This is a genomic window from Nocardia sp. NPDC050412 (assembly GCF_044458825.1).
Classification (GTDB): Bacteria; Actinomycetota; Actinomycetes; order Mycobacteriales; family Mycobacteriaceae; genus Nocardia.
In genome coordinates this window covers 1-115,343 of record NZ_JBITIJ010000012.1, presented here as the reverse complement: position 1 = coordinate 115,343, position 115,343 = coordinate 1, and the positions used below count along the sequence as shown (strand labels likewise).

Annotated in this window: 108 protein-coding genes and 3 pseudogenes (1 of these 111 running past the window's edge); 54 read left to right on the top strand and 57 right to left on the bottom strand. The window is 65.1% G+C overall.

From position 1 onward, the window contains the following. Together mmsA and mmsB are read left to right on the top strand one after the other, a co-directional pair. On the top strand, positions 1–900 hold the 3' portion of the coding sequence (gene mmsA, locus ACIBI6_RS30015) for a multiple monosaccharide ABC transporter ATP-binding protein (RefSeq protein WP_364345508.1). The gene continues 654 nt to the left of window position 1, outside the view; 900 of the gene's 1,554 nt are visible here — the last part of the coding sequence; the start codon falls outside the window, past its left edge; it ends in the stop codon at positions 898–900. Continuing rightward, positions 897–2,213: a multiple monosaccharide ABC transporter permease gene (mmsB, locus tag ACIBI6_RS30010; RefSeq protein WP_364345510.1), complete on the top strand. Its 1,317-nt coding sequence runs from the start codon at positions 897–899 to the stop codon at positions 2,211–2,213. The genes mmsA and mmsB overlap by 4 nt, the downstream gene beginning before the upstream one ends. A gap of 4 nt (positions 2,214–2,217) precedes the next feature. Here mmsB and ACIBI6_RS30005 read toward each other — a convergent pair whose 3' ends face one another. Continuing rightward, positions 2,218–3,288: a LacI family DNA-binding transcriptional regulator gene (locus tag ACIBI6_RS30005; RefSeq protein WP_364345512.1), complete on the bottom strand. Its 1,071-nt coding sequence runs from the start codon at positions 3,286–3,288 to the stop codon at positions 2,218–2,220. A gap of 238 nt (positions 3,289–3,526) precedes the next feature. On the opposite strand from ACIBI6_RS30005, the gene ACIBI6_RS30000 reads away from it, so the two are divergent. Genes ACIBI6_RS30000 through yjfF form a run of 4 tightly spaced genes read left to right on the top strand, consistent with a single transcriptional unit; the run spans position 3,527 to position 8,073 of the window. Then, positions 3,527–4,486 (top strand): ABC transporter substrate-binding protein, encoded by a 960-nt coding sequence (locus ACIBI6_RS30000; protein WP_364345514.1) that lies wholly within the window; start codon positions 3,527–3,529, stop codon positions 4,484–4,486. A gap of 13 nt (positions 4,487–4,499) precedes the next feature. Next, positions 4,500–6,032 carry a sugar ABC transporter ATP-binding protein gene (locus ACIBI6_RS29995; RefSeq protein WP_396958585.1) on the top strand — a complete coding sequence of 511 codons (1,533 nt, stop codon included), beginning with the start codon at positions 4,500–4,502 and terminating at the stop codon, positions 6,030–6,032. Beyond that, on the top strand, positions 6,029–7,063 hold the full coding sequence (locus ACIBI6_RS29990) for an ABC transporter permease (protein ID WP_364345518.1): 1,035 nt from the start codon (positions 6,029–6,031) through the stop codon (positions 7,061–7,063). Before ACIBI6_RS29995 ends, ACIBI6_RS29990 begins: the two co-directional genes overlap by 4 nt. After that, entirely contained in the window at positions 7,060–8,073 is a 1,014-nt protein-coding gene (gene yjfF / locus ACIBI6_RS29985) for a galactofuranose ABC transporter, permease protein YjfF (protein WP_396958584.1), read from the top strand. Before ACIBI6_RS29990 ends, yjfF begins: the two co-directional genes overlap by 4 nt. 41 nt (positions 8,074–8,114) lie before the next feature. Here the strand turns inward: yjfF and ACIBI6_RS29980 are convergent, their stop codons facing one another. The 7 genes from ACIBI6_RS29980 to ACIBI6_RS29950 are packed head-to-tail and all read right to left on the bottom strand — an operon-like array spanning position 8,115 to position 15,157. Beyond that, positions 8,115–8,858 carry an SDR family NAD(P)-dependent oxidoreductase gene (locus ACIBI6_RS29980; RefSeq protein ID WP_396958583.1) on the bottom strand — a complete coding sequence of 248 codons (744 nt, stop codon included), beginning with the start codon at positions 8,856–8,858 and terminating at the stop codon, positions 8,115–8,117. Then, the gene (locus tag ACIBI6_RS29975; RefSeq protein WP_396958582.1) at positions 8,855–10,204 is read right to left on the bottom strand and encodes an FAD-binding oxidoreductase; all 1,350 of its coding nucleotides are present in this window, start codon (positions 10,202–10,204) and stop codon (positions 8,855–8,857) included. Before ACIBI6_RS29975 ends, ACIBI6_RS29980 begins: the two co-directional genes overlap by 4 nt. Beyond that, positions 10,201–11,754: a styrene monooxygenase/indole monooxygenase family protein gene (locus ACIBI6_RS29970; protein WP_396958581.1), complete on the bottom strand. Its 1,554-nt coding sequence runs from the start codon at positions 11,752–11,754 to the stop codon at positions 10,201–10,203. The genes ACIBI6_RS29975 and ACIBI6_RS29970 overlap by 4 nt, the downstream gene beginning before the upstream one ends. Next, complete coding sequence (locus ACIBI6_RS29965; protein ID WP_396958580.1) at positions 11,736–12,641, bottom strand: aminotransferase class IV; 906 nt, start codon at positions 12,639–12,641, stop codon at positions 11,736–11,738. Before ACIBI6_RS29965 ends, ACIBI6_RS29970 begins: the two co-directional genes overlap by 19 nt. Continuing rightward, positions 12,638–13,714 carry a GNAT family N-acetyltransferase gene (locus tag ACIBI6_RS29960; protein ID WP_396958579.1) on the bottom strand — a complete coding sequence of 359 codons (1,077 nt, stop codon included), beginning with the start codon at positions 13,712–13,714 and terminating at the stop codon, positions 12,638–12,640. The genes ACIBI6_RS29965 and ACIBI6_RS29960 overlap by 4 nt, the downstream gene beginning before the upstream one ends. Next, the gene (locus ACIBI6_RS29955; protein ID WP_364345533.1) at positions 13,711–14,124 is read right to left on the bottom strand and encodes a nuclear transport factor 2 family protein; all 414 of its coding nucleotides are present in this window, start codon (positions 14,122–14,124) and stop codon (positions 13,711–13,713) included. Before ACIBI6_RS29955 ends, ACIBI6_RS29960 begins: the two co-directional genes overlap by 4 nt. Beyond that, positions 14,117–15,157 (bottom strand): cupin domain-containing protein, encoded by a 1,041-nt coding sequence (locus ACIBI6_RS29950; RefSeq protein WP_364345535.1) that lies wholly within the window; start codon positions 15,155–15,157, stop codon positions 14,117–14,119. Before ACIBI6_RS29950 ends, ACIBI6_RS29955 begins: the two co-directional genes overlap by 8 nt. Before the next feature lie 686 nt (positions 15,158–15,843). Here ACIBI6_RS29950 and ACIBI6_RS29945 point away from each other — a divergent pair. The 8 genes from ACIBI6_RS29945 (at position 15,844) to ACIBI6_RS29910 (ending at position 23,491) form a co-directional block, all read left to right on the top strand. Next, positions 15,844–16,821, top strand: a complete 978-nt coding sequence (locus ACIBI6_RS29945; RefSeq protein ID WP_396958578.1) for a transcriptional regulator — start codon at positions 15,844–15,846, stop codon at positions 16,819–16,821. 94 nt (positions 16,822–16,915) lie between these two features. Next, positions 16,916–17,854 (top strand): LLM class F420-dependent oxidoreductase, encoded by a 939-nt coding sequence (locus ACIBI6_RS29940; RefSeq protein WP_364345719.1) that lies wholly within the window; start codon positions 16,916–16,918, stop codon positions 17,852–17,854. A 332-nt stretch (positions 17,855–18,186) separates the two neighbouring features. Then, on the top strand, positions 18,187–19,389 hold the full coding sequence (locus ACIBI6_RS29935) for a 2-deoxy-scyllo-inosose synthase (RefSeq protein ID WP_396958577.1): 1,203 nt from the start codon (positions 18,187–18,189) through the stop codon (positions 19,387–19,389). A 195-nt stretch (positions 19,390–19,584) separates the two neighbouring features. Further along, complete coding sequence (locus tag ACIBI6_RS29930; protein WP_364345539.1) at positions 19,585–19,722, top strand: hypothetical protein; 138 nt, start codon at positions 19,585–19,587, stop codon at positions 19,720–19,722. Further along, on the top strand, positions 19,722–20,531 hold the full coding sequence (locus ACIBI6_RS29925; protein WP_364345541.1) for an SDR family oxidoreductase: 810 nt from the start codon (positions 19,722–19,724) through the stop codon (positions 20,529–20,531). Before ACIBI6_RS29930 ends, ACIBI6_RS29925 begins: the two co-directional genes overlap by 1 nt. Continuing rightward, positions 20,528–21,148, top strand: coding sequence for an HAD family phosphatase (locus tag ACIBI6_RS29920; protein WP_364345543.1), 621 nt, complete (start codon positions 20,528–20,530; stop codon positions 21,146–21,148). The genes ACIBI6_RS29925 and ACIBI6_RS29920 overlap by 4 nt, the downstream gene beginning before the upstream one ends. 53 nt (positions 21,149–21,201) lie before the next feature. After that, the gene (locus ACIBI6_RS29915; RefSeq protein ID WP_396958576.1) at positions 21,202–22,419 is read left to right on the top strand and encodes an acyl-CoA dehydrogenase family protein; all 1,218 of its coding nucleotides are present in this window, start codon (positions 21,202–21,204) and stop codon (positions 22,417–22,419) included. A 16-nt stretch (positions 22,420–22,435) separates the two neighbouring features. After that, a complete protein-coding gene (locus tag ACIBI6_RS29910) occupies positions 22,436–23,491 on the top strand; it encodes a phosphotransferase family protein (protein WP_396958575.1) in 1,056 nt (351 codons plus the stop codon). A 122-nt stretch (positions 23,492–23,613) separates the two neighbouring features. Here the strand turns inward: ACIBI6_RS29910 and ACIBI6_RS29905 are convergent, their stop codons facing one another. From ACIBI6_RS29905 to ACIBI6_RS29885, 5 genes are all read right to left on the bottom strand, one after another. Further along, positions 23,614–24,066 carry a MaoC family dehydratase gene (locus ACIBI6_RS29905; RefSeq protein ID WP_396958574.1) on the bottom strand — a complete coding sequence of 151 codons (453 nt, stop codon included), beginning with the start codon at positions 24,064–24,066 and terminating at the stop codon, positions 23,614–23,616. Positions 24,067–24,075: 9 nt separating this feature from the next. Next, positions 24,076–24,837: a 3-oxoacyl-ACP reductase FabG gene (gene fabG / locus ACIBI6_RS29900; protein WP_364345551.1), complete on the bottom strand. Its 762-nt coding sequence runs from the start codon at positions 24,835–24,837 to the stop codon at positions 24,076–24,078. Positions 24,838–24,871: 34 nt separating this feature from the next. After that, positions 24,872–25,855: an NADPH:quinone oxidoreductase family protein gene (locus tag ACIBI6_RS29895; RefSeq protein WP_396958573.1), complete on the bottom strand. Its 984-nt coding sequence runs from the start codon at positions 25,853–25,855 to the stop codon at positions 24,872–24,874. Continuing rightward, complete coding sequence (locus tag ACIBI6_RS29890; protein WP_364345555.1) at positions 25,852–26,607, bottom strand: SDR family oxidoreductase; 756 nt, start codon at positions 26,605–26,607, stop codon at positions 25,852–25,854. The genes ACIBI6_RS29895 and ACIBI6_RS29890 overlap by 4 nt, the downstream gene beginning before the upstream one ends. A gap of 114 nt (positions 26,608–26,721) precedes the next feature. Then, positions 26,722–27,363 carry a TetR/AcrR family transcriptional regulator gene (locus ACIBI6_RS29885; protein ID WP_364345556.1) on the bottom strand — a complete coding sequence of 214 codons (642 nt, stop codon included), beginning with the start codon at positions 27,361–27,363 and terminating at the stop codon, positions 26,722–26,724. Between the two features lie 198 nt (positions 27,364–27,561). Here ACIBI6_RS29885 and ACIBI6_RS29880 point away from each other — a divergent pair, with 198 nt between their 5' ends. Genes ACIBI6_RS29880 through ACIBI6_RS29870 form a run of 3 tightly spaced genes read left to right on the top strand, consistent with a single transcriptional unit; the run spans position 27,562 to position 30,965 of the window. Beyond that, positions 27,562–29,103, top strand: coding sequence for a long-chain fatty acid--CoA ligase (locus ACIBI6_RS29880; RefSeq protein WP_396958572.1), 1,542 nt, complete (start codon positions 27,562–27,564; stop codon positions 29,101–29,103). Continuing rightward, positions 29,100–30,059, top strand: coding sequence for a phosphotriesterase (locus ACIBI6_RS29875; protein ID WP_396958571.1), 960 nt, complete (start codon positions 29,100–29,102; stop codon positions 30,057–30,059). Before ACIBI6_RS29880 ends, ACIBI6_RS29875 begins: the two co-directional genes overlap by 4 nt. A gap of 30 nt (positions 30,060–30,089) precedes the next feature. Next, entirely contained in the window at positions 30,090–30,965 is an 876-nt protein-coding gene (locus tag ACIBI6_RS29870; protein WP_396958646.1) for a hypothetical protein, read from the top strand. A gap of 5 nt (positions 30,966–30,970) precedes the next feature. Here the strand turns inward: ACIBI6_RS29870 and ACIBI6_RS29865 are convergent, their stop codons facing one another. The 8 genes and pseudogenes from ACIBI6_RS29865 to ACIBI6_RS29830 form a co-directional block, all read right to left on the bottom strand. Then, positions 30,971–31,882 carry an alpha/beta fold hydrolase gene (locus ACIBI6_RS29865; RefSeq protein WP_396958570.1) on the bottom strand — a complete coding sequence of 304 codons (912 nt, stop codon included), beginning with the start codon at positions 31,880–31,882 and terminating at the stop codon, positions 30,971–30,973. 301 nt (positions 31,883–32,183) lie between these two features. After that, on the bottom strand, positions 32,184–32,567 hold the full coding sequence (locus tag ACIBI6_RS29860; protein ID WP_364345562.1) for a MarR family transcriptional regulator: 384 nt from the start codon (positions 32,565–32,567) through the stop codon (positions 32,184–32,186). 91 nt (positions 32,568–32,658) lie between these two features. Then, positions 32,659–33,102 (bottom strand): nitroreductase/quinone reductase family protein, encoded by a 444-nt coding sequence (locus tag ACIBI6_RS29855; RefSeq protein ID WP_364345564.1) that lies wholly within the window; start codon positions 33,100–33,102, stop codon positions 32,659–32,661. Between the two features lie 70 nt (positions 33,103–33,172). Next, a complete protein-coding gene (locus tag ACIBI6_RS29850) occupies positions 33,173–36,028 on the bottom strand; it encodes an ABC transporter ATP-binding protein (protein WP_396958645.1) in 2,856 nt (951 codons plus the stop codon). Positions 36,029–36,103: 75 nt separating this feature from the next. Then, a pseudogene (locus tag ACIBI6_RS29845) lies at positions 36,104–36,937 on the bottom strand (ABC transporter ATP-binding protein); the annotation flags it as partial. After that, entirely contained in the window at positions 36,934–38,277 is a 1,344-nt protein-coding gene (locus tag ACIBI6_RS29840; protein ID WP_396958569.1) for an LLM class flavin-dependent oxidoreductase, read from the bottom strand. The pseudogene ACIBI6_RS29845 and the gene ACIBI6_RS29840, both read right to left, overlap by 4 nt. Positions 38,278–38,639: 362 nt before the next feature. Then, positions 38,640–39,995, bottom strand: coding sequence for an NtaA/DmoA family FMN-dependent monooxygenase (locus tag ACIBI6_RS29835; RefSeq protein ID WP_396958568.1), 1,356 nt, complete (start codon positions 39,993–39,995; stop codon positions 38,640–38,642). Between the two features lie 11 nt (positions 39,996–40,006). Beyond that, positions 40,007–41,221 (bottom strand): LLM class flavin-dependent oxidoreductase, encoded by a 1,215-nt coding sequence (locus ACIBI6_RS29830; protein WP_396958567.1) that lies wholly within the window; start codon positions 41,219–41,221, stop codon positions 40,007–40,009. 348 nt (positions 41,222–41,569) lie between these two features. Between ACIBI6_RS29830 and ACIBI6_RS29825 the strand changes: the two genes are divergently transcribed. Then, complete coding sequence (locus tag ACIBI6_RS29825; protein WP_396958566.1) at positions 41,570–42,307, top strand: GNAT family N-acetyltransferase; 738 nt, start codon at positions 41,570–41,572, stop codon at positions 42,305–42,307. Between the two features lie 40 nt (positions 42,308–42,347). Here the strand turns inward: ACIBI6_RS29825 and ACIBI6_RS29820 are convergent. Further along, positions 42,348–43,642, bottom strand: a pseudogene (locus ACIBI6_RS29820) (NtaA/DmoA family FMN-dependent monooxygenase). 64 nt (positions 43,643–43,706) lie between these two features. Beyond that, positions 43,707–44,315, bottom strand: a complete 609-nt coding sequence (locus ACIBI6_RS29815; protein ID WP_364345579.1) for a helix-turn-helix domain-containing protein — start codon at positions 44,313–44,315, stop codon at positions 43,707–43,709. Positions 44,316–44,472: 157 nt separating this feature from the next. Between ACIBI6_RS29815 and ACIBI6_RS29810 the strand changes: the two genes are divergently transcribed. Beyond that, positions 44,473–46,188, top strand: coding sequence for an FAD-dependent monooxygenase (locus tag ACIBI6_RS29810; RefSeq protein ID WP_396958565.1), 1,716 nt, complete (start codon positions 44,473–44,475; stop codon positions 46,186–46,188). A 3-nt stretch (positions 46,189–46,191) separates the two neighbouring features. Here ACIBI6_RS29810 and ACIBI6_RS29805 read toward each other — a convergent pair whose 3' ends face one another. The 4 genes from ACIBI6_RS29805 to ACIBI6_RS29790 form a co-directional block, all read right to left on the bottom strand. Further along, positions 46,192–46,890 (bottom strand): ABC transporter permease, encoded by a 699-nt coding sequence (locus ACIBI6_RS29805; protein ID WP_396958644.1) that lies wholly within the window; start codon positions 46,888–46,890, stop codon positions 46,192–46,194. An 89-nt stretch (positions 46,891–46,979) separates the two neighbouring features. Continuing rightward, entirely contained in the window at positions 46,980–47,963 is a 984-nt protein-coding gene (locus ACIBI6_RS29800; protein ID WP_364345583.1) for an aliphatic sulfonate ABC transporter substrate-binding protein, read from the bottom strand. After that, on the bottom strand, positions 47,963–48,754 hold the full coding sequence (locus tag ACIBI6_RS29795; RefSeq protein WP_364345585.1) for an ABC transporter ATP-binding protein: 792 nt from the start codon (positions 48,752–48,754) through the stop codon (positions 47,963–47,965). Before ACIBI6_RS29795 ends, ACIBI6_RS29800 begins: the two co-directional genes overlap by 1 nt. Before the next feature lie 5 nt (positions 48,755–48,759). Then, the gene (locus ACIBI6_RS29790) at positions 48,760–50,067 is read right to left on the bottom strand and encodes a bifunctional o-acetylhomoserine/o-acetylserine sulfhydrylase (protein ID WP_396958564.1); all 1,308 of its coding nucleotides are present in this window, start codon (positions 50,065–50,067) and stop codon (positions 48,760–48,762) included. A 159-nt stretch (positions 50,068–50,226) separates the two neighbouring features. On the opposite strand from ACIBI6_RS29790, the gene ACIBI6_RS29785 reads away from it, so the two are divergent. From ACIBI6_RS29785 to ACIBI6_RS29725, 13 genes are all read left to right on the top strand, one after another. Next, positions 50,227–50,859, top strand: a complete 633-nt coding sequence (locus tag ACIBI6_RS29785) for a TetR/AcrR family transcriptional regulator (protein ID WP_396958563.1) — start codon at positions 50,227–50,229, stop codon at positions 50,857–50,859. Between the two features lie 463 nt (positions 50,860–51,322). Beyond that, the gene (locus ACIBI6_RS29780; RefSeq protein WP_364345591.1) at positions 51,323–51,817 is read left to right on the top strand and encodes a YbhB/YbcL family Raf kinase inhibitor-like protein; all 495 of its coding nucleotides are present in this window, start codon (positions 51,323–51,325) and stop codon (positions 51,815–51,817) included. A gap of 129 nt (positions 51,818–51,946) precedes the next feature. Further along, positions 51,947–52,267, top strand: coding sequence for a hypothetical protein (locus tag ACIBI6_RS29775; RefSeq protein WP_396958562.1), 321 nt, complete (start codon positions 51,947–51,949; stop codon positions 52,265–52,267). 350 nt (positions 52,268–52,617) lie between these two features. Further along, positions 52,618–52,887, top strand: a complete 270-nt coding sequence (locus ACIBI6_RS29770; protein WP_396958561.1) for a hypothetical protein — start codon at positions 52,618–52,620, stop codon at positions 52,885–52,887. A gap of 36 nt (positions 52,888–52,923) precedes the next feature. Beyond that, positions 52,924–53,745, top strand: coding sequence for a CoA-transferase (locus ACIBI6_RS29765; protein WP_364345597.1), 822 nt, complete (start codon positions 52,924–52,926; stop codon positions 53,743–53,745). Further along, a complete protein-coding gene (locus ACIBI6_RS29760; protein ID WP_396958560.1) occupies positions 53,742–54,524 on the top strand; it encodes a CoA-transferase subunit beta in 783 nt (260 codons plus the stop codon). Before ACIBI6_RS29765 ends, ACIBI6_RS29760 begins: the two co-directional genes overlap by 4 nt. After that, positions 54,521–55,702 carry a thiolase family protein gene (locus ACIBI6_RS29755; protein WP_396958559.1) on the top strand — a complete coding sequence of 394 codons (1,182 nt, stop codon included), beginning with the start codon at positions 54,521–54,523 and terminating at the stop codon, positions 55,700–55,702. Before ACIBI6_RS29760 ends, ACIBI6_RS29755 begins: the two co-directional genes overlap by 4 nt. Continuing rightward, positions 55,699–56,421: a protocatechuate 3,4-dioxygenase subunit beta gene (gene pcaH / locus ACIBI6_RS29750; protein WP_396958558.1), complete on the top strand. Its 723-nt coding sequence runs from the start codon at positions 55,699–55,701 to the stop codon at positions 56,419–56,421. Before ACIBI6_RS29755 ends, pcaH begins: the two co-directional genes overlap by 4 nt. Continuing rightward, positions 56,414–56,956, top strand: coding sequence for a protocatechuate 3,4-dioxygenase subunit alpha (gene pcaG / locus ACIBI6_RS29745; protein WP_396958557.1), 543 nt, complete (start codon positions 56,414–56,416; stop codon positions 56,954–56,956). Before pcaH ends, pcaG begins: the two co-directional genes overlap by 8 nt. Then, on the top strand, positions 56,949–58,301 hold the full coding sequence (gene pcaB, locus ACIBI6_RS29740; RefSeq protein ID WP_364345607.1) for a 3-carboxy-cis,cis-muconate cycloisomerase: 1,353 nt from the start codon (positions 56,949–56,951) through the stop codon (positions 58,299–58,301). The genes pcaG and pcaB overlap by 8 nt, the downstream gene beginning before the upstream one ends. A gap of 230 nt (positions 58,302–58,531) precedes the next feature. Continuing rightward, a complete protein-coding gene (pcaD, locus tag ACIBI6_RS29735; RefSeq protein ID WP_396958556.1) occupies positions 58,532–59,308 on the top strand; it encodes a 3-oxoadipate enol-lactonase in 777 nt (258 codons plus the stop codon). Next, positions 59,305–59,691, top strand: a complete 387-nt coding sequence (gene pcaC / locus ACIBI6_RS29730; protein WP_364345611.1) for a 4-carboxymuconolactone decarboxylase — start codon at positions 59,305–59,307, stop codon at positions 59,689–59,691. Before pcaD ends, pcaC begins: the two co-directional genes overlap by 4 nt. Positions 59,692–59,713: 22 nt before the next feature. Beyond that, on the top strand, positions 59,714–60,523 hold the full coding sequence (locus ACIBI6_RS29725; RefSeq protein WP_364345613.1) for an IclR family transcriptional regulator C-terminal domain-containing protein: 810 nt from the start codon (positions 59,714–59,716) through the stop codon (positions 60,521–60,523). Here the strand turns inward: ACIBI6_RS29725 and ACIBI6_RS29720 are convergent. Continuing rightward, on the bottom strand, positions 60,507–61,427 hold the full coding sequence (locus tag ACIBI6_RS29720; protein ID WP_396958555.1) for a LysR family transcriptional regulator: 921 nt from the start codon (positions 61,425–61,427) through the stop codon (positions 60,507–60,509). The genes ACIBI6_RS29725 and ACIBI6_RS29720 overlap by 17 nt on opposite strands. Positions 61,428–61,551: 124 nt before the next feature. Between ACIBI6_RS29720 and ACIBI6_RS29715 the strand changes: the two genes are divergently transcribed. From ACIBI6_RS29715 to xylA, 3 genes are read left to right on the top strand one after another with little or no spacing between them, the layout of a single operon-like run. Then, positions 61,552–62,772: an MFS transporter gene (locus tag ACIBI6_RS29715; RefSeq protein ID WP_396958554.1), complete on the top strand. Its 1,221-nt coding sequence runs from the start codon at positions 61,552–61,554 to the stop codon at positions 62,770–62,772. Continuing rightward, entirely contained in the window at positions 62,769–63,944 is a 1,176-nt protein-coding gene (locus ACIBI6_RS29710; protein WP_364345619.1) for a 4-hydroxybenzoate 3-monooxygenase, read from the top strand. The genes ACIBI6_RS29715 and ACIBI6_RS29710 overlap by 4 nt, the downstream gene beginning before the upstream one ends. A 19-nt stretch (positions 63,945–63,963) precedes the next feature. Beyond that, the gene (xylA, locus tag ACIBI6_RS29705) at positions 63,964–65,142 is read left to right on the top strand and encodes a xylose isomerase (RefSeq protein ID WP_364345622.1); all 1,179 of its coding nucleotides are present in this window, start codon (positions 63,964–63,966) and stop codon (positions 65,140–65,142) included. 217 nt (positions 65,143–65,359) lie between these two features. On the opposite strand, the gene ACIBI6_RS29700 is transcribed toward xylA, so the two are convergent. Next, positions 65,360–65,893 (bottom strand): DUF3145 domain-containing protein, encoded by a 534-nt coding sequence (locus ACIBI6_RS29700; RefSeq protein WP_364345624.1) that lies wholly within the window; start codon positions 65,891–65,893, stop codon positions 65,360–65,362. A 121-nt stretch (positions 65,894–66,014) separates the two neighbouring features. Further along, the gene (locus ACIBI6_RS29695; RefSeq protein ID WP_396958553.1) at positions 66,015–66,845 is read right to left on the bottom strand and encodes a serine hydrolase domain-containing protein; all 831 of its coding nucleotides are present in this window, start codon (positions 66,843–66,845) and stop codon (positions 66,015–66,017) included. Between the two features lie 85 nt (positions 66,846–66,930). Here ACIBI6_RS29695 and ACIBI6_RS29690 point away from each other — a divergent pair, with 85 nt between their 5' ends. Further along, a complete protein-coding gene (locus ACIBI6_RS29690) occupies positions 66,931–68,118 on the top strand; it encodes a serine hydrolase domain-containing protein (protein WP_364345628.1) in 1,188 nt (395 codons plus the stop codon). A gap of 191 nt (positions 68,119–68,309) precedes the next feature. Here the strand turns inward: ACIBI6_RS29690 and ACIBI6_RS29685 are convergent, their stop codons facing one another. The 3 genes from ACIBI6_RS29685 to ACIBI6_RS29675 form a co-directional block, all read right to left on the bottom strand. Continuing rightward, the gene (locus ACIBI6_RS29685; RefSeq protein ID WP_364345630.1) at positions 68,310–69,440 is read right to left on the bottom strand and encodes an NDMA-dependent alcohol dehydrogenase; all 1,131 of its coding nucleotides are present in this window, start codon (positions 69,438–69,440) and stop codon (positions 68,310–68,312) included. 174 nt (positions 69,441–69,614) lie between these two features. Further along, a complete protein-coding gene (locus tag ACIBI6_RS29680) occupies positions 69,615–70,190 on the bottom strand; it encodes a DinB family protein (protein WP_396958552.1) in 576 nt (191 codons plus the stop codon). A gap of 77 nt (positions 70,191–70,267) precedes the next feature. After that, the gene (locus tag ACIBI6_RS29675; RefSeq protein ID WP_396958643.1) at positions 70,268–71,257 is read right to left on the bottom strand and encodes a phosphotransferase family protein; all 990 of its coding nucleotides are present in this window, start codon (positions 71,255–71,257) and stop codon (positions 70,268–70,270) included. Positions 71,258–71,566: 309 nt separating this feature from the next. Here ACIBI6_RS29675 and pabB point away from each other — a divergent pair, with 309 nt between their 5' ends. Continuing rightward, on the top strand, positions 71,567–73,651 hold the full coding sequence (pabB, locus tag ACIBI6_RS29670) for an aminodeoxychorismate synthase component I (protein WP_396958551.1): 2,085 nt from the start codon (positions 71,567–71,569) through the stop codon (positions 73,649–73,651). A 6-nt stretch (positions 73,652–73,657) separates the two neighbouring features. Here the strand turns inward: pabB and ACIBI6_RS29665 are convergent, their stop codons facing one another. After that, the gene (locus tag ACIBI6_RS29665; RefSeq protein WP_364345636.1) at positions 73,658–74,152 is read right to left on the bottom strand and encodes a hypothetical protein; all 495 of its coding nucleotides are present in this window, start codon (positions 74,150–74,152) and stop codon (positions 73,658–73,660) included. A gap of 148 nt (positions 74,153–74,300) precedes the next feature. Here ACIBI6_RS29665 and ACIBI6_RS29660 point away from each other — a divergent pair, with 148 nt between their 5' ends. Together ACIBI6_RS29660 and ACIBI6_RS29655 are read left to right on the top strand one after the other, a co-directional pair. Beyond that, positions 74,301–76,244, top strand: coding sequence for a TerD family protein (locus ACIBI6_RS29660; protein WP_396958550.1), 1,944 nt, complete (start codon positions 74,301–74,303; stop codon positions 76,242–76,244). A gap of 137 nt (positions 76,245–76,381) precedes the next feature. After that, complete coding sequence (locus tag ACIBI6_RS29655; protein ID WP_396958549.1) at positions 76,382–77,146, top strand: SDR family oxidoreductase; 765 nt, start codon at positions 76,382–76,384, stop codon at positions 77,144–77,146. Here ACIBI6_RS29655 and ACIBI6_RS29650 read toward each other — a convergent pair. Continuing rightward, positions 77,136–77,861 carry a TetR/AcrR family transcriptional regulator gene (locus ACIBI6_RS29650; protein WP_396958548.1) on the bottom strand — a complete coding sequence of 242 codons (726 nt, stop codon included), beginning with the start codon at positions 77,859–77,861 and terminating at the stop codon, positions 77,136–77,138. The genes ACIBI6_RS29655 and ACIBI6_RS29650 overlap by 11 nt on opposite strands. An 8-nt stretch (positions 77,862–77,869) precedes the next feature. Then, entirely contained in the window at positions 77,870–79,099 is a 1,230-nt protein-coding gene (locus ACIBI6_RS29645; protein WP_364345729.1) for a cytochrome P450, read from the bottom strand. A gap of 300 nt (positions 79,100–79,399) precedes the next feature. Between ACIBI6_RS29645 and ACIBI6_RS29640 the strand changes: the two genes are divergently transcribed. Beyond that, positions 79,400–79,843 carry a group II truncated hemoglobin gene (locus ACIBI6_RS29640; protein ID WP_364345644.1) on the top strand — a complete coding sequence of 148 codons (444 nt, stop codon included), beginning with the start codon at positions 79,400–79,402 and terminating at the stop codon, positions 79,841–79,843. Between the two features lie 7 nt (positions 79,844–79,850). Here ACIBI6_RS29640 and ACIBI6_RS29635 read toward each other — a convergent pair whose 3' ends face one another. The 3 genes from ACIBI6_RS29635 to ACIBI6_RS29625 all read right to left on the bottom strand — a co-directional run bounded on the left by ACIBI6_RS29635 (position 79,851) and on the right by ACIBI6_RS29625 (position 82,507). Continuing rightward, the gene (locus ACIBI6_RS29635; RefSeq protein WP_364345646.1) at positions 79,851–80,570 is read right to left on the bottom strand and encodes a hypothetical protein; all 720 of its coding nucleotides are present in this window, start codon (positions 80,568–80,570) and stop codon (positions 79,851–79,853) included. Between the two features lie 128 nt (positions 80,571–80,698). Then, complete coding sequence (locus ACIBI6_RS29630; RefSeq protein WP_364345648.1) at positions 80,699–82,096, bottom strand: DUF1254 domain-containing protein; 1,398 nt, start codon at positions 82,094–82,096, stop codon at positions 80,699–80,701. 114 nt (positions 82,097–82,210) lie between these two features. Next, a complete protein-coding gene (locus ACIBI6_RS29625) occupies positions 82,211–82,507 on the bottom strand; it encodes a hypothetical protein (protein ID WP_364345650.1) in 297 nt (98 codons plus the stop codon). Positions 82,508–82,662: 155 nt separating this feature from the next. On the opposite strand from ACIBI6_RS29625, the gene ACIBI6_RS29620 reads away from it, so the two are divergent. Continuing rightward, positions 82,663–82,938, top strand: coding sequence for a hypothetical protein (locus ACIBI6_RS29620; protein WP_364345652.1), 276 nt, complete (start codon positions 82,663–82,665; stop codon positions 82,936–82,938). Between the two features lie 31 nt (positions 82,939–82,969). On the opposite strand, the gene ACIBI6_RS29615 is transcribed toward ACIBI6_RS29620, so the two are convergent. From ACIBI6_RS29615 to ACIBI6_RS29600, 4 genes are all read right to left on the bottom strand, one after another. Beyond that, positions 82,970–84,217 carry a VWA domain-containing protein gene (locus tag ACIBI6_RS29615; RefSeq protein ID WP_396958547.1) on the bottom strand — a complete coding sequence of 416 codons (1,248 nt, stop codon included), beginning with the start codon at positions 84,215–84,217 and terminating at the stop codon, positions 82,970–82,972. A 46-nt stretch (positions 84,218–84,263) separates the two neighbouring features. Then, a complete protein-coding gene (locus ACIBI6_RS29610; protein ID WP_396958546.1) occupies positions 84,264–85,157 on the bottom strand; it encodes a DUF5995 family protein in 894 nt (297 codons plus the stop codon). Between the two features lie 64 nt (positions 85,158–85,221). Continuing rightward, positions 85,222–86,727 (bottom strand): glycerol kinase GlpK, encoded by a 1,506-nt coding sequence (gene glpK / locus ACIBI6_RS29605; RefSeq protein WP_364345658.1) that lies wholly within the window; start codon positions 86,725–86,727, stop codon positions 85,222–85,224. A gap of 49 nt (positions 86,728–86,776) precedes the next feature. Next, positions 86,777–87,541, bottom strand: coding sequence for an IclR family transcriptional regulator (locus ACIBI6_RS29600; RefSeq protein ID WP_364345660.1), 765 nt, complete (start codon positions 87,539–87,541; stop codon positions 86,777–86,779). Positions 87,542–87,958: 417 nt separating this feature from the next. Here ACIBI6_RS29600 and glpK (ACIBI6_RS29595) point away from each other — a divergent pair, with 417 nt between their 5' ends. Next, positions 87,959–89,479, top strand: a complete 1,521-nt coding sequence (glpK, locus tag ACIBI6_RS29595; RefSeq protein WP_364345662.1) for a glycerol kinase GlpK — start codon at positions 87,959–87,961, stop codon at positions 89,477–89,479. Between the two features lie 41 nt (positions 89,480–89,520). Continuing rightward, positions 89,521–91,200 (top strand): glycerol-3-phosphate dehydrogenase, encoded by a 1,680-nt coding sequence (gene glpD, locus ACIBI6_RS29590; RefSeq protein ID WP_364345664.1) that lies wholly within the window; start codon positions 89,521–89,523, stop codon positions 91,198–91,200. A 59-nt stretch (positions 91,201–91,259) separates the two neighbouring features. Here the strand turns inward: glpD and ACIBI6_RS29585 are convergent, their stop codons facing one another. Next, entirely contained in the window at positions 91,260–91,418 is a 159-nt protein-coding gene (locus ACIBI6_RS29585) for a hypothetical protein (RefSeq protein WP_364345666.1), read from the bottom strand. A gap of 220 nt (positions 91,419–91,638) precedes the next feature. Between ACIBI6_RS29585 and ACIBI6_RS29580 the strand changes: the two genes are divergently transcribed. Then, complete coding sequence (locus tag ACIBI6_RS29580) at positions 91,639–92,385, top strand: hypothetical protein (protein ID WP_364345668.1); 747 nt, start codon at positions 91,639–91,641, stop codon at positions 92,383–92,385. A gap of 57 nt (positions 92,386–92,442) precedes the next feature. Then, on the top strand, positions 92,443–93,429 hold the full coding sequence (locus ACIBI6_RS29575) for a potassium channel protein (RefSeq protein WP_364345670.1): 987 nt from the start codon (positions 92,443–92,445) through the stop codon (positions 93,427–93,429). A gap of 62 nt (positions 93,430–93,491) precedes the next feature. Here the strand turns inward: ACIBI6_RS29575 and ACIBI6_RS29570 are convergent, their stop codons facing one another. The 4 genes from ACIBI6_RS29570 to ACIBI6_RS29555 form a co-directional block, all read right to left on the bottom strand. Further along, on the bottom strand, positions 93,492–94,712 hold the full coding sequence (locus tag ACIBI6_RS29570) for a cytochrome P450 (RefSeq protein WP_364345672.1): 1,221 nt from the start codon (positions 94,710–94,712) through the stop codon (positions 93,492–93,494). Positions 94,713–94,721: 9 nt separating this feature from the next. Beyond that, positions 94,722–95,984 carry a cytochrome P450 gene (locus tag ACIBI6_RS29565; protein ID WP_364345674.1) on the bottom strand — a complete coding sequence of 421 codons (1,263 nt, stop codon included), beginning with the start codon at positions 95,982–95,984 and terminating at the stop codon, positions 94,722–94,724. A 523-nt stretch (positions 95,985–96,507) separates the two neighbouring features. Then, positions 96,508–96,885 carry an NADPH-dependent F420 reductase gene (locus ACIBI6_RS29560; RefSeq protein WP_396958545.1) on the bottom strand — a complete coding sequence of 126 codons (378 nt, stop codon included), beginning with the start codon at positions 96,883–96,885 and terminating at the stop codon, positions 96,508–96,510. A 354-nt stretch (positions 96,886–97,239) separates the two neighbouring features. Then, on the bottom strand, positions 97,240–98,085 hold the full coding sequence (locus ACIBI6_RS29555) for a hypothetical protein (protein ID WP_396958544.1): 846 nt from the start codon (positions 98,083–98,085) through the stop codon (positions 97,240–97,242). A gap of 276 nt (positions 98,086–98,361) precedes the next feature. Between ACIBI6_RS29555 and ACIBI6_RS29550 the strand changes: the two genes are divergently transcribed. From ACIBI6_RS29550 to ACIBI6_RS29530, 5 genes and pseudogenes are all read left to right on the top strand, one after another. Further along, entirely contained in the window at positions 98,362–100,020 is a 1,659-nt protein-coding gene (locus ACIBI6_RS29550) for a hypothetical protein (RefSeq protein WP_364345680.1), read from the top strand. Between the two features lie 139 nt (positions 100,021–100,159). Further along, positions 100,160–100,261: pseudogene (locus ACIBI6_RS29545) on the top strand (LysR family transcriptional regulator); the annotation flags it as partial. Positions 100,262–100,444: 183 nt separating this feature from the next. Then, entirely contained in the window at positions 100,445–101,494 is a 1,050-nt protein-coding gene (locus ACIBI6_RS29540) for an alpha/beta hydrolase (protein WP_396958543.1), read from the top strand. A 92-nt stretch (positions 101,495–101,586) separates the two neighbouring features. Then, the gene (locus ACIBI6_RS29535; RefSeq protein ID WP_364345731.1) at positions 101,587–102,009 is read left to right on the top strand and encodes a tyrosine-type recombinase/integrase; all 423 of its coding nucleotides are present in this window, start codon (positions 101,587–101,589) and stop codon (positions 102,007–102,009) included. Positions 102,010–102,215: 206 nt separating this feature from the next. After that, complete coding sequence (locus tag ACIBI6_RS29530; protein WP_364345684.1) at positions 102,216–103,019, top strand: hypothetical protein; 804 nt, start codon at positions 102,216–102,218, stop codon at positions 103,017–103,019. A 158-nt stretch (positions 103,020–103,177) separates the two neighbouring features. Here ACIBI6_RS29530 and ACIBI6_RS29525 read toward each other — a convergent pair whose 3' ends face one another. Further along, complete coding sequence (locus ACIBI6_RS29525; protein ID WP_364345686.1) at positions 103,178–103,798, bottom strand: hypothetical protein; 621 nt, start codon at positions 103,796–103,798, stop codon at positions 103,178–103,180. 34 nt (positions 103,799–103,832) lie between these two features. Further along, the gene (locus ACIBI6_RS29520; RefSeq protein ID WP_364345688.1) at positions 103,833–104,672 is read right to left on the bottom strand and encodes a recombinase family protein; all 840 of its coding nucleotides are present in this window, start codon (positions 104,670–104,672) and stop codon (positions 103,833–103,835) included. A 92-nt stretch (positions 104,673–104,764) separates the two neighbouring features. Here ACIBI6_RS29520 and ACIBI6_RS29515 point away from each other — a divergent pair, with 92 nt between their 5' ends. Beyond that, positions 104,765–105,406, top strand: a complete 642-nt coding sequence (locus ACIBI6_RS29515) for a transcriptional regulator (RefSeq protein ID WP_396958542.1) — start codon at positions 104,765–104,767, stop codon at positions 105,404–105,406. Between the two features lie 501 nt (positions 105,407–105,907). Beyond that, on the top strand, positions 105,908–106,795 hold the full coding sequence (locus ACIBI6_RS29510; protein WP_364345694.1) for an MHYT domain-containing protein: 888 nt from the start codon (positions 105,908–105,910) through the stop codon (positions 106,793–106,795). 7 nt (positions 106,796–106,802) lie between these two features. Here the strand turns inward: ACIBI6_RS29510 and ACIBI6_RS29505 are convergent, their stop codons facing one another. The 7 genes from ACIBI6_RS29505 to ACIBI6_RS29475 form a co-directional block, all read right to left on the bottom strand. Then, positions 106,803–107,540: a glutamine amidotransferase gene (locus ACIBI6_RS29505; RefSeq protein ID WP_364345696.1), complete on the bottom strand. Its 738-nt coding sequence runs from the start codon at positions 107,538–107,540 to the stop codon at positions 106,803–106,805. Between the two features lie 25 nt (positions 107,541–107,565). Further along, positions 107,566–108,330 (bottom strand): ectoine/hydroxyectoine ABC transporter ATP-binding protein EhuA, encoded by a 765-nt coding sequence (gene ehuA, locus ACIBI6_RS29500; protein ID WP_364345733.1) that lies wholly within the window; start codon positions 108,328–108,330, stop codon positions 107,566–107,568. 4 nt (positions 108,331–108,334) lie between these two features. Continuing rightward, the gene (ehuD, locus tag ACIBI6_RS29495) at positions 108,335–109,003 is read right to left on the bottom strand and encodes an ectoine/hydroxyectoine ABC transporter permease subunit EhuD (protein WP_396958541.1); all 669 of its coding nucleotides are present in this window, start codon (positions 109,001–109,003) and stop codon (positions 108,335–108,337) included. Next, positions 109,003–109,728 (bottom strand): amino acid ABC transporter permease, encoded by a 726-nt coding sequence (locus ACIBI6_RS29490; protein ID WP_364345700.1) that lies wholly within the window; start codon positions 109,726–109,728, stop codon positions 109,003–109,005. The genes ehuD and ACIBI6_RS29490 overlap by 1 nt, the downstream gene beginning before the upstream one ends. A 4-nt stretch (positions 109,729–109,732) precedes the next feature. After that, on the bottom strand, positions 109,733–110,620 hold the full coding sequence (gene ehuB, locus ACIBI6_RS29485; protein ID WP_396958540.1) for an ectoine/hydroxyectoine ABC transporter substrate-binding protein EhuB: 888 nt from the start codon (positions 110,618–110,620) through the stop codon (positions 109,733–109,735). 98 nt (positions 110,621–110,718) lie between these two features. Continuing rightward, the gene (locus tag ACIBI6_RS29480; protein ID WP_396958642.1) at positions 110,719–111,828 is read right to left on the bottom strand and encodes a tartrate dehydrogenase; all 1,110 of its coding nucleotides are present in this window, start codon (positions 111,826–111,828) and stop codon (positions 110,719–110,721) included. 23 nt (positions 111,829–111,851) lie between these two features. Then, on the bottom strand, positions 111,852–113,324 hold the full coding sequence (locus ACIBI6_RS29475) for an NAD-dependent succinate-semialdehyde dehydrogenase (RefSeq protein ID WP_396958539.1): 1,473 nt from the start codon (positions 113,322–113,324) through the stop codon (positions 111,852–111,854). A 123-nt stretch (positions 113,325–113,447) separates the two neighbouring features. Between ACIBI6_RS29475 and ACIBI6_RS29470 the strand changes: the two genes are divergently transcribed. Next, positions 113,448–114,695 carry an aminotransferase class III-fold pyridoxal phosphate-dependent enzyme gene (locus tag ACIBI6_RS29470; protein WP_364345706.1) on the top strand — a complete coding sequence of 416 codons (1,248 nt, stop codon included), beginning with the start codon at positions 113,448–113,450 and terminating at the stop codon, positions 114,693–114,695. Positions 114,696–114,711: 16 nt separating this feature from the next. Beyond that, complete coding sequence (locus ACIBI6_RS29465; RefSeq protein WP_396958538.1) at positions 114,712–115,212, top strand: DUF3830 family protein; 501 nt, start codon at positions 114,712–114,714, stop codon at positions 115,210–115,212. Positions 115,213–115,343 lie beyond the last annotated feature (131 nt).

Here is a 115,343-nt window from a genome sequence, read left to right as displayed (position 1 = left end):
GGCCGGACCATCGAGACCCTGGATGCGGCGGCCGCGGAGGTTACCGAGGATCGCATCATCAAAGGTATGGTCGGTCGCGATCTCGACCATCGGTTCCCGCCGCGGGAGGATCCGCAGATCGGCGAGGTGTTCTTCGAGATCGCCGATTGGAATGTCGACCACCCGACCATTGCCGATCGCCGGATCGTGCGGGATGCGGCGCTGAATGTGCGGCGCGGTGAGATCGTCGGTATCGCCGGGTTGATGGGTGCCGGACGCACCGAGTTGGCGATGAGTGTTTTCGGCCGGTCGTATGGTCGCAATATTCGCGGCACGATTCGCAAAGACGGTGCGGTACTGAAAGTTTCGTCGGTGCATGACGCTATCGGCGCGGGGATCGCCTATGTCTCGGAGGACCGTAAGCAATACGGACTGATCCTCGATGAGGACATCCGGCGCAATATGACCCTCGCCAATCTTCCCGCGGTCTCCCGGCACACCGTCATCGATACCCATCGCGAGATCGTCGAAGCCGAGCGCCTGCGCACCCGGCTGACAGTGAAGACGCCGACGGTATTCCAGAAGGTGGGCAATCTCTCCGGCGGGAACCAGCAGAAGGTCGTGCTCGGCAAATGGATCTTCACCGAACCCGATCTGCTGATCCTCGACGAGCCGACCCGCGGTATCGACGTCGGCGCCAAATACGAGATCTATCTGATCGTTCAGCAGCTCGCCGCAGCCGGAAAAGGCGTGCTGATCATCTCCTCGGAACTGCCGGAACTACTCGGCTTGTGTGACCGCGTCTACGCGATGAGCCAGGGCCGCATTACTGGGGAACTCCCGAAACACGAAGCCACACAGGAGGCTGTCATGAAACTGATGACACGCGGAACCGCCACGGCCGAGGCGGTAACCGAATGACGTTGCTGGACAAGCTCGAGGACGACGACTCCGCCGAGGTAATCGCGAAGGCCGTCGAGCGGAAACAGGTCGGTGCGCTCGCGGCCCTGCGTCGCACCCTGCGCGGTAATGTGCGCCAGTACGGCATGATCGTGGCGCTCGTGGTGATCACACTGCTGTTCCAAATCCTCACCACGGCAAAGCTTTCCGACGGCGTCAGCCTCTTGACACCGCTCAATGTCACGAATGTCATCCTGCAGAACGGCTACATCCTGGTGCTCGCCATCGGGATGATGCTGGTGATCATCAACGGGCACATCGACCTATCGGTCGGATCACTGTGCGCGCTGGTCGGTGCGGTGACCGGTATCGCCATCGTGCAGTGGCACTGGCCGTGGCCGCTGGTCGTGCTGGCGGCCGTGGCGATGGGCGCGGCCATCGGTGCGTGGCAAGGATATTGGATCGCCTACGTCAAAATTCCGGCATTCATCGTCACCCTGGGCGGCATGCTGCTGTTCCGTGGTCTGGCGCAACTGGTGCTGAAGGGCCAGTCGATCGGTCCGTTCCCGCAGGGCTTCGTGAATATCGCGGCCGGCTACCTCCCGAATTGGTTGCCGCTGCATGCCGTTCAATTCGCCGGGTTCAACGGAATCGCCATCCGGCTGCGCGTCGGCGAGCTGAACGGTTTGACATTGCTCATCGGCGTGCTCGCGGTAGCAGCCCTGGTGTGGTCGCAATGGCGGGTGCGGCAGCGCCGTTACTCCTATGGCCTGCCTGCCGGACCGCGCTCGCTGTTCATCGCGAAGTTGGCGTCGCTCGGCGCGGTCATCCTGGCATTCAGCTTCGTATTGGCGTCCTATAACGGGATTCCGATCATCGGCGTCATTTTGATCGTGTTGATCGTGCTGTATTCGTTCGTCATGAACCGCTCGGTGATCGGGCGCCGGATCTACGCCGTCGGCGGCAATGAGAAGGCCGCACAACTTTCCGGGGTGAACACCAAGGCCAATACGTTCTGGGTTTTCGTGAACATGGGCGTGCTCGCGGCTCTGGCGGGCGTCATCTTCGCGGCCAGGCTCGGTGCGGCAACTCCGAAGGCGGGACAGAACTTCGAGCTCGACGCTATCGCCGCGGCGTTCGTCGGCGGCGCGTCGGCCAGCGGCGGTATCGGTACGGTCGTCGGCGCCATTGTCGGAGCGCTGGTGATGGGCGTGATGAACAACGGCATGTCGATGCTCGGCGTCGGCAGCGACTGGCAGCTGGTCATCAAGGGCCTGGTGCTGCTGGCCGCGGTGGCGTTCGACGTCTACAACAAGAAGCGCGCGGCGGCCTGAGCACTCACCGCTGGGCCGGTGCCGCCGTGCTGTCGCGCGTGACCAGCGTCGGCACCACCGACGGCGATGCCGGTTCGGCGGCGGTGCCGTCGAATTCCAACAGGCGCAACAACATCTGCATGCTGCGGCGGCCCACCTCGTCGAAGTCCTGTCGGATGGTCGTCAGCGGCGGCGATAGGTAGGCGGCTTCCGGAATATCGTCGAAACCGACCACCGAGATGTCGGCGGGTACCCGGATGCCGCGTTCGGTGAAGGCGCGCAGCAGGCCCAGCGCCATCTGGTCATTGGCCGCGAAGACCGCGGTCACATCGGGCTGTGCGGCGAGCAGCAGTCCCGCTTCGTAGCCGGAGCGGGCACTCCAATCCCCGCCGATCACCGGAGGAATCGGCGCACCTGCGGCCTCCAGCGTGCTTCGCCAGCCCTCGATGCGGTCGCGCGCCTCCAGCCAGTCACTGGGACCGGCGACCTGCCATACCGTGCGATGTCCCAGGTCGAGCAGATGCTGGACGGCCAGCCGGGCACCCTCGACCTGATCCACCGAAACCGATGGCAAGCCGCTGTCCTGTCCGGTCTCTACCGCGACGGCCAGCAGGCGTTCAGGCAGATTGTGCAGTGCCGCGGCGGCCGCCATCTGCGGGGCGATGACGATGATCCCGTCCACGCCCTGATCGGCCAGACTGTTCGCGGCAGCCAACACACTGGAGCGGTCCACCGTCTCCAGCGCGAAGATGCTGACACCGTAACCCGCTGTGCGAGCGGCACGTTCGATGCCGAGCAGGGTGCACGCCGGGCCGTACAGAATGGTGTCGAAACTGACCACGCCGAGCATATTCGAGCGCCTGCTGACCAGGCCCCTGGCCATGGCGTTGGGGCGGTAGCCGAGTTGCTCGACGGCGCGCAGCACTCGCTCACGGGTCTCCGGCCGCACGTTCGCGCTGCCGTTGAGCACCCGCGACACGGTCTGGTGGGAGACTCCGGCGAGTTTGGCGACATCGGTCATGACCGCCGGGCGCGCACCCGTCGGCCGAACCGCCGTTGAGATGTCCCCGGCGGCAAATCCGTCCCTGTCCCTCACATCCCACCTTCCAAGCGTCGCGTCGAATAGTCGTCCCGGTTCCCCCAGGTTAACGCTCACACAGCCGGTGGCCGCACCACGACCCGAACCACCGCACCGACCTCGGCAACCGATATCCGGTCGTCGCCATCAGATTACGGCCGTCAGAGCTCTTGACTAGAAGAATGTGAGCGCTAACACTAACAGGACTACCGCACCTCGGTGCAACGCGTTTCACAATTCGAGGGAGAGCCTGATCGTGTTGAAGAGGCTTCTGATCACCGCCAGCGCACTTGTTTTCACCGCAGCCACGGCCGTCGGCTGCGGCAGCTCGGGAAGCGACCAGACCGTACTCGGGTTCTCCCAGGTTGGCGCCGAAAGCGGTTGGCGCACCGCGAATACGAAATCGATCCAGGACGCCGCGGCCGCGGCCGGCATCCAGCTGAAATTCGCTGACGCCCAACAGAAACAGGAAAACCAGATCAAGGCGATCCGCACCTTCATCCAGCAACGCGTGGATGTCATCGCATTCTCCCCCGTCGTCGCATCAGGATGGGACACCGTCCTGAAGGAGGCCAAGGACGCCAAGATTCCGGTGATCCTCACCGACCGGGCGGTCGACTCGGCCGATACCTCGCTGTATGTGACCTTCCTCGGCTCGGATTTCGTCGAAGAAGGTCGCAGGGCGGCGAATTGGCTCGTCGACGCGACCAAGAACTCGAATGACACCGTGAATATCGCGGAGTTGCAGGGCACCACCGGATCCGCGCCCGCGACCGATCGGAAGAAGGGCTTCCAGGAGGTCATCGGCGCCGACCCGAAGTTCAAGATCATCGCATCGCAGACCGCGGAATTCACTCGCGCCAAGGGTAAAGAGGTCATGCAGGCATTCCTGGCCGCGCACCGGGATATCAACGTGTTGTACGCGCACAACGACGATATGGCCCTCGGTGCGATCCAGGCCATCGAGGAAGCGGGACTGAAGCCGGGTAAGGACATCAAGATCATCTCGATCGATGGGACGCGAGATGCCTTCCAGGCCATGGCCGACGGCAAGATCAATGTGGTCGTCGAATGCAATCCGCTGCTCGGCCCGAAGCTGATGGAGATCACCAAGGAGGTCGTCGCGGGTCACCCGACGCCCAAGCGGATCGTCACCGACGAAGGCGTCTACACCCAGGACCAGGCCGCCGCGGCGCTGCCCACCCGGACGTACTGAGCCGGAGCAGTGCATGTCGGAACCGACTGTCACACCCGCACTTCGGATGTCGGGCATTGTCAAGCGTTTCGCCGGGGTCACCGCACTGTCCGAGGTGGACCTGCGGCTGCTCCCCGGTGAGATACACGCATTGGTCGGTGAGAACGGTGCGGGCAAATCCACCCTCATCAAGGTGCTCACCGGAATTCACGACGCCGATGCTGGAACCATCGAACTCGACGGTCGCCCAGTGCGTTTCACCGGCCCGCAGCAGGCGCTGCGGGCCGGGGTGAGCACCGTCTATCAGGAGGTGAATCTGTGCCCGAATCTGTCGGCCGCGGAGAACATCTACATCGGACGGGAACCGCGGCGCGCCGGTCTTGTCCGATTCGCCGCGATGCGTCGCGATGCCGCCCGGCTGCTGGACAGACTGCATCTGAACATCGATGTGGCTGCCCCGCTCGGCTCGTATTCGCTTGCGGTGCAACAGCTTATCGCCATCGCCCGAGCTGTCGACCTGGATGCGAAGGTTCTCATCCTGGATGAGCCGACCTCATCGCTGGACACCGGTGAGGTCGAGCAACTGTTCGCGGTGATGCGCCGACTCGCCGCCGAAGGTGTGGCAATCGGGTTCGTCACCCACTTCCTCGATCAGATCTTCGAGATCTGCGACCGGGCCACAGTGCTGCGCAACGGCACCCTGGTCGGCGAATATCCGGTAGCACAACTGACCCAGAAGGATCTCATCGCGCACATGCTCGGCACGGCGTTGAGCACGCTCGACGAGATCGAGCACGAGAAGCCGGATCCCGCGGTGGTCGCGCGTCACGATCCGTTGTTGCAGGCGACGGGGATCGGAGGCCGCCGTAATTCCGTCGCGCCGTTCGATCTCACTGTCCGCGATGGCGAGGTGGTCGGGTTGGCCGGGTTACTCGGCTCCGGCCGCACCGAGGTGGCGCGACTGCTGTTCGGTGCCGACCGCGCGTCCACCGGGAATCTCCGCGTTGCGGGCACACCGACGGCGCTGCGCTCGCCGCGCACCGCGATCGACCATCGGATCGCCTTCTGCCCCGAAGATCGCAAATCTCAGGGCCTGATCCTCGACCTGTCGGTGCGCGACAATATCGTGCTCGCGGTCCAGGCCGCGCGCGGTTGGGCCCGGCCGTTGTCTGCGCGCAAGCGTGACGAACTCGTCGCCGGATACATCACCTCGCTGCGGATCGTCCCGGCCGATCCGGATACGCCGGTGAAATTCCTCAGCGGCGGCAACCAGCAGAAGGTGCTGCTGGCCCGCTGGTTGGCCACCCGGCCGAAACTGCTGATCCTCGACGAACCGACGCGCGGCATCGATATCGGCGCCAAGGCGGAGATCCAGCGGCTGGTGGTCTCGCTGTCCGAGGAGGGCATGTCGGTGCTGTTCATCTCCGCCGAACTCGAGGAGGTGCTGCGGCTGAGTCACAAGGTGGCGATCCTGCGCGATCGGCGGCTGGTCGCCGAACTGGTCAACGATGCCACCCTGACCATGGATCGGCTCACCGAAACCATTGCGAGCGGAGCAGTTTCATGACGCTTTTTCGAAACCACCTGTTCTGGCCCGCGGCGGCGCTCATCGCATTGCTGATCGTCAACGTGGCGTTCACGCCCGGCTTCCTCTCGATCCGCATCCAGGACGGACACCTCTACGGCAGCCTGATCGATATCCTGCGCTACGGCGCACCATTGGTGCTGATCTCGCTCGGCATGACGCTGGTCATCGCGACCCGTGGCATCGACCTTTCGGTCGGCACGGTCGTGGCGATCGCGGGCGCGCTTGCCTGTCTGCACATCAGCAATATGCCGAATCAGGCCGATGCCGGTGGCGTCGCCGTCGCCGTACTGATCGCGCTCGGCGTGGCGGTCGTGCTCGGACTGTGGAACGGAGTGTTGGTGGCGCGCTTCGGGATTCAGCCGATCGTGGCGACATTGATCCTGATGGTCGCCGGACGTGGTGTCGCACAGCTGATTACGTCGGGCCAGATCATCACGATCAACAGTCCGCCGTACAAGGTGATCGGTGGCGGCTATCTGCTCGGCCTGCCGGTGCCCGTCCTGGTCGCGGCCGCGGTGTTCACCGGCCTCGCGGTTTTGTTGCGGCGCAGTGCGCTCGGGCTGCTGCTGGAATCGGTGGGCGGCAATGCCGAGGCGGCGCGTCTGGTCGGCATCCGGGCCGGTGGTCTGATCGTCGCCGTATACGCGGTCTGCGCATGCTGTGCGGCCATCGCGGGCCTGATGATCAGTTCGAATGTCTCTGCGGCCGACGGCAATAACGCCGGTCTGTGGATCGAACTCGATGCGATTCTCGCGGTCGTCATCGGTGGTACCGCGTTGACCGGTGGGCGATTTCAACTCGGCGGCACCGTTCTCGGCGCGCTGGTCATCCAGACGCTCACCACCACCATCTACACCGTCGGGGTACCTCCGGAGACGACGTTGGTTTCCAAGGCGGTCGTGGTTATCGCGGTGTGCCTGATCCAGTCACCGGCGTTTCGCGCCAAGGTTTTCCGCCGTCGCCGCCAACCGGTCGGCACTCCATCGACACCGACGGGAGCGACCATATGAACGCGCTGACCGCGGCCGCGGCCAAGGCCCCTGTATTGCGCCGGGCAACGATTCGCGGACACCGCAGCCGGTATGTCCCAGTGCTGGCCACGGCGGCATTGTTCGCCGTCATCTACGGCGTCGGCGTGATCCGCTATCCGGCATTCGGCTATCCGCAGGTTTTCGTGAACCTGTTCATAGACAACGCCTTTCTGCTCGTCCTCGCCGTCGGTACGACCTTCGTGATTCTCACCGGCGGCATCGACCTGTCCGTCGGGGCGGTGCTGGCCTTGTCCACGGTGGTCTCGGCCTGGCTGGTGACCGTGCACGGGTGGCCGCCGTTGCTGGTCATGCCGCTGATGCTGGTCGGGGGCACACTCTTCGGCGCCGGTATGGGCGCGGTGATCCACTACTTCGAGATCCAGCCGTTCATCGTGACGCTGGCCGGTATGTTCCTCGCGCGCGGGCTGGCCTATGTGATCAGCACGGATTCGATCACGATCACCGACCCGGTGTACACCGACCTGGCGCAGCGGCGATTCCGGCTCGGCGGGGACGTATTCCTGACGGTGGGCATGATGGTCGCGCTGGTGATCATCGCGGCGGCCTTCGTCGTTCTGCACTACACCCGGCTGGGTCGCACCGCGTATGCGATCGGCGGCAACGAACAGTCGGCGCTCATGATGGGTCTGCCGGTGGCCAGGACCAAGGTCGCCGTATACGCGATCAGCGGCTTCTGCTCGGCACTCGCGGGCATCCTGTTCACGCTCTACACCCTGTCCGGCTGGAGCCTGCACGCCGTCGGCATGGAACTCGACGCCATCGCCGCGGTCGTCATCGGCGGCACCCTGCTCACCGGCGGCTCCGGATTCGTCCTCGGCTCGGTACTCGGTGTACTGACCCTCGGCGTAATCCAGACCATCATCAGCTTCGAAGGCACCCTGAGTTCCTGGTGGACCAAGATCTTCATCGGCGTCCTACTACTCGCCTTCATCCTGCTGCAGCGCACCATCGGAACACGCGACGGATAGGTAGGTGCCCCGGTTTCGTGCAGGTCGTGTGGAACCACCGCTCACTGCAGGCCGCCGTCGACGTCGATCACCTGTCCAGTGATCCATCCGGCATCGTCGGAGGCGAGGAAGGCGATGACCTTGGCGATGTCACGGGGCCGGCCGATGCGGCCGAGGGCTGTCGCCGCGATCAGCGCCGCACGTTCCGGCGTAGTAAGGATGTCGGCCAACATCGCGGTGTCGACGATGCCTGGGGCGACGGCGTTCACGGTTATACCGCGCGGGCCGAATTCGGCGGCCTGGCAGCGGGTCGCTGCTTCGACGGCGGCCTTGCTGGCGGCGTATGCGGTGCTGGTCGCCGCGATGCGGCGGGCCAGGCCGGAGGAGACGTAGACGATTCGGCCGCCGGCGCTCAACTGCTCGGCCGCGGCCACGGTGGTGAGGATGCCGCCCTCGACATTGGTTTCGAAATGCTCGGCGAGATGGTCGGCGTCGATGTCCTCGGTCAGCCCGCGTCGATAAACTCCCGCGTTGTTCACCAGGATGTCCAGTCGCCCGGTGTGCCCAGCCGCCGTGTCGATCAGCTGTCGGCGCTGGTCGGCATCCCGTAGGTCGGCCTGCACGAGGTAGGCGGATCCACCGCTGGATTCGATGGCGGCGGTGACGGTTTCGGCCTCATCCCGATATTTTTCGGACTGATAATTCACGATGACGGTGGCACCGCGTCCGGCCAATTCCACCGCGGTGGCCGCCCCGATGCCGCGGGACGCCCCGGTAACGATGGCGACTTTCTGCTCGAGCCTCATTGACCGGCCTCCGGGGGGATATTGCGATTGAAGCGGAACATGTTGGCGGGATCGTAGATTCGCTTCAGCGACCGCAATCGCGGATATGCGGCACCGTACGCACCAGGAATGCGATGGTCCTCATCGTCGTCGAGGTAGTTGACATAGGCGCCCGGCGCCGCGTGTGGTGCGACGGCGGCACCGAACGCCCGGGTCCACGCCACCTGCGCGAGATCGTCCTCTGCGGTATCCCAGCCGTTGACGACGAGAAACGAATAACGAGCGGTACGTCCGCCGAATGCGGTGTCGCGCTCGGGTACTCGCCCCACGGCACCGCCCAGGTGTTCCAGGAAGATCTGGGTAAACGGAGCGCTGAGCGTGCGGCACTGCTCGACGATCACGTCGACGACATGGTCGCTCAGCTCGGACAGATAGTGTCCGCGCAGGTGGTAGCGAGCGCCGGGGGGTGTGCTGCTGTCATGAACCACCTGCAACTCCGCGGTCCCCATCTCCCGCACAGAGTCGTGCTGTGGAATTCCGAGCGGCGCGAGCGGCGCCAGGATGTTTGCCATTGCGTCCGCGGCTCCACTGTGGCACAACCCGATTCCGACGCTGTGGCTGCCGTCCGGGTTACCGGAGTAGTAGAAGTGGGTGACCAGTTCGTCACCGGCGCGGGCGGTGATCTCGCGATAGGCCTGCAGGACGGCGCGGGCCTTCGTGGCCGGGTAGAGCATGACACCGGCCACTACTCGGTCGACCGGATGCAGCCGCAACGTCAGCGCGGTCACCACGCCGAAATTCGATCCGGCTCCGCGCACCGCCCAGAACAGATCGGGCTCGGTGTCGATGTCGACGGTGCGGAGTCGTCCGTCGGCAGTCACCATCTGCACGGCCTGGACGTTGTCGCACGCTGTCCCGTAGCGGCGCATCAACCAGCCGAGACCGCCGTGCAGGGCGAATCCGGCGACGCCGACGGTCGCGACCGAGGCGCCGGTGGTGGCCAGCCCATAGCGGGCCGCGGCGGAGACGAGACTGCCCCAGCGCACTCCGGCCCCGACCCGGGCGAGGCGGCGGTCCGGGTCGATGCTGATGCCCGACATGGCCCCGGTGGATGCGACGAGCGCATTGTCGGGCATCGACCGGGCCGCCACATCGTGACCGGCGCCCACGACCGCGAGCGGGATGCCCGCACCGGCGGCGAAGTCGACGACGCAGCGGACATCGGTGGCGTCGGCGCAGTCGGCGATGAGGGCGGGATAGCGACTCAGCCCCTTCCATATCCGTCGCCTGTCGTTGTAGGCCGGGTGGGTCGGATCGACGATGCGCCCCCGGAAGAATGCGGTCAGTTCGGGCGCACGGACGGTCATGGGGCCTCCACGGGTGCAGGAGAGCGGTGGTGGACTACTGCCGCCCAGTTGTCGTGTTCGCGATGCCACAGCGTCGAGCAGTACAGCGTGCGGTGCCGATAGGTGATCAGCTGTGTGCTGTCGTTCAGTGGCAAAACCGTTGCCTCGGTCACGCTGGCTGGCGCGCCGGCTGCGGATTGGTCACCCGGCCAGGTGTCCAGGGTGTGGCATCCCTGCGCCGTGACCAGCAGTGCGTCCGGAGCGAGCAAATCGCCGGAATCCGCGTGACCGAGCAGCTCGAGCAGGCGCCGCTCCCGCTCGACGATCATGAGATCCGCGGCGCGCTGGGTGATGCCCGGCGCCTTTCGGCGGATGAACGCGGCCGCCTGCTGCGCCGTGGCCAGCGAACCCCACATCGCTGGCGGGTCATCGAAGTTGTCGAGGAACGCATCGGCGAGGTCCTGGCTGTCCGCGGCCGCCCGGAGCACATCGATGACATGGCCCGGTGGTGGACCGAGCGCCGATCCCGTCCATTCGGTGACATCACGGGCAAGGTCCCAGAGCCGCTGTTCCCATCGATGACAGAACTGCTCGTCGAATGCGGTGTCGGCGTCGATCATCCGGCCGAGTTCCCACGCCGCGGCCACGGCGAGGTTTGCTCCCTGCCCGGTGACCGGATCATTGAGTACCGCGGCATCGCCGACCGCGATCGCGAAGCGGTGGGTGCCCAATCGGGTCCAGGGCCTGCGGACCGTCGGTGTGATCGCCCCTTGCAGCAGATCCAGCGGGCGAGTGAGGGCGAACCTGCGGGTATCGAGGCGTTCGAGAATCTCGGAATCGACCTCGCGCAGTAGCTCTAGTACCACCCGCGCGCACCCCGACGGATCGTCGTAGTACCGCGCGCGCAGGCGGTTCGCCCACGGGCCGTCGCAGACGGCCTCGAAGGTGATACCGGCAACCCGGCCGGCCACGGAGTGCACCGGTGTCTGGAAGATCTCGCCGGCTCCGGGCACGATCTCGAAATGCATACCCAGCGGATCCGTATGCGCCACACCGTGGAACAGCCCGGCGAGAATCAGCCGAGCGGGGTGCTCGGCGGAGCGGGATGCGATACGTGGAAACAGGGAATCCACGCTCCGGTGGCCGGTGGCGACCACCGTCGAGTCATGTTCGGACGCGGAACGGGACACCGCCACCTCTGGGTCCGGAACCGGCACGATCGTGCCGCCGCGTTCCTGATAATCGGCCAGCAGCCGTGGCAGGTAGAGGCGGAAGTCGACGTAACTGGCCTGGTGGGAAAGGTTCCCGCAGAAGGCGATCGGCGGATCGGTGTGTACGCGCACATGTGCGCAATTCATGCCGAAGTCGGGAAAGTTCCAATGATCGACGCCGAGCGTCTGCTCGCGGGCCCTGGTCCGGCCGAACCGGCAGACGTTGTTGGGCAGGCGCCCCGCCCGGATCTGTTCGGGGCTCTTGTCGGCATACAGCGTGGTCGAGATGCCGCGCTGCTGGAGCTGCAGGGCCAGATGCAGCGCGGATATCCCGGTGCCGACTATGCCGATGCCGTACATGGCGACTCCTCCCCCTGCTCGGTACCGACCAGTTGGATGTAGGCATTCGCCAGCATCCGGGTGAGGATGCCGTCGGCGCGAAAGGCGGTGTCGCGGAACCAGCCGACCGAACGTACGCCGACCGCGGTTCCGGTCACGAACACCTCGTCGGCGATCACAAGATCGTTCGGGGTCAGCCGAATCTCGCGCGTCACGATGCCGCTGCGTGCGGCCAGCCGGAGCACGGTTTGCCGGGTGATTCCGTTGAGGAACGTGTGCGCCGGCGGCGTTACCAGTTCACCTCGGCGCACGAGAAAGATGTTGGAACCCGTGGTTTCGGCGATCCCGCCCGTATGATCGAGCAGCAGCGCGTCGTCGAATCCGCCGGCCCGGGCTTCGGCCAGCGCCAGTGATCCGACAAGGTAATTCGCCGAGGTCTTCGCCTGCACCGGCGCCATGGTAGGGGTCGGCCGGGTCCACCGAGACAGGCCGAGCCGCAGCGGTTTTCCGTCGTCTAGCGCCTGCTTCGGCCATGCCAGCACAGCGATGGCGAGATGCACGGTGGTGCCGGTCGGATCGATGCCGATCACTTCGTCCCCACGCCAGACCACGGGCCGGATATACGCCTCCGCGAAGTCGGCAGCGGCGACGGCGGTTTCGATCGCGTCCGCTATCGCCGTCGAGTCCCAGGGCAGTGCGATCCCGATCGCCTCGGCCGAAGTGCGCAGGCGGTTCACATGGGCCGACAGCGCGAAGGGGCGGCCGCCGAAACTCCGGATCCCCTCGAAGACGCAGGCCGCATTGTGCAGACCGAAGCTCAGCACTGGCAGATGTGCCGCGGCGGGGTCTACCAGCGCCCCGTCCATCCAGACAGCGCCGACCCGGCCCGCAGTGGTCAATCCACTCATACCCGTGCCTCACTGACGCTTCCTTGCGCCAACAGCACGGTGCGCACGCCGTGGCGATCGACGGCGGCGCGCAGCATGGCGACGGCCGTACCGATCGAGGCCTGCGCCGCCGCGCGCACCGCGTCGAATTCCCTTGTCGGTGTTCCAGCAACGGATCCGATGTGGTTGCTGACCACATGGAAGCGGTTGGCGCCCAGCTTCAGCTTCGTCAACTGCGCACCACGGCCGAGGTTGAACCGGTTGACGCCGTGCGCCGAACCCCAGTGATAAATCCGATACAGCGCCGCGGCATAAAGGTTCTGCGCCCCCGGCAGTGCCGCATGATCGATGCCTTGGACCAGGGCTTCCACGGTATTCGACTCGGGATAGTGAAGCGCGAGCACGGCCTGTACAGGTGTACCGTCGCGGCGGCGGTGCAGGAATACGCACATCCGTTCGCCGAGTGAAGATTTGGCGAGGTTGTGCAGGATCGGTAGGGCGAAGTGATTGCGGGTGTGCCCGTACTTTGCCAGATTCATCCGGTGCAGCCGATCGAAGGCCAGCAGGATGTCCTCGTCGATCGCCGAACCGGTCACCACGTCCCACTCGAACTGCTCGTCCGCGCGTCGGACCAATCGGCGCAGTTCCCGAAAACGTGTCCCGCCCAGTAGTTTTCGCAGGTCGTGATCGATGTCGTCGGCGGCGACGAACTCCGCTTCGATGAACCACGGCAGGTCGACGAAGTCGTGCCGAGCCAGCACCTGGCCGGCGTCTTCGTCGCGAACCACCGGGCACAGCAGCCATCGGGCGCCACCGGCGGCGCCCTCGTGACGGGCGGCGTCGAGTTCGGACTCGCTGGGAGCAGACGTATGCGGGCGGTAGAAATAGCCGCCGGTGAGCAGCGTGGGGTCGGCCGTCGATTCGATGCCCAGTGTGTCGACCACGGCCCGCCAGTGCAGGATCTCTCCCAGCGGGACAACGAGATTCGGCGTCTCATAGAGCTGGCATGCCGCCTGCCGCCACGGTCGAGTGTCGGCGCAGGGCTGCTCTGTGCTGACCCATCCTGCCGGACCGCACACGAGGGAGCGGGTCATGTCGACTCGCCCTGTTCGCTATCGCCAGGCGCCCGTGGCGTTTCGTGATGAAACACCGCCTGCCAACTACCCTGTTCGAGGCGCCACACGCTGCTGCAGTACACGACTCCCGGCAGCGGTTTGCCGTCGAATTCGCCCCATTGCCGCAGGCGATAGGTCAATGCCGCGACGTTCCCACCGGCCGGCACGACCCGAAGCTCGTCGACCATGAAACCTGCGCCATGGTCGAGCGCATCGAGGGCGTCGATGAGATCCCGTTGCCGCACCAGGCCCATCGTGGCGTCGAATCCGAAGCCATCCGGGTGCATCAGCTCGGACAGGGTCGCCTTATCCCGGCCGAATACCGCCGCGAGCACGCGGAGTTCGCGCTCCTCGAACCGGCTGCGCAATTCGTAGCGGGTATCAGGCATGGCCGACCAGAGCCGCGCGCTGTGCGCACTCGGCGATCCGTTCGCCCAGCAACTCCATCATCTGCCATCCTTTTCGCAACATCTCGCCGACCTCGTCGGGAGTCCAGTCCCGCTGCTCGGCCAAGGCCCGATAGCCCATGTCCATGTGTTCGGCGTCCGCACCGTCGTGCAGCTGGAAGTACCGGCTCTCCGGGAACGACGGCAGCCCGGCGGCGTGGAAGACCAGCCCGCTGCCTTCGAGCACCAGATGCGACAGGACCGAGCGCTCCACACTGGATCCCGAGGTCATGCGGTCGAGGAACCAGGAGGAGATTGCGGCAATCACCGGGTCCCAGCTGGCCGGGCGGTTGTCACGCATGCGCGCCAACAGTCGGTTGTGCCCGATCTCCTCACCGAGATGTTCGTCCGCGAGCGCACGCCCAGGGCCGTCACCCTCGCCGACCACTCGGGCAGCGATCACCCGTTGGAATGCGTCCGACCAGCCCTGCAGATGGTCCAGCATGCGGTCACGCACCTGCGGCGGGTGCGCGCCGATCTCGCTGATCAGTCGCACCAGTGCATTGTTCTCGAAGGTCCGCAAATGCGCATCGTTCTCGGCGCGCACGGCCGCGATATCCGGGCGGTCACCCGCGAACGACACCCGCGGATCGTCCGGATTCTCGTACAAGCCCGCGCCTTCGAATTGGATCGACAACGCCCAGAACCCGGTCGGCGGGGTGCCGATGAATCCGTGCCGTGCGCCCGAAGGCACCACGACGATATCCCCGGCGCGGATCTCGGCAGTGATATCGCCCAGCGTCCGGCCGGTTCCTTCCGCGACGACGATCATGCTCTTGGTCGGGTGCTGGTGCACAGACAGCTCCTCATCCGGCTGCAGCCGGACCCAACTCAGTGACAGCCGGGAGAATTCGGGAACGAATTTTCGCAGTGCGGGATTTCGATGGAAATCCTTGAGCAGGCCTATGTCATGGACCGTGCCGTCGACGACCACGGATGTGATTTCAGGTATCGCCTCACGCGCGACAACTTCCATGTAATTCCTATTCCACACTGCGCGGCGATCCCGGCAGAAACCTGCCGCGGGCGGATGTGCCCGAGTCCGCGATGCCGACTTCTCTCATACTGTGTCGTTGTCGGTCGCGCCGGACCGTACCGATTCCGGCTGACGGTGAATTTAGGACAGCCGCTCGCAGGGAACATCCGCCAATCGGAACGGGAATATCCGCATTGTGCGGGCGCACCACCGCGCCGGTTGATGTCCGTGCGGGTGATCGTTTCTCTGCGAGGAACATTTCGTTACAGGGACATTACAGAGCTACGGCTTTCCGTGTCTGTCACAGAGCCGCTGACCCGATGTTTCGGAGCGACTCCCACCAAATCTCGTCTTCGAACGGGGTTGGATTCCCCAATTCTGTACCGAGATTGCGGTCCGCAGCCGAAGGTGCGGATGTTTCTGCTCGATCTGGCGGATGTTCTGCGGGTGCATCCGCCATAACGTGCCAAGTGTCGGGCGGTGGGCGATACACGCTCCAGAACTGCATGCATCGAAGGTCGTCGAACAGATGCCATCGCCCGGGGCAGAGTAACGATACATTAAACTGGAGGATCTTCCGGCATAAGGATAATACACACAGCTTCTCCGGCGGGTCGTTACGGCATTAACTCCGGAGTTGATCTTCCGCGCATACGACAGTCTTCGAACAGGTGCTGGAGCAGAAGATGGGTGTCGAGAAAAGTCAGCGCAAGGGACTTTCGGAAAAGGTTGTCGCAGTCGGTGTCGAGCGAATTCGTATTTCGGGGACCATCCGGGTCGGTGGGGTGAGTTCCCGGCACCTCGGCGTGCTGGCGCAGCTGCCCGGTCCATTGCCGCCGATCGTGGTGCACCGCGCGACGATGGAGGTGATCGACGGCGTCCACCGTCTGGTGGTCGCCCGCCGACGGAAGGCGGTGTCGATCGATGTCGTCTTCTTCGATGGTGCGCCGCAGGAAGCGTTCGTGCTCGCGATCGAACTCAACAGCGCTCGCGGACTCCCGTTGTCGCTTGCGGATCGCAAAGCCGCAGCCGGACGGATGCTCGCGGATTTTCCCGAATGGTCGAACCGGCGGCTGGCCGAGCTGGCCGGATTGTCCGACAAGACCATCGCCGCGCTGCGACGCGGGTCAGGTGCGGAATATTCGCACCCGACCCGGCGGATCGGGCGTGACGGCACGGCATACCCGATGGATGCGAGCGCGCGCCGGCGACGGGCCCGAGAATTCTTGGAAGCCGATCCGGCGGCATCGACTCGAGAGATCGCGTCGGCGGCAGGTATCTCGCCGACTACCGCGAAGGACGTCCGACGGCGTCTGCGGGTGCAGCTCGGTGCCGCATCGCAATATCGGCGGGATGGTGAGGTGGCACCGGAAGCGTCGCCCGCTGGCCTCGTCACCGGGTCAGCGAGACGTCCCCATTCGCCCGATCGCACACTGATGGCGCACCGTCTGCGCGCCGATCCGTCCTTGCGTTTCACCGAGGTAGGCCGAAAGTTGTTGCGGTTATTGGCGATTGCCGATCCTGCGCCGGAGGAATGGCAATCGATGGCCGACAGTGTGCCGCCACACTGTGCATCCGCGGTTGCCGAACTTGCGAGGTGCTACGCGGAAAGCTGGGCGTCGCTGGCGGACTCGGTAAGTCGTCACCTCGGCACCGACACCTGACCCACTACGAGGGCAACTGCCGGGCCGCGCCATCGAGATACTCGACACCTGGATGTGAAACATGAACACGAGCACCGGCGCTTCGTCCGAACGGTTGGACCTACGGATCTTCACCGAGCCCCAACAGGGGGCCGACTACAGTCGGCTGCTCCGCGCTGCGACAGCGGCCGAGGACGCCGGTTTCGACGCATTCTTCCGGTCCGACCACTACCTGAGGATGGGGATGGCGTCCGGGCTCCCCGGATCTACCGATGCTTGGATCACGCTCGCCGGCTTGGCACGGGAAACGACCCGGATCCGGCTCGGCACCCTGGTCACCTCCGCCACCTTTCGGCATCCATCCGTGCTGGCCATCTCGGTGGCGCAAGTGGATCAAATGTCCGGCGGCCGTATCGAAGTCGGCCTCGGCTCGGGCTGGTACGACGCCGAGCACATCGCCTACGGTATCGAACTGCCCGATTTCGGTACGCGCTTCGACCGCTACGCCGAGCAATTGGAGATCGTGACCGGCCTGTGGGAGACGCCCGAGGGTGCGACATTCAGCTTTCACGGCAAGCACTATCGACTCGAAGACGCTCCAGCCCTACCCAAACCGACGCAGCGCCCGCGCCCGCCGGTCATCATCGGCGGTGTCGGCAAGAGGCGCACCCCGGCGCTGGCGGCCCGCTTCGCCGACGAATTCAACCTACCCTTCGTCGACTCCGCCACGGCCGCGGCGCAATTCGAGCGAGTGGACGCGGCGGCCCGGAAGTTGGGGCGCGACCCGAAGGAGATCATCCGCTCGGTCGCCCTCACAGTGTGTGTGGGCCGTGACGACGCCGAGGTCGCCCGCCGTGCCGATACCATCGGCCGCGAGCTCACCGATCTGAAGCGGCGCAACGAGCTGGTCGGCACCCCCGCCGAAGTCGTCGACAAGATCGGCCGATATCGCGAGGCGACCGGTATCACCCGTCTGTACCTGCAGTACTTGGATCTCTCGGACCTGGACCACCTGGACCTGGTCGCCGCAGAGATCGCACCGCAGCTGGACTGATCCCGGCGACACACGGCGGCGATCAACCCTGGCGGCGACCCCGCCGCCGCACTGGCCAAACCAATCTGTGGCCCTTTTCACATAATCGCGCGGGTATCGTGCATTATCGAGATGTCGCACCCGAATTCGCCATTCCTGACCCTGGGAATATCTAGCCCGAGGGGCGGACGCTCTTATACCATCGCGCTGACCTGAAATCACAGGAGTTTCCCGGCGGGGCTTTCGGTCGACGACGATCGAGCCGATTTGCGCGCGAAATTCATGGACTATGGACCGGCTATCGCTCGCTTATCGTGCTGCCGTCCGTCGTAGAGTTAGCAGGAGTAGAACCGATGGTCTCGATCGCACAAGAACTCGTATCGCATCCGCGCATGCAACAGCGCCACATACGGATCGGCGAGTCCTCGTTTCCATATCTGTTCGGCAGCAACTGTCTCGACGCCATCGGCGAGACCCTGGATAAGCTCGACGCGGACAGATTCGTAGTCGTTACCGACGACCATGTCTTCGGGCTACACGGGCAGACATTGCTGCGCGCCCTCGGAACCGAGACACCCGTGACGGTTCTCCGCCATGAGCCAGGCGAATCCATGAAGACCCTTTCCTGCCTGGGTGAGCACATCGAGCAAGCCTTGCGAGATGGCGCCACGCGGAGATCGGTGGTCGTCTCATTCGGTGGTGGAGTACCGGGAAATCTGGCCGGGCTCATGGCCAGTCTGTTGTTCCGTGGGGTTCGTCTCGTTCATATACCGACCACAACTGTCAGCGCGATGGATTCGGTGCTGTCACTCAAGCAGGCCATAAATAGTCAGGTCGGCAAGAATCATGTGGGAAGTTACTACACGCCGACCGCAGTCCTGACCGACGTCGAACTTTTCACCACGCTATCTGCCCGGGAACTCCGCTCCGGACTCTGCGAGATGACCAAGAATTGTCTGGCCATCAAACCCGCAATCATTTCCGAACTACAAGAAATCTTGGCCACAGCGAACCTCGCCGCACCGGAGTCGCTCCTGTGGCTGTTGGATGCCAGCATCAGCGCGAAGGGGCAGGTAACAAAGAACGACACATACGAACGGAAGGACGGCCTCGTTCTCGAATACGGTCATACAGTCGGGCATGCCATCGAATTGCTGGACCATCGGCAACGCGATGCCGATGGGCTCTCACACGGGGAGTCCATCGCACTCGGCATGTTGATTGCCGCGCGAATATCGTTCGCGCGCGGGTGGCTGACGGACACCGACGTCAGCATCCACGACGAACTCGTGACAAGCCTCGGCGTGCGGACGACGATCCCGGACGGCGTCACGCCGGATGGCATCATCGACACGATTCGTGACGACAACAAACGGGGATACCTGCCACTGGCGGACGATGCCGCGGCTTTCGTGCTCCTCGAACAGCTCGGCCGCCCCGCACGATCGGGTGGCCTGCCGCTGGTTCCTGTTGCCTTCGACGAGGTATATGACGCATTGGAAGCGTTCGAAGCCGCGGGAACCGAGATGGCAACCCTCGGGGTTACCGGCCGATAGGCTGCCGTCGTGGCCGTCGCCTCAGCCCGGAACTCGCGGCAGGCGGCGGCCAGAAGCAGGTTCGTCCCCGACTGTGGTATCAGCGACCCAATATTGAATCCGACGTCAACTTCAACTACCCTCTGAGCCATCCGGCAACCGGCGCTCGAACGCGGACGCCCCGGTCAGCGCGCATGGACATGGAGGTTTCTTGTCGTGAAGAGCCGAGAGGTGCATCTGGTGGCCCGGCCCACCGGCGAGTCCACACCATCCTATTTCCGGATGGTGACCACGGATGTTCCGGATCAAGGCAGCGGGCAGTTGCTGGTACGGCTGAATGCCGAGGCGAACTGATGCGCGTGCAGAACGCGGTCGCGATCGTGACCGGCGGCGCGGGCGGCATCGGTGCGGCCATCGCGCAACGCCTACTCGAGCACGGCGCCCGGGTGCTGATCACCGACCGCGACGCGGACCGGCTCGCGGCGACGACCCGACAATTGACCGATGCATTTCCCGGCAAAGTGTCCGGACAGGCCGGTGACGCCGCATCCGAGTCCGACCTCCGCAAGCTAATCGAGACGGCCACAACAGAATTCGGCCCGGTCGATATGTTCTTCGCGAACGCCGGTGTCGGTGGCGGCCCCGGCCTCGACGCGACCGACGCGCAGTGGGAGCAAGCACTGGAGGTCAACGCCCTGGCCCACGTGCGGGCAGCGCGCTTGCTGGTCCCCGGGTGGCTCGAGCGCGGCAGCGGATACTTCGTGAGCACCGCATCGGCGGCGGGACTGCTCACTCAACTCGGCTCGGCCACCTACACCGTGTCCAAGCACGCGGCCGTCGGATTCGCCGAATGGCTGGCGGTGACCTACGGGGATCTGGGTGTGCGGGTCAGCTGCCTGTGCCCGATGGGTGTCGATACCGCCCTGCTCACCGGACTCGGCACGGACGGCGGATCCGTCGGCGATCTGGCCACCCGGGCCGTCACCGGAGCCGGGGCCGTGCTGGCGCCACTCGATGTGGCCGATCGGGTGATCGAGGCGATCGAGGCCGAACGGTTCCTCGTGCTGCCACATGAGGAAGTCCGAGAATTCCTGCAACGCAAGGTGTCCGATCACGACCGGTGGATCGCGGGCATGCAGCGCTACCGCAGGTCGCTGTCATGAGCGCGCGCACCGCCGTGCTGTTCGACTTCGGCGGAGTCCTCACCACCGCCGTGCTCGCCGCCTTCGCCGAGTTCGGCGCGGAGATCGGCGACCCGCGGCTGCCGCTGCGTTTGCTCGCGCGCGATCCGGAAAGCAGTGCGCTGCTGGTGGATCACGAGGAGGGGCGCATCGGCCAGCGTGAATTCGAGATCGGGTTCGCGCGGCGACTGCGCGCGCATGGGGTCGATATCGCCGATGAGGGCCTTATCGATCGCATCCAGTCCCGGCTGCTTCCCGACCCGGCAATGATCGAGTTGGTCGCCGGTGTCCGCGCGGCGGGTTATCGCGTTGGTCTGCTGTCGAATTCGCTCGGCGACGACTGCTATGCGGGCTTCGACCTACCAGCCATGTTCGACGCGGTGACCATCTCCGCGGAGATCGGCACCCGCAAACCGTCCCGCCGGGCCTATCTCATCGGCTGCGAACGGCTCGGCGTCACGCCCGAGCAGACCGTCATGGTCGACGATCTCGAGCAGAACATCACCGCGGCCGAACTGCTCGGACTCGGCGGCATCGTGCACCGCGACGCCGAATCGACGGCCGCCCAGTTATGGCCGGCACTACAAATCCCCAGCTGACCCACTTTGCGGCGCGGTCGCTTTCGACCGCACGCACCGACGATCGGAGCCTCATGGACCTGTTCAGCACGTCCGAGCGCACCCAGCAGTACCAACGAGATCTGCGCGCCTTCATGGACGAATGCGTATATCCGGCCGAGTCGGAATACGAAAAGCAAATGGCGGCATCCGGCGATCCGCACCACCATCCGCAGATCGTCGAGGACCTCAAGACGGAGGCCCGCGCCCGCGGCCTGTGGAATCTGTTCCATCCGCATCCAGAATGGGGTCCGGGCCTGACCAACCTGGAATACGCTCCGCTGGCCGAAATCATGGGCCGCAGCGCGCATCTCGCGCCGGAGGCGTGCAACTGTTCGGCACCCGACACCGGCAATATGGAGGTGCTCACCCTCTTCGGCACCCAGGAGCACAAGGAGCGCTACCTGGAGCCGCTGCTGAACGGCACCATCCGCTCCGCCTTCGCCATGACCGAGCCCGCCGTCGCCAGCTCCGACGCAACCAATATCCAGCTGCGCATGACGCGCGACGGCGACCACTACGTGCTCAATGGCCGGAAGTGGTTCGCCTCCAACGCATTACACAAAAACTGCAAGGTGCTCATCGTGATGGGCAAGACCGATCCGGACGCACCCAAGCACCGCCAGCAGTCGATGATGGTTGTGCCCATCGACGCGCCCGGCGTCACGGTCATGCGCAATCTGCCGGTCTTCGGCTACGCCGACCGCGAGGGCCACGCCGAGATCGATTTCACCGATGTGCGGGTCCCTGTCCAGGATGTGTTGAAGGGCGAGGGTGAGGGTTTCGCGATCAGCCAAGCCCGGCTCGGTCCGGGTCGGATCCACCACTGCATGCGCGCCATCGGGATGGCCGAACGCGCGCTGGAGCTGATGTGCGCCCGCGCCGAATCGCGAATCACATTCGGGCAGAAGCTGAGTGAGCGCGCCAATATCCAGGACTGGATCGCCGAAGCCCGAATCGATATCGAGCAGGCCCGGCTGCTGACGCTCAAGGCCGCCTGGATGATGGATACCGTCGGCAATAAGGCGGCCCAGGTCGAGATCGCCGCGATCAAGATCGCCGCACCGGAGATGGCGCTGCGGATCGTGGACCGGGCCATCCAAGTGCACGGCGGCGCCGGTGTCACCGACGACTTCCCGCTCGCCAGCATGTACGCGCACCTGCGCACATTGCGTCTTGCCGACGGACCGGACGAAGTGCACAAACGCGCAATCGCGCGCGCCGAACTCGGTAAGTTCAGGACCGGGGCGTAGAACGGACAGGAATTAAATGCAGACAAGTAGCGAGCTCATTCAGCCCACCGCGGACGCGACCGGCTTCGATATCGATGCGGCCGCATTCGGGGACTGGGTGTCCTCGCTCGGTTCGACGTGTACCGCGCCGGTGCGCGCCGAACGGGTGGGGATCGGCCAGTCCAATCTGACCTTCCTGATCACCGACGCGGACGAGCGGCGGTGGGTATTGCGACGTCCGCCGCTCGGCCACCTGCTGGCGTCCGCGCACGACGTGGCGCGGGAGGCCCGCGTCATGTCGGCCCTCGCGCCCACCGATGTCCCGGTGCCGCGCGTCCACGATGTCCGGCGAGAGGGCGATATCGCGCTCGTGCTCATGGAATTCATTGACGGGCTGGTCATCGACGGAGTCGAGACCGCCGAAGGACTCAGCGTCGATCTGCGTCGCAGCGCGGGGTTGTCACTGGTGCGGACGCTGGCCCGCATCCACGCCGTCGACCTGGAAGCCACCGCGCTGAGCGACCTGGCCAGTCACAAACCATATGCGCAGCGGCAGCTCAAACGCTGGTCGGCACAGTGGGAGAAGTCGAAGACGCGGGAGTTGCCGCTGGTGGACCGTCTCACCGAACGGCTCCGGGCCGCCGTTCCCGAACAGCGCGAACTCGCGCTGGTGCATGGCGATTACAACCTGCGCAATGTGATCACCACGCCAGAGACGGGCGCGATCGCCGCCGTACTCGACTGGGAGCTGTGTACCCTCGGCGATCCATTGGCCGATATCGGCAGTCTGCTCGCCTACTGGCCGATGCCCGGCGAAGCGGCTATTCCGGGTACCGAAATGGTCACGCTCCCGGGTTTTCCGTCCCGCGCCGAACTGGTCGAGGAGTATCTCGCGATCACCGGACGCGATCGGCGGGCGCTCGGGTTCTGGCATGCGCTCGGTCTGTGGAAGCTCGCCGTCATCGCCGAGGGTGTGTACCGTCGCACCCTCGACGATCCCCGCAACCGTGCGGCCGCGGGCATTCCGACGACCGATATGGTCGACGGACTCGCCGAAACGGCCGATCGAATCGCCACCGAAGCCGGGTTCTGAGACGAAGCCGGGTTCTGAGACGACGGCCTGTCTCCCGATATCGCCAGGGAGACAGGCCATTTCGCATATTGGCTGGAGAGAGGTGACCGCCGGGAACAGGATGTCCGGCGGTCACACCGCTATCAGGGCACGAGTACCGACAGCGCTTCGGCAATACAGGCGGGCTTGTCGCCGCCCTCGCGTTCGATGGTCACCCGAGCCGTCACCTGGACCCCCGCTTTGGTCGGCTCGAGCTTCACCAGTTCCACTCCCGCCCGCACGCGACTACCCGATGGCACCGGCGACGGGAAGCGAACCTTATTGCTGCCGTAGTTGATTCCCATCTTCACCCCGTCGACGCGGTACACCTGCCAGACCAACTGCGGCAATAGGGATAGGGTCAGATAGCCGTGGGCGATCGTCGTGCCGAACGGTCCCTGCGCGGCACGCTCCGGATCGACGTGAATCCACTGACGGTCACCGGTCGCCTCGGCGAACAGATCGATCTGCTCCTGGGTCACGGTGTGCCATTCGCTGTAGCCGAGATGGGTTCCCACGGCCTGCTCGAGCTCGCCGATTCCATTGAATACCTTCATATTCACTCCTCAGACTGTCGGCGCACCGGCGACGTAGAGTACCTGTCCGGTGACGTACGACGCGCCCTCGCTGACAAAGAACGACACCGTGTGCGCGATATCCTCGGGCTTGCCGACGCGCCCCACCGGAATCCGCGCCACCAGGGTCTTGCTGAACTCCTCGAACGAAACACCCATGCGCTCGGCGGTGGCGGCGGTCATCTCGGTTTCGATGAAGCCCGGCGCGACGGCGTTCACGGTGACGCCGAATTTACCGAGTTCGATCGCGAGCGTTTTGGTGAATCCCTGCAGTCCGGCCTTGGCCGCGGCGTAGTTGGCCTGGCCACGGTTGCCGAGCGCCGAAGTGCTGGAGAGATTGATGATGCGGCCCCAACCCGCGTCGGTCATGTACTTCTGCGCCGCGCGGCTCATCAGGAAGGATCCGCGCAGGTGCACGCCCATGACCGCGTCCCAGTCGTCGACGCTCATCTTGTACAGCATGTTGTCACGAATGATGCCCGCATTGTTCACCAGGACGGTCGGAGCGCCCAGTTCGGCGGCGACCCGCTCGACCGCCGCAGCGACGGCCTGTTCATCGGCGACGTTCGCGCCGACCGCGAGCGCCCGGCCACCGGCCGATTCGATCTCGGCGACAACGGTTTTGCAGGCCTGCTCGTCGAGGTCGAGCACGGCGATCGCGAATCCGTCTGCCGCCAGCCGCTTGGCGACGGTCGCGCCGATGCCGCGTGCGGCACCGGTCACGATGGCGGTTCGGGTTGTCTCACTGCTCATTACGGTTCTCTCTTTCGAATTCGGTTGGCACCGTTTACGGTTCGAAGATCACACGGCCGACGGTCTCACCGTCGGCGAGGCGCTGCAGTCCCGCAGCCACGTTATCCAGTGGTAGCCGCTCGCCGATCAGGGGTTTCACCGAACCCCGCTCGGCCAGCCCGGTCAACTCCAGATGGCAGTCGCGTACCGCCTGCGGATCCTTGTCGCGATACAGGCCCCAGTGCAGGCCGAGGATCGAATAGTTCTTCACCAGTGCGTGATTCAGTGCGGTGGACTGGATCTGGCCGCCCGCGAAACCGACGACCAGGATGCGTCCCTCGAAGGCGATGCATTTGGTGGACCGCTGATACACCTCACCGCCGACCGGGTCGTACACCACATCCGCACCGCGACCGCCGGTCGCGTCCCGCACAACCGAGACGAAATCCTGTGCGCTGCGATCCACCACGATGTCTGCGCCGAGCGCCCGCGCGACCTCGGCCTTGGCCGCGCTGCCGACCACCCCGATCACCGTGGCACCGGCCGCCTTACCCAATTGCACTGCCGCACTGCCGACGCCACCGGCCGCCGCATGTACCAGCAGCGTCTCCCCCGCCCGCAGACCAGCGCGTCGATGCAGGCCGAACCAGCCCGTCTGGTAGCCGATGAAGAGGGCGGCGGCCTCGGCATCATCGAGCGCCGCCGGGGCGGGAAAGACAGCCGCGGCGTCCATGACCGCCAGTTCCGCGAAACCTCCCCAGGGCAGTGCCGTAGTGCCGAGCACCCGGTCACCGACCGCGATGCCGCCGACGTCGGCACCTACCGCAACCACCTCACCGCACAGTTCCACCCCGGGGGTGAACGGGAGTTCGGGCTTGATCTGGTACTCGCCCCGGCACATCAGCACATCCGGGAAGTTCGCGGCCGCGGCGCGGGTCCGCACCACCACCTGGCCCGGTGCAGGCTTGGGCTCCTCCAATTCGACCAGTCGCAATACCTGCGCCGGTTCGCCCAATTCCGTTACCCGCCACGCCTTCACGCGACACCTCCGGTGAGGGTGACGCCGCCGTCGACGACGATCAGCTGGCCGGTCAACCACGCCGCGTCATCGGAGAGCAGGAAGGCGGCGACGCTGCCGATGTCCTCGGGGACGCCGAGGCGCTTGAGCGGATAGGCCGAAGCGACCTGCTCCTCGCGGCCGTCATAGAGCGCGGTGGCGAATTGGGTCTTCACCACGGCGGGCGCGATCGCGTTCACCCGGATCGACGGACCGAGTTCGACCGCTAACTCCTGGGTGATGTGTACCAGCATCGCCTTGGTCGCCCCGTAGAACCCGATGCCGGGTGCGGGCTTGATTCCGGCCACCGACGCGACATTGACCACCGAGCCACCGTGCTCGCCCAGCCATGCCTTGTGCGCCTGTTGCACCCAGGAGATCGCCGCCAGGCAGTTCACCTCGAAGACTTTACGGGCCGCGGCCAGGTCGAGTTCGACCATCGGCCCGTACACCGGGTTGATGCCGGCATTGTTGACCAGGAAGTCGACCGAACCGAAGGTCTCCAGCGTGCGCTCGATGGCCTCGGTCTGATGTTCGACGTCGTCGGCTCGTCCCGCGACCGCGATGGCGCGCTCGGGTCCGCCGAGTTCGGCGACCACCGCGTCCAGCGCGTCTTTTTTGCGGGCGGTCACACAGACCCGCGCACCGTCGGCCACCAGCCGCTGCGCGATGGCCAGCCCGATACCGCGGCTGGCTCCGGTGACAACCGCCGTCTTCCCGTCGAAACGACCCATTACGTAAGCCTCTCCTGATGCCTGACCTGCGTGACCAAGACTCACCGAACTTGATTCCGACGTCAAGTTCAGAAGTTGCTGCGCGTCACGTGATACAGGTCACATGACTATTGCTCAGTGAGCTTCTTTCAACTGAAGAGCGTTGAACCACAACTGATTCAGCGTTTTCACCAACTTCTCGAAGGAGACCTTCCGCCCCTCGACGAATACGAAATACGCCATGCGGCTCACCATGCTCGACAGCGCCAGCGAGGTGACCTCGGCATCCAACTCGGCATCCACCAGGCCACGATCCTGCAGATTTCGAATCATCACGGCATTGCGATCAACGAATGCCAGGGCGCGTTCGAAGCGCAGCACCCGGAACTTCTCATCAATCTTCGACACCTGCTCGAGCACGGCCATCAGCCGCGCATTTCGCCGGTATGAGAGCAGATACTCGCGATTGGCGGCGGCGATCAGCTCGCGCGGATCGTCGATGCCGACCCGCTCCCGAACGTGCGGGTGCAGCATTTCCTCACGCACCTGCTCGACGACCGCGGCGAAGATCTCTTCCTTGCTGTCGAAGTAGGTATAGAACGATCCAGAGGCGACCCCGGCCGCCTTGGAGATATCGCTGATTCTGGCATCGAGGAAGCCGTCGCGTTCGAACACCTCGCGCGCCGCGGTCACCAGCGCGGACCTGGTGCGCATGCCACGCTTACTCCGTGGGGGCACCCGACCGGGCCGGTCCTCGGTGGCTTCCTGGGCGTTCACTGCCTCACTCGCTGTCGTACGGCTCTGACGTGGTGGATCGTAACAGCGCACACCGCTCCCGCGACCCCGCGATGCCGTGGGGCAACCAGGTTCGGCACAACATTTATTGAACATGACGCCAAATTCAAGTAGCGTCCGACCCACTGGCGTGGCCTGGGTCACATCAGTTCTCGCCCACTCATCAATCTGGAGCAAGCCATGCCTGCGAATCCGGCTTCCCCGACCGCATCGGATCAGCCGACCAATGTCGCCGACCGGTGCTGGCAGCACGCCATCGAACGCCCCGACGCCATCGCGCTGCTCACCGCGGACGCACAGCTGTCCTACAGCGAATTGGCCAGGCGCAGCGCGGCTTACGGCGGCCTGCTGCGCGAATCCGGTATCGCCGCTGGCGACCGGGTGCTGCTTGTCGCGCCCACCGTCGGTGAATTCGTCATCGCATATCTGGGCGCGCAGCTCATCGGCGCCATCGTCATCACCATGAACACCATGGCAACCGCGCCCGAAATCGGTTATGTGCTGGATGATTCCGGTGCACGGATCGTCATCGTCTGGCACAGCGCGCAGCAGGCCGCACAGGAGGCGGCCGCCGATCGGAATCTGCCGTTGCTCGTACTCACGCCGGGCGCGCATGCCGAGCCGTCGCAGCCCGTGGCCGAACCGGTGCGCCGCCGCACAGACGACACCGCGGTGCTGCTCTACACCTCCGGAACCACCGGCAAACCGAAGGGCGTCGAGCTCACCGTCGCCAACCTGACCGAGACCGCGCGGATCTTCACAGACCAGCTGCAGCTGGGCCCGGACGATCGCTTCGGGACCGGACTGCCACTGTTCCATGTCTACGGGCAGGCGGTGTGTCTGCTCACCGCGCTGCATGCGGGCGCATCCTTCGCCATGGTGACGCCCTTCGAACCGCGGGCCATGATCGCGATGATCCGCGATCAGCAGCTCACCCATGTCGCCGGTGTACCGACGATGTGGAATGCGATGCTGCACGCGGCCGGTGACTACGGTGCGGCGGATTTCGCGAGCCTGCGGCTTGCGGCATCCGGCGGGGCGTCACTACCCGGTGAGGTGATTCGTGCCTTCTCGGAACGCTTCGGCTGCACCATTCTCGAGGGCTACGGACTTACCGAATCCACAGGTGCGGCGACCTACAACCCGCTCAACCGCGAACAGCGGGTGGGATCGGTCGGCGCCGTGCTGCCCGGAACGTCGATCGAGGTCCGCGATCCAGACGGCAAGGTGGTGCCCGCCGATGCCGTCGGCGAGATCTTCCTACGCGGTCCGAGCATCATGAAGGGGTACTGGAACCGGCCCGACGCCACCGCCGCCGATTTGTCCGAAGGCTGGTTGAAGAGCGGCGATCTGGGCCGGGTCGACGCCGAGGGCTATGTCTACATCGTCGACCGCGCCAAGGACCTCATTATTCGCGGCGGATACAACGTCTACCCCCGCGAGGTCGAGGAAGTGCTCTACCAGCATCCCGACATCGTCGAGGTAGCGGTCGTCGGAATTCCGGACGACCACTACGGCGAGGACGTCGGCGCGGTCGTCGCCGCCACACCCGGGGTCGAACTCGACCCGGCGGATCTGCGGTCGTGGGCCAAAGAGCGGCTGTCCGCATACAAAGTGCCGCATCGCTTCGCCTTCACCGACCAGCTCCCCAAGGGCGCCACCGGCAAGATCCTCAAGCGCGCTCTCGACCCGAACCTCTTCACAGATAAGGCGAGCCGATGACCGCGATCCCCACCGCGACCGGAGCCGTCGACTCCGCCGAACTCGGCCGCGTCCTGGTGCACGAGCACGTCTTCGTACTGGGCGAGGAATTCCGGCAGAACTATGCCGACTGGGACGAGGACGCCCGCGTCGACGATGCCGTCCAGCAGCTCGACGAGTTGAAATCCCTCGGCATCGACACCATTCTCGACCCGACCGTGCTCGGGCTGGGCCGCTATCTGCCGCGCATCCAGAAGATCGCGGCCAGAACGGATTTGCGGATCATCGTCGCCACCGGCATCTACACCTACAACGATGTCCCGTTCCAATTCCATTACACCGGCCCCGGTTTGCTGTTCGACCGGCCGGAACCGATGGTGGAAATGTTCGTCAAGGACCTCACCGAGGGCGTCGCCGATACCGGTGTGCGCGCCGGATTCCTCAAGTGCGCCATCGAGGAGCCCGGACTGACGCCCGGCGTCGAGCGGGTCATGCGCGCGGTCGGGCAGGCGTCGACGCAAACGGGCGCGCCGATCACCGTGCACACCAACCCGCACACTCGATCCGGCCTGGTGGCGCAACGGGTGCTGGCCGAGGAAGGCGCGGACCTGAGCCGCGTGGTGATCGGTCACTCCGGCGACACCACCGACATCGATTACCTCACCGAACTCGCCGACGCCGGATCGCTGCTCGGCATGGATCGATTCGGGCTCGATGTCCTGCTGCCGTTCGAGGATCGGATCGACACCATTGTCGAACTGGTGCGGCGCGGCTACCTGGACAAGATCGTTATCGCGCACGACGCGGCATGCCACATCGACTGGTTCGATCCGGAGGCCAAAGCGCAGGTGGCGCCGCGGTGGAACTATCGCCACATCAGTGCAGATGTGCTTCCGGCGCTGATCGCGCGGGGACTCACCGAGGACGATATCGACGCGATTCTGGTGCGCAATCCGCGCCGGTACTTCGAGAAGTAATGCACATAACGGAGAAATCCTTTGACTACCGTGTCCCCACACAGTGCCCATCTGACGTTCCGCGCGCTCGAGCCGATACACGGCATGATCTACTTCACCCCACACGGCCCAGAGGCGTACCGCGAGCTGGGTATTACGGACCCGCGCATGATGTACTTCGCCTCGCGGTCCGCGGCATTCGGGCCGGTGCCCGCCTCGGTCACCATCGCCACATTCTTCAATTTCAATCCGGTCGCGGTGCGGGCCGTCATCCCGGCCGCATGGGAAATCGCTGCTCCCACAGAGATTTTCCGAGCTCGTATGCATGCGGTCGATCGGTCGCTTCGGCAGGCATGGGGCGATGACATCACCAGTCCTGAGGTGAGTGCAGCCGCCGAGCTTGCCCGGCGCGCCGCTGAACGTGCTTGCGAACGGCCGCAGGGGCGTGCGCTGTTCGCGGCGCATGCGGCGCTGCCGTGGCCTGAGGAACCGCATCTGGTGCTGTGGCATGCGCAGACACTGTTGCGGGAGTATCGCGGTGACGGACACGTCGCCCTGTTGCTCACGGCGGGGCTGGACGGGATCGAGGCATTGATCACACACAGCGCGACCGGTGAGATATCGCCGGAAGTGTTGCGCGCCAGCCGATCCTGGAGCGAGCAGGACTGGGCCGACGGTGTGCGACGGCTTCGGGCGCGGGGGTGGTTGGCCGATGATGGTGTCGTGCTCAGCGAACACGGCTCGCAGCGGCGTGGTGCGATCGAGAGCCAGACGGATGAACTCTCGGTCTACCCGTACGAGGCGATCGGCGAAGCCGGATGTGCGCGCCTGCGTGCGCTGGCTTCGCCGTTGGCGATCCGGGTTCTCGAAGGCGGCCTCGGATTCCCGCCGATGCTGTCCGCACGCTACCGGCAGGTGGTCGGGTAGTCCTGTCAGCTGACGCTGCGGGCGAAATCGATCAGTGCGGCGCTGACTTCGGCTGCGCGTTCCTGTTGAATCCAATGTCCCGCCCCGTCGAGGACAATGGAGGCCCGCAGGTCGGACAGTATGGCGGCCATCTTGGCTGTCGGGGTGAACCGGATGACGGCATCCTCCGATCCGGCGATGAACAGCGCGGGCTGGTGGATCTTCGCATCAGCCAGGTGCGCGCTCTGTTCCCAGTTGCGGTCGAGGTTGCGGTAGTAATTGAGCCCGCCGGTGAACCCGGTGGCCGTGAAAGTCGCTATGTAGTAACCGAGTTCGTCTGCACTCAGCCATGCCGGAGCTGCCATCTCGGAACCGTTGCCGCTCAACAGATCCCGCGCACTGACGACATCGTCCTGCAGCAGAGTACGACGCACATCCGACGCGAGCTCCGCGTCCGCACGGCCCGGCTCCTGGAACCAGCACATATAGAAGTCGTCACCCAGCCGCGATCGCAGAATCGGCAACGGCGGCGCGACCGACCGCGGCGTAGCCGGAACACTCAACCCCGCAACGGCCCGCACCCGATCCGGATGCCGAAGGGCCAGCTGCCACACCACCGACGCACCCCAGTCATGACCGACGAAGATCGCATCCTCGACACCGACCTCATCGAGCAACCCGACAAGATCACCACATAGCGCGACCATGTCGTAATCCTCGATCCGCCCCGGCCGAGAACTACCACCGTATCCACGCATATCCGGCGTCAACGTCCGAAAACCCGCTTTGGCAAGCGCGAAAACCTGGTGCCGCCAAGAGAATCCGAGCTCGGGAAAGCCATGACAGAACACCACCGGGGGACCGTCACCATGCTCGACAACCCGCAACTCGATCCCATTGGTCGCGACCTGCCGACTACCCAGCCCCCAGCCACTCATCGAGCAGATTACGTGAATCCATGGGTCACCTCGTCTACCACGGCAATATAGATCGCCACCGTATTCGATTCTGACGTCGAGTTCAACTTCCGACGGCCGATGCCTGGTATCCGAGAACCGGCTCGAACTCGAGGTCGCGCCGCTGGCCTGCGTAGAGCTGGGACTGGATCCACCGCAGCGCTGTCGCGGCTGATCTCAGCCTTCCGCCAACTCCTGGGCGGCTTCTTGGCCCGCCACGCCGGTTCGCCGCAGGAAGTCGGCGATCACCTCGAGTTCGGCTTCGGAGTAGCGAACACACAGTTCATCCCATGCGGTTGTTCATGCCGGAGAACAGCTCGAATAGTTCCGAATTTCGTTCGCGCACAGCGTGTAAGGTGACCGCGCGACGGTCCGTGGAGTCCGGGTCACGTTCGCGGACGATCCATCCGCCCTTCTGCAACCGATCGAGGATTCCGGTCATGGTCGCGGGGTGCAGTCCGGCGTGGCGCGCCAAGGCCGTCGGGGACATGGGGCCGTGTCGGTTGATCAGGTCGAGGCAAGTCCAATCGACGTCCTCGAGTTCGACCCCACCGAAACGGCGATTGAGCAGCGAAAGCTGAATATTCAAGTCACGCAATGCTTCCCGCACGTCGGCCGTCAGTCTCCGACGGCTGCGGGTCGAAGCAGGACCCGTTACTGAATTCATTGTCCGCCACCTCGCCTACGTTCATACGGTTTTCATATCATACGTAGGCGAGGGGCAGATACGGCTCGCGGACGTGCGTGATCGGCTCCGATCAGACCGGAACGACGCGGAAGACCGCGATTCGATGCGCCGATGCGGCCACGCCATCGGGAGTGGCGGCTTCGGCCAGTCCGGTGGTGACGAAACGCTTGCCGACGCTCTTCGGACTCGTCGACACCAATTCGTGCAGCAGCGGCGGGCGCTCGTCTACCGGCACCTCGACCAGGCGCGCCGTGGACGACCTGCGACCGCGGGTCAGCGTGACGGTTTCGGCCGCACGCGCATTCACGACCCACGCGGCCTTCGGGAACGCCTGGAAGATGAAGCGACCACTGTCGAGCTTGTTCACCGCGATCGGGAAGGTGCGCAACTGCCCGCTGCGCCGCCCCGCGACCGTGAGCAGTTGCATAGGACCGAAGGCGATGCCTATCCGCTGCAGCCCGACGATGACCTTGTTGATGGTGTTGGTTGTCCGACGGTAACTATCTGCACTCATGCTTACAATGGTAGCCGAGATTATATGTGTTTCATATCTTCTACTTCACATATCGGCACCACTGAACGCGTCATCTGCTGCCCACCGACGATTCATCGCCGACGTAGGCCGACCACAGCCTGCGGTACGGGCCGTCGACTTCGAGAAGTTCGGTGTGGCGGCCGGTTTGGAGCAGTCGGCCCTCGCCGACGACCAGGATGAGGTCGGCAGCCGCGGCGGTGGCCAGGCGGTGGGCCACGACGATGGTGGTACGACCCGCGATGAGCACATCGACGGCCGCGCGGACGCGGGCATCGGTGGCCAAGTCGAGAGAGGCGGTGGCCTCGTCGAGTATGAGGATGTCTGGTTCCACCAATTGGGCGCGCGCCAGGGCCAGTAGTTGGCGCTGACCGGCGGACAGACCCGCACCGTGCGCACCGATCGGCTGGCGGTAGCCGTTTTCGAGGGCGGCGATCATCTCGTGCGCGCCGACAGCACGTGCCGCCCATTCTATTTCGGCCGGGGTGGCATCGGGCTTGCCGTAGGCGATGGCGGCGTGCACAGTGTCGCCGAACAGGAATGGTTCCTGCGGCACCACACCCAGCCGTTTGCGATAGTCGCGCAACCGATATCGACGGATATCGACGCCGTCGACGAGTACCGCGCCCTCGGTGGTGTCGTACAGGCGCGCGAGCAGTTTCACCAGAGTGGATTTGCCCGCACCGGTTTCGCCGACCACGGCCACCTTCTCGCCGGGCGCGATCGTCACGTCGATATTCGACAGCACCCGCGTACCGGCACTGTCGTAGGCGAAACCGACACCGCGGAACTCGATTTCGCCCGCCAGCCGGTCGACGGTGCGGGCATCGGGTGCGTCCGGCGTGGTGACGGGTTCGCGCATCAGGACGCCGATGCGCTCGACACCGACGACCGCCTGCTGATAGCTGTCGAAAACCTGCGACAGCTGCTGAATCGGCGCGAACAGCAGATCAATGTAGAGCAGGAATGCGATCAAAGTGCCTGCGGTGAGCGCGTTCTCGCGCACCTGGTGCACACCGACGGCGAGTACGGCGGCGGTGGCGATCACCGACACGATCTCGATGAACGGGAAGAACAGCGCCATCAGCGTCTGGCTGTGCAGCCGCGCATTGCGGTAACCCCAGGAGCGGCGCTCGAATTCGCGCTGGTTGATCGCCTCCCTGCGGTAGGCCTGGGTCACCGCGATGGTGTCGACATTTTCCTGCAGATAGGCGTTGGCGGCACTGACCTGTTCGCGCGCGAGGTTGTACGCGGGCACCGAGGCTCGGCGGAACGCGACCGTGGCGGCCATCAGCACCGGCAGCAGCGCGAGCACCACCAGCGCCAACTCGGCATCGATCACAACCAGCGCGACCACCACGCCGCCGATGGTGAGCGTGCTGGTCAGGGCCACTGTCAGCCCGGTCTGCAGAAAGGTGGACAGCCCGTCCACGTCGGTGATCATCCGGGTCATGATGCGGCCGGCCAGTTCTCGCTCATAGAACTGCAGACCCAGCCGTTGCAGTTGCGCGAAGACCTTCACGCGCAGCCCGTACAGCAACCTTTCCCCGCCCCGCCCGGTAACCCGCACCTGCGCGACGGTGATCGCCCAGTCCACGACCACCAGCACCAGCGCCGAGGCCGCCGCCAGCAGCAGGACCTCGCGGGCACCGACCAGCACACCCCGGTCGATGCCGTAGCGCACCAGGAACGGAATGAGCGTCTGCGCCAGCGCGTCCAGGGCCACCAGTCCCAGTCCGGCCAGCAGCGGCACCGCGAAGGGCCGCAGCAATCCTGGCAGATCGAAGTTCGGCTCCGGGGTGTGCGAAAACTGTTCGGGCACATCGGGTTCACCGGTCACTGCGGGCAACCGGTCGATCAGTGCGCGCACATCGCCGCTGGGTGGCGCACTCGACATCATCCCGCCACCCAGATGACCGCCCATGCCTCCGGGCCCGCCCGCGGCCCGCTGGGAGAATGCCTTCGCCATCTGCTCCAGCGTGCGCGACTCGTCACCGTCGGTGTCGGTGTGCACCCACAATCCCGCGGTGGGCACGGGGTCGGTTACCGCGGTCAGATCGGCCGCGATACTCGCCGGATCGGGCGGGGTGAACAGGGTGTGGAACAGCTCGCCGGAAGCCTGCAGCTCGTGCAGGGTGCCGAGTTCGGCCACCCGTCCGCCGTCGAGCACCGCGACCCGGTCGGCCAGCGCCAGCGTCGAAATGCGGTGTGCCACCACAATTGTGGTGCGCCGACGCACCTCGGCGGCGATGCGGGCGAAGATCTCCTCCTCCACCTGTGCGTCGATGGCGGAGGTGGCATCGTCGAGGACCAGCACCGGGGCGTCGGTGATCAGGGCGCGTGCCAAAGCCAGTCGTTGCCGCTGCCCGCCGGAAAGCCGTTGTCCGCGTTCCCCGATGACGGTATCGAGCCCTTCGGGCAGCGCGGCGACGAAATCGGCGGCGGCGGCCAGATACAGTGCGTGCCATACCTGTTCGTCGGTAGCGTCCGGGCGTCCGTAGGAGACGTTGGCTCGCACGGTGTCCGCCATCAGCGAGGTGTCTTCGAAGACCATAGCCACTCGACTCCGCAGGTTCGAGAGCTCGCGGATATCGGTGCCATCCAACAGGATCCGGCCCGCATCGGGATCGAACAATCGCGGTAGCAGCTGCACCAGAATCGATTTGCCGGAACCGGCCGCACCCGCGATGGCGACCGTCTCCCCCGGCTCGACCGTGAGATCGAGATCGTGCAGTACAGCAGGCTGACCCTCGAAAGCGAAACGCACACCGTGGAATTCGATCCGTGGCGCACCGTCCGAGACGTCGACGACCTGCCCAGCGGCCGACTCGCCCGGCGGTGGGGTCTCGATCACTTCGCGCACCCTTTCCAGCGATGCCTTCCCCTGCTGGCTGACCGTCAGCAGCATGGAGAACATGCGGACCGGCGTGGCGAACGACCCCAGATAGGTCATGAACGCGAGAAATGTGCCGAGCGTGATGGACTGCCGCAACGCCAGCAGCCCACCGACCACGAGAACCAACGCCTGCCCTGCCGCGGGCACCGCCTGCATAACCGGCGTGAACCGGCTGGTAATGCGGGTGACGCGCAGCCGCGACCGGTACAGGTCACGAGCGGACGCGGCCAACTGCTCGAGTTCGTGCGATTCCTGCCCGAACCCCTTCACCACCCGCACCCCGGCCACCGCGGCCTCCACCCGCATGGCGACCTCGGCTGCCCGGGCCTGCGCATCCCAGTTGGCCGGGAAAAGCACACGCTGACTGCGCGCGGTGATCAACCACAGCGCGGGCACCACCAGCAGCGCGATCACGCTCAGCATCGGCGACATCGACGCCATCAGCAACAGCGACGCGGCGATCAGCACAACATTGCCCGCGACCAGCGGAACCAGTTGCAGGAACATCTGGATCAACGTCACATCGGTAATGGCGCGACTGACCACCTGCCCGGTGTACAGCCCCGCCCGCTGGCGTCCGTTCAGGCGCAGCAGCGCCGCGAACAGGTCGCGGCGCAGGTCGTGCTGCACATCCAGTGACAGCCGCGAGGATCCGGCCCGCCGCAGGTATCCCGCGACGAACCGGACGGATCCGATCGCCAACAGCACAAGCACCCACGGCAGCACCGATGCGGCTGTGCTGGTCAAGGTGTCGACCACATGCCGCACCAGCAGCGGCAGGATGGCCGTGAGTACCGCGGCCACCACCGAACCCACACACGCGACGCTTACCGTCCACCGATGTTCGGCACAGCGCCGCAGCAGATAACGAATCCAGCCGTCGGCAGTCGCGTCGCCGGAACAGTCCGAGCCCGAACTCATCCGGCGACCACGAGTGCGTCCGCGTCGGCGAACTGGTTGGCGGGCCGCTCCAGGCCGTAGTGCCCGCGCAGCGTGGTCTCGGTGTACTCGGTGCGGAACAGTCCGCGCCGCTGCAGAATCGGCACCACCTCGTCGACGAATCGTGCCAGGCCCGAGGGCAGGACGGCGGGCATGATGTTGAATCCGTCCGCGGCGCCGCGGGTGAACCATTCCTCGATGGTGTCGGCCACCTGTTCGGCGGTACCCGCGAAGGTGTGGTGGCCGCGTCCGCCGCCGAGTCGTCCGATCAGCTGGCGCAGCGTAAGCCGTTCGCGCCGAGCCAGATTCACGATGAGGGTGAAGCGGCTCTTGGCGCCCTGGATCTCGTCCTCGGTGGGCAGATCCTCGGGCAGTTCGCTGTCCAGGTCGAGGTCCTCCACCGGAATGCCCCAGGTGCGGGCCAGCTGGCGCTTGGCGTATTCGGGCGAGATCAGCCGCTCCAGCTCGGCATCCAGTTCGCGGGCGTGCTCCTCGGTATCACCGATGACCGGCACGATGCCCGGCAGGATCTTGATGCTCTCCGGATCGCGGCCGAATGCGACGGCACGGCGCTTCAGGTCGGTGTAGAACTCGAGGCCGTCCTCGATCGTCTGCTGTGCGGTGAACACCGCTTCGGCATAGCGGGCGGCGAATTCCTTACCGTCCTCGGAGGATCCGGCTTGCACGAGCACCGGGTACGCCTGCGGCGAGCGCGGCACATTCAGCGGGCCCGCGACCTTGAAGAAGTGTCCCTCGTGTTCGATCTTGCGGACCTTGTCCGGGGCGGTGTGAATCCCGGATTCCTTATCGGCGAGTACTGCGTCGTCCTGCCAGCTGTCCCACAATTTCGTTGCCACATCGACGAATTCGGCGGCCTTGTCGTAGCGCAGCTTGTGGTCGGGGACATCGTCGAGCCCGAAATTTCGCGCGGCATCCGCACCGGCGGTCGTGACGATATTCCAGCCGACGCGCCCGTTCGACACCCAGTCCACCGACGCGAATCGGCGCGCCAGGTTGAACGGCGAGTTGTAGCTGGTGGACGCGGTGGCGATGAGCCCGATCCGCGAGGTCTGCACGGCGATCGCGGTGAGCAGGACGGTCGGCTCCAGCTTGCCGCTGGGGCGGCGGCCGGTATCGCCGAAGAGCACCGGGCTGTCGGCGAAGAAGATGGAGTCCAGCTTTCCGCGCTCGGCGATGCGCGCGAGGTTCACGTAGTGCTCGATCTTGGTGTTCGAGTGCGGATCGGACTCGGGCAGCCGCCACGAAGCCTCGTGATGTCCGGTCGACATCAGAAATGCGTTGAGGTGCAATTGTTTCGACATGATGTTCCTTTCAGACGCCGGCGGGGACGACGCCGAGCGTGGTCAGTAGGGTGCGGCGGATGCGCGGCTGCCCGTACCGCATCGCGCACCGGCAGTGACGCCCGCTGCGCGCGGCGCACGATCGGCGCAATCCGCCAGCGACGACTCCGCGCCTCACCGACGGCCAGCCGCGTGATCGCGCCCGCGGCCGAACGCGGGCCTGTCAACCCGACCGGGATATCATCGACCCCGCCCGATCCGCGCGACACCCTTGCGCTCGAGCCGATTCTGAGAGTGCGCCTGCACGAAGGCCAGAGGCTGAAGATGTACTGCAATGGGATCAGAGCGATCACCCTTTCGGAACACCGAGGGCACCAACCGATTCAGGCCGACACCGCGGACCGGATAGTCGGCAGACCGAGGTTGTCGCGCAGCGTGGTTCCGCTGTATTCGGTGCGCAGAACACCGCGGTCCTGCAGTAGCGGCACGACCTTGTCGACGAATTCATCGATGCCCCATGGCACCAGATGCGAGCCGAGGATGAAGCCGTCGGAGCCGTCGTTCTGCACGAAGGTATCGATCTGCTCGGCGACCTGGGCGGGCGTGCCGACCAGGGGCCCGCGTTCGAACTGATCGATCACCACCTCCCGCAGGGTGAGCTTCTTCGCCTCGGCCACCTGGCGCAGGCGCTCGACCGTGGCGAACCGATCCTGATGTACGAAGGCACGCCCCTGGATGATCGGCGCAGCGTCGGGATCCGGATCGATATCGGGCACCGGGCCCTCCGGGTCGTAGCCGGACAGGTCGCGGTTCCAGATCTGTTCCAGCAGGATCAGCGCGGTCTGTCCGGTGACCTGCTCATTGCGTACGGTGTGGAACTTCTCGATCGCCTCGGCCTCGGTCTCGCCGAGCACGAAACTCGCCGACGGCAGGATCTTGATGTCATCGGCCGCACGTCCGGCCGCGACCGCACGCGCCTTGATATCGCGGTAGAAGTCCGCGGCCTCCGGCAGCTTGCCGTACGGGGAGAAGATGGCGTCGGCATTGGCGGCGGCGAAGGCGCGGCCCTGTGGGGAGACACCGGCCTGCAGGATCACCGGCCGCCCCTGCGGGCTGCGCGGCACGGTGAACCGCCCGGAGATATCGAATTGTTTGCCGTGGAAGGCGAATGCACCAGCATCCGGGCGGGCCAGGTACCGGCCGGATTCCTTGTCGGCGACAATATCGGTGACATCCCACGAATCCCACAGGGCACGAACGGCATTCAGCGTCTCCTCGGCCCGCACATAGCGGTCTGCCGGATCGAGGAAGCCGCCGCGGCGGAAGTTCTGGCCGGTGAAGGCGTCGAAGGAGGTCACCACATTCCAGGCGGCGCGACCACCGGACAGATGATCCAAACTCGCGAGCTGGCGGGCCAACTCATACGGCTCGTTGAAGGTGGCGTTGATCGTGCCCGCCAATCCGAGATGTTCGGTCACCGCGGCGATCGAGGCCAGCACGGTGAAGGTATCGGGGCGGCCGATAACGTCCTGATCGAAGATCTTGCCCGCGCGTTCGCGCAGGATGAGACCTTCGGCGAGGAAGAAGAAGTCGAATTTGCCGCGTTCGGCGGTGCGCGCGGTGTGTTCGAAACTGCTGAAATCGATCTGGCTGCCGGCCTCGGGATGCCACCAGGCGGTGTGGTGGTTGACGCCGCCGAGGTAGGCGCCCAAGATGACCTGCTTACGTGGAGTACTCATGCTGACCTCGCTCAGGCAGTCGCGTAACGGTTGGGAACGTCGGTGGACAAGCCGAGCAGTGCGCGCAGCGGACCATCCGGATAGCCGGTGCGGAACACACTCCGGCGTTGCAGGGCGGGAACGAGCCGGTCGGTGATGGCGGCCAGGTCATCGACCGCGACACCCGGTCGCAACCGGAAGCCGTCGATCCCCTGCGCGCTCCATTCGGTGAGCAGTTCGGCGAGTTCCTCCGCGCTACCTGCGAAAATACCTGCATCCGAAGCGAATTCGGCACCGGAGAGCTCGTTCAACCGCGCCAGTCGTTGCGGACCGGTCGCCTCGTCGGTGTCGAGGAATACGACGATATCGGCATGGACCCGCAGCGGTTCGCCCACGCGATCGACGCGGGCCGCGGCGACCGCGACCTGCTCCAGAATCACTCCGGGTCCCGCCTGGCGGCTCGGCGTGACGAAAACCAGATCCACTGAGCGGGCAGCGAATTCATAGATCAGCGGACCGTGCGCCAGTGCCGCGACCACCGGCTGCCCCTGCGGCGGGCGCGGTGTGATCGACGGCCCACGGACACTGAAGAAGCGGCCCTCGAAATTGATGTAGTGCAGTTTGTCGCGATCGATGAAACGGCGGGTGGCCACCTCGCGAATTTCCGCGTCGTCCTCCCAACTGTCCCACAGCCGCCGCGCCACCTCGACCGCATCGGCGGCTTCTTCGAACAGCTCGTGCGTCTCGCGCGGAAATATCCCCGACGCAACAGCTTCCGCGATATCGGCGACCGTTGGTTCATGCACTTCGCGACGGCCGAAGTGCGCGGCCTCCTCGGCGCTGCCGGAGACCCGCACCTGCCAGCCCGCCCGGCCGCGCGAGGTGTAGTCGAGGGTGGCGATCGACTTGGAGACATGGAACGGTTCGGTATGGGTGACCGTCACGGTCGGGATGAGCCCGATGTGCCGGGTGCTCGGCGCGACCCGCGCGGCAATCAGATTGGCATCGATCCGGGCTCGGACCCGGTCGACGGCGTCATCGGAGGGCTCATGCGGCGTCCCCGGAACCCGCAGGGTGTCCTCGATGCTCACGAAATCGAGCAGTCCGCGCTCCGCGGTGGCGACCAGATCCGTCCAGTAACCGGGGCTGAACAGCTCGGTGGGTCGGGAGTTCGGCTCCCGCCACGCGGCCGGATGCCAGCCCGCTCCATCGAGCGCGACGCCGAGATGTAGTTGTTTCGGTGCCATCGTCTCCCATTCCTGTGCATGCGCGAATGTTGTGTGCTGCAACGCGCGAACCGCTGCGCGTCCCACTCGAACGTTGCGCAGCGCTGACTGCGACCGACGGCGGTGCTGACGGGAAGGACTCCGCGCAGACCTCATATCACGTGGCCACGTGATATTCGTGGTGGTCCCGACCTGGCCTTCCGCCGCTGGTGTCAACGATTGAGATCAGCTCGAGCGCTGGGAAATACGCTGCGAGCGAGGGAATCGACGACAGCCACCGGATAGAAATTCCGCTGAGCACAACCGGTGCCGATACTCGTGCGCCCCGCTAACGTTCTCCGGTCGGACCCTGTTGCGGAGGAGTGCGCGATGACCACCGAGTCGACCATCGACATCAATACCCCACTGCATCCACTCGACGATCCGGTGCGGGCATCGCTGCGCGGCGAGCACCTCCGCTTCGCCAGCTGGGTGGGCCGCATCGGCCGCTACGACCCGGACGTCGCCAGATTCATCGGCCATCCGCCCGCACTGGACGAACAGGATTGGGCCGATCTGGCCACCCTGCTCGGACCGGGCGGCAGCACCGCACTGCGCGGCTACGGCCATGTGCCGCCGGATGGGTGGACCGTGCTGAACGAATTCGGTTCGGTACAAATGGACGGCACCGCGCTACGCGTTGCCCACGATCCGGAACTCGAGGTACTCACCGCCGCTGATGTGCCGGAGATCCTGGAGCTGATCGCCCGCACCGAACCCGGCCCGTATGCGCCGCGGACCATCGAAATGGGTACCTATCTCGGGATTCGGGTGGACGGCAGGCTGGTGGCAATGGCAGGTGAGCGCCTGCACCCGCCGGGTTGGACCGAGATCAGCGCCGTGTGCACCGATGCGGAATTCCGCGGCCGCGGTTTCGCCTCCCGGCTGACCCGTGCGGTCGGCGCGCAGATCCGGGCGCGCGGAGAGACACCGTTCCTGCACGCCGTCGCCCACAATGCGACGGCGATCAGTTTGTACGAGACGTTGGGATTCACCCTGCGCAAGCGTTCGTTGTTGACGATCGTGCAGGCACCATCGTCCACCAACCGCGCGTCGACGCCGAACTGACTCCACGCCGGACCTGGGATGTCCCGCGCAAACCGCGCGCTCAGCGCTCAGGTAGCGGGGGCAGTTCCAGGTTCTCGCGGAAAGTGCCACCGACATAGTCGTTTCCGACGATTCCCCGGCGGCGCAATTCGGGCAGAAGTCCATTGGTAACGAAGTCTCGAGTTCGGGCATCGGCCAGACCACCCAGCGAGATGACATCGAGAACCCCTGCGCGATAACGCTCTTCGACAGCATCGGCCAATTGTTCCGGCGTCCCGGCAGCCGCCCAGTGCCCGGTATCCTTCGCCGCGACGATCAGCTCACGCAGCGTGCGACCGGATGCCGCCAGCTTGGTGAAGATTTCCACCCGCCCGCGCCGGCGGTTCACCGAATTCAGCTCGGGCAGTATCGTTTCCGGGATCGGCCGATCCAGCGGCAGCTCCGTGAGATCGATACCGCCACCGAACATATCCGCCAATTGGATGCGGCCCGCATCGAAGTCGGTCGCCTCGGCCGCCTCGCGGACCAACCGGCGCGCCTGCTCATCCGTTGCTCCATAAGTCGCATGGAACGAACTCATGATCAGCGGTAATTCTTGGGCTCGACCGAGTTCCGTCGCGCGCGCCCGAATCGTCTTGGTATAGGTCACCGCATCCTCGAGCGTCGGAAGCGAGGTGAACACCACCTCGGCGAACCGCGCGCCGAGCTCGATACCGCCCGCCGATTGACCGGCCTGGAATTGGACCGGGCGACGCTGCGGCAACGGCGGGATATTGAGCGGACCCCGCACCGTGAAGTATTGCCCCGCATACTCGATCGGACGCACCTTGGCCGCATCGAGGACCGCACCGCCGTTACCGTCGGGGGTCAGCGCCCCGGCTCCCAGCTGTCGAACAGCGCGTTGATGACCTCGAGGGATTCGGTCGCGCGCGCGTACCGCTCCTCCGGGCTCGGCAGATCCTGATCGCCGTAATTCTCCTCGCCCACCGAGGACGTGACGATATTCCAGGCGGCTCGGCCATTGCTCACATGGTCGAGCGTTCCGAACAGCCGCGCGAGATTGAACGGGTGGTGAAAGGTGCTGGTAACGGTGGCGATCAAGCCGACGTGCGAAGTCACCGCGCTCAATGCGGACAGGAAGATCAGCGGCTCCTGCGCGCCGATCGCGCCCTGCGCCCCGAAGCTCAACAGGTCGGCGGCGAACAGGGCGTCGAACTTATTGGCCTCGGCGATCTTCGCGATCTCGATCGAGGACGCCACCGTCGATTCGTGCGGATCGATCGCGGCCGCATAGACGCTCACCGCGCCGCTGACTCCGGTAACTGTTTTCAATGCCCGACGTCGTGCAGAGCTCATCTGCTCGAGACAACCGTATTCCGCTCCCGCAGAACAGGTTTGCGATCAGCTCGAATGGAATCGGTCAGAGTTCGGGAAGATCAGGCAGCGGCGCGCCGACTATCTGCCGTGCCTCCTCCCGCGAAACCCCCAACGCGCACAGCACCAGTTCGGCCGCACCGGCTCCGGCATCACGCCAGGCCTGATGCCCTTCGAGCACCATCCACATCGCGCTGACCACCGCGCCCGTAACCATCGCGGCCACGCTCAGCGCCATAACCGGCGAGACGGTGTAGCGGCCGCTCTCGATGCCCTTCTCGATATCGCGCATCGGCGGACCGCCGAGCACCTCGCGCAGGGATTCGTCGGTCAGGCCGAACCGGACCAGGAACCGCCCCATCGCGGGATTCTCATGGGCCCGGCGCACCAGCAAGCGGATCCCGGTGGCCATCCGCAGCGGCGGATCGATGTCGCCGTGCGCGTCCATGGCCCGGACATTCGCATCGTGGATATCGAAGGCGAGTTGCGCCCGCACCCGGTCGTAGAGCTGCTCGATGGATTCGACGTTGCGATACAGCGTGCCGCGGGCGACGCCCGCCTCGGTGGCCAGCTCGCTGATCGTCAGATCCGTGGTGCCCCGCGCAGCGAACAGCCGCATCGCAGCCGCATTGATCCGCTTCTCGGTCACATTCACCGGCATTCCCTTCCTGAGTTCCACACCAAAGCTACGACATTGTTTTGAATGAGTCGGAAGCGATCTAAATAGATCATTATTGACACTAATTGAACAAGGCTGTTCAATGTGGTGTGTGGCACATAGGAGTGACTGGAGATCCGGAAAGGAAGGCGCGATGACCCCCGCCGAAACAACCTCAGTACTGGTGGTAGGGGCCGGTCCGGTAGGTCTGACGCTCGCGCTCGAACTGGACCGCCACGGTGTGGACACCGTCGTCGTGGAACGCAATGCCACCAGCACCCGGCATCCGAAAATGGACATCACCAATGGCCGCAGCATGGAGCTGTACCGGCGACTGGGGGTCGCCGACGAACTGCGCAAGGTCGCGATTCCAGACGACTCCAGGGCCAGAGTCAGCTGGGTCACCAATGCGGTCGGCTGGGAGCTGGCGCGCTTCGAATATCCCAGCGTCGCCGAACAATTCCGGCTCATCCACGAACGCAATGACGGCACCCTCCCGCTGGAACCCGCCATGCGCGTATCCCAGGTGATCCTCGAACCGGCGCTGCGCGAACAGCTCGAAACCCGAACCAACGCACGCGTCCACTACGGCTGGGCGCTGGACAGTTTCATCGAGGACACCGACGGTGTCACCGCGCGTCTGACATCCGGGGAGACCGGGCAATCGCGCACCGTCCGCGCGCAATATCTCGTGGGCTGCGACGGCGCGGGCAGCCGCACCCGCAGGCAACTCGGTATCGGACACGACGAGATCGATCTCCGCAAACTCCTCGTCAAAGAGCTCGGCCCGGGACGAACTGCCAAGAGCTCGATCCGCGCATTCCGCGCCACGGGGCAGCGCCCCATGGACGGCCGGTTCTACCTCGTGCACTTCACGACCACAGATACTGAGATCCGCACCCGCTTCGGCACCGTCTGGCACCTCCAGTCCCCCGAAGGCTGGACAGTCATCTCGCAGAACGACCGCGACACCTTCACCCTGCAGGCGCCCCTCGGCATCGGCACCGACGCCGACAAGATCGACCCGCGCGAGTTCGTCTACGAACGACTCGGCCGACGCTTCGATATCGAGATCCTGGTCGCCAATTTCTGGACCCCGCGCCTGACCGTCGCCGATTCCTTCGGACGCGGACGCGTCTGGCTCGCCGGCGATGCCGTCCACCAAGTCGTGCCCACCGGGGGCTACGGCATGAATACCGGCGTCGGCGACGCGGTAGGACTCGGCTGGGTCCTCGCCGCACAGTTGCACAACTGGGGTGGCCCCGGCCTGCTCACGGCCTACGAGCAGGAGCGACGCGCCGTAGCGCTGCGCAACCGCGCGGCCTCGGCCAGGCACAGCGCGGTCCGTGGCGCCATCATGACCAGCGACTGGACCGCCATGCACAGCGAACGCTGGTTCGGCGAACGCACCCGGTGCGAACTCGGCCGCGAGATCAGCGACCTGGGCAACCTGGAAAACGAAGCCCTCGGCATCGAACTCGACTACCGCTACGACGACTCCCCCATCGTCTGCCGAGATCTCGATGGGCACGCGCCGCCGCAGCGGATGGCCGAATACGTACCCAGCACCTGGCCGGGCGCCAGGCCGCCGAGCGTGTACCTCGCGGACTGCCGCGCGATCTTCGACCTGTTCGGCCGCGGCTTCACTCTGCTGCGCTTCGCCGAACACGATGTCACCGGATTCGTAGACGCCGCAGCTCAGCGTGCCGTTCCACTCGACGTGGTCGATATCCGCGACGAACATGCCCGGGCGCTCTACGAACGCGACCTCGTGCTGATCCGCCCCGACCAACACGTTGCGTGGCGCGGCAACGCCGCCCCGACCGACCCGCTTTTCATCGTCGACCGCATCCGTGGCGTGCACGTCTGATTTTCAGAACCGGCTGTCGATCAATTTCGTTTCCGCGATGGCGAATACGGTGTCGCTGAGCTTGCCGAGCAAGGCCAGCAGCACAATGGCCAACAGCATGATGTCGGTGCGGCCGCTGTTCTGGCTGTCGATCAGCAGGAATCCGAGTCCTTTCGACGAGGCGATCAGCTCGGCCGCGACCAGGAACAGCCAACCATTGGCCAGGCCGAGTCGCAGACCGTTGACGACCGCCGGTGCCACCGCGGGCAATTGAATCGAGAACAACAGCGCGGCACGGTGCAATCCATAGGCCCGGCCGAGTTCGGTCAGGTGCGGATCGACCTGTGCCAGAGCCGATGCCGTCGTCGTATAGATCGGGAAGAACGCACCGATGGCCACCAGCACGATCTTGGGTTCCTCGCCGATGCCGAGCCACAACAGCAGCAGCGGCACCCACGCCAGCGACGGCACCGTGCGGAACAATCCGACCGTCGGCGCCAGCAGCACACGGGCGATATCGAACAGCCCGACCACCGCGCCGAGCACCAGTGCGATGAGCGCCCCACTGGCGAATCCGAGCAGCACCCGCTGGATGCTGATCGCCAGATGGCTCCACAATTCGTCGCGCTGCAACAACTCCCGCAGTGCGGCAAGCACTTCCGCGGGCGGCGCGAGCTGGCTCGACGAATACAGTCCCGCCGAGGTCACCCCTTGCCACAGCAATAGCAGCAGCACGGGTACGACCAGTCCGAGCGCCACCTGATCCCAACGGATCCGGCGCGCGGCACGCGGCGGTGCGGTCTGGGTGACCGTCACCGAAGGGCCTGCTGTGCGAATTTCGGCTCGAAGAGTGCACCGAGCGCGGTCTCGGCGGCTTCCTTCGATCGCACGTCACCGTCGGCCACGATGATGGGCACGATCGGGGTGAGTACCGCCCGCTGGGTCTCGCCCGGTACCGGATCGACCTTCAATACGGTGCGCTCGAGCGTTTCCTTGGCGACGTCGAGGGAGGTCTTCGATTCCGTCGCCAGCAGCTGCGCGAGTTCGTTCGGATGTTCCAGCGCCCAAACCCGCGCCTGTTCATAGGCATTGACCACGGCCTGGACCCGGTCCGGATGCTGTGCGATGAAATCCGCGCGGGCGTTGAGTACGCCGTAGGTCTGGAAGTTGGCGTTGCGGTAGAGCAATCGCGAACCCTGCTCTTGACGGGTCTGCGCCATGTAGGGATCCAGACCCGCCCACGCATCGACATCACCGCGTTCGAGTGCGGTCTTGCCGTCGGCGTGCTGCAGGTTGGTCACTTCCACATCCTTGGCGGTGAGACCAGCTGTCTGAAGTGCCTGCAGCAGTGTGAAATAGGCGTCGGTACCCTTCGTCGCCGCGATCTTCTTACCCCTCAACTCGGCCACCGAGGTGATGGGAGAATTCTTCGCGACGACCAGCGCGGTCCATTCCGGTTTGCTGTAGATCGAAATGCTTTGCAGCGGTGTGCCATTGGCCTTCGCCAGCAATGCCGCCGAACCCGCGGTCGAATTCACATCGATCGCGTTGGCGCGCAGACTTTCATTGGCCTTGTTGCTGCCCGCGGAGAATACCCAGGTCACCTTGGCGCCGGACTTCTCCAGCAGGTGCTGGTCCCGGATGACCAGGCTCAGCGGGTTGTAGTAGGCGTAGTCCAGCCGCACCTCATCCGCACCCGCCCCGGCCGCGCCGGACTTTTCGCCCTCCGCGCAGCCCGAAAGCAGCGTCATCACCGCCGCCGCGACGGCTGCCAGGACGATGGTCGCTCGTCTCATCAGAGTGTCTCCTTGACGGTGGCGCGGCGCGCAACGCCGAGTCGTTCGAGTAGGTCGAGCCGCAGCGCGGCCAACCGTGGGTCGGTGTCGTCGCGCGGCCGATCGGCGGATACCTCGAGCGCCGTGCCGATCGTGAAACCTGTTTCGCCACTGACAGTTTCGAGTACAATTACGCGGTCGGCCAGGCGCAGTGCCTCGTCCACATCGTGGGTGACGAGTACGACCGTGATACCCGCGGCGCGCTGCACCTCGTCGAGCAGGTCCTGCATCCGCAGCCTGGTCAGCGCATCCAACGCCGCGAACGGCTCGTCGAGCAGCAGCACGCCAGGATGGCGAACCAGCGCGCGGGCCAATGCCGTTCGCTGCGCCATGCCCCCTGACACTTGTCGCGGACGATGTCCCTCGAATCCGGCCAGTCCGACGATCTCGAGCCCGCGCCGCACCTCGGCCTCGCCTTCGGCCCGCGAGATGGTCGGTGGCAGACCCAATGCGACATTGCCCGCGAGATCGCGCCACGGCAGCAGCCGCGGCTCCTGGAAAACCACCGCGCAGCGCGGGTCGATGCCGCGCATGGGACGACCGTCGAGCACGACCTCGCCCGCGGTCGGCTCGTCCAACCCAGCAATGACCCGCAACAGTGTCGATTTCCCACTGCCGGACGGACCGACCAGCGCGATCACCTCACCCGGTGCGATCTCCAATTCGATATCGCGCAGGACCGTATGGGCGCCGAAACTGCGGCCGAGGCCGCGCAATGCGACCCCGGCGGCACGACTGGCAGTGGGTGACACCTCGACTACTGAGCGGCCGCGAATCCGGCGCGCAGATCGGCGAGGATATCGTCGATACCCTCGATGCCGACCGCGAGACGGACCAGGCCCGGGGTGACACCGGCCGCCAACTGCTCTTCCGGAGTCAGCTGGGAATGGGTGGTCGAGGCCGGATGGATCACCAGCGAACGCACATCGCCGATATTGGCCACATGGCTGTGCAGCTTCAGCGCCTCGACGAAACGCTTACCCACATCGACCCCACCGGCCAATTCGAAGCCGATCACCGCGCCGACGCCCTTGGGAGCGAGCGTGCGGCCGCGCTCGTACCACGGGGAGGACGGCAGCCCGGCGTAGGACACCGAGGTCACCTCCGAACGCGCCGCGAGGAAGTCCGCGACTGCCTCGGCGTTCTGCACATGCCGCTCGATCCGCAGACTCAGCGTCTCCAGACCCTGGCTGATCAGGAAGGCGTTGAACGGCGAGACTGCCGAACCGAGATCACGCAGTAGTTGCACCCTGGCCTTGAGGGCGTAGGCGGGAGCGCCGAGGTCGGCGTACACCACGCCGTGGTAGCTCGGGTCCGGTGTGGTGAAACCGGGGAAGCGGCCACCGGTCCAATCGAAGGTACCGCCGTCGACGATCACGCCCGCGATGGCCGCACCGTGGCCGCCCAAATACTTTGTCGCCGAATGCACCACGATATCGGCGCCATGGGCCAGCGGCTGAATCAGGTACGGCGTCGCGACGGTGTTGTCGAGAATCAGCGGAACGCCCGCGGCATGGGCGACTTCGGCGATACCGGGAATGTCGAAGATATGGTTCTGCGGGTTGGAGATCGTTTCGCCGTACAGCGCCTTGGTATTCGGCCGGATCGCCGCGCGCCACTGGTCCAGATCATCCGGATCATCGACAAAGCTGACCTCGATGCCCAGTTTCGGCAGCGAGTAGCGGAACAGGTTGTAGGTGCCGCCGTATAGCCGTGGGCTGGACACAATGTGATCGCCCGCACCGGCGATATTCAGGATCGCGAACGTCTCCGCGGCCTGCCCGGAGGCCAGCAGCAGCGCCGCGACACCGCCCTCCAATGCCGCGATGCGCTGTTCCACGGCATCCTGGGTCGGGTTCATGATGCGGGTGTAGATATTGCCCGGTTCGGCGAGACCGAACAGCGCCGCAGCATGCGCGGTATCCCGGAAGGTGTAGGAAGTGGTCTGGTAGATCGGCAGCGCGCGGGCATTGGTCGTACCGTCCGGCACCTGTCCGACGTGGATCTGCTTGGTCTCGAAGCTCCAGTCGGCGCTCGGGTCCTGGGTCTGGTCGCTGGTCGTCACATCAACGGACACTAAGAAGCGCCCGGCATGGTGTCGAGAATTACATTCAGCCGGAACCGAATCCAGGCTCCGGTCAGCGCCGGAAACACGGCCGCAATCGACTCTGATTCTTTTATCAGATACGATTCTGATAACGGAATCGAGGGGAAGGAGGGCATAGTGACAGGTGTGGTGGGCAACCGCATCGACAGGCGGCGCGAGCGGACGCGCAATGCGCTGCTCGGGGCGGCGCGGAAGTTCCTGTCGGAGGGGCGATCCGCGGTGAGCATCCAGGAAATCACCGATGCGGCCGATGTCGGATTCGGCTCGTTCTACAACCACTTCCAATCCAAAGAGCAGTTGTTCGACGAGGCCGTGCGGTCGGTGCTGCAGATCTACAGCGAGATGCGCGACGAGATCGTCGCCATGTACGACGACCCCGCCGAGGTATTCGCGGTGAGCTTCCGGATGACCGGACGGCTGCAGCGCCAGATCCCGGAGGGTGTGCGGGTGATCCTGAATTCCGGTACGTCGGTGCTGCTGCGCGACGAGGGCCTGGGCCCACGCGCCCGACGCGACATCATAGCCGCACAGGAGGCGGGCCGGTTCGAGCCGATGGACCCGGATATGGCGCTGATGGCCGCGGGCGGGGCACTGCTGGGACTGCTGCAACTATTGGATGCCCGACCCGAGGCCGATGCCGGGGCACTCACCGACGAAATGACCCTGCATGTGCTGCGGATGTTCGGCATGAACAAGCGCAGCGCGCAGAAGCTGGTATCCAGTGAATTGCCGCCGCAACCCCAGCTGTGATCAGCCGTTGACCGCGGCGGCCAGTCGCGGCAGCTGCCGCAGTGGATTATGGTGTTCGACCTCCATGCGCTGATCGGCGTCGAAGATATCGCTGAGCCCGGGTGCGGGATCATGTGAACCGCTCTGCCGGGGCGTGAGCGCGCTGAAGGGCCGCGGAGCCGAAGACGATGCGATCGCGGTTGGTCACTGCGAGCACCCCGGCCATGGCGGCGGCCGAACCACTGAGTGCTCGCCCGTTACCTCGGCGACGACTTCGACGAACTCGAAAGCCGCTACGCCACCGCGATCAGCGACCTGCGCGAACCCCAACTGAGACCGGATCGCGGAGTCCGGGTAGCCACGGTTTAGCAGACAGTCGAGTGGCAACCCGCACAGTGACGCTGCTCGGCGAGTACGAGGATCAGCGCGGACCTCGGCTCTCCGGGCGCTTCGAACCAGCAAGCCCGTCGAGCGGAGGAAAACGATGCCGAATCCCACCAGCCACCAGAACGACGTGCGACGGACGCCGGTGCGCGCGGAGCTGCACAGTGCCGCATTCACCGACCACTCGACAATTCCGGACCGCTACTCCTACGACGGCGGCAATGTCGCTCCGCCGCTCGAGTGGAGCGGTATCCCCGGTGACGCCGCGGAGATCGTCCTGCTGTGCGAGGACGAGGACGCGCCGGGCGGGCCGTTCACCCATTGGCTGCTGACCGGCATCGCGCCGACCGCGACCAGTATCCGGGCGGAGGCGCCACCGCCCAGGGCCGTCGCGGGTCCCAATGACTTCGGTGAAGTCGGCTGGAGTGGTCCGCGACCACCGGTCGGCGACCAGGCGCACCGGTACTTCTTCCGGCTATACGCCTTGGACCGATCGGCCGGGTTCACCAAGGACACCACGGCCGACGTGGTCCGGCAGGCCATCACGAACCACGTCATCGCGAGCGGCACCCTGGTCGGCCTCTTCGCCGCCTGATCGGCCCGCGCAGCCCTACGCCGCGATCGCCTCGGCGCGCAGGCGCGAATAGTCCTCGCGCGACAGCGGGGCCGCATCCGGTCTTCGAGCGAGATGCGGAATGTCTCGCGCGCGGAAGATGCGGCGGTCATGGCGCTGCCGAATGTGAAGGCACCGATGAGCGCAACGTTCGACTCGGGCAGCGCGACGATCCGAAGATGGTGGTGGGCATTCATCAGCGCCATGCAGATCACGCTCTCCAGCACGACCTGCACGATCGGTGAGGCGCGGCCTCCTGCTGCGCCTGCTCGGCCTCGAATGCCGGTGTTTCGTCCGCCCGGCGCGGCTCAGATAACCGGCGAACCGCACAACGACGCTGAGCAGGAACGGAATTCGCCAAGCCGACGATTGGAACGCGTCATCGGGGCTACAGCGCCGACATCGACAAAGGCTGCGGCGGCGAGGATTTAACCGGCCGGCACACCTTGCGGCCGTGCCGGTCACCGAGCACGAATGCGCCGAGCGGCCGGGCAACACAGGATCGCACGGCATCGGCACCGCAGTTCTTTCTCGGATCGAGGGACGTCAGTTGTGCGCCAAGAGGCGCGCCCGATGCGCGCTCGTACGAACCCGGTGCGTTGACCGCGCCGCAGTCGGGGTTTCCGCGCTCACTGAACCACCTCGATTCGCTGGAGAAATGCCAGGTCGAAGCCGCTCCACCATGCCAACGATCGATATATAGGACTTGAGTCGCCTTCGGATTCGCCCTACGATGTTCGCATGACAACCAGTTGTACGGAATGCGCACAAAGCGAGGTGTGATGAAGGCGGCTACCGTGGCCGCGCCCGAGCGGATCGCGCGGCAGCCCGACTCGGTCTACCGGCCGGGTGATGCCTTGGTGCGCATGCTCGGCGTCGGCCATGTGCGGTTCGGATCCGGCGGCCATCGAGAGGTCCCGGGCTGCCGTGGATCGTCGGCCGCGAAGTGCGATCGTGCCGAGCCGGGTGCCGCAGGCCAGTTCGCGCTCGGCGACGCCGATCGCGCCTGGATGTGGTCCACCCCGGGCAAATGCTGGATTCGGCTCGGGTGATCAGCGGCATTTCCACAATTTCGAATAAGGAGTGAGATGGCCAGGATTACCTCCTTGGCGGATGCGGTCGGCGAACTCGTTCGCGACGGCGATACGGTCGCGCTCGAAGGGTTCACACATCTGATCCCGGTGGCCGCCGGGCAGGAGATCATTCGCCAGCGCAAGCGGGATCTGACGCTGGTGCGGATGACGCCGGATATCGTCTACGACCAGCTGATCGGGGCCGGTTGCGCCCGCAAGCTGATCTTTTCTTGGGGCGGTAACCCCGGCGTCGGCTCGCTGCACCGGTTCCGCGACGCGGTACAGCAGGCCTGGCCCGCAGCGGTGGAGATCGAGGAGCACAGCCACGCGGGGATGGCGAACCGCTATGTCGCGGGAGCGTCCGGATTGCCGTTCGCCGTGCTGCGCGGATACGTCGGCACCGATCTGCCGACGGTCACCGACACCATCAAACCGATCACCTGTCCGTTCACCGGTGAACAGCTGACGGCGGTTCCGGCGATAAATCCCGATGTCACGGTCATCCACGCCCAGCGTGCCGATCGTGCCGGAAATGTGCAGCTGTGGGGGCTACTTGGGGTACAGAAGGAGGCACTGCTCGCCGCGCGCCGCAGCCTGGTCACGGTCGAGGAGATCGTCGACGAACTGACTCCGGTGCCCGGCGCGATCGTACTGCCCGCGTGGGCGGTGACCGCGGTCGCGCAGGTGCCCGGCGGCGCGCATCCGTCCTATGCGCAGGGCTATTCCGAACGGGACAACGACTATTACGCGGCCTGGGACGCGATCAGCCGAGACCGTGACAGCTTCACCCACTGGCTCGACGAGCACGTGCACACCGCCACCACGGAGACAGTATGACCATCGCCGAAACCCGCACCGCCACAATGGAAAAGGCATATACCGCAGACGAGATGATGACGATCGCCGCCGCCAGGGCACTCGAAGCGGGCAAGCGGTGCTTCGTCGGGATCGGGCTACCGTCGACGGCCGCCAATCTCGCACGCAATACCCATGCGCCCGATCTGGTCCTCATCTACGAATCCGGCACACTGGGTTCGAAACCGGATCGGCTGCCCGCTTCCATCGGTGACGGCGTGCTGGCCGAGACCGCCGACGCCGTGATCAGCGTGCCGGAGATCTTCAACTACTGGCTGCAGCCGGGTCGCATCGATGTCGGATTCCTCGGGGCAGCACAGCTGGATAAATACGGCAATATCAACACCACCGTCATCGGCGGTGACTACACCAATCCCAAGGTCCGACTGCCGGGAGCGGGTGGCGCGCCCGAGATCGCCGCCTCGTGTGGTGAAGTGTTCGTCGTCATGCGCCAGTCGCGCCGCTCCTTCGTCGACAAGGTCGACTTCATCACCTCCTTCGGGCACGGTCGCGGTAACGGCGAGCGCGCGCGACTCGGCCTGCGCGGCGCGGGTCCGACCCTGGTGATCACCGACCTCGCAGTGATGCGACCCGACGACACCGGCGAGTTGATCCTCGTCGCCGTTCATCCGGGAGTGAACGTCGAGCAGGTCCGCGATGCCACCGGCTGGCAGCTGCGGGTCGCGGCGGATCTCGAGATCAGCGAACCCCCGACAGCCATGGAACTCACCACCCTGCGGGCATTGAAAGCTGCATCATGACCAGCGCATTTCTGTACGACGGTATTCGCACCCCGTTCGGCAAGTACGGCGGGGCGCTGAGCGGTATCCGGCCCGATGACCTCGCCGCCTCCGTGCTGAGATCGCTCGCCGACCGCAGCGATCTGGATCCCGCGACGGTGGACGAGATCGTCTTCGGGGCGGCCAACCAGGCGGGCGAGGATAATCGCAATGTGGCACGCATGGCAGCGCTGCTGGCGGATTGGCCCACCTCGGTACCCGGCACGACGGTGAACCGGCTGTGCGGGTCGAGTATGGACGCCGCGATGCAGGCCGCCCGGATGATCGAAACCGGCGATGCGGCAACGGTTGTCGTCGGCGGCGTCGAATCGATGAGCCGCGCGCCGATGGTTATGTCCAAGCCCGCCAAGGCATTTCCCGCTGGCAACGAAACACTGCACTCCACCACATTGGGTTGGCGGCTGGTGAATCCGGCGATGCCCGCGCGGTGGACGGTGTCCTTGGGCGAGAGCACCGAAATCCTCGCGGGCCGCTACGGAATCGAGCGCGCGGCGCAGGACGAATTCGCCGCGCGCAGCCATCAGCTCGCCGCGAAGGCCTGGGACAACGGCTTCTTCGACGATCATGTCGTTGCCGTCCCCGGCACCGATCTGGCCCGCGACGAGTCGCTGCGGCCGGAAACGACCGTCGAACGGTTGGCGGTGTTGAAACCGTCGTTCCGGCCGGATGGCACCGTCACCGCCGGAAATGCCTCACCGCTGAACGACGGCGCATCCGCCCTATTGCTCGGCGACGAACAACTGGCCGATCGACTCGGCCACGCACCCCTGGCGCGGATCGCGGGACGCGGTGCGGCCGGAGTCGATCCGGATGTCTTCGGCATCGGCCCGGTCGAAGCGGCGCGAATCGCCCTGCGGCGCGCGGGAATCGGCTGGGACGATCTCGGCGTAGTCGAATTGAACGAGGCCTTCGCCGCGCAATCGCTTGCCTGCCTTGCCGATTGGCCGGAACTGGATCCCGCCATCGTCAATGTCAACGGTGGCGCGATAGCGATCGGTCACCCGCTCGGCGCATCCGGGGGACGCGTCATCAACCAACTCGCCCGCGAAATGCGGCGTAGCGGCAGCCGGTGGGGACTTGCCGCATTATGTATCGGCGTCGGCCAGGGTCTGGCCGTTGTCCTGGAGGCGACATCATGAAAACCCGTGCGCTGCAAGGCTATCGAAGGGACCCGGCGGACACCCACCCGCCGCTGGACTCCCCGGACTACAAGTCGACCGCCCTGCGCCATCCGAAAGAGCCGCTGGTGCTGCTGCCACAGCGGCTGACCGAACTCACCGGTCCGGTACTCGGCGCGGACCGGATCGCCGAAACGGATAACGACCTGACCGCGCAACACCGGGCACAACCGCTCGGACAGCGCATTATCGTGCACGGCCGACTGCTCGACGGTGACAGCAAGCCGGTCCCGAACTCCCTGATCGAGATATGGCAGGCCAATGCCGGTGGCAGATACCGGCACGACCGGGGCGCGTGGGACTGCCCGCTGGATCCCAACTTCGACGGCGTCGGGCGCACTATTACCGATGCCGCGGGCCGCTACGAGTTCACCACAATCAAGCCCGGCGCTTATCCGTGGCGCAACCACCACAATGCCTGGCGGCCCGCACACATCCACTTTTCACTGTTCGGGCGCGCCTTCGCCCAACGGTTGGTCACCCAGATGTATTTTCCGGACGATCCGCTGTTCGCTCAGGACCCCATTTTCAACTCGGTGCCCGAGGCCGCTCGCCCACTGCTGATCAGCCGCTTCGATCTCGACCGCAGCGAACCCGAGCGGGCGCTGGCCTTCGAGTTCGACATCGTATTGCGCGGCCGCGATGGCACGCCTTTCGAGGACGACGAGGACGATGACTGATCTGCCCACCACGCCTTCACAGACCGTCGGCCCCTACCTGCACATCGGACTCACATGGGACGACGGCCCCTACGCCGTACCGCTGGGAACACCGGGAGCCGGGTGGGTTCGGGGCCGGGTGCTCGACGGCGTCGGCGAGCCGCTCGATGACGCCATGGTCGAGATCTGGCAAGCCGACCCGGACGGGCATATCGCGCATCCGGATGACGGCCGCGGTGTCCGCGAAAACTTCCGCGGATTCGCACGCAGCGACACTCGAGCGGGCGAATTCGCGGTCTACACCGTTGTTCCCGGCGCGCTCGGCGATGGGCAGGCCCCGCATATCGACGTCTCGGTATTCGCCCGTGGTCTGCTGCATCGAGTGATCACCCGCATCTACTTCCCCCAGCACGCCGATCAGCACGCGAGCGATCCGGTGCTGACCGCGGTGCCACCGGAGCGGCGCGGCACCTTGATCGCCGCGAACGGTCCCGACGGCTATGTTTTCGATGTGTACCTCCAGGGTGAGCGCGAGACGGTGTTCTTCGATGTCTGACGGGTTGTTCGACGGTGTGCTCGCGGCCGGTCCGGTCGCGGCGCAGGTCGGCGACCGGGCGTGGGTGCAGGCCATGCTCCACTTCGAAGGCGCGCTGGCGGCCGCCTCAGCCGCCGCAGGAGCCATTCCACCCGAGGCCGCTGCCGCGATCGAAAGCTGTTGCGATGCAGATGATTACGATATCGCGGAGCTCGGCGCGCAGGCTGTCGGCATCGGTAATCCGGCCGGGCCGCTGGTGCGGGCACTCACCGCTCGTGTCGCGGGCGATGCGGCCGGATATGTACACCTCGGCGCGACCAGCCAGGACGTGGTCGATACCGCTGCCATGCTGGTGACGCGGCGGGCACTGACCGTGCTCGATGACGACCTGCGCACGTGCGCCGCCCGCCTGGCACACCTCGCCGAAATCCACGCCGACACCGTGCTGGCCGGGCGCAGCCTGCTCCAGCAGGGACCGCCGGTCACCTTTGGGCTGACCACGGCGGGCTGGCTCGGCGGTATCGGCGCGGCGCGCGATCGGCTCGACGACATCCGGCGGCATCGCTTGGCGGTGCAGTTCGGCGGGGCGGTCGGCACGCTCGCTTCCTTGGGCGACAACGGGATTGCCGTTCTGAGCGGACTCGCGCGCCACCTCGGACTGGCCGAACCGGCCTTACCATGGCATACCGAGCGCGGCCGCATCGCCGAGATCGCGGGGGCGCTCGGCCAGACCTGCGCGGCGGCGGCCAAGATCGCCCGCGATATCACTCTGCTAGCGCAGACCGAGGTCGCGGAGGTCTACGAGGAGGGCCCGGCGGGTACCGGCGGCTCCTCGACCATGCCGCATAAACGCAACCCGGTCGCCGCCGTCCTGGCCGCCGGATCCGCAGGGCAAGCACCAGGATTGGTTGCCGCACTGCTCGGCGCGGTCCCCCACGAACATCAGCGTGCGGCGGGCTCGTGGCATGCGGAATGGCGGCCGTACATCGAATTGCTGCGCACCACCGGTTCCGCGGTGCATTGGCTGCGAATCAGCCTCGAGCGACTTCGAGTCGAGCCACAGCGCATGCGCGCCAACCTCGACCTCACCGGCGGCCTGGCGCTCGCGGAAAACGTTGTGACCGAATTGGTTTCGACCTCGCACGGTGCGGTCGGCAGGCACACGGCAGGCGATGCCGTCGCGCAGTGCTGCCAGGCGGCCCTTACCGGCGAAGGCTCTCTCACTGATCTGCTCGCCGCCGATCCGGTGGTCGGGAAGTATCTGGACCGAGCTCGAATCGAGAGACTGCTCGACCCCACGCAGTACCTGGGGTCCACCCGCGAGTTCATCGAACGGGCACTCGCCGATTGGCGATCGCGGTCATGAGCAATCCAATCAACGGATGTGCCATACAGAACCCGAGCGCCAGGGAGGCGAAGGTATGACCGTGGTCGAGATGCACTGCCTAACGAACGGTCCCGATGACTGCGGACCGCTCGCACTCTGTGGCAGCCAGCTGATTCGGCAGGCGCAGTCGTGAGCGAGCGCAGCGAGCGAACAAACAACACAGCCGCCAAGGCGGTCACGACGGAGCCGAGCGCCAGCGAGGCGCAGTCGTGACCGCCGTCGAGGTGAACTGCGTCGTCGACGGTCCCGACGACGGCGAACCCGTCGTGCTGAGCGGATCACTCGGCAGCGACGTGCGGATGTGGGATCCGCAGGTCACCGCGCTGACCGCCGCCGGGTACCGGGTACTGCGCTACGACCACCGCGGACACGGAGCATCCCCGGTACCCCCCGGCCCGTACACGCTGACGGATCTGGGCTCCGATGTGATCGGGCTGCTCGACCGATTCGGCATCGGACGAGCGCATTTCGTCGGACTCTCACTCGGCGGCATGGTCGGCATGTGGCTCGGCGAGCACGCACCTGACCGCGTGCGCACACTCACCCTGTGCTGCACCTCCGCCGAACTGGGCCCGCCCAGCGGTTGGGCCGAGCGTGCAAATTTGGTCAGAAGCCAAGGGACACAGGCAGTTTCACACGCGGTCGTACAGCGCTGGTTCACCCCGCGATGGCGCGCGGACCACCCGGACCGCATCCACTATTACGAGGACATGGTCGCCGCCACCAACCCTGACGGTTACGCATCCTGTTGCGCGGCAATCGAAACGATGAATATCGCCGACCGGCTGTCATCGATCACCGCACCCAGCCTCGTAATCGCCGGTACCCAGGACGCGGCCACCCCACCGGAGCACGGACAGCGCATCGCGCGCGCGATCGCGCACGCCCGCCTCGAAATCGTCAGCCCAGGCGCACATCTGGCCAGCGCCGAGGCACCGGAGGCGATCAACGATCTGATTCTCGCTCACCTGAAGGAGAACGCATGACAGAACGAGCCGATAGCGGCATGGCGGTCCGGCGTGAAGTGCTCGGCGATGATCACGTCGATCGCGCCGTCGCCAGGACCACCGAATTCACCAGGCCGTTCCAGGAATACATCACCGAGTCGGTATGGGGTTCGATCTGGACCCGCGAGGGCCTGGACCGACGCACCCGCAGCTGCGTTACCCTTGCGGTGCTCACCGCCCTCGGGCGGCACGAGGAGATCGCGATGCATGTGCGCGCCGCGATCACCAACGGTCTCACCGCCGCCGAGATCGCCGAAGTACTGCTGCACACCGGCGCCTACGCCGGCGTGCCCGCCGCCAATGCGGCCTTCGCGATCGGGCAGCAGGTGCTGGCCGAACTCGGGGACGATACCGCCCTGTAGCGCCCTGTCGAGGAGGACGACGATGACGACCGGCGGTAACGACGACGACGGCCGGCGCGGCACCCATTATGTGCAGTCGCTCGAACGCGGCCTCGCGGTCATCAAGGCATTCGACGCCGAGAACCCGCAGCTGACGCTCTCCGATGTCGCGCGCCTGACCGGGCTCACTCGCGCCGCCGCACGCCGATTCTTGTTGACCCTCGCCGATCTCGGCTATGTCCGCACCGACGGCAAACGCTTCTCGCTCACCGCCAAGGTGCTCGAGCTGGGCTATTCGTATCTGTCGAGCATGAGCCTGTCCGAGGTGGCCCAACCGCACCTCGAACAGCTCTCCGCCGACGTGCACGAATCCAGCTCGGTATCGGTGCTCGACGGTCCTGATGTCGTCTACGTAGCCCGCGTCGCGGCATCCCGGATCATGACCGTCAGCATCAATATCGGCACCCGTTTCCCCGCCTACGCCACCTCCATGGGCCATGTCCTGCTGGCCGGACTCCCGGCGGCTGAACTCGACACTTACCTGGCGCGCACCGCACTGACCCGACTGACCGCCAACACCATCACCGATCAGGACACCTTGCGTTCTGACTTGGAAACGGTTCGCGCACAGGGCTTTTCCATTGTCGACCAGGAATTGGAGGAAGGTCTGCGGTCGGTCGCCGCCCCCATCCGGGACCGCTCGGGTGTGATCGCCGCGATCAATATTTCCACGCACGCCTCCCGCCGCAGCATCGAATCCATTCGGGCCGAACTGATTCCGCGCCTGCAAACGGCCGCCCGCCGAATCGAAGCGGATCTGACCGCCGCGAAACCGATTACGCGACTGGGCTGACCGACGGCAGATTCGCCAGCGCCGCCCGAACCACCTCGAGGAACCAGCCCTGAGCCGCTGTGCGACCAGGTGCGCGCCGGGTATAGGCCGCGACCTCCACTGGCTCGATCGGCCACGGCAGGGTGAATACCCGCACGGGATGGGTTCGCGCCAACGCATGCGCCACCCGTTCGGGGACGATGGCGACCAACTCACTGTCCTGCACCACATAGGGCAGGGTGGCGAATCGAGTGACGCGCACGGCGACGCGATCTCCGAGATGGTGCTCGCGCAGCGCCTTGCGCGGACCGGAGTGGCCCGTCACGCCTTCGACGACGATATGCCGCTCACCATCCAGTTCGGCTTCGGTGGGTGCATCACCACGCAACCGAGGGTGATGCGCCGCGACCAGCCCCGCATAGCCCTCGGTGAACAGTGGCGTCCGTGTCAGCCGAGTCGAGTCGAGTATCGGACTGGCCACCATCGCGTCGACCTCGCCGCGGGCGAGCCGGTCGGTTGCGGTATCCACATCGAACGCCTCTACCTGCAATGTGACCTGCGGTGCCCGCACCGCGAGTTCCGCGAGCACCAACGGCAGCACCGTCACCTCGCCGAGATCGGACAGTCCGAGCCTGAAGCGGACCGGTCCGATCGGATCGAATTCGGTTGCGGCACCAAGTGTTTCATCGATGCCCGTGATGGCCGCGCGTAGCGGCGGATACAGCCGCTCGGCCTCCGCACTCGGCACGAGACCACCCGGACCGCGCACGAATAGTTCATCGCGCAGCCGCCGCCGCATCTTGCCGAGCCCGTAGCTGACCGTCGGCTGGGTGACCCCGAGCAGATCGGCGGCGGCGGTGACACTCCTGGTCTCGTAAAGCAGCACAAATGTGCGCACCAGGTTCAGATCGAACTCGGATGCCATAGATCTCCTCTATGTGGATCGAGAAAAATATCAATTGGATTTCTGATTGCCGGTCATTCTAGCGTGAGAGCCATCACAATCAGGGCCCGCTATGACCGGCCCGAATCTGCAGAAACGAATCATCATGAACAAGCTGTCGCCGTGGCCGGCCGCGCTGTGCTGGCTCATCGTCCTGCTCGAGGGCTACGACCTGGTCGTGCTCGGCGCCGTCATCCCCACCCTGATCGAGCACCACCACATCGGATTCACCGCGGCCGGTGCGACTTTCGTCGCGACGATCTCGCTGGTCGGGGTCGCCATCGGCGCGGCGGGCGGGCCGCTGGCCGACCGGTACGGACGCCGCAAGGTCCTGCTCGCCTCGATCGCCTTGTTCTCGGCGTTCACCGCGGCCGTCCCGGCGGCCGGATCCGTCACCGTTTTCGGCATCTTCCGCTTGTTGGCCGGGATCGGGCTCGGTGCATGTCTGCCGACAGCGCTGACCTTCATTGCCGAGCAGGTGCCCGCCGCCCGCCGCGCCTTCGCCAGCACCATCACCATGACCGGTTATCACACCGGCGCGGTGATCAGCTCGCTCATCGCGCTGCAACTCGTTCCGCACTGGCAGCCGCTGTTCTACCTCGGCGGCATCGCCGGATTCCTGCTGCTGCCGCTGATCTGGGCCGAACTGCCCGAATCCGAGGCATATCTGGCCGCCCAGGCCACGCCCGAACGGGTCCGGCCGACCATCCTGCTGACACCACGCTATCTGCGGACGACGCTCGGGGTGTGGGTCGCTTCGTTCATGGGTCTGCTGCTGGTCTACGGACTCAACACCTGGCTGCCGAAGCTGATGCGCGACGCCGGATACAACATGTCGACCTCATTGACTCTATTGCTGGTGCTGAATATCGGTGCGGTCATCGGGTTGCTCGTCGCCGGAACCCTCGCGGACCGCCGTGGCACGAAACCGATTGTCCTCGTTTGGTTCGCGGCCGCCGCGGTACTGCTGGCGCTGCTGAGCATCAAGGTTTCCAGCACCGTGCTGCTCGATGCATTAGTCCTGGTCACCGGCATCTTCGTATTCTCGGCTCAGGTACTCGTCTACGCCTATGTCACGCAGGCATATCCGGCCGAGGTGCGGGCCACCGCACTCGGCCTCACCTCGGGTGTGGGTCGGCTCGGCGCGATCTTCGGTCCGACCATTACCGGCTGGCTCATCGTCGCCGGATCGGCATACCCGTGGGGTTTCTACTTTTTCGCCGCGGTAGCAGGTGTCGGCATGCTCGCGATGGCCACGGTAACCCGGCTGCGCATTCGATCGGCGGAACCCGCCACCCTCGACACTTCGAAGAGGTTCGCGCTATGACAAATACGCGCACCCAGGTCGCGATTGTCGGCGCGGGTCCGGCGGGTCTGCTGCTGTCACATCTGTTGCACCGCTGCGGAATCGACTCTGTCGTGATCGATATCCGCACGCACGAGGAGATCGCGACCACCATTCGCGCGGGCATCCTCGAGGCGGGTTCGGTGCGCATGCTGGTGGATTCCAACGTCTGCGATCGCGTGCTCACCGAAGGCGACCGACACGACGGTGTGGTGCTGCGCTTCGACGGTGACAACCACCGGATCGATTTCCGGGAACTGGTCGGCGAATCCGTGTGGCTGTATCCGCAGACCGAGGTATTCATCGACCTCGCCGACCGCCGCAAGACCGATGGTGGCGATGTCCGCTATGGCGTCCGGGATACCGCGGTCTCCACCGATCCTGCGGTAGTGACGTTCGCCGAGGCGGACGGCCGCCCGGCCCGACTGGAGGCCGATCTGATCGTCGGGGCCGATGGTTCACGTTCGATCTGCCGTCACGCCTTTCCGGATGGCCTGCGCACCGAATGGTTTCGGGAATATCCCTTCGCCTGGTTCGGCTTCCTCACCGAGGCGCCACAATCACATCCGGAGCTGATCTACGCGCGCTCCGAACAAGGTTTCGCCCTGGTCAGCCAGCGCACGTCGACGATGCAGCGGATGTATTTCCAATGTGCGCCCACCGAGCGCGCCGAAGACTGGGATGACGAGCGGATCTGGGCCGAAATGCGCAGCCGCGTCAATGGCAATGGTTTCGCACTGCAAGAGGGCCCGATCAGCGGAAAGACGGTGCTACCGTTCCGCTCGTTCGTCACCGCGCCGATGCGCCACGGCAGACTCCTACTGGCGGGCGATGCCGCCCACACCGTCCCGCCGACTGGCGCGAAAGGTTTGAATCTCGCACTCGCGGACGTACGCGTGCTGCACGAAGTCCTCGTCGACTACTTCGCCGGGGGTGGCGAGAAATCCTTGCGGCATTACACCGATCGCGCACTCGCGCGAGTGTGGAAGGCACAGCACTTCTCCTACTGGGTGACGACCCTCCTGCACTCGATCGACGGCGCGTCACCCTTCGACATCGAGCGCCAACACGGGGAACTCGCGATGCTCACCGGATCCCACCGCGGCGCGGCATACTTCGCTGAGGGGTACACCGGAAGCTGGGGCCCGTCGTAGACACACCTGGAGGCATCGCGTGACCCGTCAACCCACCACCGACGACAAATTCTCCTTCGGGCTGTGGACGGTCGGTTGGACGGGGACCGACCCGTTCGGCCTGCCGACCCGACCGACACTCGCACCGTGGGAGTACGCCGAACGCCTGGCCGAACTCGGCGTCTGGGGAATCACCTTCCACGACAACGACGTATTCCCGTTCGATGCCGACGACGCCACCAAGGAGCGCAACCTCACGCGCCTCAAAGACGCGACCGATCGCTGCGGTCTCACCATCGAGATGGTCACGACCAACACCTTCACACATCCGATCTTCAAGGACGGCGGGCTGACCGCCAACGACCGCTCGATCCGCCGCTTCGGTCTGCGCAAAGTCCTGCGCGCAGTAGATCTGGCCGCACAGGTCGGCGCCACCACCTTCGTAATGTGGGGCGGGCGCGAGGGCAGCGAGTACGACGGATCCAAGGACATCTTCGCCGCGTTCGAACGCTACAAAGAGGGTTTGGATACCGTCGCCGGATATATCAAGTCACAGGGTTACGATCTGCGAATCGCGTTGGAGCCCAAGCCCAATGAGCCGCGCGGCGATATCTTCCTGCCCACCGTCGGGCACGCACTTGCCCTCATCGCCGAATTGGAGCACGGCGATATCGTCGGCCTCAACCCGGAGACCGGGCACGAACAGATGGCCAACCTCAACTACACGCACGCCCTCGGCCAGGCATTGTGGAGCGGCAAGCTGTTCCACATCGACCTCAATGGCCAACGCGGTCTCAAATACGACCAGGACCTGGTCTTCGGACACGGCGATCTGATCTCCGCATTCTTCACCGTCGATCTGCTGGAAAACGGTTTCCCGGGCTATCCGGACGGCCCGCGCTACACCGGACCACGGCACTTCGACTACAAGCCCTCGCGCACCGAACATCTCACCGGCGTATGGGAATCGGCCAAGGCTTGTATGGCGACCTATCTGATGCTGGCGGACAAGGCATGTGCCTTCCGCGCCGATTCCCGGGTGCAGGAGGCAATGGCCTACTCCGGCGTCCTCGACCTTGCGCAACCCACCCTCGACAACGGCGAATCGATCGAGGCATTCCTGCGTGACGACGACGGTTTCGACCCGGATAAGACCGCCGAACGAGACTTCGGTTTCGTCCGACTACAACAACTCGCACTCGAGCACCTGATCGGGTGACAGGCACACAACGGAGTCGCATATCGGATTTCCCGGGTCCGCTGACCGGCGACATCCGTCAGACCGCCGCGCGATCCTCGCCGCGACCGAGGGGTTACGGCCATTTCGATTTCGGACCGAGCTCGGGGTTATCCCCATGTCGGCCAACGGCGGCTCCTAATTGCACCGAAAGTGGTTGGTAGAGAGGGCGGTTGCACACTCGACCGCAAGTGTGCGATCAGCCCACGTCGCGGCGCAGCCAGGTCACCTCGGCGCCGGATTCGGTGCCGTAGCGGTAGATCTCGAGATCTTCGTCCCACGGGGTGCCCAGTGCACGGTCGAGCTCGGTAGCCAGGTCGTAGCCGGTGTAGTTGCCGAGTTCGCGGTTGGCCTGCAGCATGGCGCGCAGACGCATTTCGCCGACGGTGACATCGCCGTTGGCGGAGGTGGAGCCGTGCCAGAGGCCGAGGGTCGGGACGAAGCTGTAGCGCTCACCGTCGACGCCGTCGCTGGGGTCCTCGGTGACTTCGAAGCGCAGCACCGGCCAGGACCGCAAGGATTGGGCAATTCGCGATGCGGTGCCGACCGGACCGATCCAGTCGGTGGTCGCGCGCAGCTGACCGTCGGCGGGTTGTGCGGTCCAGCGCAATTTCGCGGGTGAGCCGAGGGCCGAGGTGAGTGCCCATTCGATATGTGGGCACAGCGCAGCCGGCGATGAGTGGATATAGACCACACCCGCCGTCGCGTCGGCGAACTGACTCGATGCGCGCACCACTGACACCTCCAGCAATCGACGAGAAACGTCTTCCCCAACGATCCGTCGTACTGGCGTTGCCCGAGTGTACTGGAGTGCCCCGAGTTACACATGTTACTTCGGAGGCGTGTCCGACCTGTTACTTCGCGACCGAGTTCCGAGCCAGGTTCACCTCGGCGATCACCGCATCGGAAAAGACGGGCCATGCCTCCCGTGCCCAGTCGCCGAAATTCTCGTCGCTCAAAGCGATACTCGCCACCCCTAATTCGGGATCGACCCACAGAAATGTGCCGGACTGCCCGAAGTGGCCATAGGTACCTGCGGAATTCGATCCGCCGGTCCAGTGTGGTGATTTCCCGTCGCGAATCTCGAATCCGAGTCCCCAGTCGTTGGGACGCTGCGATCCGTAACCCGGCAGCACACCGTTGAGTCCCGGAAACGCGACCGTGGTCGCCTCGGCGTGGGTCTGCGCCGAAATCAGCTGGGGATCCAGCAGTTCCGCACCGAAGCGCACCAGATCCGCCGCGGTGGACCGGCCCGCATGTCCAGCCGGACCCGCCAACACCGAGGCCGTCATGCCGAGTGGTTCGAATACGGCCTCGCGCAAGTACTCCGGGAACGCGATCCCTGTCTGCTCCGCGACGAAGGCCGCGAGAATTTCGAATCCGGCGCTGGAGTAGATGCGTCGCGTACCCGCAGCGGCGATCACCTCGGTGGTATCGAAGGCGATGCCGGAAGTGTGCGCGAGCAGATGCCGGACGGTAGCTCCCGGCGGCCCGGCGGGCTGATCGAGTTCGACCGCACCCTCCTCCACCGCGACGAGCACCGCGTAGGCGACCAGCGGCTTGGTCACCGAGGCGAGCGGGAATACGCGCTCGGTTTCACCCGCCGTCCGCGCCCCGTCCCGGGTGACGACACCCGCCGCCGCATGCCGAACCGGCCAGTCCTTGATCTGCTCGAATGCACGCACGAATTGAGCGTACGAGACGCCCGTTCCCGGCATGTCCGCACCGTCCGCACAGGAAAGTCGGTACCGCCGGTACCATCAACCGATCATGAGCGCACCCACCATCCACGGCGATGTGGCGGCCGGTTTCGGCCCCGTTGCCGATGCCTTCCGCCGCAATTTCGCCCAGCACGGCGAAATCGGCGCTGCCGTGGCCGTTTACGCGGGCGACCGCCCGGTCGTCGACCTGTGGGCTGGCCATCGGGACCGCCGCCGGACCCTGCCGTGGGAACGCGACACGATCGTCCCGGTCTTCTCCTCGACCAAGGGCATGGCCGCGTTCGTGGTCGCCACGATGGCGTCGAAGGGACTGCTGGACTACGAAGAGCCGGTCGCGAAGTACTGGCCGGAGTTCGCCGCCCAGGGCAAGGGCGCGGTCACGGTGCGTCAGCTGATCGACCATCAGGCCGGACTTTCCGGACTCGATGCCGTGGTGCGCCTGCCGCAGATCGCCGATCTCGACGGTCTCGCAACGATCCTCGCGGCGCAGCGGCCCGCATGGCGGCCGGGCACTCGGCACGGCTACCACGCCATCACCCTCGGCCTATATCAAGGCGAACTCGTGCGCCGCGCCGATCCGGAACACCGCACCCTCGGCCGGATCTTCGCCGAGGAAATCGCGAAACCACTCGACCTGGACTTCTTCATCGGTCTGCCCGCCGAGCAGAGCATGGACCGGATCGCCACCCTGGCCGCCACCGAGGGCACGGACATCCTGCGCTATGAGCGCGATATTCCGGTGCGCATCGGCGCGGAGATCTTCGCCAAGCGCGGACTTTCCCATGCGGCACTGACCAATCCGCGCATCGGCGCACCGGCGCGGGCCAGCAGGCGCGAGCTGCTCGAGTTGGAGATGCCGGGTTCCAATGGCGTCGGCAATGCCAGGTCGCTTGCCAAGACGTACGGCGCGGCGGCGGGTCGCACCGGTGCGCTGCCGATCGACGAGACGGTGCTCGATCGGCTCGCCGCCACCGCCGCCGACGACGTGCCCGCCGACGATCTGGTGCTGCACACCAAGTCTCGCTATCACCTGGGCTTCCGCAAATCCCGCGGCTCGTTCCGTTTCGGCTCGGATAAACGCGCCTACGGCACCACGGGCCTCGGCGGCTCGTTCGGATTCGCCGATCCGGCAACCGGTCTCGGCTTCGGCTACTCGATGAACCGCCTCGGCCTCGCCGTCCTCGACGACGTTCGCAGCCGCAACCTCCGCAATGCCCTGCTCCGCTGCACCCGCTGATGCTGCGCACGTTTTTGTTCGCCACGCATCGATTCGCCGGGCAAATTCATGCGCGGCGTGCTAATTCGTGCGCGGCACCCAAGTCGTCAGCGCAGCATCGGCGGGGACGGTGAGAATCCGCTCGGCAAGTTGGTTCGGTGCGAGTTGGTGACGCAGGTCGCGGACGAGCTAGGCGAGCGGGATCCAGGGGATTACCAGTCGGCCTCGGTGTACTTGATGATGCCGCGAATGTTCTTGCCGTCCAGCATGTCCTGGTAGCCCTCGTTGATCTGCTCCAGGGAGTACTGACGGGTCACCATATCGTCGAGGTTCAGCTGGCCCGACTTGTACAGCGACAGCAGGTGCGGCGCGTCCTGGCGGGCATTGCCACCGCCGAAGATGCAGCCCTTGACGGTCTTCTGCAGCATGGACAGCAGGAAGCTGTTCAGCTTGACGTCGTTCTCGTCCATGCGCCCCATCGAGGTGACGACCAGGGTGCCCGCCTTGGCGGTGAGAATGAGTCCCTCTTCGATGTATTCGCCGTGCATCTCACCCATGGTCAGGATGACCTTCTGCGCCATCCGCCCCTCGGTGGCTTCCATCAGCGGCATGATGGCGGCGGCCATGCTCTCGTAGGTATGGGTCGCACCGAACTTCTGCGCCTGCTCGCGCTTCCACGGATTCGGGTCGATGGCAACGACTTTGGACGCGCCGGAGAGCACCGCACCCTGCAGCGCACTCATGCCGACACCGCCGATACCCGCGATCACCACGGTCTCGCCGGGCGCGACCTGGGCGACGTGGGTGGAAGAACCGAAGCCGGTGGGAACGCCGCAGCCGACGAGGCAGGCGACCTCGAACGGAATACTCGGGTCGATCTTGACGACCGAGGTGTGGTGCACCGTCATATACGGCGAGAAGGTGCCCAGCAGGCACATCGGGATGACATTCTCACCGCGCGCCTGGATGCGGTAGGTGCCGTCGCTGATGGCCTGACCCATCAACAGGCCCGCGCCCAGATCGCACAGCGCCATATTGCCGCTCACGCACGCCGGACAGCGACCGCAGGCCGGGATGAACGACAGGATCACGTGGTCGCCGACCTGCAGATCGGCGGGGCAGTTCGGCCCGAGCTTGGTGATCACGCCGGCGCCCTCATGGCCGCCCATCACCGGGAATGCGGGCATCGGCGTCGCGCCGGTCACGATGTGGTGGTCCGAGTGGCACATACCGGCGGTTTCCATCCGGATCTGGACCTCACCGGATACCGGATCGCCGACCTCGATCTCCTCCACCGACCACGGCTGGTCGGTCCCCCACAGGATCGCGCCTTTCGTCTTCATTCGTGTCGACCTCTCGCATGCACGGGCTTCTATGTGACTGCACCCACACTACGAGAAAACTGGAACGCGTTCTAGTACTGGATCGAAAATTCGTCGACACGGATTGACAGAACACCCGAACGCGTTCCAATTCCCCACGCCCGCGAACCCGTCCCGGTCCGATATTGCCCGACTTCAGCCGCGCACGTCGTGCACATGGTGGATTACGTCGTGCAGGAAGTAGACGGCCAGCGATTCGACCGTGAAGACCGAACCGTCGCTGCGTCGCGCCTGGTTGCCGAGGGCGGCTTCGGGGACCGACGCGAAGGCGCGCGCGACGGCCTCGGCCGCGTCGCTCAGCTCCCCGGCGACCTTTCGCGGATCCTGCTTGTCGTATTGGTCGGCGCCAGCGGTGACGTCCTGATCCCAGTTCGAGAACACCGGGACACCGTCGGCGGAGTCGAGGCCTTTCGCGTCGAACCCGGGCACCTTCGGATCCACCGCATCCGTGCGGGCCGCGATGGCCGCGCGATAGGTGAAGATTCGGCAGACGTCGCGAACGTGGGCAGCGTATTCGAGCGCCGACCAGGTGGAGTCGTTCGGACGGGCGGCCGCGTCGGGACGCCCGAGCGTCGCGGCCAGACGGCCCGCGTATTCACGGGCCAGATCGGGCACCGCCGCGTAGGTGACCGACTCCGGATCGAATCCGCATTCGAGACAGGAGCGTTCGAGGACCCAGGTCCAGTTCTTGACGTCGGGAACGATCGGCATGCGCCCACCTTAGATTGGCTGAATATCCTCAGCGATAGATATTCAGCCAGCTATCGGCAAGATCCCGACACGGAGTTTCAATCCATCAGACGATGCGCCCGCCCGAAGAGCTCGAGCGTGATGGCATGCAGGAAGTCACCGACCTGCTTGGGCGCCTTGCCGGCGAATGCGCGAGCATGCGTGCCCTCCAGCACAATTCCCAACTTGAAGCAGGCGAGCACCGTGTACCAGGTGACATTGCTCAGGTCGCGATCGGAGAACTTGCCGTAGTGCTCGATCATCTCCTCCGGCGTCGGCAGACCGCCGACAGCGCCGAGTTTGCCGATCAGCGCCGCACCCGTGGTGCCCGGCTCCGGACGGGTCGCGATCTGCCAGCCGAGGTCCAACAGCGGGTCGCCGATGGTCGACATCTCCCAGTCCACCATCGCGGCCACTTCCGGACCGTCGTAGGAGAACATCATGTTGGCCAAGTGACAGTCGCCGTGCAGGATGCCGGGCGTCCACTGCGCGGGCCGATTCCGATCCAGCCACTCCCCGACCTGCCGCACGCCCGGAATCTCCGGGCCCGGATACCCCGCATTGGCCGAATAGGACTCGAGTTCGCCGAGCCAGCGCGGCACCTGACGCTCCAGGAAGCCGTCCGGTTTGCCGTAGTCCTGCAGGCCGAGCGACTGATAGTCGAGCGAGCCCAGACGGGCGATGGCCTCGACCGCGGACAGGCCCATCTGCCGCCGGATCTCCGGATCGCCCGCGTGCGGTTGCGGCAGTTCGTTCTGCGGATTGAATCCGGTAATGGGCTCCATCAGGTAGAACACCGCGCCGAGGACGGATTCGTCCGGGCAGGCGGCGATCACCTTCGGCGCGCGCACGCCGGTTCCGTCGAGCGCGCCGAGCAGTCGGGCCTCGCGCCGGATGACGTCATTGCTCTTGGCGCGCAGATGTTTCGGACCGCGACGCAGCACATAGTGCCTACCTCCGCGGGCGAAGCGCAGCATGATGTTCTGCGTGCCGCCGCCGAGCGCGGTCACATCCTCGAACTCACCGGCAGGCAGGCCCTGCTCGTCCATCCATTTACCGACGACGGCGAAGTCGACGGCTCCCCCGCCTTCCGGAACCTCTGGCCGGTCGGCGGGCACCCCACCAGTCACGTCGCGGACCAAGGGTTCAGCGGGTTGCTCGGTTCTGGGCGTACCCGATGAGTTACCCATGTTCTCTCCAAATCAGTTGTCGCCTGAGAGCATGAACATCAATAACTATCACGATCTCACCTCTACGCCTTGCTTCGGCCATAGTAGGGCGCAGGCACGAGCCGAACCTAACTGACGGCACACGACAACAGTTTGCTTCGACCGGTGCGGCGTAGGGTTCGGAGCACGATGCGCACGCTCTTGATCGACAATTACGACTCGTTCACCTACAACCTCTATCAGCTGATCAGCGAGGTGAACGGGGAAGAACCCACGGTCGTGCGCAATGACGGGGTCGACGATATCGCCCGGCTGCGGCTGGAACGCTTCGACAATGTCGTCATCTCCCCCGGACCGGGTCGTCCTGATGTCGGTCGGGATATCGGCATCTCGGCCGCGGTGATCCGCGAGACCGAACTGCCGCTGCTCGGTGTCTGTCTCGGACATCAGGCCCTCGTCGTCGCGGCGGGCGGCATCGTGCGGACCGCACCCATCGCGCGGCACGGCTATCTCGATCACATCGAGCACGACGGTGACGAACTGTTCGCCGGGCTGCCCGAGGGTTTCACCGCGGTGCGATACCACTCACTGTGCGCGCAGCGGCCGCTACCGGACAGCCTCGAGATCACCGCCGTCGCGGCCGATGGGGTGATCATGGGCGTGCGACACCGGAGCAGACCGCATTGGGGGGTGCAGTTCCATCCCGAATCGATCGCCAGCGAGTACGGTGCGGCATTGCTCGGCAACTTCGCGAAACTTACTGCGGGCCATCGCATTAGATCGAGCATCATCGCACCGTTCGAGAATGCCGAACCACTGACGGGTAGACACGAGTTCCGCGAATCCCGGCGCTCCTGGCAGCTGCGGCATGCGGTGATCGAGCGGGCGATCGATACCGAGGCCGCGTTCCTGCGGCTATACGGCAACTCCCCCACCGCATTCTGGCTCGACAGCGAACATGTCGAACCGGGACTGGATCGGTTCTCCTTCCTCGGCGATGCCAGCGGACCGCTGGCCGAGGTGATCCGCTACCGGGTCGGCGAGAACAAGGTGACGGTGGAATCCTCGGACGGGAATCGGCGGACCGTACCCGGCGGAATTCTCGACTATCTCGCCGGACAGCTACACCTGAGGCATACCGAACTACCTGATCTGCCTTTCGATTTCGCGTGTGGTTACGTCGGATACCTGGGCTATGAGGTGAAGGCCGATTGCGGCGCGAATGCGGCGCATCGCGCCTCGACACCGGACGCGCAGTGGATCTTCGCCGATCGGATCGTGGTCGTCGACCATGTCGGCGGGCGCACCCATCTGCTCGCGCTCACCGATCCCACGCCGGAAGCCCTTCGGGCGGGCGCGGATTGGTTGCGCGATACCCGTGAGGTCCTGGAATCCCTACCGACATGGGCGAATCCGCCGACACTCGAGGTGTGCTCCGATACCGCCGCCGTCGCGCCGCTGTTCACCCGCGGGCGGGAGCGGTATCTCGCCGATATCGCCGTCTGCCAGGAGCGGCTACTTGCGGGCGAGTCCTACGAAATTTGCATTACCGATAGCGCGTCCATGGCCGCCGCCGAATCGGACGGGCTCGATTTCTACCGCACGCTGCGCCGCTGCAATCCCGCGCCGTACGCGGCGTATCTGCGCTTCGACGATCTCGAAATCGCCTGCTCCTCACCGGAACGCTTCCTGAAGGTGGACCGCGCCCGCACCGTGGAGAGCAAGCCGATCAAGGGCACCGCGCCGCGCGGGACCACCGCCGCCGAGGACGAGCAGCTGCGGCACGAACTGGCCGACAGTCCCAAGACCAGGGCCGAGAATCTGATGATCGTCGACCTGTTGCGCAATGACCTGGGCCGGGTCTGCCAGGTCGGCAGTGTGCACGTGCCGAAATTGATGGCCACCGAGACGTATTCGACCATGCACCAATTGGTCTCCACCGTGCGTGGCACACTGCGGCCGAATGTCGATGTGATCGATTGTCTGCGTGCGTGTTTCCCGGGCGGCTCGATGACCGGCGCGCCCAAGTTGCGGACCATGGAGATCATCGACGAACTGGAAACCGAAGCGCGCGGCATCTATTCGGGCACCATCGGCTTCCTCGGCCTAGCGGGCACCGCCGATCTCAATATCGTCATCCGTACCGCCGTCCGCCACGACGGACACTGGCGCATCGGCGCGGGCGGTGCCATCGTGCTCGACTCCGACCCCGAGGACGAATACCACGAAACCCTGCTCAAAGCCGCCGCCACCTACCGCGCCGCACCCCATTGAGCCCTGTTACTTGCGGCGGCGGGTGCGCTTCGGGGGTTCGGGTGGTGGCGCGGGAGGATCGGCTGATTTGCCGGTAAATCGGCCGAGGAGGGAGACACCGGGGAGTTTGGCGAGGGCCATGAAGAGGTCTTCGCCGAGGCCGATCATCGCCTCCAGCCGGGGCAGCAGTCGGTCGTATGCGGCGAAGGCAGGGTCCGCCAGCGCCAGGGTGCGGTCCAGGCGGTCGATGGTGGAGTTGAGCCGGTCGATGGCGATCGAGAGGCTCTCGATCAGATCCGGGAGCGCAGCCGCCAGCTGAGCCGAGGCCGGTGGCAGGCGCACCGCCGCATCGAAGGCCTGACCAGCCGTGAGTTGTGCGGCATCCAATACTTGACTCGCCGCCGACTGTGCCGCTTCCACCGCCGATTGCGCGGCCGCCAGAACATCGCCGGGACTCGGCACTCGCCCACCCGGCGCCTTCGGAGTCGAGGCCTTGCGGCCCCCTCCCTTCGGGGTAGTCATCCCTTCACTCTGCCGCACCCATCGCTCTCCAGGCCGGATATCCCCGACCGACCGGTTTGTGTCGTGTCGGCGCGGACTCGCTCGCACCGCCGAAGATATGGACCGCCGGAGTCGGCGTGTCGGTGGTTCGTGGCATAGTTCGAGCACGATGAAACTCAGTAAAGGGGCCAACGCGGCGGTGCCGACTTCCCTTCTTGCCGTGGTTGTTTCATGGCGGTCGGGGCATGCCGTGGATGCGCATGCGCTGTTGCTCGCGGAGGCCGGGACGGTGCGCACGGATCGAGATCTGGTGTTCTTCAATGCACCCCGACATATGTCGCAGGCGGTGACGCTCGATCAAGAACCGGCCCCCGGGACGGCGCGGCTGAGCGTGTCGCTACCGCGCACCGAATCCGATGTGGCGCGGATCGTGGTCGCCGGATCGATCGACGACGGCACCTTCGGCGACATCACGGATCTCACCCTCACCATCGAGGCCGCGCACGGGCCGATCGCCCGGTTCGAGATCACCGATCCCGATGCGGTCTCGGCGATCATGTTCGGCGAGTTCTACCGCCGCGACGGCCAGTGGCGCTTCCGCGCGATCGGCCAGGGGTGGGACAGCGGGCTCCCCGGACTCGTCACCGAATTCGGCGTGACCATCGACGACCCCGCCGAACCGACACCCGATCGCTCGCGCGCGGATCGGATACCCACTTCTCCAGTGCAGCAACGTGTCTCGATGGGCACGGCGTTGGCCGGTTTGCCCGATTCCCGGCAGTACGACACTGCACCCTGGGACCAGGACGCCGCCAACGCGGACCCGACTGGACAGCATGCTCGGCCCGATGCGGCACCGACCCGACCACGGACGCTAGGCGCAAACCGGGCAGATCAGGCTTGGCGCCACACCGCCGCCACCGGGCCCGGTGACCGAGCCGCCCATCGCCCGGACTCGGCCGACGCGCGCCCCGCCCGACCGCAACCAGGCATGCGGGTAAACCTCGAGCGCCAGCGGCACGAGGTCGAGCCGCCGATACCAGCACCGCCGAATCCCGAACGCGCGGACTGGCATTCGGATCCCGAGAACCCCGCACGGATGCGGTGGTGGGATGGGGTCGAATGGACCAGTGCCACATACGAACGGCGGCGGCCTGGTCCGCGCGGTTGTGAGCGGTGCGGAAATCCCCGGCGCCGCAAGCTGTTCGGTGGGCTCGCGCCGTGTCAGAGCTGCGAGCATGAGATCGAGGAATTCCTCACCCATTGGCATACCCAGGCCTGGCGGGCCCTGACCGCAGCCGGGCCGCGCGGTGCGGAGTGGGATGCGTTGTGGGCGTCGCTGCGGTATCAGCGAATTGATGAGGGTCTGGGCCGGGCGGCGCTGCGGGATGTGGCGCTGACCTATGTCGAGCGGCTGGTCGCGTTCGCATTCGCGGACGGCGAGATCGAGCAGACCGAGTTCGAGGCGTTCGAATACGCGATCGAGGAGTTGGCGCTCAGCGGACCGCTGGTCGAGGATCTGCGCAGGCGGATGTATCGCGGGCGCACGCTGTCGCGGTTGCGCGGAGGTGATCTGCCGGTGGTGCGAACGCCCGGCCTGCATCTGGATCCGGAGGAGAAGGTCCATGTCGATCTGCCCGCCGTGCACGTCCGCCAGCTCGCCAGGGGACCGAAACTAACCGACGGCAGGCTGATCGCCAGCAATAAGAAGCTGCGGTTCGTCGGCACCGATACCGGCACCGAATTGCCGTGGAACCGCGTGGTTTCGGTGCATGTCGAGCAGCGTTCGGTGGTCGTCGCGGCGACCTCGTCCCGCGGTGGGGCCATCTTCGATGTCGACGATCCGGATTACGTCGCGGCCGCGCTGGAAGGGGCTTTACGGGTCGCCAAACGCCTGGTCCTCACCCCCGGCCAGCGCGACACGCGCAGCATCCCGCAGGAGGTCAAGGCCGAGGTATGGCAACGTGACGGCGGTAAGTGCGTCGAATGCGGCGATGGCCACTACCTCGAATTCGATCACATCATCCCGCTGAGCCGCGGTGGTGCGACGAGTGCGACCAATCTGCAGATCCTCTGTCGCTCCTGCAACCGCGCGAAGGGTGCGCGGATCTGATCCAGATACCGCATGCGGTCGTGCACCGGAACACCGATGTGACGAACCAGGCATATGTGATGAAGCATGTTGAGCCGCGCGGCGCGCCGCCGTAGCGTGCGACATACCGAACAGGGCCGTTTGGAGGGAGTGGGATCATGCGGATTGCGGTAATCGGCGGGACCGGGGTACTGGGGGCCTCGGTGGTTCGAGAACTGAATGCGCGCGGACATCAGGTCCGCGTGGTGAGCCGGAGCGCCCCGGCGGATCGAACACTGGAGCACCGGTCCGCGGATCTTGCCACCGGCTCCGGGCTGGAGTCCGCACTGGACGGCTGCGACACCGTCGTCGACGCGGTAAGCGCCCGCAGCCGGACCCGATCGGTCATGGTGGATGGCGTGCGTCGTCTACTGGCGGCCGAGCAGCAGGCGGCTATCGGCCATCACGTCGAAATCTCCATCGTCGGTTGCGATCTCGTCCCCTTCGGCTATTACCACGCGAAGGTGGAGCAGGAGCAGGTAGTCACCACCGGCGAAATCCCATGGACACTGTTGCGCGCGAGCCAATTCCACGAACTCGTCACCCAAATCCTCGCCCTATCGGCACGCTGGCGGCTCGCACCGCGCTCGACGGCGAAGATACAGCCGATCGACGTCAACGCCGTCGCGACAAGACTCGCCGATGCGGTGGACAACGGCCCTGCCGGACGCATCCCGGATATCGCCGGACCGACCGTGCATACCCTCACCGAACTGGCCGATATCTACCGCGAACACACCGGCCGCAAGCTGCTTCCACTCCCGGTGCCGATCCCGGGACGCGCCGGACGCGCCCTTCGGTCCGGTGCCCTCTGCCTGAACGGAAACGGCGACGCGGTCGGCATCGGCTACGCCGAATGGCTCTCCCGCCGACTCACTCGCTGATCAGCCCGGCCGTGCGCCCCAGATCGGCCAGCATCGCCTCGAACAGGATCTCCGGATTCGACAGCGGGATCGGATAATTCCCGAATACCTCGAGAGTGACGTGCCCGTAGAGCCGGGCCCAGATCTGGATCATCAGATACGTCACGCCGAGGTCGAGCTTTTCGGCCGGAAGTTTCTGTCCGGACTCCGAAAGCGCTGCCAGCAGCTCGGTTTGGAACAGTACGAGATCATCGCGCAGCTCCGCGGGAATCACATCGGTCGGCGGGGTCACAACATCGTAGGTGGCCAGCAGCCGACCGGCGGCCGCGAGGAAGATCCGCCCGAACGGTTCGTCGAACCGGCGCAGCATGCGCGCGCGGCCCGCGCCCGGCGAGGCGAACACCAGGGTGAATTCCCTGGTGTGCGCCAGCGCCCAGCGCCGGAATCCCTTGCAGATGGCGAAGAACTGCACCGCGCCGTCATCGGGCAGCGTGGCGATCTGCTCGGACAGCTCGGCCGCGAGGTCCGCGCAGAACTCCAGGCGCAGACTCTCCAACAGGTCCTCGCGCGAGTTGTAATACCGGTACAGCGCGGGCGCGGTTATGCCGAGTTCGCGCGCGATCGCCCGCAGCGTGACCGCATCGGGACCGTGCTCGACCAGCAGTGCGCGGGCCACCCGGCGGATATCCGCATCCGAAACCACCGGTGCCCGCCCCCGCGGCTTGGACGTGTTCATAGAGGAATTCAAGCGTATTCGACTTCCCAGCGCTTGATGCCGTTCAACCAACCCGAGCGCAGCCGCACCGGATCGCAGACCTGACGCAAGTTCGGCATCACGTCGGCGATGGCATTGAACATCAGATCGATCTGCAGCCGGGCCAGGTTCGCGCCGACACAGTAGTGCGTGCCGGTGCCGCCGAAGCCGACGTGCGGGTTCGGGTTGCGCAGCACATTGAAGGTGAACGGTTCCTCGAATCCGTCTTCGTCGAAATTGGCCGAACTGTAGAACAGCCCGACGCGCTGTCCCTTCTTGATCTGCTGGCCGCCGACCTCGGTGTCCTGGGTGGCGGTGCGCTGGAATGCGGTCACCGGAGTGGCCCAGCGCACGATCTCATCCGGCGCGGTGCGCGGGCGCTGCTGCTTGTAGAGCTCCCACTGGTCCGGATTGTCGACGAAGGCCTTCATGCCGTGGGTGATCGAATTGCGGGTGGTCTCATTACCCGCGACCGACAGCAGGATCACGAAGAACGCGAACTCGTCCGAGCCGAGGTTCTCACCGTTGATATCGGCATTGATCAGCTGGGTGACGATATCGTCGGCCGGACATTTGCGCCGCTCCTCGGCCATATTCCAGGCGTAGCCCATGACCTCGGCGGTGGCGGCGTGGTGATTGCCGTCGAACTCCGGATCATCGTAGGAGATCATCTGGTTGGTCCAGTCGAACAGCTTCTTGCGGTCGTTCTGTGGAACTCCGAGTAATTCGGCGATGGCCTGCAGCGGCAGTTCGCAGGCGACCTGTTCGACGAAGTCACCGCGGCCGGTTTGCTTGGCCTCGTGCACAATTCGGGCCGCGCGCTCGGTGAGCGCCGCGCGCAGGCTCTCCACGGCACGTGGGGTGAAGCCCTTGGAGATGATGCGGCGGGTCTTGGTGTGCTGCGGCGGATCCTGGTTGAGCATCAGCATATTGCCGAGCATGTCGATCTGCTCGCGGGTGGTTTCCTCATTGAACCGGATGATCGCGGTGTTCTCGTGCGAGGAGAACACCTCCGGATTCTTCGAGATCTCCTTGATGTGGTCGAGCTTGGAGATGACCCAATAGCCGCCGTCATCGAAGCCGCTGGCCCGCCCGGACTGCGCGCACCACCAGACCGGGGCGGTCCGGCGCAGCTCGGCGAATTCCTGGATGGGCAGGCGGGTGGACAGCAGATCGGGGTCGGTGAAGTCGAATCCCGCGGGAATCGATGGCGTGGTCACGGTCACGGCTATCTCCTAGCGGTCTGACTTGGGCTGCAGACCTCACGACACGGGGAATGGCAGCCAGCGGGGCGGTAGGAACTGTGGAACACGTTCCGAAGCCGATAAAACCACAGATCCGAGAGTTTGTGAATAATGTTTAGTAAACCCCGTTAACTTCGGTTCGCCCGCTCGCGACCGCCCATTAGAGATAGCTAATAGCTATCAATAGCTCGCTTGATCGCTTATCGCGAAACTGTGGACGCGACCGAGCGGGCCAGCCTGTAATAGGACCCAACAGGTCACCGTTCGGAGGTCCCCATGCCCAGCCTGTACGAGCACGCCGGTGGCGACGAGGCATTGCATCGCGTCGAAGAAGCCTTCTACGACAAGGTGCTCGCCGATCCGGTGCTGAAAACCCAGTTCACCGAACGGCGCCCGACGCACGTCGACCATCTCACCTGGTTCACCGCCGAATCCTTCGGCGGCCCGGACCGTTTCACGCGCAACCTCGGGTTCGACTACATCATCGCCGTGCACCGCGGCCTCGAAATCACCGACGAACAGCGCGAGCGCTTCGCCCAGCTGTATCTGGCGGCGTTCGAGGAGGCGGGACTGTTCGACGATCCGGCCTTCCGGGATGCGGTGCGCGAACATGTCGAATTCGGTGCCCAAGTGGCACAACAGAATTCGCATGCCAAGTCCGACGATGAACTGCACCCGATCCGTGCGGTACCGCACTGGACCTGGGACGGCGACGACTGACCCGCACCTATCCCGTCAGGCGCGCGAGCAGAGCCAGAATCAAGAATGGCACGGTGGCCGAAACATCGGCCGTCTGCTCCTCGGGTGTGCCGTGGGTATGCGCCGCGACCGCGAACCCTTCGCCGAACGATGCCGAAGCCACCTCCAGCGGTCCGCTGTCGGACCAGCCCCATTTGCTGCCCTCGACGCCGGGCAGCCGCGCGGTACCCCAATCCTGCGCGGTTCCGTCGGCCGCCTGCTCACCCGCCGCGGCCATCCAGCCGAAGATCGGCGAACCGGGTTCGGTGCGCTTCTTGGTCGCCAGGAAGGTGGCCACATCCGCGGTGCTGGTGTACGACATCCCCCAGGCCGGGCCCGATTTGGTAGCGGTCAGGTGGTACTCCGCGGCAATGGCGTCGATCGCCTGCGGATACTTCGCGCCGAGTGCGTCGGCCGCGGAGTCGTCGGAATAGCGGATCATCCGCTCCGCCAACGCCAGATCCGTCGCCGACCCGTCGCCTCGATGCAGCGCGTAGTCGACCATATAGAGCTTTACCAGCGACAATCCGGTGCGCATCTCGTATTCGTTGCTGGTGCCCCACTGGACGCCGGGCACCACCGAACGGAAGGAGAACGCGGTTCGCGACGGCACACCGTCCTCATCACCTACCTCGGCGGCGGCGACGGGCGCGGCGAATACCAGAACCGCCGCGACCGCGACCGATATCGGGAAAGCCAAGCGGCCCATGGTTTCACGCCTCCTACGGCACTGCGGTTAGGACGGGCAGCAGCCAATGCCCGTCGATGGCAATATCTTCGACACCTGTCACGGCAAGCCCGAGTGCGGTTCTGGGCGAGACGTTCATGAACCTTCCTTCATCCGACTCGATTCAGACTCGGCGGTTGCCAGCGACCATCGAGCGCGCGCTCCTCGGGCACATACAGGCGAAGCGCCAGCCGGAAGGTGCCGGTTTCCGGTATAGGAAGCCAATTCCCATACGGCACATCACTTCCCGGCTCCGCGAACTGGATAGCGAGTTCCACTGAGCCGTCCGGAAGCGTTACGACAGGACGCTGATGACCGACCGAGTAGATGCCCGCGCGGTTCGGCACCAAAAAGCGCTCCGCGGTGTAGGCAGTCAGCGACCAGAAGGCCCGCGCGGGCGGAGTCCGGTCCGCGGGGAAATGCAGCCGGTACGAGCGCGGCGCACCCTGCTCCCCCGCATTCGCGCTGATCTCCGGATAGACGGTGTCTTCCGGCAGATTCGCGCCGAGTGCGCTGAACGCCGTCGAGGCACGCAGTGAGTAATCGGTGCCGTAGGTGCCGAGGTTCGTCGCGAAACCCCAGCCGTTCACACGTCTGGCTTTGGGATTGGCGTAGTCCGGGATGCGCATCTGGCCAGCCGCCACCGCCGCATCGAGATCGGCGACCGGGGCACCCGCAGTGCCGCCCGGCCGGATGCCGATCTTCGAAAACCGCTGCAGCGCGGGGGCATCGTCGCGAGCGGGCGGGTTGGTGAGCATAAGTGTGCACAGCCGGTCGAAGAAGGTGCGCCCGTCCATCCGCGCAACCTGCTGCGGAGGTGCGATCGGGGCGGTCAAATCGGGATTGATCACCGGAGTCGGCCGTTCACCGCGCAGCCACGCGCTCAGCGGTGCGAGCAGCACCTGCTGCTGCACGCTCTCGGCGGCGGCGAGGTCGGCCTGGCCGCGCAACTCGATGCGACCGATCAGCCATGCGGTCGCGGTCGGCATCGCCAATCTGGTCAGGTTATCCGGCAGCGCACCAGACCAATTGGGGCCGGTGATCACGTAGCCGTAGGGCGGGTCCTGACCGGCGCGTACCCGTGGTGCGACACTGCTGGGATTGTGGGCGGTATTGGTCCAGGCGTCCATGATCTGCATGAGCCAATACCGGTCGCCGTCCATCGGCGGAACCTGCAGCACCACCGGTTCGGTACCCACGTCGAGCCAGGCGGTGGCATAAAGGGTGTCGATATTCGGCATGACCACCGTATTCATCCCGGGATTCACCGGGCTGACGGCCCATATCCGATTGGCGGGTACGGCGGCGGTATTCGACTGCAGCGTGACATCCATCAGCACCAACGGATATCCATAAATATAGGCGTCGGTCGCGACCGACCGCGGATCACTCGGTGGCACGTTACTCGAACTCGCCACGTTATCGGAGTTCGTCGATTTGCCGCACGCGACCAGGCCCGCGCCCGTAACGGCACCGGCCAGCAGCATAGATCGCCGCGACATACTCATGCCTTCTCCCTACTTTCCCGATCAGGTCGGACAACTTCGAGAGAGATCAGCCGGAGTATAGCCACATATTTGCCATAAATCGGTCAAGCGGCGATGCGGACGGGTTTTCGCCGATCAGCCGGTGCCGAGAATCGAATTCATAATCGTGCCCGCACTGGTGGCAACGACACCGCCGATCAAGGCGCCCGCCACCATCTTCGGCGATTGCATCGCACCGCCGCTCCATTTCTCCCAGGCGAACCGCCCACCCGCATAGATGATGCTGATTATCCCGGACAGCAGGGCAAACCAGGTCAGATAGCGCACCATCTGCAGCAGCTTGTCGGATAGCGGCGGAGCTTGCGGCGTCGGATTCTGGATCTGCGCCAACGTCGCATAGGCATCGCCGATCGACATCAGATAGATGTTCATCGTCTACTCCTCGACCATTACGCCCTTTCCATGATCCGCACATCGAGTCGTCTCGCAACCTCGCCGGGATCGTGACTGCACGGTCGCCGAGAAACCGATACCATCGCGGAGAGCGAGTTACCCCCTTGTCCCGCATCCAGAATGAGCAACACGAGATGATCCTGGCCGCCGTTTACGACACTTGGGCACAGATCGGCAATCCCACACCCGAGGCCCCTCCGGTGTCCGACAAGATTCTTCAACTGGTCCGTTACTTCACCTGGTTCGTGCTGCTCGCCGGCATTTGCGCCATCATCTACGCAGGTGGTCGCTTCGCCTGGGAGAAGTGGAGCGGCGGCGGTCTGGAATCCCCGAAGATGGTGGCCGGCGCCATGATCGGCGGTGTCATCGCCACCAGTGCGGGCACCATCATGAACGCGGTCATCGGCTGAGTTCGCGACTTCGACTGCGGACCGGCACGATTCAGCGCAGGATGCCCGCTCGGCCGGCCGCGCGTAGCCAGTCCGGGAATTCGCCCAGCAACCGGGCATACAGCTGTGCGTCGTCCACCTGGTCTATGTCGTCGAGGGCGAAGAAGCCCGCGTTGTCCACGACCCGATCCGACATTTCGTCGAGGGTGCGCAGCAGGCCGTAGTTGGCCCTGCCGAGGCCGACGAACTGCCAGAAGGCGGGCAGACGGGACGCATCGCGCATGAGTGCGGCGATCTCGCGCTTCTTCGCGAAGCCGCCGTCGGTGAAGAACAGCACCAGGGTCGGCGCATCGCCGGGCCGCAGCGATGCGATGATGTCGCGCATGATCGGCAGTTCGTCATTGCGACCGCCGATCCCGGCATAGTCGATGCCTTGGTGAGTGCCGGTGAGGTGCAAGAAGGTCTGGGCCCATGCCTCGGCGTGCTCGACGGTGATATCGGGCAGTTTCGCGAAGGACAACGCGTAGAGGTAGGCCTCCAGGGTGCCGTCCTCGTCGAGCTGGGTGGCCACCGGGATCATCCGCTGCACAACGCGATGCACGACCTGTTTGCTGTATTGCCTGCTCATGCTGAGGGTCTTGTCGATGACCAGGACGACGCGGGCGCGAATTCCAAAGGCGTTCTTGTTGATCAGGACCTTGGCTACTTCGCGTTTGCGCAGGTCGAGTTGGGCGCGCTTCTCGAAGGAGAGTTCGGCTTCGCCGGGCACGGTGCGGACCTCCGCGGTGGCGGGCGGCGCGGGCTCGTCGTCGACGCTCACCCCGTGGTCGGTGACCAGCGCGGCGAAACCGCCCGCATAGCCCTGCCCGACCGCACGGACTTTCCACTCGGAATTACGCCGATACAGTTCCAGTGCGATAACAACAGATTCGCTGTCGAGTCCCTCGATCACATACTCGTAGAGTGCATTTCCTGTTCCGTCGGCAACAGTCGCAACCGGCGGCGCGAATTGCCCGAAAGTTGCCCCGGATTCGTCCAAAGTGATAACCACCCGTATTTGGGCAATATCGGCGGGTATCTGGGCCGCGGAAACGGCCAGCGCCGCAGGCGTTCCCGATCGCAGTTCGACACCGGGCGCCTGTGGCTGATTGAAGAAGACGAAATCGGCGTCGGTGCGAACGCGGCCGGCTTCGGTCACCAATAATGCCGAGACATCGGCCGGGGCGATGGATCGCACCGAGACAACGACATTCGATGCCGCGAGCGGGCCATTCTGTCCCTTGACGAGTGATATGCCCACCGCGACTCCTTGCCGTACCTGATCGAACCCGAACAGACTAGGCGTCTCACAGACCTCTGAGCAGTGTCAACACATCCAACGCTGTTTCGACGGAACCGCTGAGCAGCCGGATCTCCGCCGCGGTCGCATCGTGCAGTCCAGGATCCTCCAGTGCCAGGCCATTTCCATAGATCACCACGTTGTATCCGAGATCGGCGGCCCGTAGCAGCGGACCGGTCGCCACGCCCGCGCCGAGCAACAGGTCCAGACCCTCGCCGACGAAATAGAACCGCCACAGCGGACCGAGATCGCCGTTGTAGATCTCCTTGGTACGGTCGATGATCACCTGGCCGGAGGCGGCGATGCCGTCGACGATCTCGAAGTAGTCGGGCGCGTTCTCCGGCCTACTCGCAACCGTCGCCACCGAATATGGGAGATCAACGGTCAAATGCGCGTTGTAGCCCGCCATGGCGACGTGGGCGGGCGATACCTCGCACCTGCGAGCGAGTTCGAAATACCGCGCCCAGTGCTGCTCGACCGGCGCGCCGGTGAATGCCGCATGCACATTGACCAGGAATCGCCGCAGCAATTCCAGGCTGATCGCATGCGCGTACTCCCGATCCTGAAACGCACCGGGATCGCGCTGTAATGGCATTACCGCCACCTGCTCCACACCGTCGAGTCCGAGCGGAAACAGTCCGCGCCGATCCCGGTGGGCGACCAGTATCTCGGTGATCTCATGGTGGCGCGCGACCGCGCTCTCCAAGCGTTGCAACGTATCTCCGGTCAGCGTGCTGGTATCGGAAAGTTGCGCGATGGTGTCCAGTTCGTCCGCCGACAGCGGGGTGCCACAGAACGCCGGATCAACCGGCTGCGCTAAGGCCACCGGCGTCAGCCCGACGGCAATCGCGATTACTGCGGTGATCAGTCCGAGGATGGCCGTTCGCAAGGAAGCTCGCACCGCCGGAGTCTAAGCGCGATTCAGGTTTCCGCCGAGCCGTGACACGGCACCTGATCACCACACGCTATCGCTTCGAGCGCGACCAGCCGAAGGTCAGGGCTACGGCGCGTTTCCAGTTGTCGTATTCGTCTTCGCGGTGGGTGGGGTCCATTTGGGGGATCCATTGTCCGGCGAGGCGCCAGTTGCTGCGTAGGCCTTCGAGATCGGGCCAGTAGCCGACGGCCAGTCCGGCGGCGTAAGCGGCTCCGAGAGAGACCGTTTCCGCGACGAAGGGACGCATGACGGGGATATCGAGGACGTCGGCGACGATCTGCATGAGCAGGTTGTCGGAGGTCATGCCGCCGTCGACGCGCAGGGTGCGGGCTTGGAGTCCGGAGTCGGCGTTCATGGCGTCGACGACTTCGCGGGTCTGCCAGGCGGTGGCCTCCAAGACGGCGCGGGCGAGGTGGCCCTTGTTGATGTAGGAGGTCAGGCCGATGATCAGACCCCTTGCGTCACTGCGCCAATGGGGTGCGTAGAGGCCGGAGAAGGCGGGCACGATATAGCAGCCGCCGTTGTCTTCGACTGTGCGAGCGAGGGTTTCGATCTCGGGCGCACTCGACACCAGACCGATATTGTCGCGCACCCACTGCACCAGCGAGCCGGTGACCGCGATCGGCCCCTCCAGTGCGTATACCGGTTCGGGTTCGATCTGATAGCCGATGGTGGTGAGCAGACCGTGCGAGGACTGCACCAGCTCGCGCCCGGTATTCATCATCAGGAAGCCGCCGGTGCCGTAGGTGCATTTGGTTTCCCCACGGGCGAAACAGGTTTGGCCGAATAGCGCGGCGTGCTGGTCGCCGAGTGCGGCGGCGATCCGGATGCCGGGTACGACCCGGCTGGTCGTCCCATAGGATGCGGTCGACGGCTGAATGCTCGGCAGCATCGCGGCTGGAATTCCGAAGAACTCCAACAGTTCTCGATCCCAGGCGAGTGAGGCGATATTCATCAAGAGCGTGCGGCTGGCATTGGTGACATCGGTGCGATGCACACCGCCGTCCGGTCCCCCGGTCAGATTCCAGATCAGCCAGGTCTCCATGGTGCCGAACAGCACGTCCCCGCGCTCGGCCCGATCCCGCAGTCCCGCAATGATATCCAACAGCCAGCGCAGCCGCGGAGCGGCGAAGTAACCGGCCAGCGGCAGGCCGCACAGTTCGCGAATCCGTTCCGCACCCGGCTTGCTTTCGAATTCGCGCACCAGCTCGTCGGTGCGCACGTCCTGCCAGACGATTGCCCGGCGGATCGGCACACCGGTGCGGCGATCCCACACCACCGTTGTCTCGCGCTGATTCGCGATACCAAGGGCCGCAACCTGTTCCGCGGCGATACCGGAATCCCGCAGCGCCTGCGGCACGATCCGCTCGACATTGCGCCAGATCTCCAGTGCATCCTGCTCGACCCAGCCGGGCCGCGGATAGTGCTGCTGGTGTTCGCGCTGTGCGACGCCGACCAGGCGGGCGCGCTGATCGAACAGGATGCACCTGGTGGAGGTGGTGCCCTGGTCGATCGCCAGCACATAGCGTTGCGACATCGGCTACTTTCTGTCGGACGAAAATTCGGATGGTCGAGCTAAACGAGACTCACTGTCCGGCACCGAGATCCCGCGATACCGCATGCGCCGCGTCGCGGACGTGCCCGACCAGCGTCGGCCGGTGCCGCAGTCGCGGATCGCAGAGCCGATCGACCGGGCCGCTGATCCCGATCGCACCGACCACGAGTCCGCCGTGTGTCCGGATCGGCGCGGCTATTGCGGCCGTCCCGGATCGGAATTCCTCGATCTCCCCGGCCCATCCAGCCTGCCGGACCGCGGTAAGCGCCCGGCTGAGCGCCGCCCGGTCGACAATGGTGCGCCGGGTGAGCGGCGCCAACTCGGCACCGCGAACAGCGGCGGCGAACTCGGCGTCATAGGCGAGCAGCACCTTGCCGAGCGCGGTCGCATGCGCCGGTAGCAATTCACCGACCTCGAGTGCCTGTTCGGAGTTGTCCGGCCGGAAGACGTGGTGCACGACCACAACGCTTTCGTCCGCCGCGGCGCCGATCCGCACCGACTCTCCCGTCCGCGCGGCCAGGGCGTCAGCCCAGTTGATCGCCCGCGAGCGCAGTTCGTTGTTGTCGAGATAACTCGTCCCGAGATGCAGTACGGCCGCGCCGAGCTGGTACTTGCCGCTGGCCTGATCTTGTTCGACGAACCCGACACCCTGCAATGTACGCAGGATGCCGTGCGCGGTCGGCTTGGCCAGCCCGAGCGCACCTGCGATTTCGCCGACTCCGAGACGGCCGGAACCCCGAGCGAGCAGCTGTAGGACGGCCGCCGCTCGTTCGATCGATTGGATCGGACCGGGCATACGCGGAAACCTATCCGCGCGATTCGACAATGTCGAACACACACCAACCGACGAGCAACATCTACGCAATGCATGTGACCTGCATCATCGCGACCTCCACGGTCGCTGGACAGTAGTGACGTCGCCCAGCGATGACCATCACAATCGTTCGGCATTGTCGAACGCACGCTATGTCCGTTTCGGCGATCCGGTCGTAACGTCGGCCCCAACGGCCGCAACCGCGGCAGTCTTTGCAGACGGAGGCTCAACGTTGAACTTCGGCTCGCTATCCGCAACCGAGGCCCTCGGCACAGCGATCCCGGTGCTGCTTGGTGTCGCCGTGGTCGCGAATGTGTTGCTGACCAAGTCCACTCGGCCGGTTCACTCGCCGAACTCGCTGTCTTGTCTCCCGATGCGTTTTCCGAAAGGACAGCAGCGATGAGCCAGTACGTCGGCGCCATCGATCAGGGCACCACGAGCACCCGCTTCATGGTGTTCGACCACGGCGGCAATGAGATCGCCCGGCACCAACTCGAGCACGAGCAGATCCTGCCCCGCGCGGGTTGGGTGGAGCACAACCCGACCGAGATCTGGGAGCGCACGCGCTCGGTCATTGTGTCCACCCTGAACAAGGCGAATCTCGTCGCGAGCGATCTGGCGGCGCTCGGCGTGACCAATCAGCGCGAAACCACCGTGGTGTGGAATCGCCGGACCGGGCGGCCGTATTGCAATGCCATCGTCTGGCAGGACACCCGCACCGACAAGATCGCCGCCGAGCTCGAACGCGCGGGTCACGGCGAAATCATTCGGCGTAAAGCGGGTTTGCCGCCGGCGACCTACTTCTCCGGCGGCAAGTTGCGCTGGATCCTGGACAATGTGCCGGGCGTCGCCGCCGACGCGGACAAGGGCGAGGCCGTCTTCGGCACGACCGACACCTGGCTGCTGTGGAATCTGACCGGCGGCATCGATGGCGGCGTGCACGTCACCGATCCGACCAATGCCAGCCGCACCATGCTGATGGATCTGGAATCCTGCGACTGGGACGACGAACTGTTGTCCGTCTTCGGAATTCCGCGCGCCATGCTGCCGACCATCGCGCCCTCGTCGAATCCGGAACTGTTCGGCAGGACCCGCGCCGACGGACCGTTCGGCGGCGAGGTGCCGCTGGCGGGTGTGCTCGGTGATCAGCAGGCGGCCACCGTCGGTCAGGTGTGCTTTCGCCCCGGCGAGGCCAAGAACACCTACGGCACCGGAAACTTCTTGCTGCTCAATACCGGGACCGAACTCGTGCGCTCCCAGCACGGACTGCTCACCACCGTCGCCTACCAGTTCGGCGACGAGAAGCCGGTGTACGCGCTGGAGGGTTCGATCGCGGTCACCGGCTCGGCCGTGCAGTGGTTGCGCGATCAGCTCGGCATCATTTCCGGTGCGGCGCAAAGCGAATCGCTGGCCAGGCAGGCCGAGGACAACGGTGGGGTGTACTTCGTGCCCGCGTTCTCCGGTCTGTTCGCGCCTTATTGGCGTTCGGACGCACGCGGTGTGATCGTCGGGCTGTCGCGCTACAGCACCAATGCCCATCTCGCACGGGCCACCCTGGAGTCGATCTGCTATCAGACCCGCGATGTCGTCGAGGCCATGGAGGCCGATTCCGGTGTGCGCCTGGATACCTTGCGGGTGGACGGTGGCGTCACGGCCAACGAACTGTGCATGCAATTGCAGGCGGACTTCCTCGGTGTGCCGGTCTCACGGCCGGTGGTCGCGGAGACCACCGCACTCGGAGCGGCCTATGCCGCCGGACTGGCCGTCGGATTCTGGAGCGACACCGACGAACTCGTACAGAACTGGCGCGAGGACAAACGCTGGACACCCACCTGGACCTCGCAACAGCGCGAACGTGGCTACGCCCGTTGGAAAAAGGCGGTCGCGCGCACGCTCGACTGGATCGACGTCGACGACTGACAACTCGCAGACTCAGTAGCACCGAAACAAGGAGACATACCGTGTCCGCACGTTTGGACTCGAACTACCGCACTAATGCACTGAACACATTGGGCGACAACGAAATCGACGTACTCGTTATCGGCGGCGGCGTAGTTGGCGCCGGTGCCGCCCTCGATGCCGCCGCCCGCGGCCTGACCGTCACCCTGGTCGAGGCAAGGGATTTCGCCGCAGGCACCTCGAGCCGCTCCAGCAAGCTCATCCACGGCGGCCTGCGCTATCTGGAGCAACTCGACTTCTGGCTGGTACGTGAGGCTTTGAAGGAACGCAGCCTGCTGCTGCACCGACTCGCCCCGCATCTCGTGCGCCCGGTGTCGTTCCTGCTGCCACTGCAGCACCGGGTCTGGGAGCGCGCCTACATCGGCGCGGGAGTCGCGCTCTACGACACTATCGGCGGGGCCAGGGCGCTGCCCATGCATCGGCACCTATCACACACGCGCGCAATGGAATTGGCGCCCGCACTACGCGACGACGCGATGATCGGCGCGATCCGCTACTTCGACGCCCAGGTCGACGATGCGCGCCACACCATGACCATTGCCCGCACCGCCGCCCAGCACGGCGCGACGGTGCTGACCCGCACCAAGGTCACCGGTCTGCTGCGCGACGGTGAGCGGGTGATCGGCGCCCGCGTCACCGATGTGGAGACCGGTCGCGAATACACCGTGCGCGCCCGCCGGGTGATCAGCGCGACCGGCGTCTGGACCGACGAGATGAACAAGATGACCGGGGTGGATTTCCCATTCCACGTACGCATGTCGAAGGGCGTGCACATTCTGGTCCCGCGTGAGCGACTCGACCTGGATACCGGTCTGATCATGCGCACCGAGAAGAGCGTGCTGTTCGTGATCCCGTGGGCCCGGCACTGGATCATCGGCACCACCGATACCGATTGGGCGCTGGACAAGAATCATCCGGTGGCCAGCGATGCCGATGTGCAGTACATCCTCGACCATATGAATGCGGTGCTGCGAGAACCGTTGTCCCGCAACGATATTGTCGGCACCTACGCCGGTCTGCGGCCGCTGCTGTCGGGCGCATCCGCCGATACCGCGACGCTCTCGCGCGAACACGCTGTCGCGGAACCGGTTCCGGGTCTGTTCGTGATCGCGGGCGGTAAATACACCACCTACCGCGTGATGGCGGCCGATGTGGTGGACGCGGCCGTCAAGGGGCTGGGTCGCGCGACCGCCCCGTCGGTGACCGAACACCTGCCGCTGCTCGGCGCCGTCGGATTCCAGGAACTGGCGGCCGATGTGAACAGCGTCGCGCAGCGGGCCGGTCTGCCCGTCACAACCGTCGAGCATCTGCTCGGTCGCTATGGATCGGACGTCTCCGAGTTGTTCGAGGTGATCGCCGCCGAACCGGAGTTGGCCGAACCACTCCCCGGTGCCGGTGCATACCTCGGCGCCGAGGTCGTCTACGCGGTGACATATGAGGGCGCACTGCATCTAGACGATGTCCTGACCCGCCGCACCCGCATCTCGATCGAAACCGCCGACCGCGGCCTGACCGCCGCACCCGCGGTGGCCTACCTCATGGGCACCCGACTCGGCTGGGATGCCGCGACCACGGATCGCGAAATCACCCGCTACCGCGAGCGGGTGGAGGCGGAATTGGCCGCGAACAAGGCCGCCGACGACGAGTCGGCCAATGCCGCGCGCTTGGTCGCCGTCGCCTGAGTTCGATGGCGCTGAGTTCGATGGCGCGTGGTACGAAATCGTACCGCGCGCCATCCGCGTCAGATGTCCGAGCCGCCGTAGCCACCGGGCGTCGATTCGTCGGTTTCCAACTGCTCCTCCTGCGGATGTTCGTCGGCATGCGTGGGTTTGCTGTGCTCGTCCGCGAAGTCGCCCTCGTCGTTCTCGATTGTTCGCGGATCGATCTTTCGTCCGGTCATGCTCGTCGTATACCCGGGATCCGCCGCCGAACGCAGACCGATCAGCTTTGATCGGGCAACTGCGTCCCGAGTCGGTCGCGGGATCGCGGGCGACGCTGGTGGCACCATTCGATATCGCGGCGACAAAACCGAAAGATTGCCCCCAGCGCATGTTCATCCGAAAGATCGGCTGCGCCGAATGTAGGTAAGTAAGCATCCCACGTTCGGAATGAGGCTATTTATGGGCAAACATCGAGCGACAGCGCGGATTCGACCCATACGTCGACGAACCGCCGCACTCACCTTGGCAAGTGCGGCCCCGCTGTCCGCCATCCTGATCAGCGCCGCACCCGCGACCGCTGACTCACAGCCACTAGACAACAGGTTCGTCGTCGAGCCATCGGCTCCGGTCGGCGACAACATCGCACTCGCTCCCTTGCCGCTGTGGAGCGCCACCGCACTGGTGGCCGATCCGAACCCCGACCCCACCGACAGCGTGGACACGACAGGCCCCGACCAGGGCCCACAGATGCTCGTCACCGACAATCGCATTCACATCGGCAATCTCCAGATGGATCGCCCGGACTGGCTGCCGTCCGAATACGCCGCCCAGATCAACGATGCGTCCGGAGGTGCTAAAACCGCACTGTCCCAGGGAATTCAGTCGGCGGGTACCGACCGCGCCCGCTCCGACCATGTCGCCGATACGATGATCGGTGACGCCATCATCGGCGCGTCGGTGGGTGCCACCCTAGCGTCCCCGCTCGCCGCCACCAGCGCGGTGGTCGGCGCGGCTGCAGGTTTCATCGCCGGAATCCCCTTCCTCCCCGCGGGACTGGTGGTCGTCCCCGTCATCGGCGCGGCCATCGGCTACGCGGTGATCGCCGCACCGGCCGCGGCGGCCGGCGCAGCCGTCGGTGCGGCGGTCGGCGCAATCGAGGGTGCCGCCACCCCGATACCGCTCCAGGAGCAACCGGCAACCGCATAACCTACGTTGCGCGGCAATTGCCGGATGTGACCGTTGCCGCGGGTGGACAATCCTCGCGTGAGCCCGTTACGCCGTATCAGCCGAGCAGTGCTGGCATTCCTGCTGGTAGTGCTGGCTGGTACCGTCGGCTACCTCATTCTCGGGTTCGGGTTGCTCGATGCGCTCTACCAGACGGTGACGACCATATCCACCGTCGGCTTTCGCGAGGTCCACCCGCTCAACGCTGCGGGCCAGCTGTTCACGATGGTGCTCATCATCGTCGGCGCGGGCACCGCGCTGTACATGTTCGGTGTCCTGCTCGAGGCGCTCATCGAAGGACATCTCCGCGAACACATGGAGAGGCGACGGATGGACCGGCGCATCGACCGGATGTCCGGTCATATCATCGTCTGCGGCTGGGGCCGCGTCGGCACCGCGTGCGTGCAATACCTCAGCGGGCTGGGTAAACAGATCGTCGTCGTCGATCGCGATCCGGCGCGGCTGCAGGGGCTCGAATATCCCAATGTGCTCGGCGATGTCACCGATGACAGGGTGCTGGAGACCGCCGGCATCCAACGCGCCCACGCCTTGATCGCCGCGCTGGACGGCGATGCCGACAATGTCTACGTGACCTTGTCGAGCCGGGCGCTGCGGCAGGATCTGGTCATTGTCGCCAGGGCGCGCACCGAGGGTTCGAAGTCGAAACTGCTTCGGGCCGGGGCGAATCGGGCGGTGAACCCGCAGTTGATCGGCGGGCGACGAATGGCGGCGTTCGCTTTGCAGCCCAACGTCGCCGAATTCCTCGACGTGGTCATGCACGACGAAACGCTCGACTACCGGATCGAGGAATTCGATATCGCCCCGGACTCGCCGTTGATCGGCCGCACACTGGAGGACATCGCGGTGCGCCAGACGACCGGTGCACTGGTGCTGGCCATTCGCACACCCAATGGGCAGTTCATCGCCAACCCTCTCGCCGAAACCATACTGGCGGTCAACACGATTCTGATCGTGCTGGGCACAGCGGCCCAACTCGATGCGATACGCGGCTTCGGCCACAAATAGATCGAGCGGGGTGCCACAAATAGATCGAGCGGGGTGCCGCTGGGCGACACCCCGACACCGATCTAATCCAGGAAAACCGGCAGCGTACGGTGTCCATTCGAAATGAAGCTGCCGACCGGCGCCAATTCCGACGGATCCACGGCCAACCGCATATTCGGGAACCGCTCGAATATGGCAGGCAGGGCGATCGTCGCCTCGAGCCGGGCGAGCGGGGCGCCGATGCAGTGGTGCGCGCCGTGCCCGAAGGACAGGTGTTCCTTATTGACCCGCTGCAGGTCGAACGTGGCAGCGGTGGCGCCGTGCAGGTTCGGATCGCGGCCCGCGGCGGCGTAGGACGCGAGAATCGCCTCGCCTTTGGGAATTCGGATCTCGCCCAGCTCGATATCGTCGACCGCGTAGCGCAGCGGCAGATGCGCGACCGGCGCCTCGTAGCGCAGCGTCTCCTCCACCAGATCCGACCACGGCACCCGGCCCTCGATCAGATCGGCGCGCTGCTCGGGATGGGTGAGCAGGATGAAGATCGCCTGGTCGAGCAGATTGACCGTAGTCTCGTGACCGGCATTGATGACCAGCATCAAGGTGTCGACGAGTTCCTTCTCGCTCAACTGTGAACCGTCGTCCTCGTCGCGGGTGGCGATGAGGACACTGGTGACATCGTCGCCCGGAGTTTCGCGCCGGTAGGCCACGAGTTCGCTGACCAGGCGATACATCTCGAGGTAGTTGGCCTGTGCTTCCTCGGGGCCGAACGAGGTGTCGAAGAAGCCGTCGACGCATTTGCGCAGGCCGGGTCCGAGATGTTCGGGCACACCCATCATTTCGGTGATGATCTCGATCGGCACCGGATAGGCGTAACCCTCGCGCAGATCGGCCACCTCCCCCTTCGGCGTGGCCGCGAGCGCGTTCAGCAGTCCCTCGGTGATCGCCTCGATGCGTGGACGCAGCGCCGTGGTGCGGCGGTGGGTGAATGCGGGCGAGACCAGCTTGCGCAGGCGACGGTGGTCGGTGCCGTACGCGGTGAACATGTTGTCGACCGCGATCCACGGCAGCAGCGGCCACTCCTCGGTGATCTCGCCATTGATGAACGAAGTCCAGTGCTGCCGTGCGTCTTTCGACACCCGCGGATCGGCGAGCAGACTCTTGAGCACGGCGGCATCGGTTACCGACCATGCGGGCACACCACCGGGCAGGGCGACCAGCGCAACCGGTCCGCGCTCCCGGATCCGCTCGTTCTCGCCTTGGATATCAGCGCCGGTCAGATCCAGGACCAGCGGTTCATGCTCCATCGTTATCTCCTAGAGGACGGGCAGTGGAGGGGACTTGGGGAAGACGACCGGCAGCGCCGCCAGTGCCCGGTGGAATGGTCCGGGCCGCCAAGTCAATTCGTCTGCGGGCACGGCCAGATCCATCTCGGGGAGTGCGTCGAGCAGCTGATCGATGGCATCCTGAACGACCAGGTAGGCAACGGATTTCGCGGGGCAGGCGTGCGGCCCGGCGCCCCAGGCCAGATGCGAGCGGTTGCCGGTGCGGTCGCCGCCGCGGATCGCCGGATCGTTATTGCAGCCCGAAAAGCTGACCACGACCGGCTGATGGGCGGGCAACCAGGTGTTGTCGATGAGGGTCGGCTGGCGCGGGTAGGTGATGCTGAAGTTCGCCATCGGCGGGTCGTTGAACAACACCTCGTCGAGTGCGTCGCGGGTCGAGAGGCTACCGCCGAGCATCTCACCGCCGAAGCGGTCGTCGGTTAGCATCAGCAGCAGGGTGTTCGTGATCAGATTCTGCATCGGTTCGATGCCCGCACCGTAGAAACTGATCAGCTGGCATAGCATTTCGGTATCGTCGAGCTTGGACGGGTGGTGAGCCATTCGCGAGGTGACGTCGTCACCGGGCTCGGCCCGGCGTAGCTGCACCAGCTCCAGTAGCGCCTCGCTGAGCATCGCCATACCAGCGGCCGCCTCGACGGTATCGAAGAGCATCGCCATACCGGTCGCGACCCGCTGCCCCAGTTCCGTTGGGCAGCCGACCATCTGGTTGATGACCTCGAAGACGACCGGCAGCGCGTACTGGGTGACCAGGTCGACCTCGCCTGCCTCGCAGAAGCTGTTGATCACCGGGATGGCGATCTTCTCGACCGTCGAATGCAGTTCGTGCAGATCGATTCCGTCGATGCTGCCGGTATACGCCTGCCGATAGCGGGCATGCGCCGCCCCGGTATTGCGTAGTGCGTTCGGGTACCACATCATCATCGGCTTGATGGGTGAGTCGTCGGGAATTGTCTGTTCCCATTGCCGCGGATCCGCCGGAAAGTGTTCGGGATCATTGAGGATTCGCACCGCGGTCTGATACCCGACCACCAGGGTGGCGGGCACACCCGGCGCCAACTCCATCGGCACCAGCGACCCGTATTGGCTGCGGGCCTCCCGATAGGCCCGATGTGGATCCGCGGCGAACTCCTCGGTATGCAACAACACTCGGGGTTCGCCGGGATCCAGTGGTGAGCCGTGCTGGGCGGGGCAGACTCCGGTCGCGGTGGCGCGGGTTGACGATGGCGTGGTCAAAGGCGTGACTCCAGACGTTGGATCAGCAAGGTGGCCAGGATCAATGGAAGCACCGCGGCGATAACACAGCCTGCGGCCACAGCACTCAGTTCAGCCCTCCTCGCGACGCCGACCGTATGTGACCCCGGCCATGAGGTCCGCGTCGAGAACTCGGACCCTGGCGAGGCAACCACAGTCGACTGCGGTCACCCCACAGTCCCTGCACGACAGGCGATTTCGACACACAATCACCGGACGCCCTACCAGCCGCCCAGAACTCGACGACCCGCCCACGTTATCAGCATCCGGAAGAACTCTCTCCAGATCCGTCCGCAACGCCCGCACGCCGACCGCGAACCCGCCGCTATCGGCAAATATGTTGAGCTGCTATTGATCACGTCGCTCGTTGAGGCTCGACGAGAAGTGCCCCCACATGCTCTGTGGCAATTGCACACCGCCGTAGATGTGCAGTTGCGATAAATAGTGTGTACGTCCGAAGCAAGCTGCTCGGCGGCGCGGTCCGGGCGCCCTGCTCGGGGTGGGTTCAGTCGGCGCTGGGAAGCCTGGCTTCACCCGCGGGCCGGCGGACTGCGGTTTCGATGAGTTCGGTGAGTTGAGCTGCGGGGACGGGAATGCCGGGGGTTAGTTGGGTCCACTGACGGAAGGCGTCGACGTCCATGGCTGGGATTTCGCCGAGGTAGGGGTGAATGTATGCCGGGGTGTTCGGCTCGGTGCGCCAGCTGTCGGTCAGCGGGCCGATGTCCACCGCGTCATAGCCGAGGAGGTTCAGAAGCTGGGCGACTTCGGCTTTGGCGGCCGTGTTGTCACCTGCGATGGGAAGGGCGCTGCGGTCCGGCGCACCTACCGGGCGGGCGAGGGAGAGCAGCTGGTGCGGGGTGATGGTATTGAATGCCTTGACCACGCGGGAATCCGCGAGATGGCGCTGGATCAGGGTGCCGGAAGTCAGTGCGCCTGTATCGCGAGTGGACGACCGGATCGAGCTGAGCGGATTCCTCAAATCGCGCCGAGCTCGCCTGCGCCCGCAGGACGTCGGGCTGCGCGACCACGGCGGCGTTCGCCGAGTCGCAGGCCTGCGGCGCGAAGAGCTGGCCCAGGTGGCGGGTTGCGCGCCGATGTCAGCTCCGGCCGATGCAGTGCGGCGGCACGGAACTTGGCCACGATCAACCAGCCTTCATGGCACCCAAGTAATTTGGCAGTCCGGCACAGATATCGGCGGGCGCTCGGAGGAAGCGCCCGCCGATATCTGTATCCGTGCTCATCGCTCGACCACCAATGCCGTACGGTTCAGAATCAGCCATTCATCAGCGTTCTTCCCCATGCGGAAGGCGTCATAACCCTTGATGGCGGCGAATCGGCCCGGGTTCGCCAGCACCTTCCGTTGCTCTTCCAACGCTTGTTTCCGTACGATCGCGGCCTCGGTCTGCTCGCCTCGTTTCAGGCGCGTCAACTCCTTGTGAATCGGCCGCAATTCCTTGTCCTGCTCCTTCAACAGCCGATTCAACAGCGTGGTTCGCGCGTCGGGTCGCAGCGCCATGTGTATCACCTCGCCGCCGGTATCGTCGGCATAGCCTTTCGCCCGGTCCGCCTTGGTCGTTGCATAGATTCCACTGCCGTTCGCCCCTGAGGATCCGAAGTATTCGCCGGATTTGAATTGGTCGGCATAGTCCCAGATCGGCACGCCACGGAACAGCTCCGTCCCGGGCGGGACGATATCGCGAATTCCGCCCACCCCCACCAGAGTCGGTGGGCCGTCGAATCCCTGGCGACGGCAGATCTCCCGCAACATCGGATCTCCGGTTGTCTTGCCGCGAAGTACGGAGTGCAGCTGGCGATAATCCAGCTCGTCGATGAGGTCGCGCCCCTTGGCGCGGGGAGTCGATGCCGAGGTATCGCCTGCTGGCTGCCTCGACATTTCGGACTTCGACTGCCTAATGACGAGCGCGTTCTTCTCGTCACGATCTACTAAATCGTCAAGGCCCCGGCGTGAGGTTCCGGTGATTTCTCGGGATCCGTCGGCCGCCGCTTTGGTGCCTAGCCTGAGCACCGAACTCAGCTGCCCGGTCGCCGTTTTCATCGCGTCGATCAGGACTCTGCTGATCATCCGATCTCACTGTCATGATGAGCAAGGATCCGATAGATCCTGCCCGTCGCCGATTGAACAGGCGGATCTTACTTTCGCCCACCGCTGTCGATATTCCCGAGAATGAGAATGCTGTGCGATGGAGTGACGTCGTTGAACAGGCCGCTTCCCCAGGAGGCAATGTGCGGGTGCATCTGCGAGGTCCCGTGGTGAGCAGTGGTGTCGGTCGAACACCACCAGCGGTGGGAGATGATCGCGCTGTGGTGATCGGCGTCGGTCTGATCAGTGGATCACGGCGTGTCTATTGAATTACCGCATGAGGTGGCGCTGTTCCTGAATGTCATGGGTGTCCCGTATCCGGACATCGATGAGGATCAGGTGCGTGAATTGGCCACTCAGGTGCGAAATTTCGCCACGAACGTGCGCGATACGCACGAGTCGGCCACCGACACGATCCAGGATATGGGCTCGGTCTATTCGGGATACTCCTACGAGCAACTGGTCGCGACGTGGGCGCGGATGAGCGCATCGCATATGGCGGATCTGGACCGGGCATGCCATGTGGTGGCGAAGGTCCTGGACGTCACGGCGGAGGTGATCACTGCGGTGAAGGTCGCTGTACTCGCCGGATTGGCTGGGCTGGCGGCGAGTTACACGGCACTCATGGCCGCCACCGTGCCCACCATGGGTTTATCGGCCGCGCTTACCGCCGCCATCCGGGCGGCCGCGACCAAATTGGTCACCGCGATGGAGCAGATGCTGATCGGCTATATCGCCACTGAGGTGATCGGCAAGGCTATCGAACCGCTCGAGCACACCATCGAGCGCATGATCAACGGCGTCGTCTACGACGCCGCGAGTCAGCTACTGGATGTGCCGCCCGGCGGCTCGTCGACACTACCGCTGCACATAGAGCCCGATGAGGTGCTGGCTTACGCCAAGGTGCTCGATGATCACGCCGATGACCTGCTACGGCATGCGGTGACCTTCGCCGATAACGTTGCCGCACTGGATTTCAGCACATCCAACGGGCGCAATGATCTGCTCGGCCCCGGCACGAACGCCATCGGTAGTGCGCCGAGCAGATCATCGGATCCCGACACCGACCGTGAACTGGCTTCCACGCCAACGACTCCCGCCGAGTCGGCGCGGGAAAGCAGCGGGCCGATGCCGACACGAGCCACTCCGGGCGGAGCCGGCAGTGCCGATTCCCGAACCACTCTGGGCGGCGGCGATTCCCAGGCAGCGGCGACATCCGAGGACAGCAGTACCAGCATCGCACCGAAGCCAGCGGCTGCCCCTGCGGCCGGTCCAACTGTGTCCACCGCGCAGGAGCGCACCGATACCGGCGCCGTGAACACGGCCGATCCCGTGTTCGACCGCGCGGCACCAGCACCTTCACACGCAGATAGCCGTTCCCTCCCGACACCGGCCGACGCGCCACATAATTGGCGCGAGACAATCCAGCAGCTGTCGGAAGCCCCATCACATTCTGTGGAAAACGTTGCGCAGCACAACCGCTTCGTCGAACATCCACCTGCCGAGTCGAGCGCCGACACACCCGGATACATTCGATCCCCTGAACTCGGCTCCGTCGAGGAGAGTTTCGCGAACACGACCGATAGCCAGCCCAGCGCTTCGCCCGCGCAGAGTTCGCGGCAGGGTAGTCCGCCGTCGACGCCATGGCAGCGTTCCGGGCTGTCGAGCAAACAAGCAAAGGGTGCCGCGAAATCGGCTGCGAGCAACCGTGGCAAACAGCGCGCCACCGATCCGGCAACCGGTACAGCGAAAAGGACCCCGTGGTCGAAGAAGCCCAAGCCCACTCCGGTCACCGATCCCACGGTGTTCGCACCCAACACCGCACGCCCGGCGCCTGCGCTCCCAGCCGATACCCCCGCGGCCGCACCGGAGCCACACAACAACGCTGCCGATCGCTCCGCTTTGCCACCGATATGAGCGCACCGCAGTGGCGTGGCTTGTACCTGCTGGACGGTTCGGCGCGATGAGCCGTCCACACAGGGTGGTGTGAGTAGGGGCTGCGGCGGCTGGTTTTATGGAGTCGACCGGATCGCTATATCGAGGATGAGCCGTTGAGCTGCGCCAATTGCGCTACTTCGTGACCATGGCCGAGGAGTTGCATTTCGGGCGGGCGGCCGAGCGGCTGCATATCGCGCAACCGCCGGTGAGTCCCTCTTTGCTGGCCAGGAACACGTTCCTTCCCATATGCAGGAAACGGTGATTCATCGTTTCTACTCGGAGAGTGTCTTGTAATTCCGGAAAGTCCGCGCAGCGGACCGTTGACAACAACCCAGGGGATAAACGGAACAAATCGGACGAAGACAGCGACAATGGTGCGGGGTGGCCGACATGGCGGCGTCTTGTGGTGCAGCGGCTGCGGGCGTGGCGGGCCGCCAGTGCGGCTGCCGCGGTCATGGGATTGGCTATTCTGGCGACCGGGGCGGCTGCCGCGGAGCCGCCGACCTCTGGTCCGGAACTCGGCCCGCCGGGCGGATACCAAGCACCCGCTGAGAACACTGGTCTACCCGCCCGGCCGGTCATCGACCGGATCGAGCCGATCACCGACCGGTGGCTGCGGGTGTTCGTGCGGTCACCGGCGATGAACCGGGTCGTGCAGGTGCAGGTGCTGCTACCCGTCGACCGCAGCCGGCCCCGACCCGCCCTATACCTTCTCGACGGGCGCGGTGCCCCCGAGAGCGCCAGCAGTTGGACCGAGCACGGGCATGCCGTGGATTTCTTCGCCGACAAGAACGTCAACGTCGTGCTGACCACCGGGGGACCGGCCAACCTCTACACCGACTGGCAACACCGCGACCCCGTCCTGGGCACCAACAAATGGGAAACCTTCCTCACCCGCGAACTGCCCCCACTGATCGACGCTCGGTTCGAGGGCAACGGACGCAACGCCATCGAAGGCGTGTCGATGGGCGGCGAAGCCGCGATGATGCTCACCGTGCGCAACCCGGGCCTGTACCGGGCGGTGGCCGCGCACAGCGGCTGCTACACCCTCGCCTCCGGGCCCGGCCAAGCCCAGGCTCGCGCGATCGTAGAAACCTACGGCGGCGACCCGGACAACATGTTCGGCCCACCGAATGATCCCGATTGGCTCGCCCACGACGTCATGACCCACGCGGCAGCATTGCGCGGCACCGCGATCTACCTGTCCAGCGGCAGCGGCGTCCCCGGCGAGCACGACACACCCGGGCAAGTCGACTTGCCCGAAGCCATCACTGTCGGCGGCCCCCTCGAGGCTGGGGCCTTCGCCTGCGCTGTGGCCCTCGCCGACCGGCTCACTCGACTCGAGATCCCGGCGACGGTGAACCTGCGGCCCACCGGCACCCACTCCTGGCCCTACTGGGCCGACGAACTGGTCCGGTCCTGGCCCACCATCGCCCACGCACTCGGCAACTGACACGAAGACCTGCCGACGGCCCCGGGGGTGCACGAAGCGTCCAGCCGTAAAAGAAGAAGCGATTCGAAAGACGAGGATCTCCCGACTACCACCTGGACCACGACGACGAGCACGTACGCGTGCATGGCAAAGGCGGCACGGTACGCACCGTGCTGCTGGACGACCGCGGCTACGTCGCCCTGGTGAAGCTGTATCTGGCGCGGGCGGGCTACACGTCCGGGCCGATGGTCCGTGCCAGCATCAACGGCAAAGGCGGCCCGCTGTCCTACTCGGCGGCCCACAACCGCTGGCAGTCGTACTGCACTGCAACAGGTGTGGCGATAGAAATCCATCAACTGCGTCACAGTCACGCCACGGAGCTGATCAATTCCGGGGTCTCCATCGAGGTGGTGCGCAAACGCCTCGGTCACGCCTCCACCGAGACCACGCAGATCTACACCCTGCTCGCCGACAAGATCGCCGACGACGAGATCCGCGCCGCGCGGCGCCGCCGCGACACCCGCTCGCGCCGGTAGCTCGGCGGCGAGAAACTCAGATCACCGCTGTGGCGTTGAGGTCTACCCAACTCGGCGACCCGCGCCCCCACATCAAAGGCAAACTCCGCGAGTACATCCCGCTCTGATCCCGTTTGCGGCTGGTGACACGATCCTTACCGGCACCCCGTAACGGCTGTAACGCTCGGAACGTCTTCTTCGAAAAAAAGACCGATTGGTTTTTCTCTATGGACGGTCTGGCAGCTATGCAGGTGAACAACGAGCTGATCGTGGCTATTCGGCGCGCTGCCGACGACGTCACTCGTGCACTCGTCGACCATGGGGCGACGGCCCTCGCGGGAGTGATGCGGCAGACGGGTGGACGGCTGCAGAGGACGATGGGCGAGCTTGGTGACATGGACCACGCTCTGGGAACGCAGTTGGCTGCATACGCAGAACCCAGGGGATCGACTGGCAACTCGTCCCGGCGAGAGGGAGACGGCTTCGCATGGTTCCCACCGAGGCTGGCGCGGTCCGAGCGGATCAACCGAGAGATCGACGACTGCCTGACCAGGGTGAATCCCCATTTCGACTCGGCCGATCCGCGACGAAGTAACAACTGTGTGGCCGTGTCGACCGCGTACGAGTTGCGTCGGCGAGGATACGACGTGGAGGCAGGGCAGGTGCCATTCCCGTTCGAGGCTGGGTTCCCGCACAGTATTACCGAGATTGCCTGGGCGCGACGGTTCACTGCGGTGCTCCAACGGAGCCATCTGCACGAGGCATTCCAGCAACCCGGTTCACGCGGGATCGTCATTGTGGACTGGCCTCCGGGGCGGCGCGTCGACCTTGGCGATTCCCATGTGTTCAACATCGAACACGTACCCGGTACCGGGATACGCGTCGTCGACGGACAGCCCAACCCTCCGCTGACAGACGCCACAAAGCATATCCGCGAAGCGGCAGCATTGCGGTATCTGCGGGTGGACGATCTGGCCGATCCTGCACCGAGCATCGTCAACTACCTCGGAATACATACTGCGCGTCAATAACCAGTGGGGTGATTGCCCCACCCCCAAGCTGTCAGCCCCGGAGCCCTGAAGCTGGCCTGAGCCACAAAGTGACTTCGCGCGCCACCTGATTGGCCTTCGGTGGCTAGCCGGGAATTGGGTCGGTTGGTCATGTCGAATGCCTGTTTAGAGTGGTGAAGTTAAGCCATCAGCAGCCGATTGGGTGCCGGAACCCCGCAGCGATCGAGCATCGGTGCGTCGACACGACACAGACACCGGACCAGTGCGGGAACAGCAGCCGAGCAGGGCGTTCGCAACGGCGCGACATCAGCACGGACTCGCCGCAGAACCATCGCAGTGCGGAGCACTTCGAACATCAGTGCAGACGACTCCGAACATCGACAAGCTCCGTCGCGATCGATCGGGTTCTCGTACTCGGCGATCACCTGCTGTGCAACGTACATCTCCAACGCGCCCGCGTCCCGGAACACCCGCCCGCACCCACACGCCACCCGAGCGGAATCCTTCGCCCGGCACCCATACCGGCGCTGCACAACGGTGTTGCCGTTCTTGCGTTCACGCTCCAACAGTGAACCCACCACGCGCCGCAATACTGCCCCGCCCGCGCGCTGGTTTCGGGCCATTTCCCGCCGCACTCGGCCAGCCCCGGTCAGCCAATACTCGCCGTTACGCTGCCGGGGACGATCCGGGGCCTTCAACCGGCGATGCGCGGTCAACGCCGCCCGCATCGCGTCGTGCTCGGTGCGGGTGAAAATCCCCGGCCACTGCGCACGATGACGGGTACCGGTCCGTGCGTGCACGCGAATCCCGTTACCTTCCGGGTTGTTCAAGCACTCACACCGGGCACCGGTCGCATCCCTGTGCTCGCCCAGGTCGTAGACCACATACGCCTTCCAACAACAGCAGGTGAGACAGCTTGCCCACCCGCCACAGCCGACCCCCGGACGTGGTGATCCCCCGCGCCTTCCAATCGGTGACGATCGCAGTCTGAGATTCGCCGTTGATCACCCGGTCCCGGCCCTCCTCCAACACCGCGACCTCTTCGGCCCGTAACGCACACCGATCCAAAATGTTGGCACCGGTAATCGGGTGTGTGCCAACAACTTTGCCATACCCGAACCGGCGCGAACCGCCCTGCATCACCCCCTTCGCGGCCTCCTCACCCATCCGATCCAGAAGGTTCTCGGTGTTGGTTTCCCGATACTCGGCCGCTTCGGCGAACTTCACCATGAAATTCTTCCGGCCCGTGCCCGTGCCCGTGGTCAGGTCGTAGCCGGTGTCCTTCACGAACGCATACCGCACCCCCTCATCACGCCCCAGCTTCATCAACTCGTTGCCCAGGTCGTAATCACGAGTCAACCGCGCCACATCACGCGCCAGCACGACCTTCGCCGGACCGCGTTCGACTAACGTCAACACCGCCCGCAACGCCGGACGATCCGCGCCATCGCCGGACAGATCGTTGTCACAGAAAATCCGCGCCAACCGCAGACCCTTCCGGGCCGCGTAGGCGACCTCGTTCTTGGCCTGCAACTGCACCCCCTCCGCACGGTCCTTCTCATCACGGGAGATACGGACATAGCCGTACACCCACTCCGCAGGATCAACCCCCGCCGCCAACCCAGCATTGACCTCCACAAGCCACGCCGGTTCCGTATACGTGGTCCTAGTCATGCCACGAAGCTACGGAAGGAATGTATAGCGAACAGCTCGCTGGAGTGAGTATCGCCCACTACACGCGCCTGGAGCAGGGCAAGAGTGAGAGCGTGTCGGACGAGGTCCTACAAGCAATCAGCGCGGCGCTGCGCCTGGACGTGGACGAATCGGCATACCTGCACCGGATCGCACGACGTCCGCGACCGTGCGCGCAGGAAACCTCATCGACGGATATGCCGGTGGGCCTGCGTTATCTGCTGGATTCGTTCGTGATGACACCGGCGTTGGTGGTCGGTCGTCACACCCAGATCATCGGGTGGAACCGACTCGCAGTCGCGGTGTTCGGCGACTTCGCCGCACTCCCCCACGAGCGGCGCACCCTCTCACACCTGTTGTTCACCGAACCCCACCTGCGTGAATTGCTCGGAACCGGTTGGGATCAGGCGGCACTCGCGCATGTGGCGCATCTGCGTGTTCTGCTCGGACGCTATCGCGGACACACCGAACTCACGGCGCACATCGAGAACATGCAAGAGCTGAGCCCGGACTTCGCACGGATGTGCGCCGAGCACCCGGTCGCGCAGGTACGCAACCGGACGTACGCGTTGCACCACCCGGTCGTGGGCGAGCTGACCCTGCACGGCGAACTCATCGCACTGCCCGACGCTCCGTCGTGCTGTGGCCTCGATCTGTTCGCCGCCGAGCCGGGTTCGGCATCCGAACAGGCGCTACGGGAACTCGGCAATCCGTAGCCCGGCTCGGTTGGTTCGTCGCGCATGAGATCGCGGCCCGGCTGCGCCTGACAAGCGAGCCGGTGCAGCCGGTTTTGCTCGACAGCGCCCCGGCGGTGCAGCAGCTCGCGCCGCCCGACGCGCTCACCCCGGGTGAGGTGCACCAGAGCTCCTACACGTCGATTCGACCGTGTGAAGCGCCCACGAGGCTGCCACCGCGCGGCGCGGCAGTCTGACGGGCGCGCCCGGCTCCCCGAACTGAACGCTGGCCGATTGCTCCGTCGGAAACTATCCGTTAGCTGTGAATCTGGGACCGGAGCTGGCCATGAGCGCCCGACCTGGCTATTGTCAGCGGCTGGCGGAAATGCCAGTGTAAATTTCCGCAGATCGTGAGGTTCCGCCCGATGTTCATTGGTTTACTGTCACTGCGCTCGACAGGCAGCTGGCCGCCGCCGACCGTTAGCGGGTCGCCCCTGCTGACCAGCAAGCCGCAACGGCACGACTGGTGACCGGGGTGTACGCATGCTAGAACTCGATCATTTCAGCCATGGCTGGTTGACCCCGGTCATGGCCTACCTCGTGTCCTTTATCGGCTCCGCGCTCGCCCTCCGTTGTGTGGTACACGCTCGGTCCTCCGATTGGCCGGCTGGATGGCTCGCCACCGCCGCCGTCTCGCTCGGGGGCGCGGGCATTTGGGTCATGCATTTCACCGCCATGCTCGGGTTCTCCATCCACGGCGCCACCATTCGCTACGACGTCCCGATGACACTGCTCAGCGCGGTCATCGCGATCTTGGTCGTCTGGGTCGGGCTATCGATCGTGGTACACGGTCGAAACGAACTCGTGGCACTGCCGATCGGCGGCGCGGTCACGGGTATCGGCGTGGCCGCCATGCATTACCTGGGCATGTACGCGATGAAAACCACCGCCCACGTCGAATACGACCGCAAAACGGTAGCGGTGTCGGTCGTGATCGCGGTGGTCGCGGCCACCGCCGCATTGTGGTTCATGCTGCATGTCCGCGGTCTGTTCGCCACCATAGGCGCAGCGCTGATCATGGGTGTCGCGGTGTGCGGAATGCACTACGTCGGAATGACCTCGATGCACGCCAGCCATTCCGACCACCAGGTCGGCGGCGGCATCGATCCGCTCCAACTGGTGACACCGCTGATCGTGACCGTCACGATGGTCATCATGATGCTGATGGTGGTCGTCGGACTCGCCGAGATCGACGAACGCAGCACCCGCGAAGCGCTGTCCGTCCGGCGCGAACCCCGCGAACCATCGGCGACGACAACCGGAGCCTGGCCGGTAATCACCGACGTACGCCACGAATCCCCCAGCTGGGGGCTGCGTAATAGCTCGCAGACCGAATACCGAAATCGCCATCGCCTCGACTCCGATCGGTAATCGGGCCCTACCCGCGGCAGTACCGCGCGATGAATCGGCTCAGAATCACGCTGGGCACCGTGATCGATTCCCGATGACCGAGCTCGATCAGATCCTCGGCCTGATCCGGTTCGAAATAGCCCGCGTGCCGGTAAACCTCGATGCGCAACGCCAGTCCATCGCTGTCCAATTCGGGATGGAATTGGGTCGCGTACACGTGCTCACCGACACGAATCATCTGCACCGGGCAATCGGCCGATCCGGCCAGCAGCACCGCACCGGGCGGCACCTCCTGACAGGCTTCCTTATGGCCGACGAACGCTCGGAATGTTCGCGGAATACCCACTAGCAGCGGATCCGCGCGGCCGGGCTCGGTCAGATCGATGGTCTGTGCGCCGACCGGTTCACCGTATTGCTGAACGCTCACCTCGCCACCGAGTACGTCCGCGAGGATGCCCAATCCGTAGCAGGCGCCCAGATACGGGAAATCCCGGCCGACGATCTCGGTCATCAGCTTCTTCAGCTTGGGTTCGAATGTCCGCTGGTATCCGTATTTCTCCGCGTCCGGACTGCTGACATTGCTCGGCCCGCCACCGACGATGACCGCCGAGTAATCGTCGAGGTCGATATCCGGGAATTCCTGGTCCATCTGCACCCGGACCGTGTCATCCTCGTCGAGGTCGGCCATACGCAGGACGGCGCGGTATTCGTCATCTGCGGCGGGTCGCTCCGGCCGCAACTGCAGGACTAGACACGGCTTGGTCATGCTTCAGATTGTGGAAGATCGGCGGTCAGTTTTCATCCAAGACCGCACGTAAGAATTCACGAGTCCGATCGTGCCGGGGGTCGGTGAAGATCTGTTCCGGATCACCGTCCTCGAGCACCCGTCCGGCGTCGAACATCATTACCCGATCGGAAACCTTTCGGGCGAACTGCATTTCGTGGGTCACGCAAAGGAACGTGATCTCGGTATCGGCCGCGATATCGGCCAGCAGATGCAGTACTCCGGTCACCAGCTCCGGGTCGAGCGCCGAGGTCACCTCGTCGAGCAGCAGCACTTCCGGCTCCATGGCCAGCGCCCTGGCAATGGCGACACGCTGCTGCTGGCCGCCGGACAGGTGCGCGGGACGGGCGTCGATTTTGTCGGTGAGCCCGACCAGTTCGAGCAGCTTTCGCGCCCGCTCCTCGGCGGCGTCCTTGGACTGGCCGAGACCACGGATCGGGCCTTCGGTGACGTTGCGCAGTACGGTCATATTCGGGAACAGATTGAACTGCTGGAAGACCATACCGATCTTGCGCCGCATCCGGCGCAGGTGCGCCGGACCGGCGGGCACCAGTTTGTCGCCGCGCCGCTGATGGCTGAACAACTCCGCGCCGACCTCTATAGTGCCCGCGTCTATCCGTTCCAGTCCCATGAGCAGCCGCAGAATGGTGGTCTTACCGGAACCGGACGGCCCGATCAAGGTGACGAATTCGCCTGGCGCAATGGCGAAATCGAGTTCGTCCAGACACACTGTCGCGCCGTAGCGCTTTTCCACACCGGTGAACCGGATCATCGGTTCAGACACGTCGTTCCAACTTTCGTACCAGGATCGAGCACGGATAGCTCAGCGCGAGGAAGGTCAGACCGGCCGCGAACCAGGCCTCGGGGCCCGCGCCACCGGTATCGGCCGCGTATTCGGTTTTGACTTGATAGACCATGTCGAGAATGACGATCGAGGACAACAGCGGCACCTCTTTGAACATGGCGATCGTGTAATTGCCCAGCGCGGGCAGCACCCGCGGCACCGCCTGCGGCAGAATCACATCGACCCAGGTGCGCGTGCGCGGCAGATTCAACGCCGTGGCCGCCTCCCATTGCGCGGCGGGCACCGCGTCGATGCCCGCGCGGAACACCTCCGAGGTGTAGCAGGCATAGTGCACACCGAGTGCGGTCACACCGACGATCAGACGTTGGGTGTCGATGGAAAACCCACCGAGCAGATCCGGGCGCAGCACCCAGTAGAGGAAGAAAATCTGCACCAGAAGCGGTGTACTGCGGATGAATTCGATGAATGCCCAGAGCAGTTGATCGACCACCGGAATCCGCAGCCGTCGGAGCACCGCGAAGATCAGACCGAGTACATAGGCGACCACGGATCCCAGCAGGGTGAACTGGATCGTGACGAGCAGCCCGTCCCAAATGAACGGAAAGGCATCGAAGAAGCGGTCCCACCGCCATTTCTCCATCAGACCCCCACATGTGCCGAGAGTCGAATACTCGATCGCTTCGGTCGCCGCCCGACCCGCCGAGCCGCCAACAGCTCCAGCACCCGCATGATCACCGTGACCACCACCGCGATGAGCAGGTACACGACCAGCTGGATCCCGTAGATGAGACCGAGTTCGCGAGAGAATGCCGGCACCGCACGCAATTCATCGGCCTTCTTGAAGACCTCCGGCACCGCGATAAAGCTCAGCAGCGCGGTGGCTTTCACGAGTTGGATGAACAGATTGTTGAACGACGGCAGCATTTCCACTACCGCCTGCGGCAGGACCACCCGCCACATGCGTTGCGCCGGTGAAAGATTCAATGCGATCGCGGCCTCGACCTGCGACTGCGGCACCGATCCGATCGCACCACGGACGATTTCGGCACCGTAGGCACCGTGGTTGAGACCGAGCACGATGATGCCGATGACCAGCAGCCCCTTCGCCGTCGCACCCAGCGATACGCCGAAGAAGATCGGTATCGCCACCGCGAAGAAGAACAGCTGCACCACCTCCGAGCTGCCCCGGAATCCCTCCACATAGATGCGGGTGACCAACCGCACCGGCAGATACGGCGAAAGCATGGCGATCCCGGCGGCAAAGGACAGCACAACGGTCAGCGCGATGCCGCCGACTGCCGCCCACAGCGTGAAGGGAAGACCCTGGAGTACTCGCTCGAGGTAGGTCGAGAAATGCGACGACACGAGGTCAAGCCGTGCAGTACTGCTCGGCCGTGGCCGCCGGATCCGCCTCGTTCGCCTTGGTCAGGCCGAACGGCTCCACCAGCTTCAACCATTCACCGCTTTCGTGCAGTGCGCGCAGCTCGCGGTTGAAGTCCTCGCGGAACTTGTCGTCGCCGATGCGGAAGTTGAAGGTGCCGACGTCGGGCTTATTGCCGAAGCGGAAGGACGGGCCGACCGCCAATTTGGCATCCGGATTATTCTTCACCAGCCATGCGGCGGTCACATCGAGCATTGCCGCGCCGTAGACGTCCTTGTTGCGCACCGCACGCAGGATGTCGTCCTGTTTGGCCATCGGCTCGACGAGTTGGGATGGCACACCCGAGGACTGCGCGTAGCCGTTCTCGACCGCACCACCCAGGGTGGCGATCCGGACGTTCTCGCGGGTGATGTCCTCGAAGCGGTTGATATTGCGCGGGTTGCCTTCCGGCACAAGGAATGACGAACCGACTTGGTAGTCGGGAGTGGCGAATGCGGAGCTCTCACATCGCTTCGGATTGATGAACATCCCCGCCGCGACGAATGCGTAGTTCTTGGCCCGGACGCCGTCGATCAGTCCGTCGAAATCGGTGACCACGCCTTCGACTTCATTGATGCCGAGGCGTTTCAATACCGCGCGTGCGACGGTCGGCGCATATCCGGTCAGCTGGCCGTCCGCACCGAGGAATGCCCACGGCGCTTCATTGGCGAAACCGACCTTGATCTTGCCCGAGGATTTCGCATCCTCGTAGGTCACCGCCGCGGCAGCGTCGCCGCCCAATCCACAGCCCGCTACCACCACGAGGCTGGCCGCGGCAATCGTGGCGGCCATGGCGCGACGCAATCGCTTGCGCGCACCTCCGAATTCGAACTTCATGACCCCGTCCTTCCGCAGACACGCGAGTCGCCTCATGATTGCGGAGGAACTTTGCGATCGTCCTGCCGAATTCTTTGCGATCACATGACGATGCGGATCTATGGTTGCGCGAATACCGAACCGGTCTCGACCAATTCGGCCGCACGGCTTGCAATGGCGCTGCCGAGCTCACCGGTCGTCGCGGTGCCACCGAGATCAGGTGTGCGAATTCGACCTTCGCGCAGGACATCACAGACGGCGCGATCGACCGCCGCGGCGGCGGCACGTTCGCCCAAGTGCTCCAACAGCATTGCTCCAGCGAGAATCTGCGCGACCGGATTCGCGATGCCCTTTCCGGCGATATCGGGCGCACTACCGTGTACCGCCTCGAACATCGACGGGGCCGTGCGCTCGGGATTGATATTGCCTGATGGGGCCAGGCCGAGTCCACCGGTTACCGCGGCGGCGAGGTCGGACAGAATGTCGCCGAACAGATTCGATGCGACGATCACATCGAGCCGATCCGGATGCAGCACGATTTCGGCGGCCAGCGCGTCGACATGTAGCTGCCGCGTCTGCACCTGCGGATATTCCGCGGCAACGCGCTCGAAGATGCTGTCCCAGTACGGCATCGAGTGCAGCAGCCCGTTCGATTTGGTCGCCGAGCACAGTCGGCCGTCGCGTTCGAGGGCACGTTCGAAGGCGTAGCGGATGATCCGTTCGCAGCCGACCCGGGTGAAGATCGATTCCTGCCGGACGAATTCGTCGGTGCGGCCGGGATGGTGCATGCCACCGATCGCGGAGTATTCGCCCTCGGAATTCTCCCGCACGATCAGGATGTCCAGGTCTTCGGCGGTGCGGTCGCGCAAGGCCGATTCGGTGCCGGGCAGCAGCCGGACCGGGCGCAGATTCACGTACTGACCGAAGGCCCGACGCAGCGGAATCAGCAAACCCCACAGCGAAATATGATCGGGCACACCGGGAAAGCCGACCGCACCGAGCAAGATCGCGTCGAATCCGGCCAGCTGACCAGATGCGTCGGGGGGCATCATCGCTCCGGTGCGCAGGTAATTCTCACAGGACCAGTCGAATTCGGTCCATTCGATGCCGGGCAGCACCGCATCGAGTACCGCAACGGCCTCGGCGGTGACATCGACCCCGATGCCGTCACCAGGAATGGTAGCGATCCGATAGTTGGGCCCACCCGTCGCCCGAGCGCCACCCCACATGGAATCGCTTCGCGATGCTGTACTCATATTCGCACTCCGATGTATTTGGTCTCCAGGAATTCATCTATGCCGGTGAGTCCGCCCTCACGGCCGAGCCCGGATTCTTTCACGCCGCCGAACGGTGCGGCGGGATTGGAGACTACCCCCTGATTCAGACCGACCATGCCGGTTTCCAGCGCCTCGCACACCCGCAGTCCACGCCGCAGATTTTCGGTGAATACATAGCCCACCAATCCGTAAGGCGTGTTATTCGCGCGCGCCACGACCTCGGCTTCGGTATCGAAGGCGGCGATCGCCGCGACCGGTCCGAAGATTTCGGTGTGGCACATCTCGGCGTCATCGGGCACATCGGTCAATACCGTTGCGGAATAGAAGTTTCCGAGCCCCTCCAGTGCCGCGCCACCGCTGCGCACGGTGGCCCCGCGGCCGACCGCATCGGCAACCAGACTGGTCACCTTAGCCACCGCATCGGCGTCGATCAGCGGACCGACTACGACTCCCGGCTCGGTCCCGCGCCCCATCGGCAGCGCCGCCAGCCGGTCCGCGAGTCGATTCGCGAATTCGTCAACAATGCTGCGCTGCACGAAGATTCGGTTCGCGGCAGTACACGCCTGCCCGATATTGCGCATCTTCGCCGCGAGCGCACCCTCGACGGCCTCATCGAGATCCGCGTCGTCGAATACGATGAACGGCGCATTGCCACCGAGCTCCATCGAGGTGCGCATCACGGTCCGCGCGCACTGCTCGAGCAGTAGCTTCCCGACGGCGGTCGAACCGGTGAACGACAGCTTGCGTGAACGGTTGTCCAGAATCATCGGCGTCATCACCGCCCCCGGATCGGATGTGGTGATCACATTGACGACACCCGCCGGAACACCGACCCGATCCAGAATGTCGGCCAGCGCCAGCATCGAAAGCGGTGTCTGCTCAGCGGGCTTCACGATGCAGGTGCATCCCGCGGCCAGTGCCGGACCAATCTTGCGGGTCCCCATGGCCATCGGGAAGTTCCATGGTGTGACGAGCAGGCTGGGACCGACCGGCTGTCTGGTCACCAGGAAGCGCGAACCACCCGCCGGCGCCGGCATATACCCGCCATCCAGCCGAACAGCCTCTTCGGCGAACCATCGAAAAAACTCTGCCGCATAAGCGATTTCACCGCGCGCCTCGGCCAGCGGCTTTCCCATTTCCAATGTCATGATCAGCGCGAGTCGTTCGGTATCGGCGAGCAGCGCCCGGTGCGCTTCCATGAGGATGTCACTGCGCTGTCTCGGCGTCGTTCGCGCCCACTGCGCCTGTGCCCGGTCGGCCGCGGCAAGGGCGTCCAGCCCGTCGGTCGAATCGGCATCGGCCACCTCGCACAGCAACTGGCCGGTCGCTGGATCGGTGACTTGAAACGTCGCGGCTGTCGCGCGCCATCCGCCGTCGATGAACAGTCCGGTCGCAACCGTGTCGATCGCGGCGCGTTCGGCTGCGGTCAGGGCGGTTTCGGTGAGCATGTGGGCTCCTTTTCATTCCCGACGCGGCCTTCGGCCATTGCTGCGAACCCCGTGCCCATGTTATGCATATTGTCAACAATCCGACAATAGACAACCACCGGATACGCGCCCGGGAGGCGGATCATGACCGAGCTATCCCCCGTTCTCAAACAAGCCACCCCGGTCACCGTCGACCACGGATCGGGCTGCTACCTCTACGGCACCGACGGCCGCCGCTATCTCGACTTCACCGCAGGCATCGGCGTCACCAGCACCGGCCACTGCCACCCGCACGTCGTCGCCGCGGCCCAAGCACAAGTCGCCAGCCTGATCCACGGCCAATACACCACCGTCATGCACCGGCCGCTGCTCGAACTCATCGAGCGACTCGGCACCGTGCTGCCCGAAGGTCTGGACACACTGTTCTTCGCCAACTCCGGCAGCGAGGCGGTCGAGGCCGCACTGCGCCTGGCCCGCCAGGCCACCGGACGGCCGAATATCGTTGTCTTCCAAGGCGGTTTCCACGGTCGCACCGTCGCGGCCGCGACCATGACGACCTCGGGCACCCGCTTCTCCGCCGGGTTCAGCCCGCTGATGTCCGGTGTGCACGTGGCGCCGTTCCCCACCGCCTTCCGCTACGGCTGGACCGAAGCCGAGGCCACCGCCTTCGCGCTGCGCGAACTCGATTACCTGTTCGCCACCGTCACCTCCCCCGCCGAGACCGCCGCATTCGTGGTCGAGCCGATGCTCGGCGAGGGCGGCTACATCCCCGGCAATGCCACGTTCTTCCGCGGGCTGCGCGAACGCGCGGACCGGCACGGCATTCTGCTCATCTTCGACGAGATCCAGACCGGCTTCGGCCGGACCGGAAAGTTTTTCGGACATCAGCACTTCGACGTCCGACCCGATGTCATCACCATCGCGAAGGGCCTGGCCAGTGGGTTCCCGCTGTCCGGAATCGCGGCTGCGCGCGAGCTGATGGCCAAGGCTTGGCCGGGCTCGCAGGGCGGCACCTACGGCGGCAATGCGGTGGCGTGCGCGGCGGCGGTCGCCACACTCGAGGTGATCCAATCGGAAGGGTTGGTGGACAACGCCGCCGCGCGCGGAGCGCAACTGCTGACCGGACTGCGCGAGGGCGCCACCAAGGCGATCGGCGATGTGCGCGGACTCGGATTGCTCTGCGGCACCGAATTCACCACCGCCACAGGCGAACCCGACACGGCGACGGCCGCCGCGGCGCAGCGGCTCGCGGTCGAGAAGGGGCTGCTGCTGCTCACCTGCGGTGCGTATATGAATGTGGTGCGGATGATCCCGCCGCTGATCGTGACCGAAACCCAGATCGACGACGCACTCGCGATCTGGTCGACCGTGCTCGCCGAACTCCCCGCGTGACCAGGAGGCAGAACCCATGGCCCGCTATATCTCGATCACACTGACCAAGGCGGGCGTGACCTGCCGAGCCCGACTGCTCGACGCCGAAGCACCACAGACCTGCGCGGCGGTGTGGGATGCGCTGCCCCAGGAAGGCGACGCATTCCACGCCAAGTACGCCCGCAACGAGGTGTATACGCTGCTGCCCCGGATCGCCGCGGCACCACACCGGGAGAACCCGACGGTCACCCCGATTCCGGGTGATGTGTGCCTGTTCGATTTCGAAGCATGGGAGATCGGCAATCCGGCCTACGGCTACGAGCCCGGTACGGCGGCGCACCATGAGCAGGGCGCTACCGACCTCGCTTTGTTCTACGGCCGCAACAACTTACTTATCAATGGCGATCTGGGCTGGGTGCCCGGCAATGTCTTCGCCACCATCGAAGAGGGCCTCACCGATATCGCGACGGCGTGCAACGCACTCTGGCTGCACGGCGTCCAGGGCGAAACCCTGGCGTTTGCCCGCGGCAGTGTTTGATTTGCCGCGCCTGCGGCGCTGCGTGTTCGCGGCCCCCTGGTGTCTCGCGTCCGAGCCGTCGAGACTCGCGACTTCGTCGCATGCGCTTCGACGGCTCGGACGCGAGACGGGGCGCGAACGTCGCGCGGAAG

Excerpts from the sequence above, each read along its gene's own strand:
- mmsB (WP_364345510.1), top strand. The coding sequence starts at position 897 with ATGACGTTGCTGGACAAGCTCGAGGACGACGACTCCGCCGAGGTAATC.
- ACIBI6_RS29995 (WP_396958585.1), top strand. The coding sequence starts at position 4,500 with ATGTCGGAACCGACTGTCACACCCGCACTTCGGATGTCGGGCATTGTC.
- ACIBI6_RS29990 (WP_364345518.1), top strand. The coding sequence starts at position 6,029 with ATGACGCTTTTTCGAAACCACCTGTTCTGGCCCGCGGCGGCGCTCATC.
- yjfF (WP_396958584.1), top strand. The coding sequence starts at position 7,060 with ATGAACGCGCTGACCGCGGCCGCGGCCAAGGCCCCTGTATTGCGCCGG.
- ACIBI6_RS29980 (WP_396958583.1), bottom strand. The coding sequence starts at position 8,858 with ATGAGGCTCGAGCAGAAAGTCGCCATCGTTACCGGGGCGTCCCGCGGC.
- ACIBI6_RS29975 (WP_396958582.1), bottom strand. The coding sequence starts at position 10,204 with ATGACCGTCCGTGCGCCCGAACTGACCGCATTCTTCCGGGGGCGCATC.
- ACIBI6_RS29970 (WP_396958581.1), bottom strand. The coding sequence starts at position 11,754 with ATGTACGGCATCGGCATAGTCGGCACCGGGATATCCGCGCTGCATCTG.
- ACIBI6_RS29965 (WP_396958580.1), bottom strand. The coding sequence starts at position 12,641 with ATGAGTGGATTGACCACTGCGGGCCGGGTCGGCGCTGTCTGGATGGAC.
- ACIBI6_RS29960 (WP_396958579.1), bottom strand. The coding sequence starts at position 13,714 with ATGACCCGCTCCCTCGTGTGCGGTCCGGCAGGATGGGTCAGCACAGAG.
- ACIBI6_RS29955 (WP_364345533.1), bottom strand. The coding sequence starts at position 14,124 with ATGCCTGATACCCGCTACGAATTGCGCAGCCGGTTCGAGGAGCGCGAA.
- ACIBI6_RS29950 (WP_364345535.1), bottom strand. The coding sequence starts at position 15,157 with ATGGAAGTTGTCGCGCGTGAGGCGATACCTGAAATCACATCCGTGGTC.
- ACIBI6_RS29945 (WP_396958578.1), top strand. The coding sequence starts at position 15,844 with ATGGGTGTCGAGAAAAGTCAGCGCAAGGGACTTTCGGAAAAGGTTGTC.
- ACIBI6_RS29935 (WP_396958577.1), top strand. The coding sequence starts at position 18,187 with ATGGTCTCGATCGCACAAGAACTCGTATCGCATCCGCGCATGCAACAG.
- ACIBI6_RS29925 (WP_364345541.1), top strand. The coding sequence starts at position 19,722 with ATGCGCGTGCAGAACGCGGTCGCGATCGTGACCGGCGGCGCGGGCGGC.
- ACIBI6_RS29920 (WP_364345543.1), top strand. The coding sequence starts at position 20,528 with ATGAGCGCGCGCACCGCCGTGCTGTTCGACTTCGGCGGAGTCCTCACC.
- ACIBI6_RS29915 (WP_396958576.1), top strand. The coding sequence starts at position 21,202 with ATGGACCTGTTCAGCACGTCCGAGCGCACCCAGCAGTACCAACGAGAT.
- ACIBI6_RS29910 (WP_396958575.1), top strand. The coding sequence starts at position 22,436 with ATGCAGACAAGTAGCGAGCTCATTCAGCCCACCGCGGACGCGACCGGC.
- ACIBI6_RS29905 (WP_396958574.1), bottom strand. The coding sequence starts at position 24,066 with ATGAAGGTATTCAATGGAATCGGCGAGCTCGAGCAGGCCGTGGGAACC.
- fabG (WP_364345551.1), bottom strand. The coding sequence starts at position 24,837 with ATGAGCAGTGAGACAACCCGAACCGCCATCGTGACCGGTGCCGCACGC.
- ACIBI6_RS29890 (WP_364345555.1), bottom strand. The coding sequence starts at position 26,607 with ATGGGTCGTTTCGACGGGAAGACGGCGGTTGTCACCGGAGCCAGCCGC.
- ACIBI6_RS29880 (WP_396958572.1), top strand. The coding sequence starts at position 27,562 with ATGCCTGCGAATCCGGCTTCCCCGACCGCATCGGATCAGCCGACCAAT.
- ACIBI6_RS29875 (WP_396958571.1), top strand. The coding sequence starts at position 29,100 with ATGACCGCGATCCCCACCGCGACCGGAGCCGTCGACTCCGCCGAACTC.
- ACIBI6_RS29865 (WP_396958570.1), bottom strand. The coding sequence starts at position 31,882 with ATGAGTGGCTGGGGGCTGGGTAGTCGGCAGGTCGCGACCAATGGGATC.
- ACIBI6_RS29860 (WP_364345562.1), bottom strand. The coding sequence starts at position 32,567 with ATGAATTCAGTAACGGGTCCTGCTTCGACCCGCAGCCGTCGGAGACTG.
- ACIBI6_RS29855 (WP_364345564.1), bottom strand. The coding sequence starts at position 33,102 with ATGAGTGCAGATAGTTACCGTCGGACAACCAACACCATCAACAAGGTC.
- ACIBI6_RS29850 (WP_396958645.1), bottom strand. The coding sequence starts at position 36,028 with ATGCTGCTGACGGTCAGCCAGCAGGGGAAGGCATCGCTGGAAAGGGTG.
- ACIBI6_RS29840 (WP_396958569.1), bottom strand. The coding sequence starts at position 38,277 with ATGTCGAAACAATTGCACCTCAACGCATTTCTGATGTCGACCGGACAT.
- ACIBI6_RS29835 (WP_396958568.1), bottom strand. The coding sequence starts at position 39,995 with ATGAGTACTCCACGTAAGCAGGTCATCTTGGGCGCCTACCTCGGCGGC.
- ACIBI6_RS29830 (WP_396958567.1), bottom strand. The coding sequence starts at position 41,221 with ATGGCACCGAAACAACTACATCTCGGCGTCGCGCTCGATGGAGCGGGC.
- ACIBI6_RS29825 (WP_396958566.1), top strand. The coding sequence starts at position 41,570 with ATGACCACCGAGTCGACCATCGACATCAATACCCCACTGCATCCACTC.
- ACIBI6_RS29810 (WP_396958565.1), top strand. The coding sequence starts at position 44,473 with ATGACCCCCGCCGAAACAACCTCAGTACTGGTGGTAGGGGCCGGTCCG.
- ACIBI6_RS29800 (WP_364345583.1), bottom strand. The coding sequence starts at position 47,963 with ATGAGACGAGCGACCATCGTCCTGGCAGCCGTCGCGGCGGCGGTGATG.
- ACIBI6_RS29780 (WP_364345591.1), top strand. The coding sequence starts at position 51,323 with ATGCCGAATCCCACCAGCCACCAGAACGACGTGCGACGGACGCCGGTG.
- ACIBI6_RS29775 (WP_396958562.1), top strand. The coding sequence starts at position 51,947 with ATGGCGCTGCCGAATGTGAAGGCACCGATGAGCGCAACGTTCGACTCG.
- ACIBI6_RS29770 (WP_396958561.1), top strand. The coding sequence starts at position 52,618 with ATGAAGGCGGCTACCGTGGCCGCGCCCGAGCGGATCGCGCGGCAGCCC.
- ACIBI6_RS29765 (WP_364345597.1), top strand. The coding sequence starts at position 52,924 with ATGGCCAGGATTACCTCCTTGGCGGATGCGGTCGGCGAACTCGTTCGC.
- ACIBI6_RS29760 (WP_396958560.1), top strand. The coding sequence starts at position 53,742 with ATGACCATCGCCGAAACCCGCACCGCCACAATGGAAAAGGCATATACC.
- ACIBI6_RS29755 (WP_396958559.1), top strand. The coding sequence starts at position 54,521 with ATGACCAGCGCATTTCTGTACGACGGTATTCGCACCCCGTTCGGCAAG.
- pcaH (WP_396958558.1), top strand. The coding sequence starts at position 55,699 with ATGAAAACCCGTGCGCTGCAAGGCTATCGAAGGGACCCGGCGGACACC.
- pcaG (WP_396958557.1), top strand. The coding sequence starts at position 56,414 with ATGACTGATCTGCCCACCACGCCTTCACAGACCGTCGGCCCCTACCTG.
- pcaB (WP_364345607.1), top strand. The coding sequence starts at position 56,949 with ATGTCTGACGGGTTGTTCGACGGTGTGCTCGCGGCCGGTCCGGTCGCG.
- pcaC (WP_364345611.1), top strand. The coding sequence starts at position 59,305 with ATGACAGAACGAGCCGATAGCGGCATGGCGGTCCGGCGTGAAGTGCTC.
- ACIBI6_RS29725 (WP_364345613.1), top strand. The coding sequence starts at position 59,714 with ATGACGACCGGCGGTAACGACGACGACGGCCGGCGCGGCACCCATTAT.
- ACIBI6_RS29720 (WP_396958555.1), bottom strand. The coding sequence starts at position 61,427 with ATGGCATCCGAGTTCGATCTGAACCTGGTGCGCACATTTGTGCTGCTT.
- ACIBI6_RS29715 (WP_396958554.1), top strand. The coding sequence starts at position 61,552 with ATGAACAAGCTGTCGCCGTGGCCGGCCGCGCTGTGCTGGCTCATCGTC.
- ACIBI6_RS29710 (WP_364345619.1), top strand. The coding sequence starts at position 62,769 with ATGACAAATACGCGCACCCAGGTCGCGATTGTCGGCGCGGGTCCGGCG.
- ACIBI6_RS29690 (WP_364345628.1), top strand. The coding sequence starts at position 66,931 with ATGAGCGCACCCACCATCCACGGCGATGTGGCGGCCGGTTTCGGCCCC.
- ACIBI6_RS29685 (WP_364345630.1), bottom strand. The coding sequence starts at position 69,440 with ATGAAGACGAAAGGCGCGATCCTGTGGGGGACCGACCAGCCGTGGTCG.
- ACIBI6_RS29680 (WP_396958552.1), bottom strand. The coding sequence starts at position 70,190 with ATGCCGATCGTTCCCGACGTCAAGAACTGGACCTGGGTCCTCGAACGC.
- ACIBI6_RS29675 (WP_396958643.1), bottom strand. The coding sequence starts at position 71,257 with ATGGACGAGCAGGGCCTGCCTGCCGGTGAGTTCGAGGATGTGACCGCG.
- pabB (WP_396958551.1), top strand. The coding sequence starts at position 71,567 with ATGCGCACGCTCTTGATCGACAATTACGACTCGTTCACCTACAACCTC.
- ACIBI6_RS29665 (WP_364345636.1), bottom strand. The coding sequence starts at position 74,152 with ATGACTACCCCGAAGGGAGGGGGCCGCAAGGCCTCGACTCCGAAGGCG.
- ACIBI6_RS29660 (WP_396958550.1), top strand. The coding sequence starts at position 74,301 with ATGAAACTCAGTAAAGGGGCCAACGCGGCGGTGCCGACTTCCCTTCTT.
- ACIBI6_RS29655 (WP_396958549.1), top strand. The coding sequence starts at position 76,382 with ATGCGGATTGCGGTAATCGGCGGGACCGGGGTACTGGGGGCCTCGGTG.
- ACIBI6_RS29650 (WP_396958548.1), bottom strand. The coding sequence starts at position 77,861 with ATGAACACGTCCAAGCCGCGGGGGCGGGCACCGGTGGTTTCGGATGCG.
- ACIBI6_RS29640 (WP_364345644.1), top strand. The coding sequence starts at position 79,400 with ATGCCCAGCCTGTACGAGCACGCCGGTGGCGACGAGGCATTGCATCGC.
- ACIBI6_RS29635 (WP_364345646.1), bottom strand. The coding sequence starts at position 80,570 with ATGGGCCGCTTGGCTTTCCCGATATCGGTCGCGGTCGCGGCGGTTCTG.
- ACIBI6_RS29630 (WP_364345648.1), bottom strand. The coding sequence starts at position 82,096 with ATGAGTATGTCGCGGCGATCTATGCTGCTGGCCGGTGCCGTTACGGGC.
- ACIBI6_RS29625 (WP_364345650.1), bottom strand. The coding sequence starts at position 82,507 with ATGAACATCTATCTGATGTCGATCGGCGATGCCTATGCGACGTTGGCG.
- ACIBI6_RS29620 (WP_364345652.1), top strand. The coding sequence starts at position 82,663 with ATGATCCTGGCCGCCGTTTACGACACTTGGGCACAGATCGGCAATCCC.
- glpK (WP_364345658.1), bottom strand. The coding sequence starts at position 86,727 with ATGTCGCAACGCTATGTGCTGGCGATCGACCAGGGCACCACCTCCACC.
- ACIBI6_RS29600 (WP_364345660.1), bottom strand. The coding sequence starts at position 87,541 with ATGCCCGGTCCGATCCAATCGATCGAACGAGCGGCGGCCGTCCTACAG.
- glpK (WP_364345662.1), top strand. The coding sequence starts at position 87,959 with ATGAGCCAGTACGTCGGCGCCATCGATCAGGGCACCACGAGCACCCGC.
- ACIBI6_RS29585 (WP_364345666.1), bottom strand. The coding sequence starts at position 91,418 with ATGACCGGACGAAAGATCGATCCGCGAACAATCGAGAACGACGAGGGC.
- ACIBI6_RS29580 (WP_364345668.1), top strand. The coding sequence starts at position 91,639 with ATGGGCAAACATCGAGCGACAGCGCGGATTCGACCCATACGTCGACGA.
- ACIBI6_RS29570 (WP_364345672.1), bottom strand. The coding sequence starts at position 94,712 with ATGGAGCATGAACCGCTGGTCCTGGATCTGACCGGCGCTGATATCCAA.
- ACIBI6_RS29555 (WP_396958544.1), bottom strand. The coding sequence starts at position 98,085 with ATGATCAGCAGAGTCCTGATCGACGCGATGAAAACGGCGACCGGGCAG.
- ACIBI6_RS29530 (WP_364345684.1), top strand. The coding sequence starts at position 102,216 with ATGGACGGTCTGGCAGCTATGCAGGTGAACAACGAGCTGATCGTGGCT.
- ACIBI6_RS29520 (WP_364345688.1), bottom strand. The coding sequence starts at position 104,672 with ATGACTAGGACCACGTATACGGAACCGGCGTGGCTTGTGGAGGTCAAT.
- ACIBI6_RS29510 (WP_364345694.1), top strand. The coding sequence starts at position 105,908 with ATGCTAGAACTCGATCATTTCAGCCATGGCTGGTTGACCCCGGTCATG.
- ACIBI6_RS29505 (WP_364345696.1), bottom strand. The coding sequence starts at position 107,540 with ATGACCAAGCCGTGTCTAGTCCTGCAGTTGCGGCCGGAGCGACCCGCC.
- ehuA (WP_364345733.1), bottom strand. The coding sequence starts at position 108,330 with ATGATCCGGTTCACCGGTGTGGAAAAGCGCTACGGCGCGACAGTGTGT.
- ehuD (WP_396958541.1), bottom strand. The coding sequence starts at position 109,003 with ATGGAGAAATGGCGGTGGGACCGCTTCTTCGATGCCTTTCCGTTCATT.
- ehuB (WP_396958540.1), bottom strand. The coding sequence starts at position 110,620 with ATGAAGTTCGAATTCGGAGGTGCGCGCAAGCGATTGCGTCGCGCCATG.
- ACIBI6_RS29480 (WP_396958642.1), bottom strand. The coding sequence starts at position 111,828 with ATGTGGGGTGGCGCTCGGGCGACGGGTGGGCCCAACTATCGGATCGCT.
- ACIBI6_RS29475 (WP_396958539.1), bottom strand. The coding sequence starts at position 113,324 with ATGCTCACCGAAACCGCCCTGACCGCAGCCGAACGCGCCGCGATCGAC.
- ACIBI6_RS29470 (WP_364345706.1), top strand. The coding sequence starts at position 113,448 with ATGACCGAGCTATCCCCCGTTCTCAAACAAGCCACCCCGGTCACCGTC.
- ACIBI6_RS29465 (WP_396958538.1), top strand. The coding sequence starts at position 114,712 with ATGGCCCGCTATATCTCGATCACACTGACCAAGGCGGGCGTGACCTGC.